Annotated in this window: 104 protein-coding genes and 1 tRNA gene (1 of these 105 only partly in view); 77 read left to right on the top strand and 28 right to left on the bottom strand. The window is 63.9% G+C overall.

Going from position 1 to position 114640, the window contains the following annotated elements:
• Positions 1–1282: the 3' portion of an adenosylmethionine--8-amino-7-oxononanoate transaminase gene (locus ACXYMR_RS08915; RefSeq protein ID WP_458942501.1), read on the top strand. The gene continues 35 nt to the left of window position 1, outside the view; the window shows 1282 of its 1317 coding nt (coding positions 36–1317); its start codon lies off the left edge, out of view; its stop codon occupies positions 1280–1282.
• Positions 1283–1384: 102 nt separating this feature from the next.
• A tRNA-Asp gene (locus tag ACXYMR_RS08910) sits at positions 1385–1461 on the top strand.
• Between the two features lie 96 nt (positions 1462–1557).
• Here ACXYMR_RS08910 and mddA read toward each other — a convergent pair.
• Complete coding sequence (gene mddA / locus ACXYMR_RS08905; protein WP_458942500.1) at positions 1558–2295, bottom strand: methanethiol S-methyltransferase; 738 nt, start codon at positions 2293–2295, stop codon at positions 1558–1560.
• 85 nt (positions 2296–2380) lie between these two features.
• Between mddA and ACXYMR_RS08900 the strand changes: the two genes are divergently transcribed.
• A complete protein-coding gene (locus ACXYMR_RS08900; protein ID WP_458942499.1) occupies positions 2381–3550 on the top strand; it encodes an alpha/beta hydrolase in 1170 nt (389 codons plus the stop codon).
• 56 nt (positions 3551–3606) lie between these two features.
• Here ACXYMR_RS08900 and ACXYMR_RS08895 read toward each other — a convergent pair whose 3' ends face one another.
• Both ACXYMR_RS08895 and ACXYMR_RS08890 read right to left on the bottom strand, forming a co-directional pair.
• Positions 3607–4275 (bottom strand): DUF2306 domain-containing protein, encoded by a 669-nt coding sequence (locus ACXYMR_RS08895; RefSeq protein ID WP_458942498.1) that lies wholly within the window; start codon positions 4273–4275, stop codon positions 3607–3609.
• Complete coding sequence (locus ACXYMR_RS08890; protein WP_458942497.1) at positions 4272–4982, bottom strand: DUF2306 domain-containing protein; 711 nt, start codon at positions 4980–4982, stop codon at positions 4272–4274. Before ACXYMR_RS08890 ends, ACXYMR_RS08895 begins: the two co-directional genes overlap by 4 nt.
• A gap of 168 nt (positions 4983–5150) precedes the next feature.
• On the opposite strand from ACXYMR_RS08890, the gene ACXYMR_RS08885 reads away from it, so the two are divergent.
• Together ACXYMR_RS08885 and ACXYMR_RS08880 are read left to right on the top strand one after the other, a co-directional pair.
• Complete coding sequence (locus ACXYMR_RS08885; RefSeq protein ID WP_458942496.1) at positions 5151–6323, top strand: helix-turn-helix domain-containing protein; 1173 nt, start codon at positions 5151–5153, stop codon at positions 6321–6323.
• Positions 6324–6607: 284 nt separating this feature from the next.
• Positions 6608–7972 (top strand): DEAD/DEAH box helicase, encoded by a 1365-nt coding sequence (locus ACXYMR_RS08880; RefSeq protein ID WP_458942495.1) that lies wholly within the window; start codon positions 6608–6610, stop codon positions 7970–7972.
• Between the two features lie 77 nt (positions 7973–8049).
• Here the strand turns inward: ACXYMR_RS08880 and ACXYMR_RS08875 are convergent, their stop codons facing one another.
• From ACXYMR_RS08875 to ACXYMR_RS08860, 4 genes are all read right to left on the bottom strand, one after another.
• Positions 8050–9600 (bottom strand): AbgT family transporter, encoded by a 1551-nt coding sequence (locus tag ACXYMR_RS08875; RefSeq protein WP_458942494.1) that lies wholly within the window; start codon positions 9598–9600, stop codon positions 8050–8052.
• A gap of 134 nt (positions 9601–9734) precedes the next feature.
• Positions 9735–10505, bottom strand: coding sequence for an EAL domain-containing protein (locus ACXYMR_RS08870; protein ID WP_458942493.1), 771 nt, complete (start codon positions 10503–10505; stop codon positions 9735–9737).
• Between the two features lie 54 nt (positions 10506–10559).
• Positions 10560–11282 (bottom strand): DUF599 domain-containing protein, encoded by a 723-nt coding sequence (locus tag ACXYMR_RS08865; protein WP_458942492.1) that lies wholly within the window; start codon positions 11280–11282, stop codon positions 10560–10562.
• A 33-nt stretch (positions 11283–11315) separates the two neighbouring features.
• Complete coding sequence (locus ACXYMR_RS08860; protein ID WP_458942491.1) at positions 11316–11444, bottom strand: hypothetical protein; 129 nt, start codon at positions 11442–11444, stop codon at positions 11316–11318.
• 356 nt (positions 11445–11800) lie between these two features.
• Between ACXYMR_RS08860 and ACXYMR_RS08855 the strand changes: the two genes are divergently transcribed.
• The 25 genes from ACXYMR_RS08855 to dnaE all read left to right on the top strand — a co-directional run bounded on the left by ACXYMR_RS08855 (position 11801) and on the right by dnaE (position 40553).
• Entirely contained in the window at positions 11801–12169 is a 369-nt protein-coding gene (locus ACXYMR_RS08855) for an NADH-quinone oxidoreductase subunit A (protein WP_458942524.1), read from the top strand.
• A 3-nt stretch (positions 12170–12172) separates the two neighbouring features.
• Positions 12173–12739 (top strand): NuoB/complex I 20 kDa subunit family protein, encoded by a 567-nt coding sequence (locus tag ACXYMR_RS08850; RefSeq protein ID WP_458942490.1) that lies wholly within the window; start codon positions 12173–12175, stop codon positions 12737–12739.
• A gap of 13 nt (positions 12740–12752) precedes the next feature.
• On the top strand, positions 12753–13367 hold the full coding sequence (locus tag ACXYMR_RS08845; protein WP_458942489.1) for an NADH-quinone oxidoreductase subunit C: 615 nt from the start codon (positions 12753–12755) through the stop codon (positions 13365–13367).
• A 3-nt stretch (positions 13368–13370) separates the two neighbouring features.
• Positions 13371–14573, top strand: coding sequence for an NADH-quinone oxidoreductase subunit D (locus ACXYMR_RS08840; protein WP_458942488.1), 1203 nt, complete (start codon positions 13371–13373; stop codon positions 14571–14573).
• Positions 14570–15235, top strand: a complete 666-nt coding sequence (gene nuoE, locus ACXYMR_RS08835) for an NADH-quinone oxidoreductase subunit NuoE (RefSeq protein WP_458942487.1) — start codon at positions 14570–14572, stop codon at positions 15233–15235. Before ACXYMR_RS08840 ends, nuoE begins: the two co-directional genes overlap by 4 nt.
• 2 nt (positions 15236–15237) lie before the next feature.
• Positions 15238–16548, top strand: a complete 1311-nt coding sequence (gene nuoF / locus ACXYMR_RS08830; RefSeq protein ID WP_458942486.1) for an NADH-quinone oxidoreductase subunit NuoF — start codon at positions 15238–15240, stop codon at positions 16546–16548.
• Between the two features lie 19 nt (positions 16549–16567).
• Positions 16568–17908 carry a hypothetical protein gene (locus ACXYMR_RS08825; RefSeq protein WP_458942485.1) on the top strand — a complete coding sequence of 447 codons (1341 nt, stop codon included), beginning with the start codon at positions 16568–16570 and terminating at the stop codon, positions 17906–17908.
• Positions 17908–20013, top strand: a complete 2106-nt coding sequence (nuoG, locus tag ACXYMR_RS08820) for an NADH-quinone oxidoreductase subunit NuoG (protein WP_458942484.1) — start codon at positions 17908–17910, stop codon at positions 20011–20013. Before ACXYMR_RS08825 ends, nuoG begins: the two co-directional genes overlap by 1 nt.
• 3 nt (positions 20014–20016) lie before the next feature.
• Positions 20017–21090, top strand: coding sequence for an NADH-quinone oxidoreductase subunit NuoH (nuoH, locus tag ACXYMR_RS08815; protein ID WP_458942483.1), 1074 nt, complete (start codon positions 20017–20019; stop codon positions 21088–21090).
• A 5-nt stretch (positions 21091–21095) separates the two neighbouring features.
• Positions 21096–21584, top strand: a complete 489-nt coding sequence (gene nuoI / locus ACXYMR_RS08810) for an NADH-quinone oxidoreductase subunit NuoI (RefSeq protein WP_458942482.1) — start codon at positions 21096–21098, stop codon at positions 21582–21584.
• A gap of 40 nt (positions 21585–21624) precedes the next feature.
• Positions 21625–22236, top strand: coding sequence for an NADH-quinone oxidoreductase subunit J (locus ACXYMR_RS08805; protein ID WP_458942481.1), 612 nt, complete (start codon positions 21625–21627; stop codon positions 22234–22236).
• Positions 22236–22544 carry an NADH-quinone oxidoreductase subunit NuoK gene (gene nuoK / locus ACXYMR_RS08800; RefSeq protein ID WP_458942523.1) on the top strand — a complete coding sequence of 103 codons (309 nt, stop codon included), beginning with the start codon at positions 22236–22238 and terminating at the stop codon, positions 22542–22544. The genes ACXYMR_RS08805 and nuoK overlap by 1 nt, the downstream gene beginning before the upstream one ends.
• Before the next feature lie 6 nt (positions 22545–22550).
• Entirely contained in the window at positions 22551–24746 is a 2196-nt protein-coding gene (gene nuoL, locus ACXYMR_RS08795; RefSeq protein WP_458942480.1) for an NADH-quinone oxidoreductase subunit L, read from the top strand.
• A 1-nt stretch (position 24747) separates the two neighbouring features.
• Positions 24748–26262: an NADH-quinone oxidoreductase subunit M gene (locus ACXYMR_RS08790; RefSeq protein ID WP_458942479.1), complete on the top strand. Its 1515-nt coding sequence runs from the start codon at positions 24748–24750 to the stop codon at positions 26260–26262.
• A gap of 12 nt (positions 26263–26274) precedes the next feature.
• Positions 26275–27723 (top strand): NADH-quinone oxidoreductase subunit NuoN, encoded by a 1449-nt coding sequence (nuoN, locus tag ACXYMR_RS08785; RefSeq protein WP_458942478.1) that lies wholly within the window; start codon positions 26275–26277, stop codon positions 27721–27723.
• A gap of 5 nt (positions 27724–27728) precedes the next feature.
• Positions 27729–28478 carry a biotin--[acetyl-CoA-carboxylase] ligase gene (locus ACXYMR_RS08780; protein ID WP_458942477.1) on the top strand — a complete coding sequence of 250 codons (750 nt, stop codon included), beginning with the start codon at positions 27729–27731 and terminating at the stop codon, positions 28476–28478.
• A 2-nt stretch (positions 28479–28480) separates the two neighbouring features.
• Entirely contained in the window at positions 28481–29260 is a 780-nt protein-coding gene (locus tag ACXYMR_RS08775) for a type III pantothenate kinase (protein WP_458942476.1), read from the top strand.
• Between the two features lie 47 nt (positions 29261–29307).
• Positions 29308–30924 carry a ribonuclease J gene (locus ACXYMR_RS08770; protein WP_458942475.1) on the top strand — a complete coding sequence of 539 codons (1617 nt, stop codon included), beginning with the start codon at positions 29308–29310 and terminating at the stop codon, positions 30922–30924.
• Between the two features lie 50 nt (positions 30925–30974).
• Positions 30975–31394, top strand: coding sequence for a methylmalonyl-CoA epimerase (gene mce / locus ACXYMR_RS08765; RefSeq protein WP_458942474.1), 420 nt, complete (start codon positions 30975–30977; stop codon positions 31392–31394).
• Positions 31391–31732, top strand: a complete 342-nt coding sequence (locus tag ACXYMR_RS08760) for a DUF1467 family protein (protein ID WP_458942473.1) — start codon at positions 31391–31393, stop codon at positions 31730–31732. Before mce ends, ACXYMR_RS08760 begins: the two co-directional genes overlap by 4 nt.
• A 96-nt stretch (positions 31733–31828) precedes the next feature.
• Entirely contained in the window at positions 31829–32635 is an 807-nt protein-coding gene (locus tag ACXYMR_RS08755; RefSeq protein ID WP_458942472.1) for a protein NO VEIN domain-containing protein, read from the top strand.
• Between the two features lie 69 nt (positions 32636–32704).
• Positions 32705–34039, top strand: coding sequence for a proline--tRNA ligase (gene proS / locus ACXYMR_RS08750; protein WP_458942471.1), 1335 nt, complete (start codon positions 32705–32707; stop codon positions 34037–34039).
• Entirely contained in the window at positions 33990–35348 is a 1359-nt protein-coding gene (locus ACXYMR_RS08745; RefSeq protein WP_458942470.1) for a lipoprotein-releasing ABC transporter permease subunit, read from the top strand. The genes proS and ACXYMR_RS08745 overlap by 50 nt, the downstream gene beginning before the upstream one ends.
• On the top strand, positions 35341–36039 hold the full coding sequence (locus ACXYMR_RS08740; RefSeq protein WP_458942469.1) for an ABC transporter ATP-binding protein: 699 nt from the start codon (positions 35341–35343) through the stop codon (positions 36037–36039). Before ACXYMR_RS08745 ends, ACXYMR_RS08740 begins: the two co-directional genes overlap by 8 nt.
• A gap of 1070 nt (positions 36040–37109) precedes the next feature.
• Positions 37110–40553, top strand: coding sequence for a DNA polymerase III subunit alpha (gene dnaE, locus ACXYMR_RS08735; protein WP_458942468.1), 3444 nt, complete (start codon positions 37110–37112; stop codon positions 40551–40553).
• 245 nt (positions 40554–40798) lie between these two features.
• Here the strand turns inward: dnaE and ACXYMR_RS08730 are convergent, their stop codons facing one another.
• The 4 genes from ACXYMR_RS08730 to ACXYMR_RS08715 all read right to left on the bottom strand — a co-directional run bounded on the left by ACXYMR_RS08730 (position 40799) and on the right by ACXYMR_RS08715 (position 44817).
• Positions 40799–41563 carry a hypothetical protein gene (locus ACXYMR_RS08730; RefSeq protein WP_458942467.1) on the bottom strand — a complete coding sequence of 255 codons (765 nt, stop codon included), beginning with the start codon at positions 41561–41563 and terminating at the stop codon, positions 40799–40801.
• 2 nt (positions 41564–41565) lie between these two features.
• A complete protein-coding gene (locus ACXYMR_RS08725; RefSeq protein WP_458942466.1) occupies positions 41566–42030 on the bottom strand; it encodes an HNH endonuclease in 465 nt (154 codons plus the stop codon).
• 882 nt (positions 42031–42912) lie between these two features.
• On the bottom strand, positions 42913–44001 hold the full coding sequence (gene cas1, locus ACXYMR_RS08720) for a CRISPR-associated endonuclease Cas1 (RefSeq protein ID WP_458942465.1): 1089 nt from the start codon (positions 43999–44001) through the stop codon (positions 42913–42915).
• 36 nt (positions 44002–44037) lie between these two features.
• Complete coding sequence (locus tag ACXYMR_RS08715; protein ID WP_458942464.1) at positions 44038–44817, bottom strand: hypothetical protein; 780 nt, start codon at positions 44815–44817, stop codon at positions 44038–44040.
• Positions 44818–45110: 293 nt separating this feature from the next.
• On the opposite strand from ACXYMR_RS08715, the gene ACXYMR_RS08710 reads away from it, so the two are divergent.
• Genes ACXYMR_RS08710 through ACXYMR_RS08695 form a run of 4 tightly spaced genes read left to right on the top strand, consistent with a single transcriptional unit; the run spans position 45111 to position 49882 of the window.
• A complete protein-coding gene (locus tag ACXYMR_RS08710; protein ID WP_458942463.1) occupies positions 45111–45686 on the top strand; it encodes a hypothetical protein in 576 nt (191 codons plus the stop codon).
• Between the two features lie 13 nt (positions 45687–45699).
• Complete coding sequence (locus tag ACXYMR_RS08705; RefSeq protein ID WP_458942462.1) at positions 45700–46074, top strand: hypothetical protein; 375 nt, start codon at positions 45700–45702, stop codon at positions 46072–46074.
• On the top strand, positions 46071–48884 hold the full coding sequence (locus ACXYMR_RS08700; protein WP_458942461.1) for a hypothetical protein: 2814 nt from the start codon (positions 46071–46073) through the stop codon (positions 48882–48884). The genes ACXYMR_RS08705 and ACXYMR_RS08700 overlap by 4 nt, the downstream gene beginning before the upstream one ends.
• 14 nt (positions 48885–48898) lie before the next feature.
• Entirely contained in the window at positions 48899–49882 is a 984-nt protein-coding gene (locus tag ACXYMR_RS08695; protein WP_458942460.1) for a toll/interleukin-1 receptor domain-containing protein, read from the top strand.
• Positions 49883–50139: 257 nt separating this feature from the next.
• Here ACXYMR_RS08695 and ACXYMR_RS08690 read toward each other — a convergent pair whose 3' ends face one another.
• The gene (locus ACXYMR_RS08690) at positions 50140–51105 is read right to left on the bottom strand and encodes an FRG domain-containing protein (protein WP_458942459.1); all 966 of its coding nucleotides are present in this window, start codon (positions 51103–51105) and stop codon (positions 50140–50142) included.
• Between the two features lie 676 nt (positions 51106–51781).
• On the opposite strand from ACXYMR_RS08690, the gene ACXYMR_RS08685 reads away from it, so the two are divergent.
• The 16 genes from ACXYMR_RS08685 (at position 51782) to lpxB (ending at position 66990) form a co-directional block, all read left to right on the top strand.
• Entirely contained in the window at positions 51782–52234 is a 453-nt protein-coding gene (locus tag ACXYMR_RS08685) for a YybH family protein (RefSeq protein ID WP_458942458.1), read from the top strand.
• 238 nt (positions 52235–52472) lie between these two features.
• Positions 52473–53369: a 30S ribosomal protein S2 gene (gene rpsB, locus ACXYMR_RS08680; protein WP_458942457.1), complete on the top strand. Its 897-nt coding sequence runs from the start codon at positions 52473–52475 to the stop codon at positions 53367–53369.
• Positions 53370–53403: 34 nt separating this feature from the next.
• Positions 53404–54339 carry a translation elongation factor Ts gene (gene tsf, locus ACXYMR_RS08675; protein ID WP_458942456.1) on the top strand — a complete coding sequence of 312 codons (936 nt, stop codon included), beginning with the start codon at positions 53404–53406 and terminating at the stop codon, positions 54337–54339.
• A 54-nt stretch (positions 54340–54393) separates the two neighbouring features.
• Positions 54394–55173 carry a UMP kinase gene (gene pyrH, locus ACXYMR_RS08670; RefSeq protein WP_458942455.1) on the top strand — a complete coding sequence of 260 codons (780 nt, stop codon included), beginning with the start codon at positions 54394–54396 and terminating at the stop codon, positions 55171–55173.
• A gap of 18 nt (positions 55174–55191) precedes the next feature.
• On the top strand, positions 55192–55758 hold the full coding sequence (frr, locus tag ACXYMR_RS08665) for a ribosome recycling factor (protein ID WP_458942454.1): 567 nt from the start codon (positions 55192–55194) through the stop codon (positions 55756–55758).
• Positions 55759–55782: 24 nt separating this feature from the next.
• Positions 55783–56520, top strand: coding sequence for an isoprenyl transferase (locus ACXYMR_RS08660; protein ID WP_458942453.1), 738 nt, complete (start codon positions 55783–55785; stop codon positions 56518–56520).
• Positions 56504–57307: a phosphatidate cytidylyltransferase gene (locus ACXYMR_RS08655; RefSeq protein WP_458942452.1), complete on the top strand. Its 804-nt coding sequence runs from the start codon at positions 56504–56506 to the stop codon at positions 57305–57307. Before ACXYMR_RS08660 ends, ACXYMR_RS08655 begins: the two co-directional genes overlap by 17 nt.
• Positions 57304–58494, top strand: coding sequence for a 1-deoxy-D-xylulose-5-phosphate reductoisomerase (gene dxr, locus ACXYMR_RS08650; protein ID WP_458942451.1), 1191 nt, complete (start codon positions 57304–57306; stop codon positions 58492–58494). The genes ACXYMR_RS08655 and dxr overlap by 4 nt, the downstream gene beginning before the upstream one ends.
• Before the next feature lie 16 nt (positions 58495–58510).
• Positions 58511–59689 carry a M50 family metallopeptidase gene (locus tag ACXYMR_RS08645; RefSeq protein ID WP_458942450.1) on the top strand — a complete coding sequence of 393 codons (1179 nt, stop codon included), beginning with the start codon at positions 58511–58513 and terminating at the stop codon, positions 59687–59689.
• Positions 59690–59715: 26 nt separating this feature from the next.
• The gene (gene bamA, locus ACXYMR_RS08640; protein ID WP_458942449.1) at positions 59716–62094 is read left to right on the top strand and encodes an outer membrane protein assembly factor BamA; all 2379 of its coding nucleotides are present in this window, start codon (positions 59716–59718) and stop codon (positions 62092–62094) included.
• 3 nt (positions 62095–62097) lie between these two features.
• The gene (locus ACXYMR_RS08635; RefSeq protein WP_458942448.1) at positions 62098–62685 is read left to right on the top strand and encodes an OmpH/Skp family outer membrane protein; all 588 of its coding nucleotides are present in this window, start codon (positions 62098–62100) and stop codon (positions 62683–62685) included.
• 19 nt (positions 62686–62704) lie between these two features.
• The gene (gene lpxD / locus ACXYMR_RS08630) at positions 62705–63739 is read left to right on the top strand and encodes a UDP-3-O-(3-hydroxymyristoyl)glucosamine N-acyltransferase (RefSeq protein WP_458942447.1); all 1035 of its coding nucleotides are present in this window, start codon (positions 62705–62707) and stop codon (positions 63737–63739) included.
• A 3-nt stretch (positions 63740–63742) separates the two neighbouring features.
• Entirely contained in the window at positions 63743–64186 is a 444-nt protein-coding gene (gene fabZ, locus ACXYMR_RS08625) for a 3-hydroxyacyl-ACP dehydratase FabZ (RefSeq protein ID WP_458942446.1), read from the top strand.
• Positions 64186–64980 carry an acyl-ACP--UDP-N-acetylglucosamine O-acyltransferase gene (lpxA, locus tag ACXYMR_RS08620; RefSeq protein WP_458942445.1) on the top strand — a complete coding sequence of 265 codons (795 nt, stop codon included), beginning with the start codon at positions 64186–64188 and terminating at the stop codon, positions 64978–64980. The genes fabZ and lpxA overlap by 1 nt, the downstream gene beginning before the upstream one ends.
• The gene (locus tag ACXYMR_RS08615; protein ID WP_458942444.1) at positions 64973–65827 is read left to right on the top strand and encodes an LpxI family protein; all 855 of its coding nucleotides are present in this window, start codon (positions 64973–64975) and stop codon (positions 65825–65827) included. Before lpxA ends, ACXYMR_RS08615 begins: the two co-directional genes overlap by 8 nt.
• Positions 65824–66990 (top strand): lipid-A-disaccharide synthase, encoded by a 1167-nt coding sequence (gene lpxB / locus ACXYMR_RS08610; RefSeq protein ID WP_458942443.1) that lies wholly within the window; start codon positions 65824–65826, stop codon positions 66988–66990. The genes ACXYMR_RS08615 and lpxB overlap by 4 nt, the downstream gene beginning before the upstream one ends.
• An 80-nt stretch (positions 66991–67070) precedes the next feature.
• Here the strand turns inward: lpxB and gltA are convergent, their stop codons facing one another.
• Together gltA and gltX are read right to left on the bottom strand one after the other, a co-directional pair.
• The gene (gene gltA, locus ACXYMR_RS08605; RefSeq protein ID WP_458942522.1) at positions 67071–68375 is read right to left on the bottom strand and encodes a citrate synthase; all 1305 of its coding nucleotides are present in this window, start codon (positions 68373–68375) and stop codon (positions 67071–67073) included.
• Positions 68376–68402: 27 nt separating this feature from the next.
• On the bottom strand, positions 68403–69833 hold the full coding sequence (gene gltX / locus ACXYMR_RS08600; protein WP_458942442.1) for a glutamate--tRNA ligase: 1431 nt from the start codon (positions 69831–69833) through the stop codon (positions 68403–68405).
• 235 nt (positions 69834–70068) lie between these two features.
• Here gltX and ACXYMR_RS08595 point away from each other — a divergent pair, with 235 nt between their 5' ends.
• Positions 70069–71979 (top strand): ComEC/Rec2 family competence protein, encoded by a 1911-nt coding sequence (locus ACXYMR_RS08595; protein ID WP_458942441.1) that lies wholly within the window; start codon positions 70069–70071, stop codon positions 71977–71979.
• Positions 71980–72000: 21 nt separating this feature from the next.
• Here the strand turns inward: ACXYMR_RS08595 and lexA are convergent, their stop codons facing one another.
• The 4 genes from lexA to ACXYMR_RS08575 all read right to left on the bottom strand — a co-directional run bounded on the left by lexA (position 72001) and on the right by ACXYMR_RS08575 (position 75471).
• The gene (lexA, locus tag ACXYMR_RS08590) at positions 72001–72708 is read right to left on the bottom strand and encodes a transcriptional repressor LexA (protein WP_458942521.1); all 708 of its coding nucleotides are present in this window, start codon (positions 72706–72708) and stop codon (positions 72001–72003) included.
• A gap of 117 nt (positions 72709–72825) precedes the next feature.
• A complete protein-coding gene (trpC, locus tag ACXYMR_RS08585) occupies positions 72826–73641 on the bottom strand; it encodes an indole-3-glycerol phosphate synthase TrpC (RefSeq protein ID WP_458942440.1) in 816 nt (271 codons plus the stop codon).
• 1 nt (position 73642) lies between these two features.
• Positions 73643–74662: an anthranilate phosphoribosyltransferase gene (gene trpD, locus ACXYMR_RS08580; protein ID WP_458942439.1), complete on the bottom strand. Its 1020-nt coding sequence runs from the start codon at positions 74660–74662 to the stop codon at positions 73643–73645.
• A 218-nt stretch (positions 74663–74880) separates the two neighbouring features.
• A complete protein-coding gene (locus ACXYMR_RS08575) occupies positions 74881–75471 on the bottom strand; it encodes an anthranilate synthase component II (protein WP_458942438.1) in 591 nt (196 codons plus the stop codon).
• 137 nt (positions 75472–75608) lie between these two features.
• Here ACXYMR_RS08575 and ACXYMR_RS08570 point away from each other — a divergent pair, with 137 nt between their 5' ends.
• Entirely contained in the window at positions 75609–76637 is a 1029-nt protein-coding gene (locus ACXYMR_RS08570) for a divergent polysaccharide deacetylase family protein (RefSeq protein WP_458942437.1), read from the top strand.
• Here ACXYMR_RS08570 and trpE read toward each other — a convergent pair.
• Entirely contained in the window at positions 76623–78122 is a 1500-nt protein-coding gene (trpE, locus tag ACXYMR_RS08565) for an anthranilate synthase component I (RefSeq protein WP_458942436.1), read from the bottom strand. The genes ACXYMR_RS08570 and trpE overlap by 15 nt on opposite strands.
• Positions 78119–80056: a peptidylprolyl isomerase gene (locus ACXYMR_RS08560; protein ID WP_458942435.1), complete on the bottom strand. Its 1938-nt coding sequence runs from the start codon at positions 80054–80056 to the stop codon at positions 78119–78121. The genes trpE and ACXYMR_RS08560 overlap by 4 nt, the downstream gene beginning before the upstream one ends.
• A gap of 175 nt (positions 80057–80231) precedes the next feature.
• Between ACXYMR_RS08560 and tpiA the strand changes: the two genes are divergently transcribed.
• From tpiA to ACXYMR_RS08540, 4 genes are all read left to right on the top strand, one after another.
• On the top strand, positions 80232–80966 hold the full coding sequence (gene tpiA / locus ACXYMR_RS08555; protein ID WP_458942434.1) for a triose-phosphate isomerase: 735 nt from the start codon (positions 80232–80234) through the stop codon (positions 80964–80966).
• An 88-nt stretch (positions 80967–81054) separates the two neighbouring features.
• Entirely contained in the window at positions 81055–82101 is a 1047-nt protein-coding gene (locus ACXYMR_RS08550) for a response regulator (protein WP_458942433.1), read from the top strand.
• A gap of 94 nt (positions 82102–82195) precedes the next feature.
• Positions 82196–82525 (top strand): preprotein translocase subunit SecG, encoded by a 330-nt coding sequence (gene secG, locus ACXYMR_RS08545; protein ID WP_458942432.1) that lies wholly within the window; start codon positions 82196–82198, stop codon positions 82523–82525.
• 86 nt (positions 82526–82611) lie between these two features.
• Positions 82612–84240, top strand: coding sequence for a CTP synthase (locus tag ACXYMR_RS08540; RefSeq protein ID WP_458942431.1), 1629 nt, complete (start codon positions 82612–82614; stop codon positions 84238–84240).
• Here the strand turns inward: ACXYMR_RS08540 and ACXYMR_RS08535 are convergent, their stop codons facing one another.
• Positions 84241–85632 (bottom strand): pyridoxal phosphate-dependent decarboxylase family protein, encoded by a 1392-nt coding sequence (locus ACXYMR_RS08535; protein ID WP_458942430.1) that lies wholly within the window; start codon positions 85630–85632, stop codon positions 84241–84243.
• Between the two features lie 162 nt (positions 85633–85794).
• Between ACXYMR_RS08535 and ACXYMR_RS08530 the strand changes: the two genes are divergently transcribed.
• The 6 genes from ACXYMR_RS08530 to ACXYMR_RS08505 all read left to right on the top strand — a co-directional run bounded on the left by ACXYMR_RS08530 (position 85795) and on the right by ACXYMR_RS08505 (position 90253).
• Positions 85795–86427, top strand: coding sequence for a head GIN domain-containing protein (locus ACXYMR_RS08530; RefSeq protein WP_458942429.1), 633 nt, complete (start codon positions 85795–85797; stop codon positions 86425–86427).
• 132 nt (positions 86428–86559) lie between these two features.
• Positions 86560–86742, top strand: a complete 183-nt coding sequence (rpmF, locus tag ACXYMR_RS08525; RefSeq protein WP_458942428.1) for a 50S ribosomal protein L32 — start codon at positions 86560–86562, stop codon at positions 86740–86742.
• A gap of 185 nt (positions 86743–86927) precedes the next feature.
• Positions 86928–88202 (top strand): phosphopyruvate hydratase, encoded by a 1275-nt coding sequence (gene eno, locus ACXYMR_RS08520; RefSeq protein WP_458942427.1) that lies wholly within the window; start codon positions 86928–86930, stop codon positions 88200–88202.
• Between the two features lie 158 nt (positions 88203–88360).
• A complete protein-coding gene (locus ACXYMR_RS08515) occupies positions 88361–89386 on the top strand; it encodes a LysM peptidoglycan-binding domain-containing protein (protein ID WP_458942426.1) in 1026 nt (341 codons plus the stop codon).
• A gap of 123 nt (positions 89387–89509) precedes the next feature.
• Positions 89510–89854, top strand: a complete 345-nt coding sequence (locus tag ACXYMR_RS08510) for a hypothetical protein (protein WP_458942425.1) — start codon at positions 89510–89512, stop codon at positions 89852–89854.
• A 93-nt stretch (positions 89855–89947) separates the two neighbouring features.
• The gene (locus ACXYMR_RS08505) at positions 89948–90253 is read left to right on the top strand and encodes an FtsB family cell division protein (protein WP_458942424.1); all 306 of its coding nucleotides are present in this window, start codon (positions 89948–89950) and stop codon (positions 90251–90253) included.
• A 49-nt stretch (positions 90254–90302) separates the two neighbouring features.
• Here the strand turns inward: ACXYMR_RS08505 and ACXYMR_RS08500 are convergent, their stop codons facing one another.
• Positions 90303–90434, bottom strand: coding sequence for a hypothetical protein (locus tag ACXYMR_RS08500; RefSeq protein ID WP_458942423.1), 132 nt, complete (start codon positions 90432–90434; stop codon positions 90303–90305).
• A 203-nt stretch (positions 90435–90637) separates the two neighbouring features.
• On the opposite strand from ACXYMR_RS08500, the gene pdhA reads away from it, so the two are divergent.
• The 6 genes from pdhA to ACXYMR_RS08470 all read left to right on the top strand — a co-directional run bounded on the left by pdhA (position 90638) and on the right by ACXYMR_RS08470 (position 96639).
• Positions 90638–91642 (top strand): pyruvate dehydrogenase (acetyl-transferring) E1 component subunit alpha, encoded by a 1005-nt coding sequence (pdhA, locus tag ACXYMR_RS08495; RefSeq protein WP_458942422.1) that lies wholly within the window; start codon positions 90638–90640, stop codon positions 91640–91642.
• 102 nt (positions 91643–91744) lie between these two features.
• Complete coding sequence (locus tag ACXYMR_RS08490) at positions 91745–92155, top strand: nuclear transport factor 2 family protein (RefSeq protein ID WP_458942421.1); 411 nt, start codon at positions 91745–91747, stop codon at positions 92153–92155.
• A 39-nt stretch (positions 92156–92194) separates the two neighbouring features.
• Entirely contained in the window at positions 92195–93586 is a 1392-nt protein-coding gene (locus tag ACXYMR_RS08485) for a pyruvate dehydrogenase complex E1 component subunit beta (protein WP_458942420.1), read from the top strand.
• A 130-nt stretch (positions 93587–93716) separates the two neighbouring features.
• Positions 93717–94127 carry a GFA family protein gene (locus ACXYMR_RS08480; RefSeq protein WP_458942419.1) on the top strand — a complete coding sequence of 137 codons (411 nt, stop codon included), beginning with the start codon at positions 93717–93719 and terminating at the stop codon, positions 94125–94127.
• Positions 94128–94142: 15 nt separating this feature from the next.
• Positions 94143–95462, top strand: coding sequence for a pyruvate dehydrogenase complex dihydrolipoamide acetyltransferase (locus tag ACXYMR_RS08475; protein WP_458942418.1), 1320 nt, complete (start codon positions 94143–94145; stop codon positions 95460–95462).
• A gap of 391 nt (positions 95463–95853) precedes the next feature.
• Positions 95854–96639: an acyl-CoA thioesterase gene (locus ACXYMR_RS08470; protein WP_458942417.1), complete on the top strand. Its 786-nt coding sequence runs from the start codon at positions 95854–95856 to the stop codon at positions 96637–96639.
• A 1-nt stretch (position 96640) separates the two neighbouring features.
• Here ACXYMR_RS08470 and ACXYMR_RS08465 read toward each other — a convergent pair whose 3' ends face one another.
• On the bottom strand, positions 96641–97294 hold the full coding sequence (locus tag ACXYMR_RS08465; RefSeq protein WP_458942416.1) for a 2OG-Fe(II) oxygenase: 654 nt from the start codon (positions 97292–97294) through the stop codon (positions 96641–96643).
• A gap of 172 nt (positions 97295–97466) precedes the next feature.
• Between ACXYMR_RS08465 and ACXYMR_RS08460 the strand changes: the two genes are divergently transcribed.
• On the top strand, positions 97467–97838 hold the full coding sequence (locus ACXYMR_RS08460) for a cupin domain-containing protein (RefSeq protein ID WP_458942415.1): 372 nt from the start codon (positions 97467–97469) through the stop codon (positions 97836–97838).
• 378 nt (positions 97839–98216) lie between these two features.
• Here ACXYMR_RS08460 and ACXYMR_RS08455 read toward each other — a convergent pair whose 3' ends face one another.
• Positions 98217–99128 (bottom strand): haloalkane dehalogenase, encoded by a 912-nt coding sequence (locus tag ACXYMR_RS08455; RefSeq protein WP_458942414.1) that lies wholly within the window; start codon positions 99126–99128, stop codon positions 98217–98219.
• A 133-nt stretch (positions 99129–99261) separates the two neighbouring features.
• Between ACXYMR_RS08455 and lpdA the strand changes: the two genes are divergently transcribed.
• Together lpdA and ACXYMR_RS08445 are read left to right on the top strand one after the other, a co-directional pair.
• Positions 99262–100662 carry a dihydrolipoyl dehydrogenase gene (gene lpdA, locus ACXYMR_RS08450; RefSeq protein WP_458942413.1) on the top strand — a complete coding sequence of 467 codons (1401 nt, stop codon included), beginning with the start codon at positions 99262–99264 and terminating at the stop codon, positions 100660–100662.
• 117 nt (positions 100663–100779) lie between these two features.
• The gene (locus tag ACXYMR_RS08445) at positions 100780–101892 is read left to right on the top strand and encodes a GAF domain-containing protein (RefSeq protein WP_458942412.1); all 1113 of its coding nucleotides are present in this window, start codon (positions 100780–100782) and stop codon (positions 101890–101892) included.
• Positions 101893–101912: 20 nt separating this feature from the next.
• Here ACXYMR_RS08445 and ACXYMR_RS08440 read toward each other — a convergent pair whose 3' ends face one another.
• Positions 101913–103550 (bottom strand): AMP-binding protein, encoded by a 1638-nt coding sequence (locus ACXYMR_RS08440; RefSeq protein WP_458942411.1) that lies wholly within the window; start codon positions 103548–103550, stop codon positions 101913–101915.
• Positions 103551–103815: 265 nt separating this feature from the next.
• On the opposite strand from ACXYMR_RS08440, the gene ACXYMR_RS08435 reads away from it, so the two are divergent.
• From ACXYMR_RS08435 to ACXYMR_RS08420, 4 genes are all read left to right on the top strand, one after another.
• The gene (locus ACXYMR_RS08435) at positions 103816–104592 is read left to right on the top strand and encodes a hypothetical protein (RefSeq protein ID WP_458942410.1); all 777 of its coding nucleotides are present in this window, start codon (positions 103816–103818) and stop codon (positions 104590–104592) included.
• A gap of 63 nt (positions 104593–104655) precedes the next feature.
• Positions 104656–105990, top strand: coding sequence for a hypothetical protein (locus tag ACXYMR_RS08430; protein WP_458942409.1), 1335 nt, complete (start codon positions 104656–104658; stop codon positions 105988–105990).
• A gap of 145 nt (positions 105991–106135) precedes the next feature.
• The gene (locus ACXYMR_RS08425) at positions 106136–108577 is read left to right on the top strand and encodes a M1 family metallopeptidase (RefSeq protein ID WP_458942520.1); all 2442 of its coding nucleotides are present in this window, start codon (positions 106136–106138) and stop codon (positions 108575–108577) included.
• A complete protein-coding gene (locus ACXYMR_RS08420; RefSeq protein WP_458942408.1) occupies positions 108555–109091 on the top strand; it encodes a DUF6702 family protein in 537 nt (178 codons plus the stop codon). The genes ACXYMR_RS08425 and ACXYMR_RS08420 overlap by 23 nt, the downstream gene beginning before the upstream one ends.
• A gap of 15 nt (positions 109092–109106) precedes the next feature.
• Here the strand turns inward: ACXYMR_RS08420 and ACXYMR_RS08415 are convergent, their stop codons facing one another.
• Complete coding sequence (locus tag ACXYMR_RS08415; RefSeq protein ID WP_458942407.1) at positions 109107–110273, bottom strand: GGDEF domain-containing protein; 1167 nt, start codon at positions 110271–110273, stop codon at positions 109107–109109.
• 174 nt (positions 110274–110447) lie between these two features.
• Here ACXYMR_RS08415 and ACXYMR_RS08410 point away from each other — a divergent pair, with 174 nt between their 5' ends.
• Entirely contained in the window at positions 110448–110801 is a 354-nt protein-coding gene (locus ACXYMR_RS08410; RefSeq protein WP_458942406.1) for a response regulator, read from the top strand.
• A 32-nt stretch (positions 110802–110833) separates the two neighbouring features.
• A complete protein-coding gene (locus tag ACXYMR_RS08405; protein ID WP_458942405.1) occupies positions 110834–111943 on the top strand; it encodes a DUF3616 domain-containing protein in 1110 nt (369 codons plus the stop codon).
• On the opposite strand, the gene ACXYMR_RS08400 is transcribed toward ACXYMR_RS08405, so the two are convergent.
• Both ACXYMR_RS08400 and ACXYMR_RS08395 read right to left on the bottom strand, forming a co-directional pair.
• Positions 111940–113748, bottom strand: coding sequence for an ATP-binding protein (locus tag ACXYMR_RS08400; RefSeq protein WP_458942404.1), 1809 nt, complete (start codon positions 113746–113748; stop codon positions 111940–111942). The two genes, ACXYMR_RS08405 and ACXYMR_RS08400, sit on opposite strands and share 4 nt — an antisense overlap.
• A 45-nt stretch (positions 113749–113793) precedes the next feature.
• The coding region (locus ACXYMR_RS08395; RefSeq protein WP_458942403.1) for a sensor histidine kinase at positions 113794–114640 on the bottom strand (847 nt) is incomplete at its 5' end.

Raw genomic sequence — 114640 nt, 5'->3', positions numbered from 1 at the left:
CCCGAACGCCGACTGGTTCGACCCGGCGTCGCGCCATCTCTGGCGCCCCTATACGCAGATGAAGACCACGGCGCCGGCGGTGCCGGTGGTCTCCACCGAGGGCGTCCGCTTGACCCTCGCCGACGGGCGCACGCTGATCGATGGCGTGTCGAGCTGGTGGACGGCCTGTCACGGCTATTCGCACCCGCACCTGGTGCAGGCGGTGCAGGACCAGGTGGCGCGCATGTCGCACGTCATGCTGGGCGGGCTGACACACGAACCGGCGGAGCGGCTGGCATCGCGGCTGGCGGCGCTGGCGCCGGGCGATCTGGACCACGTCTTCTTCAGCGAATCGGGATCGGTCTCGGTGGAGATCGCGATGAAGATGTGCGTGCAGTCCTGGATCAATCGCGGCGTGCGCGGGCGCGCGAAATTCGTCTGTTTCCGCGGCGGCTATCACGGCGACACGCTGGCCACCATGTCGGTGTGTGACCCGGAGGAGGGCATGCACGCCCTGTTCGCGGGGGCGCTGCCGCATCAGATCGTCGCCGAACTGCCGGTCGATGCCGAATCGACGCAGCGATTCGAGGCATTGCTGGACGAGCACGCTGGTTCCATTGCGGGTGTCATGACCGAACCGCTGGTGCAGGGCGCCGGCGGCATGCGGTTTCATGATCCCGAGACGTTGCAGGCCATGCGCCGGGCCTGCGATGCGCGCGGCCTGCCGCTGATCTTCGACGAGATCATGACCGGGTTTGGCCGGCTCGGCACGATGTTCGCCAGCGACAAGGCGGGCGTGGTCCCCGACATCATGACGGTATCCAAGTCACTGACCGGAGGGATGCTGCCGCTGGCCGCGACCATCGCCTCGACGCGCCTGTTCGAGGCTTTCTGGGATGACCGTCCGGAAGTGGCGCTGATGCACGGGCCGACCTATATGGGCAATCCGGCCGCCTGTGCCGCCGCCAACGCCTCGCTCGACCTGTTCGAACGCGAGCCGCGCCTGGAACAGGTGGCAGCCATCGAGGCGGCCTATGCTGAGCGCTTGCCGATGGCGCGCGACATTCCCGGGGTTGTCGATGTGCGCTGGCAGGGGGCCATCGGGGTGATCGAGATGGCCGGCCTGCCGGAGCTGGATACCCTCAAGGCGATGTTCGTCGAGGCCGGGGTCTGGGTGCGCCCGTTCAACAACATCATCTACCTGATGCCGCCCTATGTGATCGGCGAAGCCGACTTGTCCGTGCTGATCGACAGCACGATCACGGTGACACGGCGCTGGGCGCAAGCGCGATTTCGAGCCTGAACTGCAGGTCGCTGCAATTGCGCTGCAGCAACCTGCCGAAACTCGCTTGACCCGGATCGGTGGCCCGCATAAACAACGCACCTCGCTTCGGCGAGCCGCTTAGCGGGTGTAGCTCAGTTGGTTAGAGCGCCGGCCTGTCACGCCGGAGGTCGCGGGTTCGAGTCCCGTCACTCGCGCCATTTCCCAGCGAAATGGTTTGCACACAAAAACGGTCGCCCCGACGGGGCGGCCGTTTTGCGTTTCAGCGTGTTTTCAGAGGCTCCGCGGCGCGCCGGTCAGTCCGGTTTGGATGTCCCCGGCAGCGGGATGATCATCGAGACCCGCCGCTTGTAGCTGCGATAGGTGTCGCCGAAGGCGGTGACGAGGTCGCGTTCCTCCAGCTGGATGCCGACCAGCATGTACAGCGTCGTCATCACCGCGAAGAAAAGATGGCCCTGGCTCATCACCGGGGTCGACCAGAAGGCCAGCAGGAAGCCGAGATAGATCGGGTGGCGCACCAGGCCGTACAGGAAGGGCGTGCGGAAGACCGGGTCGGGGAAGGGGCGGTCGCGCAGGTTCAGCCAGACCTGTCTCAGGCCGAAGAATTCGAAATGGCCGAGCAGGAAGGTCGACAGCACGACGATCGTCCAGCCGAGCCAGAACAGGCCGTTCAGGGCCATGACGCCGGCCGGCGCGGTGACGGTCCAGACGGTTGCGGGCAGGGGTTGCCAGACGACGAATACGGCAGCCAGGGTCAGGCTGGAGACGAGGACATAGGTCGAGCGCTCGACCACTTTCGGGATGATGGAGGTCCACCAGCGCTTGAAGGCGGGCCGGGCCATGACCGAGTGCTGCACCGCGAACAGGCCCAGTATGGCGCCATTCCAGATCAGCGCCTGCACGGGCGGTCCGGCCACACCACTGTCCAGGGTTTTCGGGACGAGGACATTGCCGACGAAGCCGATCGCGTAAAGAAAGCTGGCCAGAAAAAACAGGTAACAGATCAGGCCATAGGCCATCGTGAAGACGCGCATCTTTATTCTCCGTATTATCTTCCTGAATCCGTGTAGTGAATACAGCGCAATACTGGTCGGGGTCCTGAAAGAGTTCTGAAATCCGATGGCGGACGCCAACGCAGACGCTGTGCATTCTTTTTCCGGCTTCCAGCTGGACACGGGTACAGGTCGCCTGACCCGTGACGGCGAAGATCTGGCCATTCGGGCCAAGGTCTACGAATTCCTGCGCCTGCTGCTCGAAAGCGACGGGCGGTTGCTGTCCAAGAGCGAGCTCATCGAGACCCTGTGGCCTGACCGGATCGCTTCGGAAGATTCGCTGGCCCAACTGGCGCGCGCCCTGCGGGCGGCGCTCGGTGCGGAGGCGGCGGATATCGTCGTCACGGTTCCCAAGCGTGGTTACCGGCTCGGTGTTCCGGTGGCCACGGCCTGGCCAGGCCGAGTGCGTCGCCCGGACGTCAAGTATGCGCTCAGCGGCGACACACAGATCGCCTATCAGGTCGTGGGCGAGGGGCCGATCGACCTGGTCTATGTGCAAGGCTGGGTGTCACACCTTGATTACGGCTGGGAAGCGCCATCCATGGTACGCTTCTATGAGGGCCTGGCCTCGTTCGCGCGGCTCATCCTGTTCGACAAGCGCGGGACCGGCCTGTCCGATCGTGCGGTCGGCTTGCCCTCGACCGAGCAGCGCATGGATGATGTCCGCGCGGTGATGGATGCCGCCGGCTCGAAGCGGGCGGTGATTCTCGCCATGTCCGAAGGCGGCGGGATGGCCATGTCGTTTGCAGCAGCGTGTCCGGAACGCGTTCAGGCGCTGGCACTGTTCGGCGTGTTCGCCCGGCGCGAATGGGCCGCGGACTATCCGTGGGCCCCGACGCCAAAGCAGAGAGCGCTGTTCTACAGGGACATCCGGGAATACTGGGGTCGGCCCATCGGAGTGGACACGATGGCGCCAAGCCTGGCCGACAATGCGGAGTTCCGTGACTGGTGGGCCGTGTACCAGCGTCGCAGTGCCAGCCCAGGCGCGGCGCTGGACCTCGCACGCATGAACACGCTGGTCGATGTGCGTGACGTGCTGAAGCGCATCAAGGTGCCAACCCTGTTGATGCACCGTGTCGGCGACCGGGAGGTCGCTGTCGAGGAAGCCCGCTACCTGGCGCGCTGCATTCCTGACGCCACACTTCTGGAACTGCCGGGCGAGGACCATCTTATCTTCGCCGGTGATGTGGCGGCGGTGGTCGACGCGGTGCAGGGCTTTGTGGCGGGGCTGCGGTGAGGCGGACCGCAATGCCAGTACCGGGGCCAGAGCCAGAGCCAGTGAGTTGCCTGATCTCAAGATGGCCGGCTCCGCGGCCGGCGCAGGCGGACCAGATTCCCCAGAAGCAGCGCTGCGACCGCCAGCACCGGGGCAGCCATGAGCGCCGGGTGCTGCACGGCGTCCGGCAGGACGTGACTGTTGCCGAAGAAGAAGATGAACGTGGCGATCAACAGGCCGAGACCCATTCGGCCGGCATGGCGCGCCAGTTGCCGCGCACGCGACGGCCGGTCGGTCCTCGCATAGCTGAGGTCGAAAACCATCATCGGCGTTGATACCGCAGCCAGGACCAGGAAGGCGGCCGGGGGCAGGTCATTGATCTGTCCGTCGGGCGAGTTGGCAGCGGCTAGGGCCCCAAGCAGGCAACCGGCCGTGATCAGGCCGGAACACAGGCCGCTGTAGACTGTCAGGACGCGCCTGGATCGGGTGGGCGTGCCGGCCGCGGCCCAGCCGCTGGTTACGGCGTATGCCGCCAGGGCCGCCAGGAAAACCGTGAACAGGATGGAGCGTGACAGGCTCATCCACAGGCCCGACAGGCACAGCAACAGCATGCAGTAGAAGAAGGCCTGGCCGGACAATCGGTGGATAGGGCCGCCCTTGGGAGAGAGGAAAGCGGCAAAGCCGCCCAGAACGGCCAGGGTGCCGACGCCAAGGTGGAGCTGTGCGATCAGGGCGGGTTCGATCATCGTGCCGACTCCGCGCCCGTGCTTCGGCGCCGCGGCCACAGGGTGTAAGCCAGCCAGAACAGAAGCAGGGCCAAGGTCACCAGCTCGGGCAGGGCCAGCAGGCCGGACTGCTGCAGCGCTTCCGGGAAGGCCGAGGCACCGGGCCCGGTGAAGGCCGAACCAACGGCGATGAAATAAGCCAGACACAGGCGCCAGAGGTGGCGGGCGATGCGGTGGGGACGGGAAAGCCGGGGGTGGAACAGCACACGCAGGTCACCGCCCAGCCCCAGGGCCACGAGGACAGCGAGAAACATGTAGTCGGTCGGAGGGAAGCCGAGGACGCGGCCGCTGGCGCTGAACATGGCCAGCAGCGCGAGGCCCGCGAGGCCCGCCAGGTTGGCTGCGTTGACGATCGCCAAGAGTCTGACCGGCCTGCGCTCGAGCGCGGACCGGCTGCGGGCGGCGTGGCGGCCGCTGGCCACCAGGTAGAGAGCCAGGATGCCGGCATGGGCGGTGATGTAGAATTCCCCGGCGTGGGCAACACCGAGGGCGATGCCCGGTATGGTCGAAACCGTCATTGCCACCGCAAAGACATTGCCGCCTGCGCGGTGCAGGGGGCGGCCCTTGGGCGCGGCAAGGGCGAGAGCTCCGGCGATCACCGCGACGCTGCCGGCAATGATGTGAATGACAGTGAGATAGTGCCAGGCGGCTGGCATCAGATCGGACATGCTTGCACTCTTGCTGACTGGGGCCCTGGTCGGGCTCGACAGGCCAGACCCTGTCCGCTCGCGCCGTGTGTGTCGTCCGAGCGGGCAGGCGAGGACAAAACTTTTGCCGCCGGACCAAAGCCGCCCGGCGTGCGGATGAGGCTAGGGCGGGGACAGGGGTGAGCCGAGATGGCTGAGATCGGGGTAGCAAACGGGGCGCTGGCGCTATCGGCCGCGGTACTCGGTGTCGCTGCGGTGGCGATTCTGGCCAGCGCGCGAATGGCGGGGCGGGGCCAGCGATCGAGCCTGGCCATTCTGCACGCATTGGTCGCGGTTCTGGCCGCCGGACCGCTGGTCGGTGCCTTCCTGCCCGGCTTGGCGCCGGCCCATTTGCTGGTGATGCTGCCGGCACTGATGGCCCTGCCGGTCTGTGTCCGCCGCTATGCGGAGCGCCTGGTCGGCGCGGCGCCGGCGCGCGGGCTGGCCTGGTGGCGGCGCTGGAGTCCGACCCTGGCCGGGGCTGTGCTGGTGGCGGGATTCCTCGCGCTGCCATCGTCCCAACGCCTTGCCATACTGGTGGACGGCGCTGATCCCGTCAGCCTTCCCGGGCTGATATGGGTGCTATGCGTGTTTGTGCTGATCCTGGCCTGGTGCGCGCGGACGATGTGGGATGGCTGGCAGACGGCACGGCTATTGCGGCGCTACCGAAACGCGCTGAAGCATCGGTATTCAAACACAGAAGGCCTGGAAGTGCGGGAGTTCGACGTGCTGCTCGGCGTGCTGGCTGTCGGCTGGGTGCTGATCGTCGGCAGTCTGGTGACAGATAATCTGTGGGGGTTCAGCCTGGCGCCGCTGGAAGGCGTGCTGGGACTCGGCCTGGCGTTCGAGGCCAGTCTGCTGCTTGCAGGTTTGACAGGTCCGGGTCGGGCCGAGGCAGGAGCGGAGTCGCGGGGTGTGCCGGAGCCAGCCGGCAAATATGGCCGTTCGGCGCTGTCGGCGGAGCAGGCCGCGCGGATAGCCGGCAAACTGGAGCGCGTTATGCGCGACAGCCGCCTGTACGAGGATGCCAGCCTGTCGCTGGGTAGCCTGGCCAAGGCGGTCGGGGCGGCTCCCAACTTGGTGTCGCAAACGCTCAATGAAACCGTGGGCGAGACCTTCTTCGATTTCGTCAACCGGTGGCGTGTCGAGGCTGCCAAGCCGCGCCTGCTCAGTGGACGCGAGACGGTGCTGGACACCGCCCTGGCGGTCGGTTTCAACAGCCGCTCGACCTTCTACAAGGCGTTCAAGCGCAATGTCGGCTGTACCCCGCGGGCCTACCGGCAGCAGGCGGGAACGGCCGGGGATCGTGGCGAACCTGCATAAACCATGCGCTGAATTCGTTTGCATGCCCGGGCGAAACGTGTGACACGGGCCTCACGATCATCCCGTGTGTAGGGAAACCGAAGGGTTTCCAGGCGGGGCGACGTTGGCAAGACAATCGTGTGGTTGACCGTTTCGAGGTCCCCCGATCGCGTATTGATCCCTGCCACCCGAGGCGCTCCGGCGCCGCCCGAACTGGCAGCTGATCTACGCAAGCTTCCGACATTATCCCTGTTGCCGACGCGCCGGAGAACCGGCTGCGCGGCCGTATCTGAAAGTATTTCCCTTTGACTCAATTTACCGATCTCGGCCTGGCCGAACCCATTCTGCGCGCTCTCACGGACGAGGGTTACGAAAGCCCGACGCCGATCCAGGCGCAGGCCATTCCCGCCCTCATCGACGGCCGCGACCTCCTGGGCACGGCCCAGACCGGTTCCGGCAAGACGGCGTCCTTCGTGCTGCCGCTGCTGCACCAGATTGCCAATGAAAAGCAGCGTCCGGGGCCCAAGTGCTGCCGCGCCCTGATCCTGTCGCCGACGCGCGAGCTGTCGGCCCAGATCCTGGAAAGCGTGCGCACCTATGGCAAGCATATGCGCGTGTCCTCGACCCTGGTCGTGGGCGGCGTGAAGCCGGGTCCGCAGATCCGCGCCCTGGCCAAGGGCGTCGACATCCTGGTGGCAACGCCGGGCCGCCTGCTCGACCATGCGCGTTCCGGCGCGGTCAAGCTGGGTGACGTCAAGACGCTGATCCTCGACGAGGCCGACCAGATGCTCGACCTGGGCTTCTTCCCGGCCATCCGCCAGGTCGTGGCCCAGTTGCCGGCCAAGCGCCAGACGGCGCTCCTGTCGGCGACCATGCCCAAGCCGATCCGGGCCCTGGCGCACGAGCTGCTGGACGATCCGTTCCAGATCGCCGTCGACCCGGTGTCCAAGCCGGTCGACCGTATCGACCAGCAGATGCTGCTGACCTCGAAAGAGGCCAAGAAGGACCTGCTGCTGGAGATCCTGTCCGACCGCTCGGTCGAGCGCGCCATCGTCTTCACCCGCACCAAGCACGGCGCCGACAAGGTGCAGAAACACCTGGTGAAGTACGGCCTCAAGGCAGCGGCGATCCACGGCAACAAGAGCCAGGCCCAGCGCATCAAGGCGCTCGACGGCTTCAAGACCGGCGCGATCAAGATGCTGGTGGCCACCGACATTGCGGCGCGCGGTATTGATGTCGACGGTGTCTCGCACGTGATCAATTACGAGCTGCCGAACATCCCGGAAAGCTATGTCCACCGCATCGGGCGGACGGCGCGGGCCGGCAAGAGCGGTGTGGCGATCGGCCTGTGTGATCCCAGCGAGCGCGAATATCTCAAGGATATCGAGAAGCTGACCGGCCTCACGATCGAGAAGGAATTCATTACCGACGAGGCTGAATTCCACCGCCTGGCCGATCTGGAAAAGCCGGCCAAGAAGAAGCGCCGCGGTGGCCGCAAGTCCGGTCCCCACCTGGCCCAGGGCCAGCCGCGCCAGAACCAGGCGCGCAACGGCCAGGGCGGCGGTCGTCCGGGCGGCCAGGGGCGTCCGGGTGGCCAGGGTCGACCGGCCAGCCATGGCCGAAACCGTCGACCGGGCCGGTCAGCGGCGGCCCCGGCTTCCGCCAGCTAGCGGCGGCGCCAATCTGCACACAAAAAGACGCCTCCCCGACTGTTCGGGGAGGCGTTTTCCGTTTCTGGCGGCGTCGCCTATGGCGTGGCGACAGCCGCGCCTTCCGGCAGGGTGTAGAAGAATTCCGCGCCCGCCGGGCCGAGCGGCAGGCCGAGGGCGAACCAGATACCCATCAGCACCATGGACGAGACCAGGATGGCCAGCGAGTAGGGCAGCATGGTCGCAATCAGGCTGCCCAGCCCGAAGTCCGGCACATAGCGCTGGGCGAATACCAGGACCAGCGGCAGGTAGGGCATCAGCGGGGTGATGATATTGGTCGCCTGGTCGCCCATCCGGTAGGCGAGGGTGGAGGCTTCGGGCGATATGCCCTGCAGCATCAGCATCGGCACCAGGACCGGCCCGATCAGGGCCCATTTGGCCGAGGCTGAACCGATGAACAGGTTGAGCACCGCAACCACGAGGATCATGGCGATCAGCAGGACCGGGGCGGGCAGGTCGAGCTGGCCGAGCACCTCGCCTCCGCCAATGGCGGTCAAAATGCCGAGGTTCGACCAGTTGAACAGGGCGATGAAGTGGGCCATGGCGAAGGCCAGGATGATGTACAGACCCATGTCGGCCATGGATTTGGAGGCCATCTGCACCGCGTCACGGTCGGAGCGGATGGTGCCGGCGGCGATGCCGTAGGCCAGGCCCATCGCCAGGAAGGCAATGAAGATGATGGCGACCAGGCTGTTGAGCAGCGGCGCGTAGGGATTGTCCAGATTGGTCGGGTCCTGCAGCGTCTGGCCGGGACCGAAGACGAGGAACAGGGTCAGACCGGTCACGGCCAGCAGGGCCAGGCCGGACCAGCGCAGGCCGCTGCGTTCCGGCTTGGACAGCTCGCCATTCTCATTGTCCGGAGCCTTGAAGTCGGCGCTGGGTGTCCACGGGCCGAGGCGGGGTTCCACGACGAGATCGGTGACCAGGGTGACGACGACGATCAGGACCGGGGTCAGGGCGGCGGTGAAATACCAGTTGCCGGTCAGCGCGATCTCGGCGTCGGGGACGAGGAATTGCGCCGAGCTCGTGGTGATGCCGAACAGGAGGGCTTCCAGGGCGCCGACCACGAGGTTGGCCGAGAAGCCGGCCGACACGCCGGCGAAGGTGGCAGCCATGCCGGCCACCGGGTTGCGGCCGGCAGCGGCGAAGACAATGCCGCCGAGCGGGATGAGCACGACATAGCCGGCGTCGACGGCGAGATTGCTCATGATGCCGGCGAACACCAGGGTCGGGGTCAGGAGGAATCCGGGGATGCCGCTGACCAGGCTGCGCAGGCCGGCCCCGAACAGGCCGGCGCGCTCGGCCAGGCCGGCACCGATCATCACCACGAGGACCATGCCGAGCGGGTGGAAGCTGGTGAAGGTGTCGGGCATTTCCAGCAGCAGGCGCTGGATGTTGGCCGGTGAGAGCAGGTTCTGGGCCACCACCGTGTCGCCGGTCAGCGGGTGGACGGCTTGCAAGCCGGCGAGCGCGGCGATGACCGAGGCGACCATGACGACGCCGATCAGGATGACGAAAATGGTGACCGGGTCTGGCAGGCGATTGCCAGCGCGCTCGACCGTGTTGAGGATGGCCGTACCTATTTTCATTGTCTGTCCCCCAGCTCAAAGAATCGTCTGGTCCGCAATCTGGACGCAAACCGGCTGGGCGGGCAACTCCTGTCCGGGCGGGCCAGGGTCCGGGCGGATGAAATCAGGGCGCCGGGGAGGGCCGGGTCTCGGCGTCAGGCGGCCATGGCCTGGAGGATCCGGCTGTCGGGATAGTAGTCCTCGAGCAAGGGCTTGGTGAAGAGATAGCCTTGGATCAGGCTGATGCCGAGATGTTTCAGGGTGGCCATTTCGGCAACCGTCTCGATGCCCTCGGCAATCACCACGATGTCGAGTTCCCGGCACAGTGTCACCATCGACCGGACGATCGCCTGGCGGCGCTTGTCGCTGTCGATCCCACGCGTCAGATGCATGTCGAGCTTGATGAAGTCGGGCTGCAGGTCGGCCAGCAGATTGAGACCGGAATGCCCGGCACCGAAATCGTCGATCGCGGTACGGAAGCCGTGCTGGGCATATTCCTGCATGATGGCCTTGAGCTTGCCGCTGTCGGTGACCGCTTCGGTCTCGGTGAACTCGAATATGATGTTGGTGAGCGGAAAATCATGGCGGCGAGCGGCGGCCAGGGTGGCGCGGATGCAGTTGGCCGGCTCGTACACCGCATTGGGCATGAAGTTGATGGTGATTGGAGTCGGTATGCCGATTTGTGACGCGGTGCGGATGGCCGTGATCCGGCATTTCTGGTCGAAGCTGTAGCGATTGAACGAGTCGACGGTCGCGAGGACGTCTCCGGCACCTTCGCCGTCCGGCCCGCGCAGCAGGGCTTCATGGGCAAAGACGCTGCCCGCCGCAATATCCACGATCGGCTGGAAAGCCATGCGGATCGGCGTTGCAAAGGCGCGCCCCTCTCGCTTGGAGCAGAGGCTGCATGAGGCTGGAGTGGCCGACATAAGGCGCTCCGGATGATTGCTCCCTCGATGTTATCGACCAAGGACCTTAAACAATCATGATTTCCGGGGCATGGCATCGATACTGGCCATCGCGTCCTCGTCCGCCGTCATCGCCGCGGCGAGGGCGGGGCCGGAGAACTGGCGCAAGGTCAGAATGCCGGTGACCAGCAGCGTCATGCCGATCTGGGCCCAGGGGCCCGCGATCCAGGCCAGATAGCCGATCGACAGAAACAGCGTGCGCAGGCCGCGATTGAACTGGCGGCCGGCGGCCACGCTCATGGCGCCGGCCCGGTAGGCGGCGCGCAGGGTGGCCTCGTCGGGCTCTCCGTCACGCTGGATATCCGGCGTCGCGCCCAGCAGCATGGCGGAATAATTGACCAGCCGGTAGGACCAGCCGAACTTGAAGAAGGCGTAGGCGTACAGGCCGAGCAGGCCCAAGGTCATGACTTCCCACTGCTGACGCGAACTCGCCGTAAACAAGGGTACGTCATTGACCGCGGCGATCACCGGGTCGAGCGCGGTCAGCAGCGTGAAGGCGGCACCGATGCCGAGCAGGGCAGTGGACGCAAAGAACGCGATGCCGTTCTGCAGGCCGGCGATGATCTGGCCGTCCATGATGCGCACGGTGCGCCCGGCCATGTGGATCATCCAGCGCTTGCGGTGCACATCCATGGCCCGCGTCAACGTGTACTTGGCAAGCGGACTGTGATCGACGAGCCATGAGAAGGCCCCTGCGATCACCAGAAAGCCAAGGACACCGATATAGTCGTTGAGCATGGCCGGATGCGCCGCTTCAGCCGCGGGTCCGGATCAGGTCCAGACCGCGAAGATTGCAAACAGGGCGATGACCGCCGCGACGGTCCCGACCACGAGGACCCATTTGACGCCCAGCCCCTTGGTGGCCTGCGTCGCTTCAACTTCGTCGAGTTTTTCGGTCATGAACATCTCCTTGCGCCGATGGACCGACAGCTAGCCCGGCCGCCGGACAGGTCAAGCCAGCCCAATTCGGTCCGACGATGGTGGGATGATTCAAACAGCTTTCCACCATGATGCAAGTTGATCCTTTGCGATCCGGCGCTGCAAACGGTTCGCATTTGCGAAAAATCCAGTCGGGGTGCGGCAATTGGCACTGACGCCAGCGGCCTTTAGCCCTTGCTCCTCGCGTCGCAGCACACTAGCTTCCGCGCCAAATCGGGCAGGGGGCCTGCTTGGCATCACATTTCCGTTTCGAGACGGAATTTGCCAGCATTGCAAGGCCTCCCCGCCCATCCGCACGCAACGAGGCGAGGTTGGCGATGGACGCGCTGCTTCTCGATTATCTGCCGATTCTGATTTTCTTCGGTCTGGCTGCCGCGATTGGTCTGGGCTTCATGCTCGCCGCATTCGTGATCGCTCCGTCGAAACCGGACCCGGAAAAAGTCTCCACGTATGAGTGTGGATTCAACGCATTCGACGATGCGCGCATGAAATTCGACGTGCGCTTCTATCTCGTCGCCATCCTGTTCATCATCTTCGACCTCGAGGTCGCCTTCCTGTTCCCCTGGGCGGTCAGCCTGCGCGAGCATCTCGGCGAGTTCGAATTCTGGTCGATGATGGTCTTCCTTACCGTGCTCACCGTCGGCTTCATTTACGAGCTGAAAAAAGGCGCGCTGGATTGGGAGTAGTCCATGAGTTCTGATCTGACCCCCCACGCCGGCATGGCCGGCCGTGCCACCGTGCCGGGCTATGATCCCAAGAAGCACGACCCGTTCTTTGACGGTGTCAGCGATCAGCTGGCCGACAAGGGCTTCGTGGTGGCGGCGGCCGATGACCTGGTGACCTGGGCGCGCACCGGCTCGCTGATGTGGATGACCTTCGGCCTGGCGTGCTGCGCGGTGGAAATGATGCAGGCTTCCATGCCGCGTTATGACGTCGAGCGCTTCGGCTTTGCGCCGCGCGCTTCCCCGCGCCAGTCGGACGTGATGATCGTCGCCGGCACCCTGACCAACAAGATGGCTCCGGCCCTGCGCAAGGTCTACGACCAGATGCCCGAGCCGCGCTACGTCATCTCCATGGGCTCGTGCGCCAATGGCGGCGGCTATTACCATTATTCCTATTCCGTCGTGCGCGGATGCGATCGCATCGTGCCGGTCGACGTCTATGTGCCGGGCTGCCCGCCGACCGCGGAAGCGCTGGTCTACGGCATTCTGCAATTGCAGAAGAAAATCCGTCGCGAAGGCTCGATCGAGCGCTAGGAGAGCAGGGCAGATGAGCGAATCCCTCAAACTTCTCGGTGAGCACATTGCCGCGGCCCAGGACGCGGCGGTGACGGCCTGGAATATCGAGCACGGCGAGCTGACGGTGCACATCCACCGTGACCGCATCGAGCCGGTGCTGACCTTCCTGCGTGATGACGCGGCGTGCCGCTTCACCAGCCTGATCGACATTTGCGGTGTCGACTATCCCGGCAGACCGGATCGTTTCGAAGTGGTCTACCACCTGCTGTCGATGCACCAGAACCACCGCATCCGCGTCAAGCTGAACACGGACGAGGAAAACCCGGTGCCGTCGGTGGCCGAGCTCTATCCGGTCGCCAACTGGTTCGAGCGCGAGGCCTTCGACATGTACGGTATCGTGTTCTCCGGTCATCCGGACCTGCGTCGCCTGCTGACCGATTACGGTTTCGAAGGCTATCCGCTGCGCAAGGACTTCCCGCTCACCGGCTATGTCGAAGTGCGCTGGGACGAGGAAGAGAAGCGCGTGGTCTACGAGCCCGTCGAGCTGGTCCAGGAATACCGCGACTTTGACTTCATGAGCCCGTGGGAAGGCGCCAAATACGTCATCCCGGGTGACGAGAAGGCGTTCGAAGGGAAGGGCAAGTAGACCATGGCCGATATCGAAACCCCCACCTCGGAACGCAATTTCACGATCAATTTCGGACCGCAGCACCCGGCCGCGCACGGCGTGCTTCGCCTGGTGCTGGAGCTGGACGGCGAAGTCGTCGAGCGCGTCGATCCCCATATCGGCCTGCTGCATCGCGGCACCGAGAAGTTGCTGGAACACAAGACCTATCTCCAGGGCATCGGCTATTTCGACCGCCTCGACTATGTGGCGCCGATGAACCAGGAGCACGCCTTCTGCCTGGCCGCTGAACGGCTTGCCGGCATTGAGGTGCCGCGCCGGGGCCAGTTCGTGCGCGTGCTGTACTGCGAGATCGGCCGGATACTGAGCCATTTGCTCAACGTCACCACCCAGGCCATGGATGTCGGCGCGCTGACGCCGCCGCTGTGGGGCTTCGAAGAACGCGAAAAGCTGATGGTGTTCTATGAGCGCGCCTCTGGCAGCCGCATGCACGCGCACTACTTCCGCCCGGGCGGCGTGCACCAGGACCTGCCGCCGCAGCTCATCCAGGATATCCGCACCTGGTGCGACACCTTCCCCAAGGCGCTGGATGACATTGACAGCCTGCTGACGGAAAACCGCATCTTCAAGCAGCGCAATGTCGATATCGGCGTGGTGTCGAAGGAAGACGCGCTGGCCTGGGGCTTCTCCGGCGTCATGGTGCGCGGTTCCGGCCTCGCCTGGGACCTGCGCCGCGCGCAGCCCTACGAAGTCTACAACGAGCTCGAATTCGACGTCCCCATCGGCAAGAATGGCGATTGCTATGATCGCTATCTGTGCCGCATGGAAGAGATGCGCGAGAGCGTGAAGATCATAATCCAGTGCTGTGACTGGCTGATGCAGCCGGAGAATGCCGGCGAGGTCCTGGCCACGGACAGCAAGTTCTCGCCGCCGCGCCGGGCCGAGATGAAGCGCTCGATGGAAGCGCTGATCCAGCACTTCAAGCTCTACACCGAAGGTGTGCACGTCGAGGAGGGCGAGGTCTACGCCGCCGTCGAGGCGCCCAAGGGCGAGTTCGGCGTGTACCTCGTCTCGGACGGCTCGAACAAGCCGTACCGGGTCAAGATCCGCGCGCCCGGCTATGCCCATCTGGCGGCCATGGATTATCTGAGCAAGGGCCACATGCTGGCCGACGTTTCGGCGATCATCGGGTCGCTGGACGTGGTCTTCGGGGAGATCGACCGATGAGCGTTCGCCGCCTCGCCAAGCAGCAGCCGGACAGCTTTGCCTTCAATGCGAAGAGCGAAGATGAGATCAAGTTCTGGTTGAAGAAGTACCCGGAAGCCAAGAAGGCGTCAGCGGTTATTCCGATGCTCTGGATTGCCCAGAAGCAGGAGGGCTGGGTGCCGGAGCCGGCCATCCGCCTGATCGCCGAGCGCCTCGAGATGCCGTATATCCGCGTCTACGAGGTCGCCACCTTCTACACCATGTTCAATCTCGCCCCGGTCGGCGAGCACCTGGTCCAGGTGTGCGGCACCACGCCGTGCATGCTGCGCGGGGCCGAGGACCTGATGAAGGTGTGCGAGAAGCGCATCGGCAAGCGCCACGAGATCTCCGCCGACGGCAAGTTCACCTGGGTCGAGGTCGAGTGCATGGGCGCCTGCGCCAATGCGCCGATGATCCAGCTCGCCAATGCCGATGGCGACCATTACATCGAGGATCTGACGCCGGAAGGCTTCGAGCAGCTGCTCGACGATCTCGCCGCTGGCAAGGACGTCAAATACGGGCCGCACTCCGACCGCAACGCGTCGGAACCGCACGGTACCGAACTCCTGACCGACAAATCGCTCTATGACGGGTCGCGCGCGGAGAAATTCACGCTGCCGAACACCCAGAAGGCGGAGGGCTGAGCATGACCCAACTCCTCCAGGACAAGGACCGGATCTTCACCAATCTGTTCGGTCACCACTCGCCGGATCTTGACGCCGCCAAGCAGCGCGGCGCCTGGAACATGACCGGCGAGATGCTGCAGCAGGGCCGGGACTGGATCATCGACAACATGAAGGCGTCGGGCCTGCGCGGCCGCGGCGGCGCCGGTTTCCCGACCGGGCTGAAATGGTCCTTCATGCCCAAGGAAGTGGGCAAGCGCCCGCACTACCTGGTGGTCAATGCCGACGAGTCCGAGCCGGGCACGTGCAAGGATCGCGAGATCATGCGGCACGACCCGCACCTCCTGATCGAGGGCTGCCTGATCGCCTCTTTCGCGATGCAGGCGCACGAGTGCTACATCTATCTGCGCGGCGAATATGTCACCGAGCGCCTGGCCATGGAGAAGGCCGTCCGGGAGGCCTATGAGGCCAAGCTGATCGGCGATGACAACGTGCATGGCTGGGACTTCCACGTCTACATCCATCACGGCGCCGGCGCCTATATCTGCGGCGAGGAAACGGCCCTGCTGGAAAGCCTGGAAGGCAAGAAGGGCCAGCCGCGTCTCAAGCCGCCATTCCCGGCCAATGCCGGCCTCTACGGCTGCCCGACCACGGTCAACAATGTGGAATCGATTGCCGTCGCCGGCACCATCCTGCGCCGCGGCGCCGAGTGGTTCGCCAGCTTCGGGCGCGAGCGCAATGTCGGCACCAAGATCTTCTCGATCTCCGGCCATGTGAACAAGCCGTGCAATGTCGAGGAAGCCATGTCGGTGCCGATGAGAACGCTCATCGAGACCCATGCCGGCGGCGTGCGCGGCGGCTGGGACAATCTCAAGGCGGTGATCCCGGGCGGTTCGTCCGTGTCGCTCCTGCCCAAGGATATCTGCGACGACGTGCTGATGGATTTCGACGCCCTGGCAGCGCACAAGTCCGGCCTCGGCACCGCCGCCGTCATCGTCATGGACAAGTCGACCGACGTGGTGAAGGCGATCTCGCGCATCTCCTATTTCTACAAGCACGAAAGCTGCGGCCAGTGCACGCCGTGCCGCGAGGGCACCGGCTGGATGTGGCGTGTGCTCGAGCGCATGGCGCGCGGCGAGAGCTCGACGGAAGAGATCGACATGCTGCTCGACGTGGCTGGCCAGGTGGAAGGCCACACGATCTGTGCGCTCGGTGACGCGGCAGCGTGGCCGGTGCAGGGGCTGATCCGCCACTTCCGCCACGAGATCGAGGACCGCATCAACAATTACCGCGCCGGCAAGCCGGTGTTTGTCAGCCAAGTCGCAGCGGAATAGGGCCGGGTTAGCCGTTCACATGGTCAAGACCGCCGTCATACACATCGGGACCGAGAAGACCGGGACCACGACGATCCAGGATCTGATCCATCAGAACCGGGAGCGTCTGTGTGAGGCGGGCTATGTCGTGCCGGGCATTCTGGGCGGGACCAATCATGCGCGTCTGGCGGCGTATGCCATGAGTGACGGGGGCTCCAGGACGGACCTTCATGCGCGGTTCGGCCTGGTCAATCCGGAGCAGCGCGAGCGCTTTGATGCGGCGGTCGAAGACGATGTTGCAAAGCTCATCGCGCAGTGCCCGGAAGACTGCACGGTTCTCGTTTCGAGCGAGCATCTGCAAAGCCGCCTGTCGACGGTCGAAGAGGTTGCCAAACTCAAGCGCCTGCTGGACCGTCATTTCGATAAGGTCAAGATTATCGTCTACTTGCGCCGGCAGGACGAAGTGGCGGTCAGCCTTTATTCGACGCGGCTGAAAGCAGGTAACCCGAACAAGGCACCAATTTTCCCGGCGGCCGGCGCGCCGTACTACGATTATGCCGCCTTGGTGGAGCGCTGGACGCGGACCTTCGGTCGCGATGCCGTCGATGTCCGGCTGTTTGAGCGGGACCAGTGGGTAGGCCGGGACCTGGCCGCCGATTTCCGCGTGGCCGCGGGGATTGATGGCTTGGACGGGCTGACGCGTCCGGCTCGGCGGAACCGGTCCCTGTCGGCGTTCGGGCTCGCCTATCTGACCGCTTTCAACCAGCATGTACCTGGCCGTGTGGATGAACGGCTCAATCCGGACCGCGGAGACCTGATTGCCATCCTGGAAGCCAATTATGCCGGCGAGCACCGCCCGGTGAGTGCCGCCAAGGCCCGCGCCTTCTATGACAGCTTCAAGGCCGGCAATGATGCCCTGCGCCGGGAGTTTTTCCCCGGTCTCGAGCGTGACAGCCTGTTCCACGAGGACTTCAGCGCTTACCCCGAGGCCGAGGAAGCGATTGAGTATCCCTTCGAAATGGCGGTCGAAGCGAGCGCGCACCTGTGGAAGGGCGCCGCCGTCAGACTGCGTGAAATGCGGGCGGAAAACTGGTATTTGCGCGGCGAGGTGAGCATGCGCGAAGCTGACTACTCTCTTGCAGTCAGCCACTTCCAAAAAGCCATCGCGATCCATAAGACGCCGCCGAAGCGCTATCTGGACGCAATAGAATCAGCGGAGGCCTGCGCCGCAGCTTCCGGTCCGGCTCATATGGCCCGCATGGCCAAGCACCATGTGCTGAAGGCCGCGATGACCCTAAAGGCGATTGTCCGCAACCTGTTTGTTGCGACGCCGACCACCAACGAGCCGGCTGAAAGCGCCGGACGGCCGAGGATTAAGTGATGAGCGACGAACTCCGCAAAATCATCATTGACGGCGAAGAAGTCGAAGTACCGGCTTCCTACACGCTGTTGCAGGCGGCCGAGACGGCCGGGCGGGAAATTCCGCGGTTCTGCTATCACGAGCGCCTGTCGGTGGCCGGAAACTGCCGCATGTGCCTGGTCGAGCTGGTCGGCGCGCCCAAGCCGGCGGCGTCCTGCGCCATGCAGGTCAAGGACATGCGCGGCGGCCCGAATGGCGAGCTGCCGGCGATGAACACGCTGTCGCCGATGGTCAAGAAGGCGCGCGAAGGGGTGATGGAGTTCCTGCTCATCAACCACCCGCTGGACTGCCCGATCTGTGACCAGGGCGGAGAATGCGACCTGCAGGACCAGTCTCTGGTCTATGGCCGTTCCGGCTCGCGCTATCCGGAGAACAAGCGCGCCGTCGAAGACAAGGAGATGGGCCCGATCATCAAGACGGAGATGACGCGCTGCATCCAGTGCACGCGCTGCGTCCGCTTCGTCACAGAGGTCGCCGGCTCGCCTGAAATCGGCATGATCGGCCGCGGCGAGGACGCCGAGATCACCACCTACCTGGAAAGCGCGGTCACTTCGGAACTGTCGGGCAATGTCATCGATTTGTGCCCGGTCGGCGCGCTGACTTCGAAGCCCTATGCCTTCAATGCCCGTCCGTGGGAGTTGAAGAAGACCGAGAGCATCGACGTCATGGACGCGCTGGGCTCGAACATCCGCCTCGACGCCCGTGGCGCTGCCGTGCTGCGCATCCTGCCGCGCGTGCACGAGGGCGTGAACGAGGAATGGATCTCCGACAAGACGCGCTACGCCTGGGAAGGCCTGGGCCGGCAGCGTCTCGACAAGCCGTATGAGCGCAAGGGCGGCAAGTTGGCCGCCATCGACTGGGGCCGGGCCCTCACGGTGGCCACCGAGAAGCTGGGCGGCGACGCCTCGCGGATCGGCGTGATCGCCGGTGATCTGTGCTCGGTGGAAGAGATGAAGGCCGCCAAGGACCTGTTCACGGCCCTCGGCGTGAGTTCGCTGGATTGTCGCCAGGACGGCGCCCGGCTGGGTGGCGGTGCGCGTGAGGAATACCTCTTCAACACCACCATCGCCGGCATCGAGGAGGCCGATGCCATCCTCATCATCGGTGCCAATCCGCGCGTCGAGGCGGCGGTGCTCAATGCGCGCATCCGCAAGACCTGGCTGCACAATGACACCAAGGTCGGGCTGATCGGCGAAGCCGTCGACCTGTCCTACGAATACGAGCATGTCGGCACCTCGACCAGCGACCTGGCGGGGCTGAAGCGCAAGCGCTCAGGCTTCATCAAGACGCTCAAGGATGCCCAGCGGCCGATGATCATTCTCGGCGGCAGCGCCCTGGTCGGCGAACAGGCCGCGCAGGTTCTGCGCGCGGCCGGCGAGCTGGCCGATGCGGTCGGTGCGGTCGCCGATGGCTGGAACGGCTTCAACGTGCTGCACACGGCGGCCAGCCGTGTCGGTGGTCTCGATCTCGGTTTCCTGCCGGGCGAGGGCGGCAGAGACGTCGCCGGCATCCAGGCGGCGGCGCAGGCCGGCGAGCTGGACACGGTGGTCCTGTTGGGCGCCGACGAGCTCGACATGAGCCAGTTCGGCGATGCCTTCGTCATCTATGTCGGCAGTCATGGTGACAATGGCGCCCACCGCGCGGACCTGATCCTGCCGGGCGCCGCCTGGACCGAACAGGATGGCATGTTCGTCAACACGGAAGGCCGGGTCCAGCTGGCCCAGCGGGCCGTCTTCCCGAAGGGCGAGGCCAAGGAAAACTGGGCCATCTTCCGCGCCCTCTCGGAACGCCTCGGTCACACCCTGCCGTATGACAATCTGGTGCAGCTGCGCCAGGACCTGTTCGACAAGCATCCGGTCTTTGCCGGCATCGACCACGCCCCGGGCTCGGCCACGGCTGGCGCGTTCGCGGTCAAGACCATAGGCAAGGACGGCGAGCTGGCGGCGGCGGACTTCGCCCCGGCAGTGCGCAGCTTCTATTTCACCAACCCGATTGCCCGGGCATCCAAGACGCTGGCGGAATGTGCCGCCCTCGCTGCGGATCCGGCCAAGCTTGCGGCGGAGTAAGCGATGAGCGGTTTCATCGAACAATTCGGCGTCTGGGGCGGGGTCGGCATGGCCGTGCTGCAGATCCTCGGCTTCATGATCGTCCTGCTGGTCTCGCTGGCCTTCCTGCTGCTGATGGACCGCAAGGTCTGGGCCGCGGTGCAGATGCGCAAGGGCCCGAACGTGGTTGGCGCCTTCGGCCTGCTGCAGTCCTTCGCCGACTTCTTCAAGTTCGTGTTCAAGGAGATCGTGGTACCGGCCGGGGCGGACCGCTCGCTCTACCTGCTGGCGCCGCTGATCACGCTGATCCTGGCGTTTGTGACCTGGGCCGTGGTGCCTGTGGCGCCGGGCTGGGTGATCGCCGACATCAATGTCGGCATCCTCTACCTGTTCGCCATGTCGTCGCTGGGTGTCTACGGCATCATCATCGGCGGCTGGGCCTCGAACTCGAAATACCCCTTCCTCGGCGCCATGCGCTCGGCGGCGCAGATGGTGTCCTACGAAGTCTCGATCGGCTTCATCATTGTCACCGTGCTGCTGTTCTCCGGTTCGATGCGCCTGAGCGACATCATCGAGATCCAGGCCGGCGGCTTCTGGAACTGGAATTTCCTGGCTTTCCACGCCTTCCCGCTGCCGATGTTCCTGGTCATGCTGCCGATGGCGGTGATCTTCTTCATCTCGGCACTGGCCGAGACCAACCGGCCGCCCTTCGACCTTCCGGAAGCGGAATCCGAACTCGTGGCGGGTTACCAGGTCGAGTATTCCTCGACCCCCTACCTGCTGTTCATGGTCGGCGAGTATCTCAACATCGTTCTGATGTGCGCCATGACCACCATCCTGTTCTTCGGTGGCTGGAATGCGCCGTTCCCGGACGGTTTCGTCAATGACTGGCCCTACCTGGCCTCGCACGCCTGGCACTTCTTCTGGTTCGCCGCCAAGGTCGTGTTCTTCTTCTTCATGTTCGCGATGGTGAAGGCGCTGGTGCCGCGCTACCGCTATGACCAGCTGATGCGTCTGGGCTGGAAGATCTTCCTGCCGACCTCGCTGGCAGCGGTCGCCCTGGTCGGCGCTGCCGTCGTCTACGGCCCGCAAGGATAATGCCCATGAGCCGTTTCCAACAAGCCATTCGCGGTGCCCTCCTGATGGACTTCTGGTCCGCCTTCGGGCTCGGCATGACCTACTTCTTCAAGAAGAAGGCGACGCTGAACTACCCGTTCGAGAAGGGACCGCTGAGCCCGCGCTTCCGGGGCCAGCACGCGCTGCGCCGCTATCCCAACGGGGAAGAGCGCTGCATTGCCTGCAAGCTGTGCGAGGCGGTGTGTCCGGCCCTGGCCATCACCATCGAGGCCGAGCCGCGCGAGGACGGGTCGCGGCGCACCACGCGCTACGACATCGACATGACGAAGTGCATCTATTGCGGCTATTGCCAGGAAGCCTGCCCGGTCGACGCGATCGTGGAAGGTCCGAACTTCGAATTCGCGGCGGAGACCCGCGAGGAACTGTTTTACGACAAGGCAAAACTGCTCGAGAACGGCGATCGCTGGGAACGGGAAATTGCCAAGAATCTGGAACTAGACGCGCCGTACCGCTGATCAGCGGCGACACGACGTGTAATCAACGCAAGAGGGCGCCATGCTCGCATCTTTGGCCTTCTGGGCCTTTTCCGGAGTGGCAATCCTGTCGGCCCTGATGGTCGTCATTGCCCGTAACCCGGTCAGGTCCGTCATGTTCCTGATCCTGGCCTTCATTTCGGCGGCCGGACTGTTCGTGCTGCTCGGCGCCGAGTTCCTCGCCATGCTGCTGATCGTGGTCTATGTCGGCGCCGTCGCCGTGCTCTTCCTGTTTGTGGTGATGATGCTCGACGTCGACTTTGCCGAGCTGCGCCAGGGGATGTGGTCACACCTTCCGCTGGGCGCGCTGGTGGCACTGGTCCTGGCCGCGGAGCTGGCGATGATCGGCTTCACCTGGCAGGCCGCGCCGCAGGCCATGGCGCTGCGTGACGCGGTGATGCCGGGCGACATGTCGAACGTGGAAGCCCTCGGCACGCTGATCTATGACGATTACGTCTACTTCTTCCAGATCGCTGGCCTGGTGCTGCTGGTCGCCATGATCGGCGCCATCGTGCTGACCCTGCGCCACAAGCCGGGCGTCAAGCGCCAGAGCGTCTCGGCCCAGGTCGGCCGGGACCGCAAGGACGCGATCGACATGCTGGATATCAAGCCGGGACAGGGGATTGGGGAATGATGGAAGTCGGGCTGGGACATTATCTCGCCGTTGCGGCGATCATGTTCACCATTGGTGTCTTCGGCATCTTCGTGAACCGCAAGAACGTCATCATCATCCTGATGTCGGTCGAGCTGATCCTGCTGTCGGTCAATATCAATCTCGTGGCGTTTTCGAGCTTTCTCGGCGATCTCGCCGGCCAGGTCTTTGCCCTGTTCGTGCTCACGGTGGCGGCAGCGGAAGCTGCGGTCGGCCTCGCCATTCTCGTCGTCTACTTCCGCAACCGGGGTGATATCTCGGTTGAGGGCGTCAACTTGATGAAGGGCTAGGGGACCATGGCACCCATCATCGTCTTCGGGCCGCTCCTGGCCTCGATCTTTGCCGGCCTGTTCGGCAATTATGTCGGTCATCGCGCCGCGCAGATCGTCACCACGGGTGCGGTCCTGCTGTCCGCGATCCTGTCCTGGTTCGTCTTTTTCGACGTCACCTTCGGCGGCAATGCCACAACGATCCAGCTCGCCACCTGGATGAGCGTCGGCTCGTTCGACGTGTCGTGGGCGATCAAGCTGGACAGCCTGTCGGCGGTCATGCTGGTCGTCATCAACACGGTGTCCGCCCTCGTGCACGTGTACTCGTGGGGATACATGGAGCATGACCCGCACCGGGCGCGCTTCTTCTCCTACCTGTCGCTGTTCACCTTCGCGATGCTGTCCCTGGTGACCGCGGACAACTTCCTGCAGCTGTTCTTCGGCTGGGAAGGCGTCGGCCTGGCCTCCTACCTGCTGATCGGTTTCTGGTACAAGAAGAAGTCGGCCAATGACGCGGCCATCAAGGCCTTCGTGACCAACCGGGTCGGCGATTTCGGTTTCGCCCTCGGCATCATGGCGGTGTTCATGGTGTTCGGTTCGGTCGGCTTTGAAGACGTGTTCTCCTCGATCGGCGCGGCCGATGCGGCGCGGCTGGAGTTTGCCGGCATGAGCCTGCCGGCGATGGAACTCATCGCCTTCCTCCTGTTCATCGGTGCAATGGGCAAGTCGGCCCAGTTCTTCCTGCACGTCTGGCTGCCGGACGCCATGGAAGGCCCGACGCCGGTGTCAGCCCTGATCCACGCCGCCACCATGGTGACGGCGGGCGTGTTCCTGGTGTGTCGCTGCTACCCGATCTTCGAGGCGGCCCCGGCGGCCTCGGCCTTCGTGACCATCATCGGCGGCGTCACGGCCTTCTTTGCGGCCACCGTCGGCGTGGCCCAGAACGACATCAAGCGGGTGGTCGCCTATTCGACCTGTTCGCAGCTCGGCTACATGTTCTTCGCCGCCGGTCTCGGCCTGTACGGCGCGGCCATGTTCCACCTGTTCACGCACGCCTTCTTCAAGGCGCTGCTCTTCCTCGGCTCGGGCGCCGTCATCCACGGCCTGCACGACGAGCAGGACATGCGCAAGATGGGCGGCCTCTACAAGATGATGCCCTACACCTGGATCATGATGCTGATCGGCACGATTGCGCTGACCGGTGTCGGCCTGCCGTTCGCCATGCTCGGCGTGCCGTTGATCCCGGATCTCGGCTTCGCCGGCTTCTTCTCCAAGGATGCCATCATCGAGGGGGCCTATATCGCCAGCCTCGAGGGCGTGCCCTACGGCATGCTGGCCTTCTGGATCGGGGTTGTGGCGGCGCTGCTGACCAGCTTCTACTCCTGGCGCCTGATCTTCATGACCTTCCACGGCACCTATCGCGGCGACAAGCACACCTACGAGCACGCGCACGACCCGAAATGGCCGATGGCGCTGCCGCTGCTGGTGCTGGCCGTGGGTGCGATCCTGGCCGGTGGCCTGTTCCGCTCCAGCTTCATCGGTGACGGTGCCGAGGGCTTCTGGCACGGCGCCGTGCCGGCGGCGCACCACGCGCCCGTGGAGGACCATCCGGTCGGTTATGGTGACGGGCACGCGGTCGATGCCGCGGACGATCATTCGGTCGCCTCCGACGATCACGCCGTTGCTGAGGCCGGTGACCACGCCGTCGCGGCGGACGATCATGCCGTGGTCGCCGACGATCATGCCGCTGCTGGCAGCCATGCCGTCGAAGACGAGCACGGCGCAGCCGACGGGCACGGCGATGCCGGAGGCCACGGCGCGGCGCATCCGCCGGTCTGGGTCCTGCTGGCACCGTTTGCGGTGACCCTGCTGGGCTTCCTCGGTGCGGTCTACGCCTACCTGATCCGTGAAGGGCTGGGCGCCCGCATCGCGGCCCGCGGCGGTCCGCTGCACGCCTTCCTCTACAACAAGTGGTATGTCGACGAGATCTACCATTTCGTCTTCGTGCGCGGCGCGCGCGGCCTGGGTGACCTGTTCTGGAAGATCGGCGACGTGAAGCTGATCGACGGGCTGGGCCCCAATGGTGTGGCCGGCACGACGCTGGCCACGGCCAAGCGCATCGCCTCCGGCCAGTCCGGTTTTGTTTACCACTACGCATTCGTCATGCTGATCGGCATCCTCGGCTTCACGCTGTGGATCGTGGCCGGCGCAGGAGGCCTGTAAGATGTTCGGCGAGTTCGAAGCCTTCCTTTCCGTCCTCACCTTCGTCCCGGCCATCGGTGCGCTGGTCATCATGCTGTTCCGCTTTACGGCGCGGCCTGAAGACCAGGCCCTGATTGACCGGAATTCGCGTGGCGTGGCCCTGATCGCGACCATCGTGACGCTCCTGCTGTCCGTGCTTCTGGTGTGGAATTTCGACACTGAAGTGGCCGGCTTCCAGTTCGTCCACGAGGTGACCTGGCTGGCCGAGATCGGCCTGGGTTACCGCATGGGCGTGGACGGGCTGTCAGTGCTGTTCGTGCTGCTGACGGCCTTCCTGATGCCGATCTGCATCCTGTCGTGCTTCTCGGTGAAGAAACGCGTCGCCGACCTGATGATCGCCTTCCTGTTGCTGGAAACGCTTATCATCGGCGTGTTCACGGCACTCGACCTGGTGCTGTTCTACATCTTCTTCGAAGGTGGCCTGATCCCGATGTTCATCATCATCGGCGTGTGGGGCGGGCAGAACCGGATCTATGCCGCGTTCAAGTTCTTCCTCTACACCCTGCTCGGCTCGGTGCTGATGCTGGTGGCCATGGTGGTGATGTTCCTCCAGGCCGGCACCACCGACATCACCGTGCTGCTGGAGACCGAGTTCGCCCGCGAGGCCCAGATGTGGATGTGGCTGGCCTTCTTCGCCTCGTTCGCGGTGAAGATGCCGATGTGGCCGGTCCACACCTGGTTGCCGGACGCCCACGTGCAGGCGCCGACGGCGGGTTCGGTGATCCTGGCCGGCGTGCTTCTGAAGCTGGGCGGCTATGGCTTCCTGCGCTTCTCGCTGCCGATGTTCCCGGAGGCCTCGGACTATTTCGCGCCGCTCGTCTTCGTGCTGTCGATCATCGCCATCATCTACACCTCGCTGGTGGCCTTCCGGCAGACCGACATCAAGAAGCTGATCGCCTATTCCTCGGTGGCGCACATGGGCTTTGTCACCATGGGCCTGTTCGCGATGAACGAGATCGGTGTGCAGGGCGCCATCTACCAGATGATCTCGCACGGTGTGATCTCGGGTGCGCTCTTCCTGTGTGTCGGCGTCATCTATGACCGCATGCACACCCGCGAGATCGCCTTCTATGGCGGCCTCGTGCACCGCATGCCGGTGTATGCGGCGATCTTCGCCCTGTTTGCCATGGCCAATGTCGGCCTGCCCGGCACGTCCGGCTTCATCGGCGAGATCATGACCATGGTCGGGGCCTTCCAGGTCGACTGGTGGATCGCCACCGGCGCCGCGGTCGGTGTCATCCTGTCGGCCATGTACATGCTGACGGTGTACCGCAATGTCGTGTTTGGCGAGCTGACCAACCCGAAGCTCGAGACGATCACCGACATTTCGCGCATGGAATGGGTGATGTTCGTGCCGCTGATCATCATGACCCTGCTGCTCGGCCTGTTCTCCACCCTGATCACCGACATCACGGCGGCTTCGGTCGGCAATCTGATTTCCAATTATGATGCGGCGCTTGCCGCGTCTGGCCAGTAGGAGAAGCGAGCCATGACGGCCGACATGCTTTCCCGGGACCTTTCGCTCCTTCTTCCCGAACTGATCCTGGCCGGGGGCGCTATGGCGCTCCTGATGCTGGGGGTCTTCCTCAAGCGCGACGGCGATACCGTCGAGCGCCTGGTGCAATGGCTGACCATCGGCCTGCTGGTCGTGGCCGGCCTGGTGGCCTTGCTGGGTGTTGAGGGCGAGGGGACGGCGTTCGACGGCGGCTTCGTGTTTGACGGGCTGGCGAAGTTCTCCAAGGTCGCGGTGACCTTCATTGCCGCCATCGCCCTGCTGATCGCCATGCCCTACCTGCGGGCCGAGAAGCTCGGCAAGATCGAGTTTCCGATCCTGATGGCGCTAGCCGTCACCGGCATGGTGATGATGGTCTCGGCCAATGACCTGATCTCCATGTACATGGCCATCGAGCTGCAATCGCTGGCGCTCTATGTTCTCGCGGCGTTCAACCGCGACAGCCTGCGGGCTTCGGAAGCCGGCCTGAAGTATTTCGTGCTTGGTGCCCTGTCCTCCGGCCTGCTGCTGTACGGCGCCTCCCTGGTCTACGGCTATGCCGGTGCCACCGGATTCAACGAGATCGCCGTGGCGGTGCAGGCAGGGCCGAGCATCGGCCTGGTCTTCGGCCTCGTCTTCGTGATCTCCGGCCTGGCCTTCAAGATCTCCGCCGCGCCCTTCCACATGTGGACGCCCGACGTCTACGAAGGTGCCCCGACGCCGGTCACCGCCTTCTTCGCCACGGCACCGAAATTCGCCGCCATGGTATTGCTGGCCCGGGTCCTGCTGGAGCCGTTCGGCGCGGTCGTCGACCAATGGCGCGACATCGTCTGGATCATCGCCGTGCTGTCCATGGGCATCGGCTCCTTCGGCGCCCTGATGCAGCAGAACATCAAGCGCCTGATGGCCTATTCCTCGATCGCCAACATGGGCTATGCCCTGGTCGGCATCGCGGCGGCGAGCCAGACCGGCCTGTGGGCGCTGCTGGTGTTCATGTCGCTCTACATCATCGCCTCGATCGGCTCCTTCTCGGCCATCCTGTCGATGCGTACCCGCGAGGGCATGGTCGAGCAGGTTTCCGACCTGGCCGGGCTGGCCCAGCGCAATCCGGGCCTCGGCTGGTCGCTGACGGCGCTGATGTTCTCGATCGGCGGCCTGCCTTTCCTGGTCGGGTTCTTCGGCAAGTTCTTCCTGATCTATGCCGCGGTCGAGGCCGACCTGTTGATCCTGGCCGTCCTGACGGTGCTGTTCTCGGTTGTGGGCGCGGCCTACTACCTGCGCATCGTCAAGGTGATCTGGTTCGATGACAGCGAAGTCGAGTTCGTGCCGGCGGCGCCGAGCGTGTACTGGGTGACGCGCCTGGCGGGCCTGTCGACGGTGCTTCTGCTGCCGGTCATGGGCTGGCTGGTCTACCGGGCGACCACGGTCGGTCTGACTGTTCTCTAGCCGGTGTGAGCGACTCTTTCCCGCGACTGGACTGGGTTGAAGAGACCGGCTCGACCAATGCCGACATGCGCCAGCGGGCCGAGGCCGGCGAGCGCGGTCCGGTGTGGCTGGCGGCGCGGCGCCAGAGTGCTGGTCGCGGACGCCGCGGCCGGGTCTGGACCGGCGGAACCGGCAATCTGCTGACCACCGGGCTCTACACGCTCAATGTCGGCGCCGCCGCCGCGGCGGAACTGTCTTTCATCGCGGCCCTCGCGGTCGGCGAGATGAGCGATGCGGCGCTGGCGGGGCGGGCCCGGACGCGACTGAAATGGCCCAATGATGTCCTGATCGACGGCCGCAAGCTGGCCGGTATCCTGCTGGAATCCGGGGCGGCGCCGGGGGGCGGACTGTGGCTGGCGGTGGGTATAGGCGTGAACCTGGCGCATTTCCCGGATGACAGCGAACGCCCGGCGACGAGCCTGGCTGCGCACGGCGTGACCCTGTCGCCGGAAGCGGCGCTGCCGCGCCTGGTCGAGGCGTTCGAGCGTTGGCGCCTGCGCTGGCAGACCCAGGGTTTCGGTCCGGTGCGCGATGCCTGGCTGGCGCGCGCCCACGGGCTGGGCGAGCGCTGCGAGGTTCGGCTGGCCGGTGAGACGCTGCATGGCAGCTTCGCCGATCTGGCGCCGGACGGCACGCTGCGGCTCGACTTGGACGGTGGCGGCCGACGGTATATCTCGGCAGGCGACGTGTTTTTTCCCGAGCCGGCGAAAGGCTAGCCATGCTCCTCGCGATCGATTGCGGCAACACCAATACGCTGTTCGCCATCCATGACGGCTCCGACTGGGTGGCCCAGTGGCGATCCGGCACGGACTCGACGCGCACCGCCGACGAGCACGCGGTGTGGCTGTCCCAGCTGATGGCGCTCAACGGGTTCAGCTTTTCCGACATAGAAGCCTGCGTGATCTCCACCGTGGTGCCGCAGGCCCTGTTCAATCTGCGCAACCTGTCGCGACGCTACTGCAATGCCGAGCCGGTCATCGTCGGGGAGCCCGGCGTCAAGCTGGGTATCGAGGTCCGCCTCGACCGGCCGCAAGATGCCGGCGCCGACCGCCTGGTCAACGCGCTGGGAGCGCGGGCGAAGTATGACGGGGCGCTGATCATCATCGACAGCGGCACGGCGACGACATTCGACGTCATCGCTGCCGACGGGGCCTTCGAAGGCGGTATCATCGCGCCGGGGATCAATCTGTCGATGCAGGCGTTACACTTGGCAGCCGCAAAACTGCCGCGCGTCGCCATCGCGAAACCGGCCCGGGTAATGGGCAAGGACACGGTCTCGGCCATGCAGTCCGGCGTGTTCTGGGGCTATATCGACCTGATTGACGGGCTGGTGGAGCGGCTCCGGAGAGAGTACGCCCAGCCCATGACGGTGATCGCGACCGGCGGCGTGGTGTCCCTGTTCCAGGGCGCGTCGCAAACGATCGAGCATTACGACCCGGATCTGACCATCCGGGGCCTTCACGAAGTCTGGAAACTCAACGGCGGTACCTCTTCTTGACCGACAGCGCTTATTTTCTCCCGCTCGGCGGGTCTGACGAAATCGGAATGAACCTCAACCTCTACGGCTACGGCCCGGAGGAGGACCGCAAGTGGATCATCGTTGACTGCGGCGTCACCTTCGGTGACCTGTCGACGCCGGGCGTCGATCTGATCATGCCCGATCCCAGCTTCATCGAGGAACGCCGTGACGACCTTCTCGGCATGGTGCTGACGCACGCTCACGAAGACCATATGGGTGCCGTGGCGCATTTGTGGCGCCGCCTGCGCTGCCCGATCTGGGCCACCCCGTTCACGGCCTGGCTGGTGCGCGACCGGCTGCGTGAATTCGGTCTGCTGGACGAGGTCGAGCTGCACGAGATCGCCCTCGACAGCCGTTTCAACCTCGGCCCGTTCGATATCCAGCTGGTCACCCTGACCCACTCCATCCCGGAGCCCAACGGCCTCGCCATTCGCACCCCGGCCGGGATGGTGCTGCACACCGGAGACTGGAAGATCGATGCCGACCCGCTGATCGGTGAGCAGACCGATGTCAGCGCCCTGACCAAGCTGGGCGATGAGGGCGTGCTGGCCATGGTGTGTGACAGCACCAATGTGTTTTCCAAGGGCGAGGCGGGTTCCGAAGGCGATGTCCGCGAGGAATTGATCAAGACGGTCGGCGAGCAGACCGGGCGGGTCGCCATTGCGGCCTTCGCGTCAAACGTGGCGCGCCTGCAGTCCGCCGTCGAGGCGGCCGAGGCCAATGGTCGCCGCGTCTGCCTGGTCGGCCGCTCGATGCACCGCATGACCGCCGCCGCCAAGTCGGTCGGCCTGCTGCAGCACCTCAAGCCCTTTGTCGAGGAGGAGGAGGCCAAGTCCTTCCCCAAGGACAAGATCCTCTACCTGTGCACCGGTTCCCAGGGTGAGCCGCGCGCCGCACTGTCGCGTATCGCCGAGGGCAATCACCGCAATGTCAGCCTGTCGACCGGCGATACGGTGATCTTCTCCAGCCGGGTCATCCCGGGCAATGACATCGGCATCTTCGCGCTGCAGAACACGTTGGCCGAGCGTGGCGTCAACATCATCACCGAGCGTGACCGGCCGATCCACGTGTCCGGCCATCCGTGCCGCGACGAGCTGGCGCAGATGTATGCCTGGGCCAAGCCGAAAGTGGCGATCCCGGTTCACGGCGAGCGCCGCCACCTGATCGAACACGCCGAGTTTGCGCTCGAGCTGCAGGTGCCGCAGGCAGTCACGGTGCGCAATGGCGACCTGGTCGAGCTGCGGTCCGACGGCACGGCAGCCATCGTGGACGAGGTCAAGGCGGGGCGCTGGCATCTGGACGGCAATTTCCTGACCGAGGATGACGCCTTCTCGATGCGCGAGCGCCGCAAGCTGGCCCAGTCCGGCATGATCGTGGTCTCGATCGCGGTCGACGAAGCCGGTGAGCTGGTCGGCGGACCGGACGTGCGCGGGCAGGGCATCGCCATCGACCCGGACGGATCGCAGGAAAGCTTCTACGACACGCTGGCCGACGAGACCGAGCGGACCTTTGAGCGGCTCCCCAAGCGGACCCGGCGCGACAGCGACCAGGCCGAGGAAGAGCTGCGCCGCGCGGTGCGTCGGCAGGCCAACCGGATGTGGGGCAAGAAGCCCTGGGTGGAAGTGATCATCGTCGAGGTCTGATCCGGCCCGGCAAGCGTATCAGGACAAGCATCAAGAACGGGGAGAGCGCGATGAAGATCGGACGATTGAACCATGTCGGTGTGGCCGTGCCGGATATCGAGGCGGCCAAGAAAACCTATGCCGAGCTCTATGGTGCCGACGATGCGACCGAGACGAGGGACTTCCCGCATCTCGGCGTACGCGTGGCCTTCGTCAAGCTGGACAATTCGGAGATCGAACTGCTTGAACCGCTCGGCGATGACAGCCCGGTGCACAAATTCCTCGAGCGCAATCCGAAGGGTGGCCAGCACCATCTGTGCTTCGAAGTGCCCGACATCATCGCGGCCCGTGACACCATGCGCGAGCGTGGCGCCACGGTTCTTGGCACAGGCGAGCCCTATGTCGGCGCACATGGCGTGCCGGTGATCTTCATTCACCCCAAGAATTCCAACGGCCAGCTGATCGAACTTATGCAGGAGCCCGGCGCGTGAAACGCGCGCTTTTCCTCGCCCCGGTCATCCTGACCGGCCTGCTGTGGCTGAGCGGCTTCTTCATCCGCGACGGCGGCGTGGGCGTGGTCAATGGCATCGTGGTATACCTGATCATGTGGTGGCTGGTCCTGTTCATGATGCTGCCGATCGGTGTGACCTCGCAGCACGAGGACGGGGAGATCGTCGCCGGGTCGGAACCCGGCGCCCCGACGCATCACGGGCTGGGCCGCAAGGCCTGGTGGACCACGGTCGCCACCTCGATCCTGTGGCTGATCTATTTCGCGGTCACCGAAAGCGGCGTGGTAGGCCGATGGATGCCGACCGGCGGCGGGTGGTAGCGTCCCAAGACCCTAATTTCGCTTGCTGATCACGGTCTGATCGCTTTACCTGGCGTCATGGATGGAGACGATAGGTTAGGCACGAACTGGTCGCCGATGGAGGTTGCCGCGATCGTGGCTGCCTATCTCGACCTGCTGGTCGACGATCTGGCCGGACGCGCGACCAATAAGGCAGCTCTCAACCGGCAGCTTCAGCAACAGACCGGCCGGTCCCGCGGGTCCATCGAATTCAAGATGTGCAATATCAGCGCGGTCATGGACGAGCTTGGGCTACCCTGGGTTCGCGGATACGCGCCAAGGCGGAATTTCCAGCACCTTCTGACGGACGCCGTGCGGGAGCTCCTGCCCGCCCGCATGCATTCTCTTTTGGCCCCGGCATCCCGGGGAGGGACCCGAGAGCCGTCAGACCTGTTCGTCGGCCAGCCGCCGGCGCGATCCATCCGGCCAACACCAGAGCACGTCCAGCGTCTAGTTCGCAAATTCGATCCGGTCGTCCGGGATTTCCGCAATCGCCAGATTGGCGAGGAAGGAGAGGCTCTGGTGTATCGGCGTGAGAAGGACTGGCTCCGGCAACAGGGCAGGGCGGACCTGGCCCGCAAGGTGGTCTGGACAGCCAAGGAGGTCGGGGATGGCGCGGGCTACGACATCGCGTCCTTCGAGCCCGACGGACGGGAGCGTCTGATCGAGGTCAAAACCACGCCCGGCAGCGAGCGCACACCGTTCTACATCACCGAGAATGAGCTGGCGGTTTCAGAGGATCGTAGCGACGTATTCTGTCTCATGCGTGTCTACGATATTCACCGTGCACCGCGCGCCTTCGAATTGCGGCCTCCGCTGGCATCAGCGGTGACCCTGGCACCGAGCGTCTACAAGGCGCGGTTCACCCAGAGACCGGCCAACTGACGCCCGCCTTGTAATGACGGGCCAACCCGGTCTAATGGGTCAGACCCATTCTCAGACCGGATTCCCCTCATGCGCCTGTCCCGATTTTTCCTGCCCGTGCTGAAGGAAACACCGTCCGACGCCCAGATCGTGTCGCACCAGCTGATGCTGCGCGCCGGCATGATCCGCCAGCAGGCCGCCGGCATCTATTCCTGGCTGCCGCTCGGCCACAAGGTGCTCAAGAAGATCGAACAGGTGGTGCGCGAGGAGCAGGACCGGGCCGGTGCCGTGGAAATGCTGATGCCGACCATCCAGTCGGCCGATTTGTGGCGCGAGAGCGGGCGCTATGATGACTACGGTCCGGAAATGCTGCGCATCATCGACCGGCATGGCCGCGACATGCTGTACGGGCCGACCAATGAGGAGATGATCACCGAGATATTCCGGGGATCGTGCCGCTCCTACAAGGACCTGCCCAAGCTGCTCTACCACATCCAGTGGAAGTTCCGCGACGAGATCCGGCCGCGCTTCGGGGTCATGCGCGGGCGCGAATTCCTGATGAAGGATACCTATTCCTTCGATCTCGACGAGGAGGGCGCGCGCAAGTCCTACAACCGCATGTTCGTGGCGTATCTCAACACTTTCGCCCGCCTGGGCCTCAAGGCCGTGCCGATGAAGGCGGATACCGGACCCATCGGTGGCGATCTGAGCCATGAATTCATCGTCCTGGCCGAGACCGGCGAGAGCGAGGTGTTCTGCCATGCCGACCTGGTCGACATGCCGGCCCCGGGCAGCGATGTCGATTTCGAGGGCGATCTGCAGCCCCTGGTCGACCAGCGCACGGCGCTCTATGCGGCAACCGACGAAATGCACGTGGCCGAGGACTTCGCCGCCGTGCCGGCCGATCGCCAGCTCTCGGCGCGCGGCATCGAGGTCGGCCATATCTTCTATTTCGGCACCAAGTATTCCGAGCCGATGAAGGCCAGTGTGCAACATCCCGATGGCCAGAACCGTCCGGTCCACATGGGCTCCTACGGGGTCGGCGTGTCGCGCCTGCTGGGCGCCATCATCGAGGCGCATCACGATGAAAAGGGCGTGATCTGGCCGGAGAGCGTGGCGCCGTTCGGGGTCGGCATTCTCAACCTGCGTGTTGGTGACGAGGCCTCCGACGCGGCCTGCGAGAGCGCCTATGCCAAGCTGTCGGCGCTGGGCCTTGACCCGCTCTATGACGACACCTCGGAACGCCCGGGCGGCAAGTTTGCCACCGCCGACCTGATCGGATTGCCCTACCAGCTGGTCATCGGCCCGCGCGGGCTGAAGTCCGGCACGGTCGAGCTCAAGGTGCGGGCGACCGGCGAAACCGAGGAGATGTCGCTTGACGCGGCCATCAACCGGCTGGCGGCGGGGTCGGCGGCCGATGCGTGAGGGCCCGGAGAAAGCGCCGGGTGCCATGCCGTTCAGCCCGTTCGAGTTCCAGATCGCGTTCCGCTATCTGAAGGCCAAGCGCAGGCATGGCGGCGTGGCCCTGATCGCCATCATTTCCTTTGCCGGTATCGCTCTGGCCGTGACCGGCCTGATCGCGGTCATGTCGATCATGAACGGTTTCCGCACCGAATTGTTCAGCCAGCTTCTCGGCTTTCAGCCACATGTATATGTCGATACACGCGAAATGCCGGTTGACGAAGTGGATCGGCTGATCGGCGAGATCGAAGCCTTGCCCGGCGTGAGGAGCGCTGATCCGGTGGTCCAGGCTCAGGCGATGGTGACCTCGGAACGCTATGAGACGTTCATCCAGGTTCTTGCCGTGCGGCCGGCGGATCTGGCCCGCATGGATGTCATTGCCTCGGGCGGTAAGCCGGGCAGCCTGACCGGCCTGGTCGAGGGCGATCTGTCCGAGTTCGGGGAGGGCCGCAATGGCGGCGATGTGATCGTGCTGGGCAGCGGGGTGGCCCGACAACTCGGCGTTACCGTGGGCGACCGCGTGACCTTTACCTCCAGTCGCGCCGCGTCCAGCGTGTTCGGGGCGCGCCCGCAACAGAAAGCCTATTATGTCGGCGCCATCCTGGCCGCCGGTGTCTCGACCATTGATGACAGCCTCGCCTTCATGCCGCTGCAGCAGGGCCAGCTCTTCTTTGTCCGGCAGGACGCTTACGACGTCATCCATATCCGCCTCGACGATGCCGACACGGCGCCGGAGTATGTGGCCCCGATCCAGGCGATCACCGGACCATTGAGTGCGGTCTATGACTACACCCGGCTCGACCCGGCGTTTTTCCGCGCCCTGCAGTTCGAGCGCACGGCGATGCGGCTGATCCTTGCCATCGTGGTGGCGATTGCCGCCATGAACATCATTTCCGGCCTCGTCATGCTGGTGAAGAACAAGGGCCGCGACATCGCCATCCTGCGGACGATGGGCGCCACGCAGGGAGCGGTGCTGCGCATCTTCCTCATTGTCGGCGCCTCGATCGGCATGCTGGGCACGCTGGCCGGCATCCTGCTGGGCCTGCTCTTCGTGCTCAATATCGGGCCGATCCAGGATTTCATCACGGTGCTGACCGGAACCCCGGTCTGGGATCCGAGCGTCTACTATCTCTATCGCATCCCCGCCGAGCTGGACTGGGGCGAGGTGGTCTTCATCTCGATCTTCGGTCTGGCGGTGTCGCTTCTGGTCACCCTGCCGCCGGCCTGGCGCGCGGCCCGGCTCGATCCGGTGGAGGCGCTGCGTTATGAGTGATCCGGTCCTGAGCCTGCGCGGCCTGGAGCGCACCTATGTCACCGAGGCGGGCGAACTTCCGGTGCTGCGCGGCGTCGATCTCGACCTGCAGCCCGGCGAGATCGTCGGCCTGGTGGGACCGTCCGGGTCTGGCAAGTCGTCACTGCTGCACGCCGCGGGACTGCTCGAGCGCCCGGATGCCGGCGAAGTGGTGATCGCCGGTCAGGCGACGCGCGCGCTCAATGACAGCCAGCGAACCGCCATCCGCCGTCGCGATATCGGCTTCGTCTACCAGTTCCACCATCTGCTGCCGGAATTCGACGCCCGGGAGAACATCGTTCTGCCACAGCTGATTGCCGGGCGGCCGCGGTCCGAAGCGGTGACCCGGGCCGACGCGCTGCTGGCCCGGCTGGGCCTGGCCGAGCGCCGCGACCACCAGCCGTCGCAATTGTCCGGTGGCGAGCAGCAGCGCGTCGCCATCGCCCGGGCCCTGGCCAACCGGCCGCGTGTCCTGCTGGCCGACGAACCGACGGGCAATCTCGATCCGGACACGTCCAGCCAGGTTTTCGCGGCCTTCCGGGACGCCGTGAAGGAGCAGGGCGCCGCCGCCCTGGTGGCGACCCATAATCACGAGCTGGCCGCCCGCATGGACCGCGTGGTCACCTTCGACCACGGCCATCTGACCGCTTATGTGGCACCGGTGCCGGTGTGAGGCGGCAGCAAGCCTGAACCGCATTTTCCCCGAGCGGAACGAAAGCGGAACGATTTCGCTTGACCCGACTTGCGGCCCGCTCTAGAACAAACCCGGAACAAATATTCGGGGGACAGCATATGCGACGGATTCTGCAGGACGTATCGGCGGCCACGGCCATTCTCGGTTTCACCTGGATGGTGACCATGTGGGGCTCGGTTCTCGGCGCGATGTGAGGGGCTGAGGCAGGAACGGCATTCGACGCTCGGGCCGGGCAGGCCGGGTGTGTTGTCCCAGGTCGTTTGGCGCGCGAGAGGCCACCTTGAACGGTGAGCTGGCTAAGGCAGGCTGACCACTCAGCCATTCAGCGCTCAGCCCGTAGATCTGCGGCGCGGTCGCCCCGGATCTGAAAGAGTTTGCCTGAAGCTTGATTGTCGAATGGGCGCCCTCGGCGGCTCATCCCACCATTCATCTCTTGCCGGGACGTCGCCTCAGAGGGTTCAAGCTGTCAAGGCGCATGCCCGCTTCGCGGCGCCGGAGGCGGCCTTGACAGCTTGAACCCTCTGAGGCCCGCTGGCCGACAAGAGATCAATGGTTCTCTCTCGCGCGCGGCGCAATACTTTCGAGGCAAAATGGGCTGGGCCGGGAGCCGGCTCAGGCCGGTCTGGTCGATCTTCCAGCATGGTAGCAGGAAAAGCCTCATGCGGGTGCGCCGGCGCCGATGGACTGCAGACCTAGCGGACCAGGCGCCCCGGGAGAGCGGCGTTGAACGGATTGCTGATCGAGACCCGAGCACGCCGGTGCATCTTGCAGGGCTCCTCGGCGGGCATGGTCCGTTGGCGCAAGAATGGGCTGGCTTGGTTCGTGGACCGATCGCCCTGACCTTATTGCCCTGGGCGTTTCGCCCTCGGCCCCGGTGCCTGACCTAAAACCGTCAGCGCCGGGCCTGGGCTGGGTCCGCCTGTGGAACATTCAGCTCTGCGTGCATCTCGGCGCTGGCTGGGTGGCGCTCGCTGACCTAAGCTGGGTGCGGCTTGAGTGCGGTGCGGTGCGGCGGGTGTCGTGGGCCGCCCGGGTGGAGGTTTTCAGTCATGGCGGCCAGTCATCCCTTCGTGCACTTGCGGGTCCGCTCGCCCTATTCCGTGCTGGAAGGCGCGATCCGTATTCCGCAGATGGCCGAGGCCTGCAAGCGCCACTCCATGCCTGCCATGGCCCTGACGGACACCAATAACCTGTTCGGGGCGCTGGAGTTTTCCGAGAAGCTCGCCGATGCCGGCGTGCAGCCGATTGTCGGCGTGACGCTGGCGGTGCGGGTCAATGATCCGCATCCCGGCGAGCGCGCCGCTCCGGACGGCATGCTGGCGCTGCTGGCCCAGAACGAGACCGGCTACCGGAATCTGATGGCGCTTTCGAGCGCGGCCTATCTCGAGGTCGACGGCAGTGAGGAGCCGCAGGTTTCGCTGGCCATGGTGCTGCAGCACGCCGAGGGTCTGATCGGCCTGACCGGCGGCCCGGACGGCGTCATCAACCGGCAGGTTGTGGGCGGGCGGCAGCCGGAGGCGGCGGCCTGTCTGGACGCTCTGCAGCAGGCGTTTGGCGACAGGCTCTACGTCGAGCTGCAGCGCCACGGCCTGCCGCGCGAGCTCGAGGCGGAAGGCTGGCTGGTCGAACAGGCCTATGCGCGCGAACTGCCCCTGGTGGCGACCAATGAGGCGTATTTCCCGGAGCCGTCCATGCACAAGGCGCATGACGCGCTCTTGTGTATTTCCGAGGCGTCCTTTGTCTCCGTGAAGGACCGGCGCCGGGTGACCGCGTGGCATGATCTGGCAGCGCCGGAGGAAATGTACCGCCGCTTCCAGGACCTGCCTGAAGCCCTGGCAAACACGCTGGAAATCGCCCGCCGTTGTGCCTTCCGCGTGCGCACCCACAAGCCGATCCTGCCCAGTTTCCCGACCGTGGGCGGGCGCGACGAGGCCGAGGAACTGACCGCGCGGGCCCATGAAGGACTGACCGAGAGACTGGCCTCCGGACCGCTGGCGGCGACGGAAGAGGAATATCGCGAGCGGCTCGATTTCGAGCTCGACGTGATCCGGCAGATGGGGTTTCCCGGCTATTTCCTGATCGTCTCGGACTTCATCCAGTGGGCCAAGAACCATGACATCCCGGTCGGCCCGGGCCGCGGCTCGGGCGCCGGTTCGCTGGTCGCCTATGCGCTGACCATCACCGATCTCGACCCGCTGCGCTTTGGCTTGCTGTTCGAGCGTTTCCTCAATCCGGAACGCGTGTCGATGCCCGACTTCGACGTCGACTTCTGCCAGGAGCGGCGCGGCGAGGTGATCCGCTACGTGCAGGAACGCTATGGCCATGACCGGGTGGCCCAGATCATCACTTTCGGAACCCTGCAGGCGCGCGCCGTGGTGCGCGATACCGGGCGGGTGCTGCAATTGCCGCTCGGCCTGGTCGACAAGCTGGCCAAGCTGGTGCCGGCCAATCCGGCCAATCCGGTGACCCTGGCCGAAGCCCTGAAGATCGAGCCCAAGCTCCAGGAAATGCGCCGCAATGACGACGCGGTCGACAGCCTGCTGACCGTGGCGCTGCAGCTGGAAGGCCTGTTCCGCAACGCCTCGACGCACGCCGCCGGTGTGGTCATCGGCGACCGCAAGCTGTCCGAACTGGTGCCGCTCTATCGCGACCCGCGCTCGGACATCCCGGCCACCCAGTTCAACATGAAATGGGTCGAGCCGGCGGGCCTGGTGAAGTTCGACTTCCTGGGACTCAAGACGCTGACGGTGATCGCCCGGGCCCTCGGCTACATCGCCTCGGCCGGCAAGGACGTACCGGACATCGAGGGCATCGATTTCGACGACCCGGCAACCTTCGAACTGCTGATGTCGGGTCATGCCATCGGCGTGTTCCAGCTGGAATCCTCCGGCATGCGCGACACGCTCAAGAAGATGAAGCCGGATGCGATCGAGGACCTGATCGCCCTGATCTCGCTGTACCGCCCGGGCCCGATGAAGAATATCGACGTCTATGTCGACCGCAAGTTCGGGCGCGCCGAGGTGGATTGCCTCCACCCGGACCTGGAAGGCGTGCTCAAGGAAACCTACGGCGTCATCATCTACCAGGAACAGGTGATGCAGATCGCCCAGATCCTGTCGGGCTATTCGCTCGGCGAGGCCGATTTGCTGCGCCGCGCCATGGGCAAGAAGAAGAAGGAGGAGATGGACAAGCAGAAGGTCCGCTTCCTCGAAGGCGCCGAGAAGAAGGGCGTTTCGCGCGAGAAAGCCTCCTACATCTTCGAACTGGTGGCCGAGTTCGCCGGCTACGGCTTCAACAAGTCGCATGCCGCCGCCTATGCCGCGATCGCCTACCGGACCGCCTATCTGAAGGCCAATTACCCGGTCGAGTTCATGGCCGCGCTGATGTCGCTGGACGCCGCCAATACCGACAAGCTGGCCGCCTTCTTCCAGGAGATCCGGCGCATGAAGATCGAGGTGCGGCCGCCGGACGTGAACGCCTCGGAGGCCGATTTCTCGGTCGAGGAGGGGACCATCCGCTTTGCCCTCGGGGCGATCCGCAATGTCGGCTTCGCCGCCATGGAGCACATCGTTGCCGAACGCGAGGCCAATGGCGCGTTCAAGGACCTGTACGACTTTGCCGAGCGCATCGATCCGCGGCAGGTCAACAAGCGCACGTTTGAAAACCTGGCCAGGGCCGGGGCCTTCGACAGCCTCGATCCGGACCGGGCGCGGGTGTTTGCCTCGGCGGAAACCCTGCTGTCCATGGCCCAGCATGCGGCCCAGCAGCGCGAGAGCGCCCAGGCCAGCCTGTTCGGCGGGGGCGGCGATGATGTTGCGCTGGAGCGACCGCGCCTGCCGGAGCCGGAAAGCTGGTCGGCGACCGACCGGCTCGACGCCGAACTGGCGGCCATCGGTTTCTACCTGTCCGGCCATCCGCTCGACGATCTGACCGAGCACCTGGCCGGGCGCGGGGTGGTGTTCTTTGCCGAGGCCCCGGCGCGCGTCGCCGACGGGGCCACGGCCCTGCGGCTCGCCGGCGTGGTGCGGCGGCGCCAGGAGCGGGTTTCCAACAAGTCCGGTGAACGTTTCGCCTGGACCACGCTGTCTGATCCGACCGGCGAGTTCGAGGTGTTCATCTCGCCGGACCTGCTGCGCGAGTATCGCGACATCCTCGATGCCGGCCAGGCCGTGCTGGTCAATTGCCGGGTCGACGAGCGCGACGAGCAGATCTCCTTCTTCGCCGACCGGCTGGAAGTGCTGAACACACGGGTGAGCGCCAGCAAGCTGCGCATCCGTTTGGACGAGGCGGCGGCGCTGACCGGCGTGCACAGCCGGCTCGAGCGCGCCAATGCCCGCTCCGATGCCAGTCATGATGCTGTCATCGACCTGTTCGTGCCGGTCGCCGATGGCAGCGAGGTGGAATTGCGCCTGCCCGGCCGGCACAGCGCCGACCCGGCCCTGCAGGCCGCCCTCAAGGGCGTGCGCGGCGTGGCGTCGGTGGAGACGGGCTGACCCTCCCCCGCACGCGGGGGAGCGATCCAAATGCCGGCGTGGACGGCAAGGCTGGGCCCACCTCCTCCCCGGGGAGGAGGTGCCCCGAAGGGGCGGAGGCGGGGGGAGGCACCGCCCTCTCCAGAGAGGGCCCGCCACAAGAATAACCTCTCCGGACAGACCTCGCCATTCCCCCTCTCCCTCGATCCCTCTCCCCAGGGAGAGGGGGGGTATAGATATATCCCGACTAAATGGCGACGTTGCAGTTAGCGCGTTGCGAACACTGTCTGAGCGCCTACCTGCCAAGCATTGATCCCTACCAATGCAGCGGCCCAATCTGCGTCGGAGCGAGGTCTTCCAGGAAGTGAATCAAGCAGCTCTTCCGCCATCGGGTTAATTCGTTGGATATTAAGCGCTTGCGAATGTAGGAGGTATCGTATTGGCTCAAGGCCTGAGACAGGTTGTTCAACCGCTTTTTTCAGAGCGTCAGATACTCGCAGCGACCTGATTTCCACAGGCTTAGAGCATACATGAACGTTGGCGCCATCGTACACAACTCGGTGCCGTCCCCCTTTGCCTTTGCTTCCCCGTTGTATCTCTGATGGTTTTATCAACACCGATTTTTCGGCGACTTTAGATTCCGCGAAGTAATTTGAGAATTCCTGCCAAGTGGCGAACTCAGGAGCGATATAAAAGACTTCTGCGCCTTCAAGCTCTTGTTTTTGCAGGTTCGCGAACTGATGGGAATCCACATCTACGAAGAATCGATAAAAGACGTCTGCGAGAGGTGCCGGGCGAACGGGGGACCGTTTAGTTGTGTGAAAGCGTGTTAACCGGTCTGATACTTTGAACTGGAGCAACAGCGATACACCGGGCCTATCAAAGGAAACATCAAAGCCGAGGACCTTCTCATGGAGAAGACTTGGAAGAAATGGCGTCACAGAACAACCTATCGCACTCAAGAGGTCCCCCACCTCACGAGTAATTGCGTGCCCATATGTAAATTCGCTTACGTTGGGAGTATAATGCATGGCTAACGCCCCTCCCGCTGTAGCGCTAAAAGCTGAGAAAGCTCGACTATTGATAGCCAAGGTCTCGCCAGGTGGATAATACGGTGGCAGTTGGCGCGTAGAAGCGCGAGGTCTGCTAATCGAGTGGTCTCTCCTGGCCGTAATTCCGATACGGGTTTCGTATGATGTACCTCGATGAAACCGCGACCGCGCTCCCCGTACGAATCCAGAAAGTCGAACCCGCAGGCGTCACAAGCTAGCGCACCGGTTGAACCTAGACGTTTTTCTTTAGCTCGTTGGATTAGCTTGCGGTTTCGCTCACGCTTGCGGTGAACAGCTGTAAGCACTCTCCCTTCCACAGCTTCTTGGAAGTCGTCTCCGACAGCCACATATGAATCTTCCAATGTGAGCTCACCAGAAGCAAATATCGCCCGTATTGCTCCAGCGACTTTCTGTAGCCGTGCAGGGTGGTAGAGAAATTCGTCCATAACTTCTTGATCCAACCGCGAGCCGCGCTTTAGCCCTGCGGTTGTTTCTCTAGGATCGACGGCCCGTAAGTTCCCCAACTTCATGAGAACCCCAGTCGGGTTGCGATAAATCGGGTCGGTCTTCGATCGGAGAGGTCTCTGGGCCCGAAGCAGATCAGAAAGTGCTATTAAATCTGGGTCTGATTTGCTCAGCGTGTAACCCCGACTCAGGTAGAGTTGTAATGCCAGGATGATTTCATCTCGCGCCCAATCGGGACGCCTCGCCGACGTACTGCTTCCCATTCAAAGCCTCCCTCCACACAACCCCAAATCGTCGAGGGCGAAAGTAAAGCCCTTGCATTAATGCTCGCAAAAAGTGTAACTTTCAACTGGTACGTCACTTGGGGGAGTGAATGCTGCGAGCACTTAAGCAAGTAGGCCGCTTTTTGGGGCTCATTGCCATCGCCTCGGGCATCGTGTTGGCAGGTTTTTTGGCTGTCGCTTTCTTGCTTCAACCGGGTTCGCCTTTAAACGATTTTGCTAATCGGTTGGGACCAGATGTTTGTGGTAGAGCGTCTACGATTAATTCTGCGAGGAATATCATCGCAAACATTTACAATCAGCAGGCGTGGACTTCGCATATTGAACCGTCAGATGTGCGACTTGAATTGGTTAGAGCGACAGCCATTGATAGGAGTATAGGGCGGGTTCAATGTAGCTCGCGAGCTATAGTTGGGGTTGCCAGTCATATAAACCCGTACGAATTTAATTTTGAGTACGACGTTTCTCAAAGCCGAGGTGCAAGAGGCGGCCGTATTGTTGAAGCAGAAATACGTCAATTTCACCTTCTAGAAATGGGTCGCGTTGCTCGACAAGGGCGAACTACCAATAAGGGCCTATCCCCTAACCGTTAGTTGCCACCATACGTCGCGCCAAATCATGTCCCAACCGACAGGTCCCGCGATTGTTAATTGGAAAGTCGCAAGCGGTTAGCTGACACTCATTGAGGGCCGCGAAAATGCCCCGCTCTGCTAGCGAACGGCCCGGCTCCATCAGATCAAAAACATATCCATCCCGCCCGCTAATCCCATCGCCATGCAGGATGCCTTTCGTAGGGTCATACCCGTCGGCAATCACCTGGATGCGCGTGCGGATTTCCAGCATCCCGTAGACGTAATTCAGCATCGCATTCACGGGGTGGGTGGCCCGCCGGTTGGTCGGGACCTTCTTCGCCCGCAACGCGGACCGCGATTTGAAGGTGAGCCAGTCCTCAGGGACCGGGTTTTTCTCCAAGTCTTTCCACAGGATCGGGATCGTGGGCCAGGCGGCGAAGTATGCTGACGCGGCCTTGCCCTCTAGGCCCAATAGCTCGCGGGCCGTTGCTGGTGGGGCCTGCTCAAGTTCGCTCAGGATCGTTTCAGCGGTCTTTGTCGCTCGATCCCTCCGAGCGGACTCCGGGAAAAACTCAGCGAGGTTTCGGAGCGTGCCTTCGAGCTTCTTGCGGATTAACGGAATGCCAAATTCGACGCGCGCCCGCTCATCCTTCCGCGTTGCAATCTGCCAAGCGACCTTATCAGGGTCCGCCGCATATCCTGTCTGACCCACGACGGAGATTACACGGCCGTCCCAGCGAAGGCGGATAAGCGGGATGTTTTGCTCTGCAAGCCAGTCGAGAGCCGCAAGCGTGATGTCGCCGCTCCCATCTAGCATGACGACGCGCGGTGGGTTTTCCAACTGGCCAGGGAATAGGCGGTGGATTTTAGCATCCTGGGGGTAGTGCGTGAGGCCGTCTCGAATGACGAGCGCGCCGCGATCAACCCGCATCGACATTCCATTTCCGGTGAGGATCAGCGGATGCGCTTGACGCTCGCGGCGCTTTCGCTTCGGAATGACGGCTTCGTACTCGGCTAGCCAAAAACGGCACCGCTCTGCCCATTCGTCGGTTTTAGCGGCGCTGGCGTCTTCGAGGTCGATCTGACGGCTGATGGTCATGCTGCACTCCCCTCTGATATAGGAGCTTAGCAGCTATCAAGGATTTGAGAATCCGCGACCCAAGAAAACAGCGCGGCAAGTTCTTTGTAGGTCGGCTCTTGTACGCTTGGTGGGCATTGCGGCAGCAGCGCTAGGACTAACTCGCTCAAACTCTGCGCGAAGCGCCCATAAATCAAATTGGCGGGTGGCTAACACAAGCCGTCGAGGTCCAACGATGTCGGACAGGAACAGAAAGGACTTCAACAAGCTCGGACCAAACGCGACGCTCTGACTGGCGATGGCGACAGGATCATAGTCCACGCCAATGCCGGAATTTACATGCACCGCTCGGAGCGCTCGGCAGACCCGGCTATGGGCTGTTTGGGCTGCTACGAAAGAGTGCCGATTAAGTGACGCAACTAACGAGTATTCGAATTCGCGATCAAAAAACGCCTGCGCCGCTTCCATAGCATCTTCTAACAATTCCAAGTCTTCCCACCGGCTCGTATTTGCTCCGAACGCTTCGCCAGCGGCGTCGATGAGCGCGAACACCTCATCTCGCTCGACGGGCTTACCGGTGTAATAGACGCGTTGAAGCTCCCAAAAGAGCTGCAACACCCCATTTAGGTTCAGCTCCTGAGCCCCATCAGGAAGGAGGCGGGAAGGCGGTTCCGCACTTAGCAAACCGTCGACACCGTCCTTTCGACGTCGGCCGCTCGCGGAAATTTGGCGCTCTCTCCGGTCGAGGCGCGAAAGCCAGGCGAGCCGTAAAATGTCCGGCGCGACATAATATCCGCTCGCGGCGAGATGAAAGAGCGCATCGTCTACCAGGCTCAAACGCCTCAGTAAGTGCCAAGTGACGCAAGCTCGCTCGAAGATATTGGTTGTGGTCCACCGCCTGGCGATACCTCGGCCGCGCCCCCGGCTGTATTTGACCAAAGGGGGCAGCAGCCCACGTTTTCGCCAATCCTTGAGCGTGCGAGTGGGGACGTCGCGGCCCGTGTTTGCCAAGGCGGTTGCTAGTTCGTCAGGCGTCATGGACGGCAGGAGGTTACAAAGGACATTACCGCCAGCAATAGCTCGAATTAGCAGCAAGTAGGACTCGGTCTCTCACACCGGAGACTGATTCCATGCCGCGTCAACGCGACTACAAAGCAGAATACCGCCGCCGCGTGGAGCGCGGCCGCAAGCGCGGCCTGAGCCCTTCACAGGCCCGTGGCCACCCGCGCCAGGGTGAGCCGTTAGCCTCCAATGTGGACCGGCTCCCTAAAAGCACACCGCGGATCGAGGCCGCCGTTCGCCTGATGCGCGGCGGTGTCGGTATCGGTGCGGCCGCCCGAGAGGCGGGCGTCTCCGAAAAGCGACTGCGGACTTTTATTCGCCTGCGAAACCTCGCCACCCGGCGCGGCCGGGTTTGGACCATCCACGACCCGCGCGTCCGGCGCGTGCCAGTCCAGACCGGTGGGCGCGTCCAGGAAATCTTTGTGGACGGCTTCAAACCCGCCTCCAAGGCCGGGCAAGCCTGGGACCGCCAGGGCCGGTTCACGAGCACCAATGACATCGACCTTCTGGCCGAACTCCACGGCCAGGGCGTCACCGATATTCACGGCCGCTTCTATCCCTTTGAGACCAATCCCAACGCGCTCCACCGCATCGCGGCCGTGGAGGAGATCGCGTTCCACGAAATTTATCGAATCGTCAGCTAGAGGAGACAAATCCATGACGACACCTACCCCTGCCGAAAAGCGCCGCGAGGCCGATTATCGGCGACTTGGCACACGAAACCCCATCTGCCTGACCTGCGGGTATTCCAGGCACCCGGCCGCAATGGAGTACTCGCATCTCGCGCCGCGCAAATTCCACGATGACGGGGGCGTCCAGTGTTCCAATTGCCATCGTGAAGTGAGCGATACGGAGAAGGATTTCTCCTACGCACCGGTGACCAACAACCCTCAGATGGAGACCATCGGCCGCTATCTCCTGGCGCTTGCCGAATGGCTGACGCGGATCGGGGTAACGCTTGCGGAGTTCGGCGAATGGTTGCTCGGCCAGGCGGAGCATGTCCGGCCTTATGAGCCGGAGGACGCGCAGTGACGGACGCTCCCAACAAGATTGCTTTGCGCGCCTACACAGAGAAGCCCAATGCCAAGCCCGTAGCCAAAGGGAGCGGCCGGCGGGGGCTTGATGAGCCGTCTCCCTATGTCGTCATCTTCGACACGGAGACGCGAACCGACGCCTCGCAAGGCCTGCGGCTTGGGTTCTATCAGATCCGCAAGGCGGGGGAGCTGGTGGAGGAAGGAGCGTTCTTCCCGCCCGGGACGCTGAGCGTTTCGGAGGAGGCTGAGCTGAGGGCCTATTGTGAGGCGAGAAGCCTTGCCCTGCGCTCGCTAGACGATTTCAACGAGGGTGTGCTTCTGACCTACGGGTATGACCACAATGCGACCATTGCCGGGTTTAACCTGCCTTTCGATATCTCACGGATCGCGATCAAGCACGGCTCGGCTCGGCGCGATATGCGGGGCGGGTTCTCTTTCGAGTTGGTCAAAAGCCGCAATCGTCCGCGCATCCAGGTCAAACACCTCTCTGCCCGTGCGAGCCTTATCCAGTTTTCCGCTCCGTGGCGGCAGGAGACGCCGCGCGGCATGCGCAAGCGTGGACTTCGCACACCTCGGCATGGCGGGTACTTCGTCGACCTCAAGACGCTGGCCGCTGCGCTGACCTCGCGCAGTCACTCGCTGGCGAGCTTGTGTGAGAGCTTGCAGACGAAGACCCGCAAGGCCGCCAGCGAGGAGCATGGTGGGCCGCTCACGACAAGCTATCTCGATTATGCCCGCGACGACGTGCAAGCGACCTGGGAATGCTACGCGGCTCTCGTGAAGGACTACGAGACCCATGACCTAAACACTCCGGCCCACCGCATCATCAGCGAGGCGAGCATCGGCAAGGCCTATCTGAAGGAGATGGGGATCAAGTCCCTGTTGGCCTGTCAGGACGTGCCGCGTGAACTGTTCGGGACCATAATGAGCACGTTCTATGGCGGCCGCGCCGAGGTGGGCATCCGAAGACAGCCGACCGAGGTCATCTATACCGACTTCAAGTCGATGTACCCGACCGTCAATGCGCTCATGGGGCTCTGGCGCTTCGTAATCGCGGAGGGCTTCACTTGGGCCGATGACACAGAGGGCACCCGTGCGTTCCTGTCACGCACCACCCGGCAGGATTTCCAAGACCGCGAGACCTGGCGTGCGCTGACCACGCTGGTGAAGGTCCGGCCCGACGAAGACCTCCTGCCGGTCCGCGCCAAATACGACCCCAGCCCAAACGGGACCAAGACCATCGGCCTTAACCACCTCAGCTATGACGGCGAGATCTGGTACACGCTGGCCGACGTGATGGCCGCCAAGGTTCTGACCGGCAAAGCGCCGGAAATTATTGAAGCGGTTTCCTTTAAGCCCGGCCCGGCGCAACAGGGCCTCAATTCGATAAATCTTTTCGGCAATACCGATTACGCGATAAACCCTGAAAAAGACGACGCCTTTAATCGCTTAATTGACCTGCGAGATGAGGCGAAAAAGGCAAAAGACCCCAATCAACTGGCCATTAAAATTCTGGCTAATTCGACCTCCTACGGAATTTATATCGAGATATTGCGCGATAATGCGCCAAAGCCTGAGGCAATAAACGTTTACGGCCCCGACGGGTTTGTTGGAGAGTTCGAAAGCACTGCACTGGAGGAGCCCGGTCGGTCTTTCCACCCGCTCCTGGGCACCCTGATTACCGGGGCAGCGCGGCTGATGCTGGCGCTCGCTGAGGCCGAGGCGAAGGCACAAGGCCTGGGCTGGGCGTTTTGTGATACGGACAGCCTTGCGATCGCGCGGCCGGAAGGATTGGAGCGAGACGCGTTCCGCGAGAGGGTCGGCCGGGTAGTGGAGTGGTTTGCGCCCCTCAATCCATATCGCAAACCCGGATCGATCCTTCAGATGGAGGATGTGAATTTTGCGACCGACGGGTCGGGCGAGCTTGAGCCGCTCTACGCCTTCGCGATCTCCGCCAAGCGTTACGCCCTCTTCAATCTGGACCCGGATGGTCGCCCGATCATCCGCAAGGCATCCGCGCACGGCCTAGGGCACCTCATGGCTCCATACGGCCCTGACACCCCCGCTCCTGACGTGCCTGACCCGGTCGTGCCCCTCGGAGAGATCGGGGTGAGCCGGTGGCAATACGATCTTTGGCACAACATCATCACCGCAGCCCTTGCCGGTCATCCGGAACGCGTCTCGCTCGACTACCACCCCGCTCTCCAGGCTCCTGCCGCGAGCCGCTTCGGTGCGACCAGCCCCGACCTCCTCAAGTGGATGGATCACTTCAATGAAGGGAAGCCCTATTGCGACCAGGTGCGGCCTTTCGGCTTCATGGTGAGCTTTACCGGCAAGCCGGTCACGAGCCTCGACATGCCGGAAGACCTGGGTGCCGATCCGAACAAGCGCGGGCGGCCGAAGAAAAGGAACACACCCAAGCCGATTGCGCCCTTTGAGCGCGATCCGGCGCTCGCGGCCTCACGGGCGATTGATCGCACTAGCGGTGAGCCGGTTCCGGTGGAAAGGATAAAGACCCACGCGGAGGCGCTTGCGCGGTATCATCTCAGCCCGGAGTGGAAGTTTGAGACTGCCAACTACTTTGACCAGGGCGAGACGCGACGGCGGCATGTGGTGGCGAACAGCGTGGAACTCATTGGAAAGGAGGCTAACAAGGTTGGGGAACTTGGCGAGCGGGCTGATCCGAACCCTAAGGCTTATTTGGGAATCGAATACCAGTACCCTCAGCCGCGCCAAACATCGGCTTTTCTTGTATCAGCCGACGCAAAAGCCTTAGGCTTGAAGGCTCTCGATCTTGAACTGCATTAATGAGAGACTCCGAAATGAACGAAATCAAATATGACATCGCATTGTCATTTGCTGGAGAGGATCGAGAATACGTCGATCAGGTCGCCAACCTTCTTAAAAATCAAGGAGTAAACGTCTTCTATGACCTTTTCGAAGAGGCTGATTTATGGGGGAAAAACCTATACGATCACCTTTGCGATGTGTATCTGAACCAAGCACGGTTTACGGTGATTTTCATCTCTAAGGCCTACTCGGAAAAGGTCTGGACCGGCCATGAGCGCGCATCGGCTCAGGCCCGCGCATTTCGACAAGCGCAGGAATACATTCTTCCTGCGAGGTTCGACGATACTCAAGTGCCCGGTGTTCTGCAGACTGTTGGCTACATCTCACTTCAAAACCGCTCACCCGAAGAGCTCGTCTCTCTAATTATACGAAAACTAATCAGCTCTGGCGGAACGGTGCCTACTGAATTGGTCCGCGGCGACTTCAGTGCCTTAGCGGAAACCGACACCCACGAACAATCCAAGCTAACTGTCATCGTTAGGGACGATGAAGGCACTCCGATTAAAGGTTGTTCTGTAACCGTACAGGCTGAAAATGGTACATACACCGCCCTCGAGACTAGCGATCACGGCGTTGCGGAATTCGACCTGATGGTTCGTCGATCAAGCACTATCGTTGTTTCACACACCGAGTTTCCTGCGGCTATTTATGAGCAGATTGATACTAGCGGTACTTTAGACATAAGGCTTACCCGAAAAGGCAATATAGGGTCTACCACAATACGTAGAACAGGCTACATCTCCGGATTAAATGGACGATTGAACCCCATTTTGGATAGTTCAGATAGAACTTATCTTTATGCGGAGAACATCTCTATTAATGATGGAGAGGGGCAGCCCGCACGATTTGTCTTAAACAAGCCTTTTAAATTAGAGGATGTCGATGGGGTTATCATTTATGCAACCGTTAAATATATTTCGGCGGACATTTCATTATTACAATACCTACATAAATGATTAAATATTGGCGCTTTGTCGTGTGAAATTGCCGAGATAAAAAGTTTTCTTTGCAAAATAAGGAAGGTCAATATGCGTTACGGTGAGCTATGTCGTAAACAGTATTTATAGATATTCGAATGCTTTAAAGCCCGCCTTCAATAATTTATAAAAAGGTACTAATTTAATGCGCTCTGTAAATCTAATTTGAGACGCTTGCTAGCGCCCTACTGATTCTTAAAAACGTTAAACTAAATAGTTGGGATATTGTCGCGTTATTATTCCAATATACCCCCGATGCTCCCTATTTCTGGATAAACGGAAAGTGTATCAATTTTCATGTTGCTAAGATATCGACGCAATTCGTGCTTAAATTGATTTCTGACGATATGCCTCTTTATAGTGGGGGGGGTGTCTAGGCCGAATTTTTCTACTGCAAGTAAGTGCTTACATAAGCGCATGTAAATTTGTGCAAAGTCAAATGCATCGCCAGCAGACCGCACCCCGTCTTCAAGTGGGGAGGTGCTTTTTCTGTGATCCAAAACGCTTATCGATAGAACGCCGTTTTGCGCTTTAATCCTTGAATTTTCGATGTACGTCGGTCGCTCCAAAAAGATCGCGCAGTCAGTTCCTCCCTCAAGCGGCGACCGGAAGCCTAATAACGACCCACTCCAGCTAACCGTTGAGTGGGGTGGGGCGCTATTAATTGGAGCCTCTTCGAACTCCCAGACACATCCATCGGCCTGTACAGAGCCCTCTGTAGCAAAAAATAGCGCGACAAGTGGGTTTCTCGTCCAATCTAAAAGTTCTGTTTCGATTTTGTAATGCTGCATAAGCGACAAGAGCGACCAAAGCTCAGGCTCGGGCCCAGGACAGCTAGTGGCTACGCGGGTTATACTGGATAGCGGTCGACTGAAACCCATGAGTTCAGCATGCATTTCAGGGCCCAAGTCAGGTAGAGGAATGCCATGGCTCGCGCAAAGCTGATAGAAGTCTTTTGTTTTTTTGATTCTTGATAATTTCAGATTATTATGTACCGTTCTTATTTGTGTAATAAGATCCAGTGCATTAAAGTCGTCATTTTCGTTTTTACTTAAATTATTTAGTGCGGACCTTGTAGCTGATGGAATCAGCCTCCATTCGCGGTCAGAATGCCCTCTAAATAGCTTTCCGTCTTGGCTAATTTCAATTAAGGCCAAGATCAATTTCTGTGGGGTATCGTATTCGACTGTCTCGATCTCCACCAAAGGCCCCCTCATATCAACTAGCGCCAGTAGAGCAATATTTACCTGATTTATCTATACCCCCTCCCCAGGGAGAGGGAGGCGGGCTTGCCCCGCCACAGCGCGGCGACAGCCGGGCGGCGGCGGGTCATAAAATTTTTTTCTCCGCACTTTTCGCGACCGTCCGTGACGGTTTCATCAATGAAATCAGAGGGCGTCCCTTTTTTCCGCCCGTTTTCATCCCCACCCCCTCTGGCGCATGGGACACTTCCCCCGGCTTCACGGCACGGGAGGCACAGGCCTGGTCATCTGTGGTCGTGGAGCGGGCGGAGCCCGTCCGGGTGCCGGTTAGGACCAGCCGGAACGCTGGCGGGGCTATCGGGAGGTCGCGGCGACACTAATCATGGATCGCCCCTACCGACCGGTCTGGAATCCGGTGCCGCGAGGCCTGGCCCAAATCTCCGCGAACGGGGTGGCGTGATGAACCCTTGTTTTGAATATTCGGCAGGTTCGTCCCGCCGCCCCGTTTCCTCCCGTATCGCCAGGCGGTGGCCGCCATGGCGGATTTCGTGCTGGTCCTCGCAATGCCCGGCCTCGCAATATCGTGAAGCGTGCGAAGGTATGCGCCGCCAGTTTGAAGTTGCCGGCTCCGGTCGGGCCATGACAATCTGGGCGGATGGATTTTGGGGAGGCATCAATGATCCGTTTGATATCCGCCGGCACGCTGGCGCTGTTCGCAAGTTCGCAGGCCGTGGCCCAGGACACGCCGGAGGCGCTGCTGCAGGCCTTTGTGGCTGCCGTCGCGGCCGAGGACTCGCAAGCCCTGGCTTCGCTTTACACCGAGGATGCCGACAGCTATTCGCCCGGCACCCATCATGTCCGCGGTCCGGCGGCCATCGGGGCCGACTGGCAGGGGTTTTTCGACGCCTATGACGATATCAGCCTGGACATCGAGACCCACGGCTCGGCGCATTTCGGCGATAATCACGCGGCCTGGGGCGTGTGGACGCTGAGCCAGACACCGGCCGGGGGCGGCGAGGAGTTTTCCATCACCGGACGCTTCATGGACGTGCAACAGCTGATCGACGGGCGCTGGTATTACGTCGCTGATCACGCCTCTGTTTCACCGGAAACGGCCGCTTCCGAATAACCGCGGACCTGTATTCGGGACGCCCGGGGCAAGCGCCTCGCCACTGAGCGGGACCGGGCCGGCGGGATGGCTGCAATCATCCTGCCTGTCCGTGCTTGCCAATGCGCATGGGTGAGCCTATAAGCCGCGCCATCACGCACACGGGGCTCCGTCCGGTCATAGTGACCTGACGCTCCGGTGCCGCTCGCAGGTGCGCGCGGCTCCGCTCCGTGGAGGCCAACCGGAAAAGGAAATTACCATGGCTCTCCCTGATTTCTCCATGCGTCAGCTGCTCGAAGCCGGCTGTCACTTCGGTCACCAGACCCACCGCTGGAACCCCAAGATGAAGGACTTCATCTTCGGCGAGCGTTCCAACATTCACATCATCGACCTGTCCCAGTCGGTTCCGCTGCTGCACCAGGCCCTGGTCAAGGTGCGCGAAACCGCTGCCAAGGGCGGCCGCATCCTGTTCGTCGGCACCAAGCGCCAGGCCTCCGATCCGCTGGCCCAGGCTGCTTCGCGGTGCGCCCAGTACTACGTCAATCACCGCTGGCTCGGCGGCACGCTGACCAACTGGCGCACGATCTCCAACTCGATCGCCCGCCTGCGCGAGCTGGAAGCCATGTTCGAGGCCGAGGGCGGCCTGGCCGGCCTGACCAAGAAAGAACAGCTGATGCTGACCCGCGAGCGCGAGAAGCTCGACCGGTCGCTCGGCGGTATCAAGGACATGGGCGGCGTGCCGGACCTGATGTTCGTGATCGACACCAACAAGGAAGGCATCGCCATCCAGGAAGCCCGCAAGCTGGGCATCCCGGTAATCGCCGTGGTCGACACCAATTGCGATCCGGATCCGATCGACTTCCCGATCCCGGGCAATGACGACGCCAGCCGCGCCATCTCGCTGTACTGCGACCTGATCGCCGACGCGGCGCTGGACGGCATGGCAGACAGCCAGGTGGCCATGGGCATGGATCTGGGCGAGGCGGAAGCGCCGGTCGAGACGCTGGTCGAAGAGCCGGTTGCCGAAGAGCCGAAGGCGCAAAAGCCGAAAGCCGAGAAGCCGAAGGCCACCAAGAAGGCCAAGGCCGACGACAAGCCGGCCGCAGCGGAAGAGACCCCCGCTCCGTCGTCCGACGATGAGAAAACCGAAGCGTAAGCTTCGCGGTACACAGCAATTCCAGGAGATACCGATGGCTGCGATCACTGCTGCTCTCGTGAAAGAACTGCGCGACAAGACCGGCGTAGGCATGATGGACTGCAAGAAGGCGCTGAACGAGACGGACGGCGACTTCGAAGCCGCCGTTGACTGGCTGCGCAAGAAGGGTCTGTCCAAGGCCGCCAAGAAGGCCGACCGCGTTGCGGCCGAAGGCCTGGTCGCCGTGGCCACCGATGGCGGCAAGGGTGCCGTCGTCGAGGTCAATTCGGAAACCGACTTCGTGGCCCGCAACGAGAAGTTCCAGGCCACCGTCAAGGACATCGCCCGCCTGGCCGTCGAGACCGGCGACAGCGTCGACGCTCTCAAGTCGGCCAAGCTGCCGTCCGGCGAAACCGTCGATGACAAGCTGACCAACCTGATCGCCACGATCGGCGAGAACATGTCGGTGCGCCGCGTCGCCACCGTCACCGCCGAGCCGGGCGTCGTGGCCAGCTACGTGCACAATCCGGCGGCCGACGACATGGGCGCCATCGGCGTCCTGGTCGGCCTCAAGTCGGATGGTGACAAGGACAAGCTCGCAGAGCTGGGCCGCAAGATCGCCATGCACGTGGCTGCCGGTTCGCCGGCCGTGGCTGTCTCCGTCGATATTGACGGTGTTGACAGCGCGATCGCCGACAAGGAGCGTGAAGTGTTTGCCGACCAGGCGCGCGCTTCGGGCAAGCCGGAAAACATCGTCGAGAAGATGGTGGAAGGCCGCATGCGCAAGTTCTACGAGGAAGTCGTGCTGCTGAAGCAGGCTTTCGTCATGGACCCGGACCGCACCATCGAGCAGGTGCTGGCCGACGCGTCCAAGGACATGGGTACCTCCGTCGAGATCTCCGGCTTCCAGCGCATGGCGCTGGGCGAGGGCGTGGAGAAGAAGACGGAAGACTTCGCGGCCGAGGTGGCAGCTGCCACCGGCCAATCCTGAGACTGACAGCGGCGGCGCTTTCCAGCGCCGCCGCTTTCTATATGCTGCGACGCCGTGACCGATTCAATTTCATCCGAGCCGTCTGGCACAGCGAACCCGCCGCAATTCCGGCGGGTTCTGCTCAAAGTCTCTGGCGAAGCCCTGATGGGCAGCCAGAATTACGGAATTGACCTCGAGGTGGCGACGCGCATCGCCGAAGAGGTCGCCCAGGCCGTGCGGGCCGGCACCGAGATGTGCCTGGTTATTGGCGGCGGCAACATCTTCCGCGGCCTGTCCGGCGCCGCCAAGGGCATGGACCGGGCCGCAGCCGATTACATGGGCATGCTGGCAACGGTGATGAATGCCCTGGCCATGCAGACCGCCCTGGAACGCACCGGCGTCCAGACGCGCGTCCAGTCGGCCATCCCGATGACTACGGTGTGCGAGCCCTATATCCGCCGTCGGGCCACCCGGCACATGGAGAAGGGCCGGGTCGTGATCTTTGCAGCGGGCACCGGCAATCCCTTTTTCACCACCGACACGGCAGCGGCGCTGCGGGCGGCGGAGATGGGCTGCGACGCGCTGCTCAAGGGCACCCAGGTCGATGGCGTGTATTCGGAAGACCCGCGGACCAATCCGGATGCCGAGCGCTATGACCAGCTGGATTATCTCGATGTGCTGACGCGCGACCTCAAGGTGATGGACGCTTCGGCCGTGACCCTGATGCGGGAGAATGCCATCCCGATCGTGGTCTTCAACATCCATGACAAGGGCGGTCTGGCCCGCGTCTTGGCCGGCCAGGGCGTGTGCACCATGATCGGCAAGCGCAAGGACGCGCAGGACACCCATTCGTAATCTCAAGAGGGCGGGGCGATGAGCGACGATACCGATTTTGACGAAAAAGACCTGAAGCGCCGCATGGACGGGGCGATCGAGGCCCTGCGCAAGGAGTTTGCCGGGCTTCGTACCGGTCGCGCCAGCGCCGGCCTGGTCGAGCCGATCCGCGTCGAGGCCTATGGCACGCCGACGCCACTCAACCAGCTGGCCAACATCTCGGTTCCCGAGCCGCGCATGATCACCGTGCAGGTGTGGGACAAGTCGATGGTCGGCGCCATCGACAAGGCAATCCGCAATTCCGGCATCGGCCTCAACCCGGTGGTCGAGGGGCAGCTTCTGCGGATCCCGATCCCCCCGCTCAACGAGGAGCGTCGCGCGGAGATCGCCAAACTGGCCGGATCGTATGCGGAGAATGCCCGCGTTGCGGTGCGCAATGTGCGTCGCGACGGCATGGATGCCCTGAAAAAGCTCGAAAAGGATGGCGTGCTGTCGGAAGATGAGCACAAGTCCTATGCCGAGGACGTGCAGAAGCTGACCGACGAGGCCATCAAGCGGGTCGACGAGAGCCTGAAGGTCAAGCAAGAAGAGATCATGCAGGTCTGATCACCCGTTCGGCGGAGCGAGACCATGAGTGACAACGCTTCCGCTTCACTGACGGAACCCCATCACGTCGCCATCATCATGGATGGCAATGGACGCTGGGCGAAGGCGCGTGGGCGACCGCGCGCCTTCGGTCATCGCAAGGGCGTGGAAACCGTTCGCAAGGCGGTGGAGACGGCCGGCGAGCTGGGTGTGCGGCATCTGACCCTGTTCTCGTTCTCGACGGAAAACTGGAGTCGCCCGGCCGATGAGGTCGGGGCCCTGTTCGAGCTGCTGAAGAATTATGTCGAGGCGGACCTGGAAAGCCTGGCCCGGCGCGGCGTGCGCATTCGCATCATCGGTCGCCGGTCGGACCTCAGCCCGGACCTGGCCGAGATCATCGAGCGTACCGAAGCGCGCACCCGCGACAATTCCGACTTCTTCCTGACCATTGCCTTCAACTATGGCGGCCGCGACGAGATCGTGCGGGCCGCGCGCGATCTGGCGCGGGCCGTTGAAGCCGGTGAGTTGAGTGCCGAAGCGGTTGATGAAAGCTGCTTCGCCAACGCGCTCGACACGGCGGGCATGCCCGACGTGGACCTGCTGATCCGTACCTCCGGCGAGCAGCGCATCTCCAACTTCCTGCTGTGGCAGGCGGCTTACGCGGAGATGCTTTTTCTCGACGTGCTGTGGCCGGATTTCTCCGCCGACCATTTCCGTCAGGCCCTCGACACCTATCGCCAGCGCAGTCGGCGCTACGGGGGGCTTGATGCCGGTGCGGCGTGACCCGGTCTTCCAGAAGCGCCTGATCTCGGCTGTGCTGCTGGCGCTGGTCGCCATCTCATTGCTGCTGGCCGGAGACATCTTCTTCACCGCCTGGGTGGCTGCCTTCGCCGCTGCCATGGCGTGGGAATGGATCCAGATGTCGGATCCGGAAGCGCCTCCCGTGGCCTACGCCATCGCCTGCGCGACCGCGTCCGGCGCGGTGCTCCTGGCGGGCCAGACGGACATGGCCCAGGCGCTGTTCTGGGGCGGGACTGGAACCGCAGCGAGTGCTTTCGAGCGCTGGCGCCGGGGCTGGTCGGTCGAAGTTCTCGGCGTGCTATACGTGTCACTGGCGGCGGCCCTGCTGGCGGCGCTTCGGGCGCAGCCGGACAACGGACTGCAGGCGGTGATCATGCTGTTCGCCATCGTCTGGGCAGCCGACACTCTCGCCTATCTGGTCGGGACCTGGCTCGGCGGACCCAAGCTGATCCCCCAGGCCAGTCCGAACAAGACCTGGTCGGGTTTCCTGGCCGGCATGGCCGGCGGGGTGGCGGCGGCTGTGGTTTGCGCTGCAATCTTTGACCTCAAGGGCGATAATGCCGCCGTGTTCGGGGCCCTGGTGGCCATCGCTTCGGTGCTGGGAGATCTCGCCATGTCGCTGTTCAAGCGCAGTTTTAACGTCAAGGATTCCGGGCGTCTCATCCCCGGGCATGGCGGCGTGCTGGACCGGGTTGACGCGCTGATGCTGGCGGTGATCACGGCGGTGCTGGTGGAAAGCGTCCTGCCTCTGGGCTGGAGGATCGTATGACGGCGCGGCGACTGTCCGTCCTCGGCGCCACCGGATCGGTCGGCCAGGCCACGCTTGATCTGGTCGGTCGGGCCGAGCCCGACGCCTATCAGGTCGTGGCACTGACAGCGCGCCGCAATGCGGCGGCACTGGCCAAGGCCGCCATCGCGCACCGCGCGGAGTTTGTCGCCATTGCCGATCCCGCAGCCGGCACCGAATTGCGCGAGCGGTTGTCAGGACATCCCCAGATCGAGATCGGGATCGGCGAGGATGCCGTGGTCGAGGCGGCGCGCCGACCGGCCGACTGGGTCATGGCGGCGATTGTCGGGGCGGCAGGGCTGCCTTCGACGCGGGCGGCGCTGGAGCAGGGCGGGGCGCTGGCCTTCGCCAACAAGGAGTGCCTGGTCTGCGCCGGGCCGCTTTTCATGGCCGCGGCCCGCCAGTCGGGCAGTACTCTTTTGCCGGTCGACAGCGAGCACAACGCTGTGTTCCAGGTGTTTGACCCGGCTCAGCGCGCGGCCATCCGGTCGATCACCCTGACCGCGTCCGGCGGTCCCTTCCGGACCTGGTCGGCTGAACGCATGCGCCTGGCCACGCGCAAGGATGCCCTCGCCCACCCGACCTGGGAGATGGGCGCCAAGATCACCATCGACAGCGCGACCATGATGAATAAGGGCCTCGAGATCATCGAGGCCTGCTGGCTCTTCGACCTGCCGGCCGAGCAAGTCGAGGTCGTCGTTCATCCCCAGTCCATCATTCATGGCCTAGTAGAGTATGCGGACGGCAGCCTGCTCGCGCAGCTGGGCTCGCCGGACATGCGGACGCCGATCGCCAGCGCGCTGGCCTGGCCGGAACGCATGGCGGCGCCGGTGGAACGGTTGAAACTGGGTGAGGTGGCCAAGCTGGAGTTCGAAGCGCCTGACGAAGCACGCTTTCCGGCCTTGCGCCTGGCCCGCGAAGTGATCGCCTCGGGCGGTATTGCGCCGACGGTGCTCAACGCCGCCAACGAAATCGCGGTCGAGGCCTTCCTTGAAGACAGGATCGGCTTTCTTGACATCGCCGCTTGCGTTGAAGAGGTTCTCGCCCAATCGGCATCCGATGCCGACATGCCGGCCGGGTTGAGCGCATTCGAGGATGTGTTCGCCATCGACAGTCGGGCGCGCTATCTGGCACGTGACTTGATACGAGTCCGGTCAGCAAACCAATAGGGATGGTAGTAACGTAATGGGCCTCATTGGCGGCGGCATACTGACGATCTTTTCATTCGTCTTCCTGATTTCAATCGTGGTGGTGATCCACGAGCTTGGCCATTACTGGGCCGGCCGTCTGTGCGGTGTGCATGCCGAGGCGTTCTCGATGGGGTTCGGCCCAACCGTTGTCTCTTGGCGGGACAAGCGCGGTACGGTATGGCGCATCGCGGCCTTTCCGCTGGGCGGTTATGTGAAGTTTCTCGGGGACGCCGGCGCAGCCAGTGAGCCCGATGCCGACAAGCTGGACGAGATACGCCGTCGCATGGGTCCGGATGCGGACCGTTGCTATCACTTCAAGCCGATCTGGCAGCGTGCTTTCATCACGGCCGCCGGTCCGATCGCGAATTTCATCCTGGCGATCACCATTTTTGCCGCGCTGGCGCTGAGCTTTGGCAGCCAGCCCTACCAGGCCCCGGTGGTCGGGTCGGTTGCCGAGGGCAGCGCTGCGCAGGAGGCCGGGTTCATACCGGGCGACGAGATCCTGGCCATCAATGGCAATGAGATCCGCAGCTTCCAGGAGATCGTGACCGAGGTGATCTGGCGGCCCGGCGAGGAATTGCGTTTCACGGTCAATCGCGAGGGCGAAACCCTGATCTTGCGGGCAGCCCCGCGGGCGACCGCGGTCGAGGACCCGTTCGGCGGAACGCGGACGCTGGGTCGACTGGGCCTCGGTTCGGTGGCCGGACCGCCGTTGCGGGACCGGTTCAATCCGGTCACCGCCGTCGGCTACGGGATTGATCGAACCTGGGCCGCGGTATCGATGACGGGCCGCTATGTCAGCCGGGTGGTTACCGGACGTGCCTCTGTGGAATTGCTGAACGGGCCCGTGGGAATTGCCACGACGGCAGGACAGACGGCGGTCTCAAGTGTCGAGGCCGGCCAAAGCGCCGGTGAAAGCACGCTTCTTCTGGTCGTCAACCTGATTCACCTCGCCGCCTATCTTTCGGTGGGACTGGGATTGGTCAATCTTCTACCGATACCGATCCTCGACGGCGGGCATCTGGTGTATTACGCCTATGAGGCGGTTGCCCGGCGTCCGCTGAGCATGAAGGCACAGTCCATCGGATTCCGGGTGGGGCTTGCACTCGTGCTCTGTATGATGCTTGTAGCGACCTGGAATGATTTGAATTACCTGCTCGGACAGATGTTTTGACCGGGCCCAGCAAGCGGCGATCTTCCATGGCAAGTGTACTGCGTGCGCTCTTTGCGGCTCTTCTGACTGCGAATCTGTCTGCGATAGCGACGGCACAGGAAACGGAATCGGAAGCGCCTGCGGCGGCGTCACAAGTCGAGGCCCAGCCGGTGATCCGCCAGATCCTGGTGGAGGGCAATCAGCGGGTCGAGGCCGACACCGTGCTCTCCTACCTGTTGCTGCAACCGGGACAGACCTGGGACTCCCGACTGGTCAACCTGTCGATCCAGACCCTGATCGCAACGGGCCTGTTCTCGGACGTGCAGATCGCCGACCGTGGCCAGGTCGTCGTTGTCATGGTGCAGGAAAACCCGATCATCAATCGCGTCATTCTCGAAGGCAATCGCGCCATTGATGACGACAAGATCACCGACGAGATCCAAGCCCAGCCGCGCGCCATTTTCACGCGCGCCCGGGTGCAGTCCGACGTGCAGCGCATCATCGAAGTGTACCGCCGCTCGGGCCGCTTTGCCGCGACAGTGACGCCGAAGCTCATCGAGCAGCCGCAAAACCGGGTCGATCTGGTTTTCGAGATCTCCGAGGGCCCGGTGACCGGCGTCAGCCGGATCAACATCATCGGCAATGAGAGCTTCTCCGATCGCCGTTTGCGCCGTGAAATGGTGACGCGGGAATCGCGTTGGTGGCGCTTTCTGTCGTCGAATGACAATTACGATCCGGACCGCCTGGAATATGACCAGGAACTGCTGCGCCAGTTCTACACCAACCAGGGCTATGCCAATTTCCGCGTGCTTTCGGCGGTTGCCGAGCTGACACCGGACCAGCGCTCCTTCTACATCACCATCACCATTGATGAGGGCGAGCTCTACAATTTCGGCAATGTCTCGGTGTCGACCGAGATTCCGGACCTGGACGAGGACTTCCTGACGCGCATCCTGCCGGTGCGTGAGGGCGACCTGTTCCGCGGCCAGCTGATCGAGGACAGCATTGACTCGCTGACCTTTGCGGCGGGTGCGTCGGGCTACGCCTTCGTCAATGTCCGCCCGCTCACCGAACGCAATCGCGATACCCGCACGGTGGACGTCGAATTCGTCATCGATGAAGGGCCGCGCGTCTATATCGAGCGTATCGACATTGCCGGCAATACGCGGACCCTGGACCGGGTGATCCGGCGCGAGCTGGACATTGTGGAAGGTGACGCCTTCAACCAGGTCCTGCTCGACCGCTCGCGCATCAATGTGCGGCGCCTGGGCTTCTTTGAGGATGTCGAGATCCAGGAATCCCCGGGCTCGGCTCCGGACCGGGCGCGCGTCAACGTTTCGGTGACCGAGCAGCCGACAGGCGAACTCGCCTTCGGTGCCGGTTTCTCGTCGACCGACGCCTTCCTCGTCGACCTGTCGATCTCGGAGCGCAACCTGCGTGGCCGCGGCCAGTTCCTGCGCTTCCGCATCTCGGCGAGTTCAAACCGCGAATCCCTTGATCTGCGTTTTACCGAGCCGCGATTCCTCGACCGCAATCTGGCTGCCGGATTCGACCTGTTCCGGGTCAATTCGGACTTCCTGTCGGAAGCCTCCTTCCAGACCGAGTCGACGGGTGCCAGCCTGCGTCTCGGTTTCCCGGTCACGGCTTCGACCAATCTTCAGCTCGGCTACACGCTGCGGAACGACAATGTCCTGGTCTTCTCGTCGGCCTCGCAGGCCTTGCTCAACCAGTCGGGCGCGCGCACCACGTCGGTGCTCACCTACACGCTCAACTGGTCGCGGCTGAATGATCCGATCGAGCCGACCAACGGCTTCCGCCTGCAATTCAGCCAGGGTTTCGCCGGCGTCGGCGGTGATGTGCGCTATGTGCGCTCGGAAATCACCGGTGGCATCTACCGCCCGGTTCTGAGCAATTGGTTCGGCAATAATGTTGTCGCCAGCTTCACCATGGACAGCGGGTTTGTGCTGCCGTGGGGTGGGGACAGCGTCCGTATCAACGACCGCTTCTTCAAGGGCGGCAATTCCTTCCGCGGCTTTGAAGTGGCCGGCATCGGCCCGCGGGCCGTGAGTGTCGACCCCGTCACGGGCGAGATCCAGCGCGGTGACTCGCTGGGTGGCCGCCTCTACGCGATCGGGGCATTCGAAGTCGCATTCCCGCTCGGTCTGCCCGAGCAGTACGGAGTGCGGGGCAGCGTGTTCACCGAATTTGGCACGTTGGGCCTGCTGGACCAGCCAGATCAGGTCGAGCAGGGGTCACCGGGGCAACTCTTCACCATTGATGATCTGGCGCTCAGGGCTTCGGCCGGCGTCTCGATCTTCTGGGATTCACCTTTTGGACCGGTCCGGTTCGACTTTGCGGAGGCTTTCATCAAGGAAGACTACGACCGAGCCGAATTCTTCCGGTTTAGTACGCGAACAGGGTTCTAAGACATGAAACTGATCAAGACTTTCCTCATCCTCCCGCTGCTGGCGCTGGGCATTGCGGCTCCGGCCGTTGCGCAGACCAATATCGCGGTGATCAACGAGGAGCGGGTTCTGCGCGAGAGCGCGGTGGGCCAGCACATCCAGACCCGTATCCAGGCCATCGCTGAAGAGATCGACGCCGAGCTCACGGCCATGAGCCAGCCGCTCCAGCAGGAGACCGAGCGTCTCAATGCTGAAACCGCATCCATGACGCCGCAGGCCATCCAGGCCCGCCCGGACCTGATGCAGCGTGTCGAGGCTCTGAACCAGCAGGCCCAGCAATTCGAAATCACCCGCCGGACCCGCCAGCAGGAGCTGGTGCAGACCGAACGCCAGGCCATGGCTCCGGTCTATGAGGCCCTCAGCCCGATCCTCGAAGCCGTCGTCGCCGAGCGCAATCTGGACATCCTGGTCGATCGTTCGACCCTGGTGTTTGCATCGCCGAGCGTAGACCTGAGCGATGTGGTCATCGAGCGTCTCAACGCGGCGCTGCCGACAGTGACGGTGACGCGTGTCCGGGTCGCTCAGAACGCGGCTGCAGGCCAGCAGCAGTAACGACAAAGCGGGGAATGACATGGTGGCTGAAACACGGTTCTTCGACCGGCTTGGCCCCTTGTCCCTGAATGAGATCGCCGCGCTTTCGGGTGCGGCGATTTCTGATTCCGGGTCAGGGAATGGCGAGATATCCGATGCCGCGCCGATCAGTGAGCTGTCGCCCGGCGCACTGGCCTTCGCGGACAACCGTGCGGCCCTGACAACCATTCCTGACGGCGTGACCGGGGGGTGTGTGATCGTCCCAACCGATGCCGCGCAGGAGCTGGCCGGATCCGGTCATGCTGTGCTGACCCATGCCCAGCCAAAAGGCGCATTCGCGGTCGCCTTGGGCCACTTGTTTTCCGTTCGCACCGCCACCGGTGACGTTGCCATCCATCCGGATGCCGAGATCGCCGACGATGCGATGATCGGGCCGGGAGTTGTCGTGGGTGCAGGAGCGAGGATCGGCCGCGGTGTCAGGCTGGCCGCCAATGCCTATGTCGGGCCGGGCTGCGTCATCGGAGCGGGGACCTCGATCGGTGCGGGAGCGGTTATCCAGTGCGCCGACCTGGGCGAAGACTGCAACATTCTTGCGGCTGCCGTGATTGGCGAGGCCGGGTTCGGCGTTGCATTGTCGAACCGGCGGGCCGTCGACATGCCGCACCTGGGATGTGTGAAGCTGGGCGACCGGGTGACCGTGGGGGCCAATTCGACCATTGACCGCGGCGTGTTTGGGGCGACCCGGATCGGTGAGGGGACCAAGATCGATAATCTCTGCCATATCGGACACAATGTCAGTGTCGGCAGGAACTGCATGTTCGCCGCATTTGCCGGTGTGTCCGGCAGCACGACGATCGGCGACTACGTGATGTTCGGCGGGCGGGTCGGTGTGGCCGATCATCTGAACATTGGTGATCGGGCCCGCCTGGGCGCCAATGCAGCCGTCATGACTGACGTGCCGGAGGACGGAGTGTGGGCGGGGGCGCCAGCCCAGCCAATCCGTCAGTTCATGCGGGAAGTGGCCAGTTTGCGTCGCCTCGCGCAGGGGGCGAAGAAGACCAGGAACAAGGATTAGAGCGTGTCCGACCGGATCGAACATAGCGAATTGCTCGGCATTCTGCCGCACCGATACCCCTTCATACTAATTGATGCGGCCGAGGAGTTCGTGGCCGGAAAATCGATAGTCGGGCTCAAGGGCGTGAGCGCGAACGAGCCGTTCTTTCCCGGCCATTTTCCGGGCAATCCGGTGATGCCGGGTGTGCTGATGCTGGAAGCGCTGGCGCAAACCGGGGCGGTGCTGATGTACAAGACGCTGGATGTCGCTCCGGACGCAGCGACGGTCTTCTTCATGGGCACCGACAAGGTGAGGTTCCGCTCGCCGGTGCGGCCCGGCATGATGCTGCGCATGCCGGTGGAAGTGGTGGCGGCCCGGCACGGCGTGTTCAAATTCAAGGGCGAGGTGTTCGCCGACGGCAAGCGTGCCGTCCAGGCCGAATTCTCTGCCAAGGCAGTGGAACACTGATGGCCGACGCAAATATCCACTCAAGCGCCATCATCGAAGATGGTGCCGTGCTTGGCGACGATGTCGAGATCGGACCGTTCTGCGTGGTCGGGCCACAGGCCAAGCTCGGTGATCGGGTGCGGCTTGTTTCGCACGTCACAGTGGCTGGAAACACGTCGGTCGGCGCCGATTGCGTACTCTATCCCGGGGTCCATATCGGTCACCCGCCGCAGGACTTCAAATACCAGGGCGAAGACACCGATCTGGTGATCGGCGAGCGCAATATCCTGCGCGAGAACGTCACCATGCACCCTGGCACCGCGTTCGGTCGCGGTCGCACGCAGGTGGGCAGCGACGGCTACTTCATGGCTGGCACCCACGTGGCGCACGACTGCATTGTTGGAAACCGGGCGGTCTTCGCCAATACCGCGATGATCGGTGGTGGCACCGTGCTCGGCGACCACGTCATTCTCGGTGGCGGAGCCGGTGTTCACCAAAATACCAGGATCGGCGACCATGCCTTCATTGGCGGCCTCGCCAAGCTGGTCAATGATGTCATTCCATTCGGTTCGGTCGTCGGCCAGCCGGCCCACCTCGCCGGGCTCAACATCGTCGGCCTGAAGCGCCGCGGCATGCCACGCGAGACGCTGCGTGACCTGCGGGCAGCGTATCGCCTGTTGTTCGCCGAGGAAGGCACGTTCGAAGAGCGTGTGGCCGACGTGGCGCGGCTCTACAAGGACAATGAACCGGTTATGGAGATCATTGCCTTCATCCGCGACGATGCCAAACGTTCCATATGCATGCCGTATGAATGACGCGACGACACAACCGGTCTGGTCGAAGCTCGGACTGATCGCCGGCGGGGGCGACCTGCCGCTGGAGATTGCCCGCGCCGTCGGTTCCGGTCGCCTGCATGTCATCAGCCTGAAGGGCATGGTTGATCGCGATTTCAGCGATTTCGAAACCAGCGAGTTCTCGGTCGGGCAGTTCGGGCATGTCATACGTGCGCTCAAGCAAGCGGAATGTGACGCGATCTGCTTTGCCGGCTATGTGCCTCGCCCGGATTTCAAGACCCTGCGCGTTGATGCGCACGGCGTCGGTTTGTTGCCGAAGGTCGTGGCCGCGGCGCGGCGCGGGGATGACGCCCTGATCCGGGTCATTGTGGGCGAATTTGAGAAAGCGGGCTTCTCTGTCCTGGGTGCTGACGACTTGCTCTCGGAGCTCGTTCCCGAGGCCGGGGTCATCGTCGCCAGCGAGAGCCTGCAAGCCCATCGCGAGGACATCGGCAAGGCGCACGACATGGCCGCGCGCATCGGTGCCCTGGATATCGGGCAGGGTGTTGTCGTGGCGCGTGGTGTGGTGCTGGCGGTGGAGGCCCAGGAAGGTACCAATCTCATGCTCGAGCGGGTGGCCAGCCTGCCCGAAACGGTGCGTGGCCACGCTGCTGAGCGTGCCGGCGTTCTGGCCAAATGCCCCAAGCCGATCCAGGAGCGACGGGTCGACTTGCCGACCATCGGTGTGGAAACGGTGCGCCTGTGCGCGCGCGCCGGCCTGGCCGGAATCGTACTCGAAGCGGGCGGAGCACTGATCCTCCATCGCAAGAAGGTAATTGAAGCGGCTGAACAGGAAGGTCTTTTCCTGATCGTTGAGGCGCCCCTGTGAGCCGGGCGCCGCTGGTCTATCTGGTAGCGGCAGAGCGCTCCGGCGACCTTTTGGGCGCCGGGCTGGCGCAATCGCTCAAGACGTTGACGGACGGCGACATACGTCTCGCGGGCATTGGCGGTGCCGGCATGGCCGCCGAGGGCATCAGCAGCGACATGGACACGGCGGGTCTGTCCATTCTGGGCTGGTTCGAGGGCCTGAAGGCGTATGGCCGTATTCGCAAGCTGGTGGACCAGGCCGTGACGGCGATCCTGGCGCGCAAGCCCGACGTCGTGGTGCTGATCGATAGCTGGGGCTTTACCCTGCGGGTGGCCCAGGGTGTCCGTGCCGCAGATCCGTCGATACGGCTGGTCAAGTATGTCGGCCCCCAGGTCTTCGCCACGCGGCCCGGGCGCGCGCAGACCATGGCCGAGGTGTTCGACCAGCTGCTGACCATCCTCGAGCTCGATGTACCGTTCTATGACGGGCTCGATATCGATGTTGAATTCGTCGGCAATCCGAGTCTCGAGCGGCTGCCGAGCGGAGACGGTGCGGCGTTGCGGCAGCGTCACGGGATCAGCGCCGAGGTGCCAGTGATGGTGTTGCTGTTCGGCAGCCGCCCGTCGGAGATCGAGCGGCTGTTCGACGACTTCCGGGGAGCCGCCGCGCTGCTCAAGGCGCGCTATCCCGATCTTGCCATCGTCGTGCCGCTTGCCGAATCGGTGTCCGACCTGGTCACCGAGCGTTTGCGTGACGATCCGGGGCTGGGCGATCTTGTGGTCGTGAGCGAGCAGGAAAAGGCCGACGCCTTTGCTGCGGCGGATGTCGCCCTGGCCTGCTCGGGGACGGTCGTGCTCGAACTGGCCACTGCAGGCGTGCCGACGGTCACGGCCTACCGGCTGGGCGGGCTCAGCTATTTCCTGCTGTCTGGTCTCAAGCTGTACAAGCCGAAATACATTTCACTGGTCAACATGGCTGCCGATGCCGAACTGGTGCCCGAATTCCTTCAACAGGACTGTTCGCCAGACAGCCTCTCAGCGGCCGTGGCGGCGTTTCTTGACGATCCGGAGGCGCGGGCTGCGGTCACCGACGCATTGCGTCAGACGACGGCAGGAATGCGCGGAGAGGGGCGGGCCAGCGAGCGGGCGGCGCGCGCGGTGCTGGCAGGACTTGCGCAGGGCTGACGTCGACCTGGGCCGATGACCAATAAAAAAGGCCGCTCCGGACGGGAGCGGCCTTTTCTGCGTCAGATCTGGTCGACCAATCAGCGCTGGTCCGGCGCGGTGTAGTCGCGCGGCGTGGCTCCGGTGAAGAGCTGGCGCGGCCGACCGATTTTCTGGGACGGGTCCTCGATCATCTCCGACCATTGGGCGATCCAGCCGACGGTGCGGGCCAAGGCGAACAGCACGGTGAACATCTCGGTCGGGAAGCCCATCGCCTTCAGGGTGATGCCCGAATAGAAGTCGATGTTCGGGTACAGCTTCTTCTCGACGAAATATTCGTCTTCCAAGGCGATCCGTTCGAGCTCCATGGCGACCTGCAGGGTCGGGTCGTTGCGCACGCCCAGAACGTCCAGGACCTCATGGCAGGTTTCGCGCATGACCTTGGCGCGCGGGTCGTAGTTCTTGTAGACCCGGTGACCGAAGCCCATCAGGCGGAACGGGTCGTTCTTGTCCTTGGCGCGGCGGACATACTCCGGGATCTTGTCGACCGATCCGATCTCGTTGAGCATGTTGAGCGCCGCCTCGTTGGCACCGCCATGGGCAGGGCCCCACAGCGAGGCAATACCGGCCGCGATGCAGGCAAACGGGTTGGCACCCGAGGACCCGGCGAGGCGAACGGTCGAGGTCGAGGCGTTCTGCTCGTGGTCGGCGTGCAGGATGAAGATCTTGTCCATCGCCTTGGCCAGAACGGCATTGGTCTCGTAATCCTCGGCCGGCACGGCAAAGCACATGCGCAGGAAATTGGCCGCATAGTCGAGGTCGTTGCGCGGGCTGATGAAGGGCTGGCCAATGGCATACTTGTAGGCCCGGGCCGCGATGGTCGGCATCTTGGCGATCATCCGGTGGCTGGCAATGGTGCGCGCCTCGGGATCATTGATGTCGGTCGAGTCGTGGTAGAAGGCGGACAGGGCGCCGACCGTGCCGACCATGATGGCCATCGGGTGGGCATCGCGGCGGAACCCGCGGAAAAACTGGTCGAACTGGTCGTGCAGCATCGAGTGGCGGCGGATCGTCCAGTCGAAATCGTCCAACTGTTGCGGCTTGGGCAGTTCGCCGTGCAGCAGCAGGTAACAGACTTCGGTGAAGTTGGAGTTCTCGGCCAACTGGTCGATCGGGTAGCCGCGATAGAGCAGCGTGCCCTCATTGCCGTCGATATAGGTGATCTGGCTCTCACAGCTCGCGGTCGAGGTGAAGCCGGGATCATAGGTGAACATTCCGGTCTGGGCGTAGAGCTTGCGGATGTCGATGACATCCGGCCCGATCTCACCGGAGAGGATCGGCAGTTCCAGGCTCTTGCCGTTATAGTTAAGGGTCGCCGTTCCGTTCGGCTTGGCTTTGTTTTGCATCATCTCATCCCCTGGTGGCGACCGCCGTCAATTGACGGGTGTCATCTGGTCCTTGATACGCTCCAGCGCCTCGTCGCGGCCGATGAAGGCCATGACCTGCGCCAGGTCGGGAGCGGGTGCTCCTGCGGTCAGTGCTGCGCGCAGCGGCTGTCCGATTTTGCCAAAACCGACATCCTCGGCCTCGGCGAAGGCTTTCAATTCCGTACCCAGCGCTTCCTCTGTCCAGCCATCCATTTCGGACAGTCGGGTGAAGAGCCGGTAAAGACGCTGTCTTGCCTCGTCATTCAAGGCTTTGGCGAGTTTGCCCGAGATCGCGAACGGTCGGGGCCTGACGAGGAAGTAGGCCTGGGCGGCCAATTCTTCCAGTGTCGCGGCGCGGGTTTTCAGCACCGGCATGGCCACCAGCAGGCGTTCGCGGACGGTCTCGGTCTCCTCGATGCGGTCTTCTAGCCCAGCCAGGAAGGGCTCGACAAGGTCAGCGAGACGCTGATTGTCGGCCCGTAGCATGTGCTGGCTGTTGATATGATTGAGCTTGTCGATGTCCATTCGGGCCGGGGCCTTGTTCAGCCCGTCCAGACCGAAGGCGTCGCGGGCTTCCTCATCGGAGAAGATTTCCTGGTCGCCATGCGACCAACCCAGACGCAGCAGGTAGTTGCGCAGGCCTTCCGGAAGGTAGCCCATGTCGCGATAGGCCTCGGCGCCAAGGGCCCCATGGCGTTTGGACAGCTTCTTGCCGTCCTGTCCGTGAATCAGCGGTACATGCGCGAATACCGGACGGACCCAGCCCATCGCGTCGTAGATCTGGCTCTGGCGACCGGCATTCACCAGGTGATCATCGCCGCGCACGATGTGGGTGATACCCATGTCGTGATCATCGACAACAACGGCGAGATTGTAGGTTGGCGAGCCGTCGGAACGCAGCAGGATGAGATCGTCAAACTCCTTGGCAGCCCAGCGCACCTGGCCCTGCACGGCGTCGTCGACGACGACATCACTGTCGGGCGCGCGGAAACGGACCACATAGGGCGCGTCGGCCGGGGCGGTGGCCGGGTCGCGGTCGCGCCAGGACGAGCGCAGGGCCCGGCCGGCGGCAAAGGCGGCGTCGCGCTCGACCTGGACTTCGTCCGGGGTCAGATAGCATTTGAACGCCAGGCCGCGGGCCAGCAGTTCCTGGGCCACGTCGGCGTGGCGGTCCGCGCGTTCATACTGGGAGACGACATCACCGTCCCAGTCGAGGCCCATCCAGGTCAATCCGTCGAGGATCGCGTCAACAGCGGCCTGGGTGGAACGGGCCCGGTCGGTATCTTCGATACGCAGGAAGAATTCGCCACCGTGACGCCGGGCGAGAAGCCAGTTGAACAGGGCGGTGCGGGCGCCTCCGATGTGGAGGAAGCCGGTCGGGGACGGCGCAAAGCGCGTCCGGATTTGAGAAGGTTTCTGTTGCACTTGCGAGATCATGCTGCGCTGCGGAAAGGGAAAGTCGTGTTAGCATGGATGTTCGCGCTTGCGATAGACCGAAGGCTGCGTCGTGGCCAGACCCGATGTGATCCGGCCCGCGTTCAGGGTGCGGATAGTCCGCCCGGTACTGGACCTGCTCGCCGGGGCTCCTTCGCTGAGCCCGGTAATCTTCTTCGCGCTTGGATTCATGGGAGGGGCCACGGCTCACCTTGTGTGGCCGGTGGAACCGTCCGGTATGGAGCAGCTGCTCTTCGTGGTGTCGCTGGCGGCCACTCCACTGGCGCTGGTCGCAGCCAGGCGCACTCGGGCCGCAATCCTGGTGTGTCCTGTGATCCTCGGTCTGGTGCTTGGCGGTTGGCGCTGTGAGGTGCGGCTGGCGTATCTCGGCCGCCAGCCCGTGCTCGAAACGTCCGGCGATGCGGTCGAGATCGAGGGCTGGCTGGAAGCCGTCGAGCACACCGGTAGCGGCCGTCCACGCCTGGTCATACGGGTCCCCGATCACGGCCCGGGCTTGCGCGTCCGGGTGCGCGGGCGGGCGGGGGATCTATTGCCCGGCGACGCAGTTCGGGTGCGGGCGGTCCTCGCCGCGCCGCGCGGAGCGGCAGTCCCAGGCGGTTTTGATTTCGCTTTCCACGCCATGAGCCGCGGCCTGATCGGCACCGGATTTGCCATAGCCCCACCTGTGCCGGTGCCGCAGCGCTGGGAAGGCTCACCCGCGCGCTGGCTGGTCGCCTGGCGATGGCGGATCGCGGAACGCATCCGCGGGCATTTGCCGGACCGGCGCGGCGCTTTGGCAGCCGCCTTGCTGACCGGCGATCGCTCGGCGCTCGATGCGCGCGATGTGGACGCTTTGCGCAATGCCGGACTGGGGCATCTGCTGGCGATCTCGGGCCTGCACATGGCCTTGCTGGCCGGCGGGGTGTTCTTCGCCGTGCGTGCCGGGCTCGCTCTGATAACGGGGTGGGCGGCGGCACATGATGCGTCGCGGCCGGCGGCCCTCATCGCCCTGCTGGCAGCCTCGGCCTATCTCGCCCTGTCGGGGGCAGCGATCCCGACCCAGCGCGCCTACATCATGGCGGCGACCCTGTTCGGGGCCGTCTTGCTGCGGCGGCGGGGCGTGTCCCTGCACACGCTCGCCATCGCCTTGCTGATCGTGCTGGGGCGAACGCCGGAGGCGGTAATTTCGGTCGGTTTCCAGATGTCCTTTGCCGCTGTTGCCGCTCTGATCGTGGCGGCGCGGCACTGGCAATTGCATCGGCCGGCCGCAGCGCCTTTCGCTCCCTTGCGCCCGCTCCGGCTTTTTTTCGGGGGTCTGGCATCGACTAGCCTGATCGCCGGGCTGGCGACCGGCGGGTTCGCGGCCTTCCATTTCAACCGCATCGCCAGTTTCGGACTGGCCGGCAACATGCTGGCCATGCCGGTCTTCACCCTGGTGGTCATGCCGGCCGGTATCCTGTCGCTCTTCCTGCTGCCGATGGGTCTTGAGGGCCTGCCGCTTTGGGTGATGGGGCAGGGCATTGCTCTGGTGTTGTGGGCGGCGCACACCGTGGCCGCATGGCCAGGCGCGCTGCGGACGGTCGCGGCGGCCCCCGACTGGGTGTTTGTGCTCTACGCGGCAGGTTTTGTGGTGCTGGTTCTCGGGGATGCGCGGGCCCGCCTGGTGGGACTTGGCCTGATGGCTGTCGTGGCGTTGGGCTGGGTGACGCGGACGGGGCCTGACCTCTATGTCAGTGAGAGTGCGGTGGCGGTGGCGCGCAATGCCGCCGGCGAGTGGCAGGTCAGTGACCGCCGGAGGGGCCGGTTTGCCGTGCGGGTCTTTCTCGAGCGTGAAGCGGTGCGTGAGCCGGCCGGGGCAATGCCGAGGCGCTGTGATGAGCTGGGCTGCGTGGCACATGCCGGACCGCTGGAGATTGCGCAGCCGGCCGCTTTCGAAGCGCTGGAAGAGGATTGCCGGCGCAGCACCGTTATCGTCACCCGGCTCGTCGTGCCGGCGCATCTCGTGCGTGGCTGCGACGCGCTGATGTTCGACGGAGAGGATCTGGCCCGCCACGGTGCCGCCCTGGTCTGGCTTGATGGGCAGGGGCAGCCGGCGCGCATACGCCGCGTCCGGCCGCCTGGAGACGGGCGTGCCTGGCAGCGCTCCTGAAACAGGGTGCGTCAGAGAAGCCTAGTGGTAACGGCGGATAAGGCCGACCAGCTGGCCCTGCACCTTGACCCGGTCGGGACCGAAAATCCGGGTTTCATATTCCGGATTGGCAGCCTCCAGGGCGATCGAGCCACCTTTCTTGCGCAGCCGCTTGAGCGTGGCTTCCTCGTCATCGACCAGGGCGACCACGATATCGCCGCTATCCGCAGACTGGCAGCGCCGGATCAACACGGTGTCACCATCCATGATGCCGGCCTCGATCATCGAATCACCTTTGACGGTCAGGGCAAAGTGTTCGCCCCCGGACAGCATGTCGGACGGCACCGGGATACGATCGGTCTCATGCTGGATGGCGGAAATCGGGACACCGGCCGCGATGCGCCCGAGCAGCGGTACTTCCACCGTGCTGTCGCGCGGTTCCGGTTCCGCAGACTTGTTGAAGTTGGCACGCACGACGTTGGGACCGAGCTCCGCGCCGCCAGCCTGGGCTTCCGGGGGCAGGGCGGCAGCCGCCGACTCGGGCAGTTTGATGACTTCCAGGGCGCGGGCACGGTGGGCCAGACGGCGGATGAAGCCGCGCTCTTCCAGTGCGGTGATGAGGCGGTGCACGCCGGACTTGGACGCCAGGTTGAGGGCCCCCTTCATCTCGTCAAAGGACGGCGAAACGCCCGTCTCGCGAATCCGTTTGTGGATGAACAGGAGAAGTTCGTTTTGCTTGCGCGTCAGCACGTCGGGCCCCTTCACTTCGTGCGGCATGTTCCGCGCAGTAGGCGCGGAACAAACCGGGAATAGCTCGTATGTTCTATAAGTGTTCCTTTTCGGCGTCAAGCCGCCTGCCGGTGGCCTTCAATGACCAGAAGGCGGGGCCAGAAGGGCGCGGGTTGCAGCCTCCACATCGTCCTGACGCATCAGGCTTTCACCGACCAGCAGGGCGCGGGCGCCCGCACGTTCCAGACGGCGGGCGTCGGCGGCACCGGTAATGCCGCTCTCGCCAACCAGGAGGATATCCGGCCCGGCCATGGGGGCGAGGCGCTCGAAGGTTTCAAGCCGGGTCTCGAAGGAGCGCAGGTCGCGGTTGTTGATCCCGATCAGCCGGGAGGACAGGGCGAGGGCACGCTCCATCTCGGCTTCGTCGTGCACCTCGACCAGCGCATCCATGCGCCAGCGCCCGGCGGCATCGATCAGGCGCCTGGCGGTGTCGTCGTCGACGGCGGCCAGGATGACCAGGATGGCGTCGGCACCGAGCGCGCGGGCTTCGGTGACCTGGTAGGGATCATAGAGAAAGTCTTTGCGCAGGGCTGGCAGGTCGACCGCGTCGTGGGCGGCCGTGAGGTAGGCGTCGGCGCCCTGGAAGCTAGGCGTGTCGGTAAGCACGGACAGGCAATGCGCGCCGCCTGCCTGATAGGCCCGGGCGAGGGCGGGTGGGTCGAAGTCGGCGCGGATCAGGCCCTTTGACGGGCTGGCTTTCTTGATCTCGGCAATGAGGCCCAACTGGCCGGAGCGATGCGCATGGCCGAGCGCCCGGTGGAAGCCGCGCGGGGCCACCATGTCATTGGCACGGGCGGCCAGTTCAGGCTCGCTGCGTCGGGCTTTGCACGCTTCAATGTGCTCGCGCTTGTATTGCTCGATGCGGGCCAGCGTGTCGGGTGTCGATGCCGTCATCTCAGGCCTCTCCATTCGTGATGGCGATCAGGCGGGCCAGCACGTCGCGGGCGCGGCCACTGTCGATGGCTTGACCCGCGAGCTCCACGCCTTGCGGGATCGTCGCGGCGTGACCGGACACGACCAGTGCTGCGCCGGCATTGACCAGGACGATATCGCGGAACGCGCCTGCCTTGCCGTCGAGCATGAGACGGATCGCTCCGGCATTGTGCTCGGGCGTGCCGCCCTTGAGGTCGGCCTCGCTTGCCGTCGCAATGCCGGCTTCCTCCGGGTGGAAGGTAAAGCGGCGAATTTCGCCGTGGCGAAGCTCGACCAGATCGGTGGTGGTCGTGGTGGTGATCTCGTCGAGCCCGTCCCGACCGCACATGACAAGGGCGTTTTCGCAGCCCAGCAGGTCGAGGGCATGGGCCATCGGCTCCAGCCAGCGCTTGTCATAGACGCCCAGCAATTGGCGAGTCACTCCGGCCGGGTTGGCGAGCGGGCCCAGCAGGTTGAAAATGGTGCGCACCCCCAGGGCCTTGCGCACTGGTGCCACGTGCCGCACGGCGGAATGGTGGGCGGGGGCAAACAGGAAACCGATACCGGTTTGCTGCAGCGCCTGTTCGACCCGGCTGGCGGGGCCGTCGAGTTGCAGGCCGAGGGCGGCCAACACATCTGACGAGCCGGACTTCGACGAGGCGGCGCGATTGCCGTGCTTGGCGACCACGGCGCCGGCGCCGGCGGCAACGATGGCGGCAGCCGTGGAGATATTGTAGGCCCCCTTGCCGTCGCCCCCGGTTCCGCACGTGTCGATGGCGCCGGTCGGGGCGCTGATGCGAGTCATGCGGGCACGCAGGGCCCGCGCTCCGACGACGATGTCTTGGGGACGCTCTCCCAGTGCAGCGAGACCCATGAGCAGTCCGGCAATCGAAATGTCGTCGGCTTCGCCATCCATGAGCGCGTCGAAGGCGCCGGCCAGGTCTTCGGAATTGGGGTGCTGATTCTGGCTCAGGACGGCCAGGCATCGGGCAAGTGCGGTCATTGCCTGTCTTCTGCTTGTCTGCGGAATCGAAAGGGCGAGGCTAGTCGAGCCCACGCCATCGATGGTCCGGGCGCCGGTATCGAACGCGCGCTGCAATCGGCAGAGATTTCGGCAGATCTAGCGGCATACCAAGGGGCCCAGGAGCTGAAACAAGCGAACACCAGCGATTTAGCCTGCAGGCCGGGCGATTTCAATCACTCGCGGTCAAGCCGCGCAGTTCACGCCGCGGCGCGGGTCGGTGCGCCGGTCATGGCGAGGAAATTGCCGAGCAGGGCGTGACCATGTTCCGAGGCGATCGATTCCGGGTGGAACTGCACCCCGTGCACAGGGCGCGACACGTGCGACAGGCCCATGATCTCACCATCGGCGGTGCGCGCCGTGACCGCGAGGTCATCCGGTACCCGGTCGCGGCAAACTGCGAGCGAATGATAGCGCGTGGCATTGAACGGCGAGGGCAGGCCGGCAAACAGGCCACTGGCATTGTGTTCGACCGGGCTGGTCTTGCCGTGCATGATGTCTCGCGCCGAAACGACCTTGCCGCCATAGGCCTGGCCAATGGCCTGGTGGCCAAGGCAGACACCCAGGATGGGCAGGTTGGCCGGGGCCTGTCGCAGGATGTCCAGGCAAATGCCGGCGCGGTCCGGATCGCATGGCCCGGGGGACAGGACGATGCCGGTGGGTGCCAGTGCCAGTGCGTCTTCAGCGCTCATGGCGTCATTGCGGATCACCCGGGTCTCGGCCCCCAATTCCTGGAAGTAGTGGACCAGGTTGAAGGTGAAGCTGTCGTAATTATCGATGATCAGCAGCATGGAGGCCTCGAAACGCATGCGTGGGCAGGGGGCTGAACCTAGTGCCAAGCGAGCGTCGCGCCAATGCGTTCGTGTACTTAACGCCTGCTTAACGGGTGTCGGGCGTGCTTGGGCCCATGCAGTCCTTTCGTCGCCCCGTGATTCGGTCCGTCCACTCCGCCATGCCCGCCTTTGCCGGCGCGCTGGTCGGGTTGGCGTACATCGTCGGCGGCGTTGTATTCTCGGTGTCCAGCCAAGGCGGGTTTGATCGGGGCAGTGAGAGCGCCGAGCGTCGAGTGGTGGAAGTGCCCCAGATGCGCCACCTGGGGCCGGTCGAAGCGACTGAGACCGAAGCCCTGCCGACACCGCTCGAAGTGGCCGGCGACCAGGTCGTTGCCTTGGGATCGGATGCAGCGCACAGCGCGCCTCCGGCGCCGCGCACGGACCGGCCGCGGCTGGCGATCGTGATCGATGATGTCGGGCTGGACACGCACGCGGCGGCGCGCCTGATCGCACTCGATACGACCCTCACCATTGCAATCTTGCCCTATGCCGAAGCGGCGAGCGAGATTTCCGCCGGTGCGGCGCAGGCCGGACATGACGTGCTGCTGCACATGCCGATGGAGCCGCTTGGTCTGGCCGACCCGGGACCGAATGTGCTGCGGACCGGTCTCAGCGACGCTGACCTGCAGGCGCGCTTGCGCTGGGCCATGGCCCAGATACCCGACGCGGTGGGGCTGAACAATCACATGGGAAGCCGATTTACCCAGGATCCGCGCGCCCTACGCGTGGCGCTGTCGGCAATTGCCGAGCGCCGGCCCCTGTTTCTTGATTCCATGACCACCGCAGGGAGTCGCGGTCACGCCGTGGCTGAAGGGCTGGGCCTGCCTAGCCTGCAACGCGATATCTTCCTCGACCACGTGATCAACCCGGCGACCATCGCCGACCGTCTCGACGAGGCCGAGGAGCTGGCCCGTTCGCGCGGCTGGGCCGTGGTGATCGGACATCCGCACGCGGCGACCCTGGATGTCCTGGAAGCATGGATTTCCGGTGCCGGTGAACGCGGCGTCGAACTGGTTGGCGTGGCGGAGCTGGCGCGCGACCTGGAGCAGGCGCGTTCGGTGCCGGTCGCCAGCACCAGAGCGGTCGGTGCCGCCGGCAGTGCTCACGGCTCAGCCCTGCAGTGACATCTCGGCGGCCCGGAACAGGGCTGCCGCCTTGTTGACGGTCTCCAGGCGTTCTGCTTCCGGATCGCTGTCGAGTACGACGCCGGCCCCGGCCTGGACGTGCATGACCCCATCCTTCACCACCGCCGTGCGCAGCGCGATACAGGTGTCCATGCCACCATCGGCGCTGAAATACCCCACGGCACCGGCATAGACGCCACGGCGGTGCGGTTCCAGCTCGTCGATGATTTCCATGGCCCGCACCTTGGGCGCACCGGACACGGTGCCGGCGGGGAAGCCGGCGAACAGGGCGGACACCGCGTCTTCGCCCTCGGCGAGATCGCCTTCGACGTTGGAAACGATGTGCATGACGTGGCTGTAGAGCTCGACCTGCTCGCGGGAGGTGATGCGCACCGAACCCGGGCGGGCCACGCGGCCGACATCATTGCGGCCGAGGTCGAGCAGCATGAGGTGTTCCGAGCGCTCCTTCGGATCGGCCATCAGGTCGTCCTCGAGGCTCTTGTCTTCCGCCGGTGTGCGACCGCGCGGGCGAGTGCCGGCGATCGGTCGAATGGTGACGACGTCGTCGCGCAGCCGGACCAGGATTTCCGGGCTAGAGCCGACGATCTCGAAATCGTCGAAGCGGAAAAAGTACAGGAAAGGCGACGGGTTGAGCCGCCGCAGCGCCCGGTAGAGGTGGAAGGCGTTGGCCGGATAGTTTGCAGAAAAGCGCTGGCTGGGCACGATCTGGAAAGCGTCGCCGGCGCGGATATAGTCGCGCGCTGTGTTGACGGCGTCACGGAAATCATCCTCGGACTGGTTTGACCGGGCGGTCCCGAGAGTGCCTGTAGGAGCAGTCACTTCCGGCACGGCGCCGGCCAGGGTCTGCAGCGTCGTGTGAATGCGCTCGCTGGCCGCGTCGTAGGCCTCGCGGGGCGAGTATTCACCCGGACGGATCGGGCAGAAGACGCGAATTTCCTGCTTCAACGCGTCAAACACGACGAGAATGCGGGGGCGGACGAGATAGGCGTCGGGCAGGCCCAGCGGGTCGGCGGCAGCACCGTCGGGCAGGTTTTCGAGATGGCGCACCATGTCGTAACCGACATAGCCGAACAGGCCGGAGGCGAGCGGCGGAGCGTCGATGGGAAGCGGGCAGCGGGCCGCTTCGATGACCTGACGCAGAGCATCCATGGGGGCCTTGTCGACGGGCGAGAACTCCCGCCCGGCAACCGCCGTGCCATGTGCTTCGCGGACCTGGCCACCCCGGCATTGCCAGATCAGGTCCGGATCCAGTCCGATGGCCGAATAGCGGCCGCGCCAGGCGCCCCCCTCGACGGATTCAAGCAGGAAGCTGTCGACCCGGTGAGCCGCCAGCTTGAGGTAGGCGGCAACCGGCGTCAGCAGGTCGTCGGCGCGCCGGGCCTCCAGCAGGCAGGTTTCACCGCGCTCGAGAATGGCGGCGGCGGTCGCGAAATCCGGTGCGATCGCGGGTGAGGAGTCGATCATTGCGGGCTGTCGGACAGGCCGATGGCATTGTTGAACAGGCGACGGTCAATGGCGCTTTCGTCAATGCCGTATTCCTCCAGCAGGGCGTTCTGCACGGACAGCAGGACATCGTCGGCAAATTCCTGCGACAGCGTGTTGTCGATGGCTGCCAGTTCGCCGAGTTCGGCCCCCTCGGCCCCGCCGGGGATGATGTCCTCGACGGTCAGGATGACGTACTGACCGGTGGCGCGATTGGGCACAACGACCCACTCACCCAGATCGCTGGCGAAGGCGCGGGCGACGACGTCGCGACCGAAGCCACCCGCCGTCTCGCCGCGGCTCAGGGTGACACTCTCGCCGCGACCGCCGAAGCTGAGCGCTGCAATATCAAGATCGTCTCCGGCGACCAGCGCGGCCCGGGCCTCCTCGGCGCGAGCCTGCATGGCGGTATCGACCTGGATCATGCGCCAGCGGGCCTCCGCTTCGTCACGCACCTCGTCAAGCTCGCGCAGGCGCTCCTCGGTGATGCTGTCGACGCGAACCGTGAAATAGTCGGTCTCGTTGTACTGCTGCAGGTCGATGGCAAAGCCCTGCGGCTGTTCAAAGGCTGTCGCCAGGATGTCAGGCCCGAGCGCGGTGAAGCGCTCCATGTCGATTTCCAAGTCCTCATAGCGCGCATAGCGATCCATCGGCGCAAAGATTTCCAGCGGGCTGCCGGTCTCGCGGGCGGCATCTTCCAGCGTCATGCCATCTGCACGCGCGCTTTCGAAGGCGGACACGCGGTCATAAAGGTTGTCGAGCGCTTGGGCCCGGGCCGCCTCGGTAAGAAGGGTTTCACGCTGTTCCTCGAAGGTCGGCGTGACCCCGTCCTCGGCCATGGTGACCTGGACAATGCTCCAGCCAAATCGACCTTCCACGGCCCGGGCCTCGCCCTCGCGCATGGCGAACACGGCATCGGCGATCAGGGTGTCGGGGACCTCGTAGGCCTGAACTTCTTCAAGGGTCAGGGGTTCGACGAGGCCGAGTTCGGCGGCCGTGTCCGACGGGGTCACGCCCTCGTTCAGGCGGCTCGCTGCCAGCTCGGCGGTGTCGGCATCCGGCGCGGTCAGCTGGACGAAACTGCGGCGCGGCGCGGTGCCGATGATGCCGGCATCCACCTGGTACTCATAGGTCTCGCGCAGCAGGGATTCGTCGATATCGACATTGCGCACAAAGTCTTCCAGGCGGAACCGGACAAGGCTGATTCCACGAAACTCCGGCGCGGTGAAAACCGGCAGACCGATTGGACCGGTGACATCCGGATTGGCGGCAATGTATTCGCGCAGAACTTCGTCACTCGGTGCCTCGATGCTGTCGAGGCTGTCCGGGTCGAGCACCAGACCGGTCAGGCGGCGGCGCTCACCGGCGACGTTGAAACGGGTGGCCGCGAGCTGCGGCGGCAGGTCATTGCCCGCAGTGAGAGCGGAGGTCAGCTGGCGCAGCATCAGGTCGGATTTGACCTGGGCTTCGAAGATTTGCTCGGTGGTGCCATTGCTGCGCAAGACCTCACGCATGGTGTCGGCGTCGAACTGGCCGGTCACAGGATTGCGGAAGGCCTCGTAACTGGCGACTTCGCGCACCACCGCGTCCGGTGACACGGCAAGGCCCAACTCGGTGGCCTTGGCGGTGAACGCCGCTTCCGCGATCAGGCGTTGCAGGACCTGGTCGGGAAGGCCCGCTTCGCGCGCCTGCTGTGCCGTGAAGTCCGGGTTTTCACGCTGGATCCGGCGCAGTTCAAACTCATAAGCCTGGGCTAGTTCGCGTTGCGAGATCTGCTCGCTGCCAACCACGACGACGGCCGTACCGCTGCCAGTGAATATGCCGCCGACGCCGGTCGAGGCAAACGCCACGATGATCAGGACGATGATGACGAGCGCCCAAGGCGACTTGGCGAAGGACCGGAGATTGGACAGCATGAGATCGAATAGCCTCTGGAGAAGTTTGCGCGGAAGGTAACGGCGTGGTTTTCCGCTTACAAGCGCAAGGCACTGTCAGGCTGTACTTCGTGGCCTTGCTGCGATTGCCCCTACCGGCGATGGGCATTACTGCTCGAAACAACCAACAGATCCAGATGACGGCTTTGGAGCGCCCATGACCCGGACCACACTGATCGCAGGCAATTGGAAGATGCACGGCCGTCGGGCAGACTTGGCCTTCTTCAACGAAATCCGGGTTCCCGAGGCAAAGTCACTGAAAGTCCTGATCTGTCCACCGGCGACCCTGCTGGCTGCGAGTGCCGAGGCAGCACGTGGAACGGGTGTTCTGGTCGGTGGCCAGGATTGCCATGCCGAGACGTCAGGCGCACATACTGGGGATGTTTCGGCCGCGATGCTGCGGGATGCCGGGGCCAGCCATGTCATTGTCGGACATTCTGAACGCCGTCAGGACCATGGCGAGCGTGATTGCGATGTGCGGGCAAAAGCGGAAGCCGCGCAAGCCGCCGGGCTGGTTCCGATCATCTGCGTCGGCGAAACCCGGGACCAGCGAGAGGCCGGGGAGGCGGAAGCCGTGGTTGCCCGCCAACTCGCCGGATCGCTGCCAAAGCAAGCGAATGCTCAGCATCTGGTCATAGCTTATGAGCCGGTCTGGGCCATTGGCACTGGGCTGACGGCTTCGGTCGATGATGTCGCGGCGATGCATGCTTCGATCCGCAAACACTTGCCTGATCCGTCAAATACTTCAGTGCTCTATGGTGGATCGGTGAAGCCGGGAAACGCGGCCGAACTGCTCGCCCTGGTTGATGTGGACGGCGCGCTGGTCGGTGGTGCCAGTCTGAAACCAGCTGATTTTAACGCGATAATTCGCGCATTTGGTGGTCAATCCTAACTATCTCGGTAAGCGCTTTGAAACTTCTTCACGGCATGGTGCAGCCTTGATTTTGAAGCGATGAGCGATTGCGGGAGCAATACCGAGTATGGCCGATTCCGACTACGCCCGGGCGTCAGTGCTTCTGTTTGATCCAATTCACGTCAACCAGCGCACCACACGTTATGCCCTGCACGAAATGGGCTTCCGACAGATCTCCTGCGTGACCTCCCTGACGGAGTTCAAGTCCGCGCTCTCGGAAACGTCGCCTGCGCTGGTTGTGGCGGATTCCAGCGGCTCGGATGCGGACGTGTTCAAGCTTGTCCGGTCGGTGCGTCGCAATGAAGTCGGTTCAAACCCGTTTGCCGTATTCCTGCTGACCACGTGGAGCCGGGATACCAATCACATCCGCAAGGCCATTGAATGCGGCGCCGACGATGTCATCGTGCGACCGTTTTCCACCATGTTTGCCGAAGAGCGCGTGCGCACGCTGATCAAGAATCGCAAGGACTTCATCGTCACCTCCGATTACATCGGCCCTGACCGTCGCAAGGACGATCAGCGCGGTACCGATGCGGCACCGATCTCGGTGCCCAACTTCCTGCAGGCCATCGTCGAGAACGACACCACGATGCTCAACGAGGCCAATGGCTGGGTCAAGGAAGCCAAGGCAATGGTCGCAAACGAGCGTGTTCGGCGTGTTGCCATGCGGATCGTCGTTACGGTTGAGCTGCACCTGGACGCCAAAGAAGGGGCGTCCGTGATTCCGCTCGACGTGCGCGACCTGCAGAAATCATCGGCCGAGCTCCGCAGCCTGATCAACAAGGCGGGCCGACAGGAGGCCGGCGAGGTCGTGGCCGCCTTGATGGACCAGATCGTCTCGCTTGGTACTGGCGAGGGTGCCAAGCCCTCGACGCTTCGCCTGATCAAGGAATTGTCGATGGGCGCCTACGCCGCGTTCGCGAACGGCGACAGCCTCGAGCGTTCCAAGGACGAGATCGGCCGTACCGTCGGCAATCTGCGCCGGCGATTGCAGGCCAAGGCCGCCATGGCTGCGCAGCGCAAGGCCGCCGCGCAAGCCGCAGCCGAGGCGCAAGCCACCGCAGACGATGCTGGCCAAGCCAGCGAGCCTGGTATAAAACGCGCCGCCATGTGACGGGACATTTCCCGGCGGCGACCTTTGGTCGACCCGCCAGGCGGTCCCGTTCAGGGTTTTGGCCAGATCGGCCTGTGATTGACGGCGGTATTTCATGCAAGCTTTGCTCCCGGTTCTCCTGATCATCCAGCTGCTCGTCGCGGCTGGCCTGACGGCAGTCATCCTTCTGCAGCGTTCAGAAGGGGGAGCCCTCGGCATTGGTGGCGGTGGCGGCGGCATGATGTCGAGCCGCGGCGCGGCCAGCGTGCTGACCCGGACAACCATGGCCCTGGGCGGCGTGTTTATCGCCAACTCGATCCTGCTGGCCGTTGTCTCCAGTATCGGCGCTGACGGTCGCAGCGTGTTTGATCGCGACGTTCCGGTGGCGATCGAGGACGTCGTCGAGGACGATGAAACTGGCGTTCCGGTCCCGACCGACGGCTGATCCGCGCCTAGCGCCTTCAAGCTTTTTTCTGGAAAATCAGTCTCGCGTCTTTCGGCGCGGGCGAATCTCGGATAATCAGACGGCCCATGCCGCGATATATTTTCATTACCGGCGGCGTGGTCTCCTCGCTCGGAAAAGGCCTCGCTTCAGCCGCAGTCGGTGCGCTGCTCCAAGCGCGCGGGTACAAGGTGCGCCTGCGCAAGCTGGACCCGTATCTGAATGTCGACCCGGGCACGATGTCGCCCTACCAGCACGGCGAATGTTATGTGACGGATGACGGTGCCGAGACCGATCTCGATCTGGGTCACTATGAGCGCTTCACCGGCGTGCCGGCCAGCCAGGCCGACAATATCACCACCGGGCGCATTTACTCGCGCATCATCGAGCGCGAGCGCCGGGGTGACTATCTGGGCGCCACGGTGCAGGTGATTCCGCACGTTACCGACCAGATCAAGCAATTCGTCCTGTCCGATGCCGGCGACGTGGATTTCGTGCTGTGCGAGATCGGCGGCACAGTCGGTGACATCGAGGGCCTGCCCTTCTTCGAGGCGATCCGGCAGCTCGGCCAGGAACTGGGCGAGGACAACGCCGTCTTCCTGCATGTCACCCTGCTGCCTTTCATCAAGGTGGCCGGCGAAATGAAGACCAAGCCGACCCAGCACTCGGTGAAGGAATTGCGCTCGATCGGCATCCAGCCGGATATTCTGTTGTGCCGCTGCGAGATCCCGATCCTGCCGGGCGACAAGCGCAAGATCGCTCAGTTCTGCAACGTCAAGGAAAGCGCGGTCATCGAGGGTCGCGACGCGGCGTCGCTGTATGACGTGCCGCTGGAATACCACCGCCAGGGCCTGGATTCGGAGATCCTGCGCAATTTCGGCATTGATGACGCTCCGGAGCCCGACCTGTCGCGCTGGACGACGATTTCCGACACCATCGCCAATCCGGACGGTGAAGTGACGATTGGCGTCGTCGGCAAGTATGTCGGCCTGCTGGATGCCTACAAATCACTGATCGAGGCGCTCACCCACGGCGGCATCGCCAATGGCGTAAAGGTCAAGCTGAAATGGCTCGACAGCGAGCAGTTTGAGAAAGATGACCCGTTCGAACCGCTCGAGGACGTGCACGGCGTGCTGGTGCCCGGTGGATTCGGCGAGCGCGGCGTGGAAGGCAAGATTGCCGCCGCCAAGTTCGCTCGCGAGCGCAAGGTGCCTTTCTTCGGCATTTGCTACGGCATGCAGATGGCCGTGCTGGAAGCGATGCGCAACCTGGTCGGTGTCGAGAACGCGGTTTCGACCGAGTTCAGCGAGGACGGCGAACCGGTCATCGGCTTGCTTACCGAATGGGCTCGCGGCAATGAGATCGAGACACGCGCCGTGGACGGGGACCTGGGCGGCACCATGCGTCTCGGCGCCTATCCGGCGGTGCTCACCGAGGGCAGCCGGGTGCGCGAAATCTACGGGTCGGCGCACATCGAGGAGCGCCACCGCCATCGCTATGAAGTCAACGTCCACTGGCGCGACAAACTGGAAGAGGCGGGGCTGATCTTCTCGGGCCTGTCGCCGGACGGGATCCTGCCGGAGATCGTCGAGATCAAGGACCATCCCTGGTTCATCGGCGTGCAGTTCCACCCGGAATACAAGTCACGCCCGTTTGATCCGCACCCCTTGTTCGCCAGCTTCATCGCGGCGGCGCTGCACCAGAGCCGGATGGTCTGATCAGGCCGCTTCGGCAAGCTCTGCAATCACCGCAACAGCGTCCATCACATCCTCCCGGGTGCAGTCGAACTGGCCGACCTGGAAGCGGATGACGTAGGCTCCCTCATGGCGGGTCTGGGTCAGATAGGTGCGACCATCGGCATTGATGCGAGCGAGCAGGTCGGCGGTGGCATCATCTCCGGCCGAACAGGCGAAGCTGAACAGGCTGAGCGACGGCTCCGTCACGATGTGCAGCCCGGGCAGGGCGGCGATGGCCGCCGCGGCGTCGCGTGACCAGGCGACATGATTGCGGATGCGGGTGCGTAGCCCGTCCAGCCCATAGGCCCTGATCAGGAACCACAGCTTGAGCGCCCGGAAACGTCGGCCCAGCGGAATGGTCCACTCCGACTGGTTGACGATGTCGCTCTCGCCGGGAGTTTCCAGATAGTCCGGCCGCAGGGTGAGGGAGCGCAACTGCGCCGCCGGATCGGCGAGGAACTGCACCGAGCAGTCGAATTGGGCGCCAAGCCATTTGTGCGGGTTGAAGACCAGCGAATCGACGCCGTCGACCCCGTCCCAGAGATGCCGGAATTCCTCGCAGATCATGGCGGAGCCGGCCCAGGCGGCGTCAACATGAGTGTAAAGGTTTTCAGCTTTGGCGATGGCCACGATGTCGGCCACCGGATCGCATGCACCGATGGCGGTGCCACCGGTGCAGATGATGATTCCGGCGGGCAGATGACCGGCGGCGCGGTCTGAAGCGATGGCCACGCGCAGGGCCTCCGGGTCCATCCCGTGATCCGCCTTAGTGGCGATCTTGACCAGATTGTCCTGACCGATGCCGGCGACCCAGCACGCCTTGTCGATCGAGGAATGAACCTGGGCCGAGGCATAGATGCGCGGAGCTGCATGGCCCGCCAGGCCGGACTGGTTGCCGCGCCAGTCCAGGGCCCGCTCACGCATGGTCATGATGGCGCACAGGGTGGCCGAGGACGCGCTGTCCTGAATCACGCCGCGCCAGCCGTCCGGCAAGCCGAGCGCCTGGCGCAACCAGTCAATCATGCGTATTTCCATCTCCGTCGCCGCCGGTGAGGTCTGCCAGAGCATGCATTGCGCAGCCATGGTTGAGACCAGCTGTTCGGCCAGCATCGATGCTGGCGCGGCATTGGCGGGAAAATAGGCGAAGAAGCGCGGGTGCTGCCAATGGGTCATCGCGTCCGGTACGAGACGTTCGAAATCGGCGAAGATCGTGTCCATCGACACGGCGTCTTCCGGTGGTGTCCGGGGCAGGCCGGCGAGCACGTCGCCGGGGCGTGAAGGGGAGCGGACAGGACGCCCTCGCAGACTCTTGAGATAACTCACGGACCAGTCCGAAATGCGTTTCGACCAGGTCCCGTAATCATCGTAATTCACGCCCAACCCTCCATTGCCGGACGATGTCCGTTTTCCGCCAGAATGCGATTGTGGAGCAATTGCGTGTCGCACACACTGGCGTGTTGCATCCAAATCGGGGGCCGGATGCATCGAATGGGGGAAGCCGCTAGACTGTGACGGCGGGGAGACATGGAGAACAGCATGAAGTCCATTGCGACAGGTGCCCTTGCCCTGATGTTGGGAAGCTCCGGCCTGGCGGCAGCCCAGGACAGCCTGGTTGTCGAGACGGAAATATTCTCGAGCCTCAATGCCGGCGGCCAGTTCAACCTGGTGGCCAGTATCGGGGACAGCCACTCGGTGGTGCTGGAAGGCTCGGCCGGTGATTTCGACAAGCTGGACATCGAGGTGAACCGGGGCGAGCTGGTGGTGCGTCAGGACCGACGCTGGTGGTCGGACAACGAGATGCTGGACGTCACGGTGCGTATTACCGTGCCCAGCCTGATGGGCCTCGATTTTCACCGCGGTGTCTCGGCCGAAGTCGATGGCCTGAGTGCGGACATGCTGGATGTCGCCGTCAACACCGGAGCCATGGTGCGAATCACCGGGACGTGCAGCGAGATGGAACTCGATCTCAATACCGGCGGCATGCTCAATGCCCGCGATCTGGTGTGCGAACGCGTCGAGGTGGATGCTTCGACCGGCGGCTCTGGGTCCGTACACGCCACGCAACGCGCCGAAGTGGCGGCGCGGATGGGCGCTGAAATCGATGTTTACGGGAAACCGGAGCGGCATGAATTCAGCGCTTTCATGGGCGCCGAAATCGACGTTCACTGATCCGCGCTGCCCGCCGGGCACGGGCACGGCAGGCCAGGCTTGCACGCCGGGATCGAAGCGGGTATACGGCGCGGCTCAACCGGATGGCTCGGGGCTGTCCGGATCCGTGATTTTCAAACTGTGGAGAGGCTCATGGCCGTCCCTAAGCGTAAAACGACGCCGAGCAAGCGCGGCATGCGCCGCAGCCACGACAAGCTGTCCAACCCGGTCTACGTGGAAGACAAGGATAGTGGCGAGCTGCGCCGTCCGCACCATGTCGACCTGAAGTCCGGCATGTATCGCGGTCGCCAGATTCTCGAGCCGAAAGACGATTGATTCGTCGCCGGCAGTCGCCTGCGGGCGGCTGAACTGGAAGATCATGACAAGCGCGTCCGGTGTTGCCGGGCGCGCTTTTCCTTATCCTGCGCCCAGCAGGCGGCCGTAGAGGCCGAAACACTTGCCTCCGTGGCGCAACGGGCTATCAAGCGCGCGGACCCATCCAACTGCCGGAGCCTAATGCCATGACCGCCATCGTAGACATCCTCGCCCGCGAAATCCTCGACAGCCGGGGTAATCCGACGGTCGAAGTCGACGTCCTGCTGGAAGATGGCAGCCTCGGCCGCGCAGCGGTCCCGTCGGGCGCCTCGACAGGCCAGCACGAAGCCGTCGAGATGCGCGATGGCGACGAGCGCTATAACGGCAAGGGCGTGCGCAAGGCCATCGAGGCTGTGGAAGGCGAGATCTTCGAGACCCTGGCAGGGCTCGATGCCGAGCAGCAGCGTCAGATCGACGACACGCTGATTGAGCTCGACGGCACGGCCAACAAATCACGCCTGGGCGCCAATGCGACGCTGGGTGTGTCGCTGGCGATTGCCCGGGCGGCCGCGGAAGCGCAGGCCATGCCGCTCTACCGCTATGTCGGCGGCCTCAATGCTCGCGTCCTGCCGACCCCGATGATGAATATCATCAATGGCGGCGCCCACGCCGACAATCCGATCGACTTCCAGGAATTCATGATCATGCCGGTCGGCCTGCCGAGCTTTTCCGAAGCCCTGCGCTGCGGTGCCGAGGTCTTCCATGCTCTCAAGTCACGGCTCAAGGCGGACGGCCTCAACACCAATGTCGGGGACGAGGGCGGTTTCGCCCCGAACCTGACCTCGGCGGAGCAGGCGCTCGACGTCATCATGGCGGCCATCGAGAGCGCCGGTTACAAGCCTGGCGAAGAGGTGGGCCTGGCCCTCGATGTGGCCTCGACCGAGTTCTACAAGAACGGGAAGTACGTCCTGGAAGGTGCCGGCGCCACGCATGATGCGGACGGTTTCGCTGCCTACCTGGCCAAGCTGGTCGACCAGTATCCCATCCTGTCGATCGAGGACGGCATGGCGGAGGACGACTGGGAGGGCTGGAAGGCACTGACCGACACGCTCGACGGACGCTGCCAACTGGTCGGAGACGACCTGTTCGTGACCAATCCGGAGCGGCTCGCACACGGCATCGAAACCGGTGCCGGCAATGCCATCCTGATCAAGGTCAACCAGATCGGCACGCTGACTGAGACCCTGGATGCCGTCGACATGGCGCTGCGCTCCGGGTACGGCGCGGTGATGAGCCACCGCTCGGGCGAGACCGAGGATTCAACGATTGCCGACCTCGCCGTGGCGACCAATTGCGGGCAGATCAAGACTGGTTCTCTGGCCCGCTCCGACCGCACGGCCAAGTACAACCAGCTGCTGCGGATCGAAGCCCAGCTGGGTCAGAGCGGAATGTATGCCGGCGATACCGGCCTGGCGAGCTAAGCCCAGCTTCCCACGCCTGAATTCAAGAAAGCCCGTCGCAGAGCACTGTGGCGGGCTTTCTGCTGGCCGAATGAGGAGCTTTCGCCCTCACGTTTCCGGAACAAATTGGAGCAGAATCCATTCTTTGGGTGCGTATTCAGCAGACGGAGACAAATGCCATGTCCCACCTGAAACCCATCCTATTCACCACCATTTCGTCGGCCGCACTGGCATTGTCGGCCGGTGCGGTGCAGGCGCAGTCCTCGCAGTGCGGTGCGCACTACCAGATCGAGCGCGGTGACACGCTGCACGCGGTCTCGCAAAGCTGCCGGGTATCGCTGAACCGGATCATGGAACTCAATCCGGACCTCGATCCGCGCAGGCTGGAAGTTGGCACCGTGATTCGTCTTGAGGCCAATCCGGGTTCGCCACAGGACCGCCATGGCCAGCCGGACCGCGAAAGCTACGAGGTGCGCGAAGGCGACACCTTCTTCGAGGTTGCCCAGCGCTTCGGCCTGTCCCTGTTCGACCTGATGAACGAGAACGAGGGCACCGACCCCTGGGCCCTGCGTCCGGGTGAGGAGATCGCGATCCCTCGCCAGGACCGCCAGTTCGGCTTCTCGATCGAACCGAATGTCGGCCCGCCGGGCAGCCCGGTCGAGCTTGAAGCGCGCAATCTGCGGCCCGGTGACTGGGTAACCATCGGTGCCGGCCCACGTTCCTCGGAGTGGCAGGCGATCGATACAGTACAGGTCGGTTCCGACGGCCGGCTCAGTGCCGAGACCGAAGTCCCCGACTGGGCCCGCGACGGTCAGGTCCTGACCTTCGTGGTCGATACCGACCGCGGCCTGACACTGAAATCCAATGATTTCGAAGTCGTCGATGGCGAGGACCATCATGGCGGCCATGACCATCCGCGCGGCGATCACGACCATGACGACCAGCCCGACTACGGCGATGATGACGGTCATGACCAGGGCGAGCGCCGCGACATCTGGACGCTGGAAGGCGAGGTGTCGCAGGGCACGGAATGCCATCTGCTGACGACCCGCGATGGCGATACCTATTCCATCGTCAGCGACGACATTCCCTTCACCAATGGCGAGTGGGTGCGCATCGAGGGCAGTCCAGCCGACATGTCCTTCTGCCAGCAGGGCAATGCCACGGTGACAGTGCGCCACCTGCAGGAAGTCCCGCGCGACTGACGTGGGCGTCGTGGCACGCCTGCGGACCCGGCCGGGGAGACCTGGCCGGGTCCGTTTCGATTCGGCGTTCCGGCTTGCTGACGGGTCCGCTATGCTCGATCCCAATCGACGCGGAGGGCGGATATGGGTTTTGTCACCAAGACGCTGGTTTTCCTGGCGGCGCTGTTCAGTTTCATCGTCTCGGCCTTGGACCTGGCGGAGCGCGTCGGTATCGACCTTGCCTGGCTGTACGCCCGTCTGCCGGACGTCGCCGCGTCGATCGCAGCGGCCTATGCGGGTTGGATCGAAGCCTTCTCAAAACAGCCGGAAATTGCTGAAATGTCGCGGGAAATGGCGGGGGGAACCGAGGGTTATACCGGTTCAGCGGCGGTGGTCGGCCCGATGCCGCTGATCATCTCGGCAACGATCGCGGTCCTGCTCGCACTGTTCCTGGTCTTCGTCGTGCCGCGCTTTTACAGCCGCGACTGATCGGTACCGATTCACGCTTCCTAAACGCTGATCCTGTCTACTCGATTCCAGTCAAGAAATGGCGCTCAGACGCCAGACAAAAGGAATGTGGTGGTGGACGCTCTCAAGCGCCTCGGATTGAGTTTCTTTCTCGCTGTCGCGATTGCCTATTTCGGCTATCACGCGCTGACAGGCGAGCAGGGCGTGCTCAACTGGATCGTGGTTGAGAACGAGATTCGCAGCGCCGAAGCCGAACTGGCCGTGGCCCGGGCCGAGCGCGAGGCGCTGGAGGTCACTGCTTCGCGCTTGCGCTCGGACAGCCTCGATCTCGATTATGTCGAGGAGCGGGCCCGCGATATCCTCAACGTGGCGCATCCGCGCGATTACATCGTCGAGATCGAACCCGATCCGCAGCGCTGACTGACGCTGCGGCCGGGCATTCCCCAGATTTCACTGATTGGATCAGCGCCTAGCGCTTCATGTGCTCCAGACCGGCGACGGCGCCGGGTTTGGTCGATGGTTGCGACGCATTGTGCTTCTTGGGTTTTTCCGCTTTCGGCTTCTTGGCTTCGCGGTTGCCGCGTTGTTGGCCTTTGGCCATGACGCATTCCTTTGCATGACAGGGCAGATCGCCCGGGTGCACTGTACGTCTGATTTCGGCTTTTCCCTAGCGATTCGAACCGCGTTCCGAGCACGCGCTACCTGACAGAACCCACTGGCCCTCTTGCCGCTGCGCCGCACTATCTGGTATGGCCCGGTATCAGTTTCAGGGGAACGCGGAGCTAATATTTCGCGTGCGAATAAATGGCCACGAAACGCTCATCCAAGTCGTCCAAGCCGAAAGCGGCGGGAAAAGACGAACTCCTTCAGTACTATCGCGACATGCTGCTGATGCGGCGGTTCGAGGAAAAGGCCGGCCAATTGTATGGCATGGGCCTGATTGCCGGCTTCTGTCACCTCTATATCGGCCAGGAGGCCGTGGTGACCGGGATACAGGCGGCGCTGGAAGACGGCGACCAGGTGATCACCGGATACCGCGACCACGCTCACATGCTGGCCACGGGGATGACCGCCAAGGGCGTCATGGCGGAGCTGACCGGTCGCGAGGGTGGCTATTCGCGCGGCAAGGGCGGCTCGATGCACATGTTCTCCCGCGAGAAGCATTTCTACGGCGGCCACGGCATTGTCGGCGCCCAGGTGGCGCTCGGTACCGGCCTCGCCTTTGCCGACCGATACAAGGACAATGGCAAGATCGCTGTCGCCTATTTCGGCGATGGTGCGGCCAACCAGGGCCAGGTCTATGAGAGCTTCAACATGGCCAAGCTCTGGGACCTGCCGGTCATATATGTGATCGAGAACAACCAGTATGCCATGGGCACCTCGGTCAAGCGGGCGTCGTCCGAGGTCGAGCTGTACAAGCGCGGCGCCAGCTTCGGCATTCCCGGTGAGCAGGTCGACGGCATGGATGTCGAGGCTGTGCGCGCCGCGGCGGAGAAGGCCGTCAAGCACGCACGCTCGGGCAAAGGCCCCTTCATCCTGGAGATGAAGACCTATCGCTATCGCGGCCACTCCATGTCCGATCCGGCCAAGTACCGGACGCGCGAGGAAGTTGACGACATCCGCACCCAGTCCGACCCGATCGATCTGGTCAAGAAGCGTCTCATCGATGGCGGTCATGCCAGTGAGGACGAGCTCAAGGCGATCGACAAGGAAATCAAGGCGCATGTCGCCGAAGCGGCCGATTTCGCCAAGGAAAGCCCGGAGCCCGATCCCAGCGAGCTCTATACCGACGTACTGTTGGAGGCCTGACGCCATGACAGCTGGCCGCGCCCTGGACCCGCACACTGCATCGATTGCTCGCCTCTCGGCGCGCAACGTGGCGGAGTGCGTGTTTTTCGGGGGAGGACAGTCATGACACCGCAGGTCAAGCATTTCATCGATACCTGGCACAAGGCCGTGGAGACGCGCGATGCGGCGCTTCTGGACAGCATTATCGCCGAGGGCTGCGAGCTGCACTCGCCGGTTGTCTGGAAGCCGTCGGCCGACAAGCGCTACCTGATCCATATCCTGATGGGCGTGATCACCACCATTGAAGGCTTCAAGTATCGCCAGCAATGGGTGGAGACGAACGAGATCATCCTCGAGTTCACCGGTGAAGTGGATGGAATGGGCCTGGTCGGTATCGACAAGATCTCGCTCGATGATGATGGCTGCATGTGCCGCATCGAAGTGCTGATCCGACCGCTCAACACGCTGATCGAATTTGCCACGAAAATGCGCCAGCACGCGCTGCGCTACAAACCCGAGGCCGCCAACGGCTAGTCCGTGGGCGCCTGTAATCAACACAGGACATACCTGACCATGTCGATCGAAGTCCTCATGCCCGCCCTGTCTCCCACCATGGAAGAGGGCACGCTGGCCAAATGGCTCGTCAAGGAAGGCGACACCGTCGAGAGCGGTGACGTCATCGCCGAGATCGAGACCGACAAGGCGACCATGGAAGTGGAAGCGGTTGAGGAAGGCGTCGTCGCCAAACTGCTGGTCGAGGCCGGCACGGAAGGCGTCAAGGTCAATTCGCCGATCGCCCTGCTGGCGGAAGAGGGCGAGGACGCGTCCGACATCGAGGCTCCGACAGCGAAGGCCGAAGACAAGCCCGCGCGCGAAACCGCGCCCGCCGAAGAGACCAAGAGCGCCGATAGCGCTCAGGTCGAGCGTATCGACCATGCGGCCTCGAACGCATCGGACCCGGAAATCCCGGACGGTACGAAGATGGTCGAGATCACCGTGCGGGATGCCTTGCGCGATGCCATGGCCGAGGAAATGCGGCGTGACGACACGGTGTTCGTGATCGGCGAGGAAGTGGCCGAGTACCAGGGCGCCTACAAGGTCACTCGCGGCCTGCTCGACGAATTCGGGCCGAAGCGCGTGGTCGACACGCCGATCACCGAGCACGGCTTTGCCGGCCTGGGTGTCGGTGCGGCCTTCAACGGGCTCAAGCCGATCGTCGAGTTCATGACCTTCAACTTCGCCATGCAGGCGATCGACCACATCATCAATTCGGCGGCCAAGACGCTGTACATGTCCGGCGGCCAGATGGGCTGTCCGATCGTGTTCCGCGGCCCCAATTCGGCGGCCAGCCGGGTCGGTGCCCAGCACAGCCAGGACTATTCGGCCTGGTATGCCAATGTGCCCGGCCTCAAGGTCATCGCGCCCTATGACGCGGCCGACGCCAAGGGTCTTTTAAAGGCGGCGATCCGCGATCCCAACCCAGTGGTTTTCCTCGAACACGAGCTGATCTACGGCGAGACCTTCGACATCCCGGATGTCGACGACTGGGTGCTGCCGATCGGCAAGGCCAAGGTGCGCCGCGAGGGCTCCGACGTGACCATTACGGCGCACAGCCGCATGGTCGGTTTCGCGCTGGAAGCGGCGGAAATCCTGGCCGGGGATGGTATCGACGCCGAGGTCATCGACCTGCGCACGCTGCGCCCGTTGGACACCGAGACGGTGGTCAATTCGGTCAAGAAAACCAATCGCATTGTCTGCGCCGAGGAAGGCTGGGGCCGGATGGGCGTCGGCGCCGAAATCGCCGCCGTGGTGACCGCGGAAGCCTTCGATTATCTCGACGCCCCGCCGGCCCGGGTGCACCAGGAAGACGTGCCGCTGCCCTATGCCGGCAATCTGGAAAAGCTGTCCCTGCCGGGCACGGATGACATCGTCAAGGCGGCCAAGGCCGTCTGTTACGCGGAGTAGGGCGGGTGGATTTCGGTCGGCCCCGTCTGGTGTATTTTGTGTTCGGCTTTCTGACCGGATCGGTCATCGGGACAGCCCTGCTCACCTGGGGGCTGGCAGATCTGAGTCAAAGCATGCAGGAGTGGAATTTTTGAGCGCCCAAACGCACAAGAGAACGCGCACCGGCGGCTGCCATTGTGGCGCCGTGCGCTATGAGGTCGAATTGCCGGACCAGGTCGTGGCGCTGTCGTGCAACTGCTCGATCTGCGCCAAGACCGGCTTCATCCACGTGTTTGTGGAAGACGCTGACTTCAAGCTCGTTTCCGGCGCCGACAGCCTGACCGAGTACACCTTCGGCACGCATACGGCCAAGCACTGGTTCTGCAAGACCTGCGGCGTCAAGGCGCATTACAAGCCGCGTTCGCATCCGCACGGCATCTCGGTCAATCTGCGCTGTCTCGACGAGGATTCCGATCTCCAGCTTCGCTTCCAGGAGTTCGACGGCGCCAACTGGGACGAGAATATCCACAAGCTTCACCCCGACGCGGCCAACCAGGCCTGACGCGAGGACACCATCATGCCGATTGAAATCCTGATGCCCGCCCTGTCACCGACCATGGAAGAGGGCACTCTCGCCAAGTGGCACGTCAAGACGGGCGACACCGTGGAAAGCGGTGACATCATTGCCGAAATCGAGACTGACAAGGCGACCATGGAAGTGGAAGCGGTCGATGAGGGCGTGGTTGGCGAGATCCGGGTCGAGGAGGGCACGGAAGGCGTCAAGGTCAATGCCGTGATCGCCGTGCTGCTGGAGGATGGCGAGGACGAGAGCGCGCTGAAGGATGCGGGCCAGGCTTCGGAGAAGAAGACCGAGACAGCCGAGACACCGGCGCCGGAAGTGGCGCCGGCCCCCTCCGACGCCGCGAAGGGCGGTGCCACCTCCCCCGCGAGCGGGGGAGGGAGCGTGCCGCCGGCGCCCTCAAAGGATGGCGAGCGGGTCAAGGCTTCGCCGCTGGCGCGGCGGATCGCGGCGGACAAGGGTCTCGATCTGAAAAGCATCGAAGGGTCCGGGCCTTATGGTCGAATCGTCAAGCGAGATGTCGAGAATGCACAGCCGTCTTCTGCCGCCACGAAGGCGGCCGAGGCGCCGGCCGCCGCGCCGGTCGACATGGACGATCCGCTGGCCGCCCACGGGATTGCCCGCGACCGCTACGACATCGAGAAGGCCGACGGGATCACCAAGATTTCCGCCAAGCGCCTGGCCGACAGCTTCCGCGATATCCCGCACTTCCCGCTCAATGTGGATTGCCGGATCGACGCGCTGCTGGACTTCCGCAAGCGCATCAATGCCGCTGCCGAAAAGGACGGCGCCAAGGTCTCGGTCAACGACATCCTGATCAAGGCGTCGGGCCTGGCCCTGAAGAAGGTTCCGGCGGCCAATTCGTCGTGGATTGAGGGCGGCCATATCGCCCGCCACAAGCACGCCGACGTGTCGATGGCGGTGGCCATCGAGGGTGGGCTGATCACGCCGATCATCAAGGATGCCGACCTCAAGGGGCTGGTCGACATCTCCAACGAAACCAAGGACCTGGCGGCGCGGGCCCGGGATCGCAAGCTGAAGCCGGAGGAATACCAGGGGGGCACGTTCTCGCTGTCCAACCTCGGCATGTTCGGGATCAAGTCCTTCGCCTCGATCATCAATCCGCCGCAGGGCATGATCCTGTCCGTCGGTGCCGGTGAACAGCGCCCGGTGGTCAAGGACGGCGCGCTCGCTGTCGCCACCGTGATGACGGTGACGCTGACCTGCGACCACCGGGTGGTTGATGGCGCGACGGGCGCGCAGTGGCTGAACGCGTTCAGGACGTATGTCGAAGACCCGATGACGATGCTGATGTAGGGGTGTTTGGTGCCGCTTCGCGGCGCCGTATTTCTACCGGACCCTCGATGTTTCCCCCGCCTTCATGGCGGGGCCTTATGACGCTGATCGAGGGTGAGGCGACTCCCATTGCGGGTGTAGACAGGATTCGAGGCCCCGCCATGAAGGCGGGGAAAACGGTGAGGTGGATTCCTTCCGCGACTGATCGCATCGCGCCGCAGCGCAGGATAAGCCATTGATCTCTTGTCAGCCAGCGGGCCTCAGAGGGGCAAAGCTGTCAAGGGCGCGGAGCGCCGCTACGCGGTTGGAACCCTTGACAGCTTTGCCCCTCTGAGGCGGACTCTCGGCAAGAGATGAATGGGCAGGTGGGGCGCTGAAGGCGCCCCGTTTTCAAACCAACGAGGCCGCGACGATGTCTTCCCCAGCCCGCCACCTCGCCGAGATCCGGCATGCCGATCTCGTCTTTCCGCACCAGACCAATCACCAGGGCACGTATTTTGGCGGTGCGGCGATGGCGGAGATGGACAAGCTGGCCTTCCTGGTGGCGGCGCGGCATGCGCGGCGGCCGTTTGTCACGGCGTCGTGTGACAAGCTGGATTTCGTCGCCCCGGCGGTGGTCGGCAATCTGGTCGAGCTGACCGGGCAGGTGCGCATGGTCGGGCGCAGCTCGCTGGTGGTCGATGTCGAGCTGGCGGCGGAGGATTTGCGTACGGGTGGGCGGCATGTGTGCACGCGGGGGGCCTTCACCATGGTCGCTGCCGACCGCAAGACCAATCCGCAGCGCCTGCCGCCGGCGCCGGATGCCAAGCCGGATTTCGAGGCGTCGCCGGCCGGATATGCGCGCACCCTGCAGCTGGTTTTCCCGGGCGATACCAATCATCTGGGCCAGCTGTTCGGCGGCAATGCCATGTCGCTGATGGGCAAGGCGGCCTATATGGCGGCGTCGCGACATACGCGTACCGATGTCGGCATGGCGGCCTCGGACAAGGTTGATTTCATTGCCCCGACACGCGAGGGCGAGCTGCTCGACGTGACGGCACGGGTGGCCAGCGTGGGGCGGACCTCGATGCAAGTCGCGGTGCGAGCCGAAGCGGAAGACCTGATGTCCGGCGAGCGGCGCCTAGTGGGCGAGGCGGCCTATGTCATGGTGGCGCTGGACGAGAAGGGCAAGCCGACTCCGGCCAAGCCGCTGGAATAGCTCAGATTGCCAGCGGAAGGGCCCGGGCCTGCAGGGCCGGGGCGAGGGCGCGGTCATTGCAGCGATGCCATCCGGCGATCGAATAGCGCGCCCGGCGGGCCGGCAGGACTTCGTGCGGGATGTCTTCGCTGAGGAAGAGGGCGAGATGGGCCATGTGGGGCTGGATGTCGGCCAGCACGGTCGCGGCGTCATCGTCGTCGGCGTAGAGACGCAGGGCGCCGCCCTCATCCGGATGCCAATCCTCGTTGAGATACAACACGCTGGAGAGGATACGGTTGCGCGCACCGCGGAAGCTGTCGCGATGGCGGGCGTAGAAGGCGCCGGGCTCGTAGACGGCGAAATGCGCCTCGAAGGCGAACAGTCCGAGCATCAGGCGGGCATTGATTGCGAGACGCAGGTCTTCGGCGAAATCGAGCCAGGCGGCCTCGGCGGCGCTGTCGCGGTCGAGCCAGCGGGTGCGGTCGCGGCGGATCCGGCTTTCCACCCCGTGTTCATCGCTGCGGCCGATTCCGGCGCGGCTGAGTTGGCCGGCACGGTGGCGCTGGTCGGCTTCGGCGAACAGGGTCCGCGGCAGGCTCGGGTCGGCCAGCTGGCAGACGCTCCAACCCTGTCCGGCGAGGTCGTCGCAGACGCTGTCGATGTCGAAGACAGGCATGGCGCGGGCGCCGAGGGGGACGGGGTGCAAGCGAGGCAATCCTTGAGATGCGCGGCGGGCAGTTAGGGCCGTGTGGCGCCGGGGTCAAGCGGAAACTGGCCAAGCGCGCCGCGGACTGGCTCGGGCGATGGCGGGCGTTATACTCGCAGCCCGGTCAGACGGAGAATCGGCCATGACGATCAAAGTGATATCCCTCGCCGCCAAGCATGCCCAGTTCGACGAGGCCTGGTCGCCCAAGCGCGTGGCGCGGATGGATGATTACGACATCAAGCTGGCCAAGGCGGTCGGGGATTTCGACTGGCACCGCCATGAGAATGAGGACGAGCTGTTTTTCGTTTCGCGCGGCCTGCTGCGCATCGAGATCGAGGACGCCGAACCGGTCCTGCTCGGGCCGGGCGAGCTGTGCGTCATCCCGAAGGGCGTGCGCCACCGCCCGGTCGCCCAGACCGAGGAGGTGCATATCCTGCTGATCGAAAAGGCCGGCGTGGTCAATACGGGCGACAACACCGACAGCGACCTGACCCAGTCGATCGAGGATATCTAGGCACGGCGCGGCCCGGCCGGAGAATAATCGATCAGGCGTGATCGCGGTCACAGGCAAGGGCTTGCCCGACATGGCATGGTCCCCATGAACTGGGGAGGTGTCATGGTCAAGGGGTGGTTTGCGCTCGGCAGGATCGGGTTGTGCGCGCTATCGCTTGTCAGTTTGCCGGCCTGTCGCCCTGTATGGAATGCCTTCGCGCCGGTCCGGACAGGTCACGATCGCGGCATGGTCCGGAGCATGGTCGCCAGCTCGGTTCAGAGCACGGTTCAGAGCACGGGCCAGAGCACGGTCTACAGCTCGCTCCCGCTCGACACTTTTGATGCTACTGATTTTATAGACATTTATATCAATGAGTCACCACTGGCCGGGATCCGCTTCTCAGGCCCGATACCGCTTGAGGCCGAAGTGTTCGAGGGCGGCCCGGGCGATGGGTTCGCCCCATTCCTGCACGAAATGGCCGGCCTGCTTGACCTCCATCGGGGGCGGGCAGCCCCGGATCTGGTCGCGCAACCAGTACATGGCCGGCGGGCCGAGGACGGGATCCTGCATGCCGATGGCCATGAAGCTGTCGCCCTGCCAGGCGTGCTGCCAGAAATCGAGCGCGGCCAGGCCGGTATCGACGCCTTCCATGTCCGGATCGGTCTGCACCAGGGCCGGGAAGGTGCGCGCGCCGGCCTTGTAGCGCGGTTCGGGGAAGGGCGCGTCATAGGCGGCGATCTCCTCCGGGGTGAGGATCGGCGTGGCCTGTTTCATCAGTTGCCCGACATCGAAATCCGGGCGCTCGGCGACGAAGGCGCGCCAGGCGTCGAAGCCGGGCCCGGCCGGCTTGCCGATGCCCAGGCCGGTATTCATCACCAGCAGGCGGGACCAGCGCTGCGGCGCGGCCATCGGCAGGGTGAGGCCGATCAGACCGCCCCAGTCCTGGCACACCAGCAGGATATCGGTGAGGTCGAGGTGCTCGACGAAAGCCAGCATGGCCTCGCGGTGGAAGTGGAAGGTGTAGGTCTCGTCGGCGACCGGCTTGTCGGAGCGGCCGAAGCCGAAATGATCCGGCGCCACGACCCGCAGTCCGGCCTCGAGGAAGACCGGGATCATCTTGCGGTAGAGATAGGCCCAGCTCGGCTCACCGTGCAGGCACAGGGCAACCGGGGCGTCCCGCGGGCCCTCGTCGACATAGTGCATGCGCAGGCCGGCATACCCGGGAAGATCATCGACGTAACGTGGCTGCCATGGCCAGTCAGGCAAGTTCTCAAAACGGGTATCCGGGGTCCGGACGCTGTCGATCTGCATGGGGTGTCCCTCCTGAAGGCGGACAGCCTAGCGCCAATGGACGCGGCTTTGCGAGCATTGATCGGATGGGGGCGGGCTGATATTCAGCGGGTAGAGAGTCCCGGTTTTAATTCGTATGTGAAGGAAGTGCGGCATGGCCAGCAGCAATTTCGACGTGATCGTGGTCGGCGGCGGGCCGGGCGGCTATGTGGCGGCCATCCGGGCGGCCCAGCTGGGCTTCAAGACGGCGGTCGTCGAGCGCGACAAGCTGGGCGGCATCTGCCTCAACTGGGGCTGTATCCCGACCAAGGCGCTGCTGCGGACGTCGGAAGTCTATCACCTGATGCAGCATGCCGGCGATTTCGGCCTGTCGGCCGACAAGATCGCCTTTGACATCAAGAAGGTGGTCGAGCGCTCGCGCAAGGTGTCGGGACGCCTGGTCAGCGGCATCGGCATGCTGATGAAGAAGCACAAGGTCACCGTGATCGAGGGCACGGCCAAGCTCGACAAGGGCAAGGACGCACCGAGCGTGGTGGTTGGCAAGGAGCGGTACACGGCCAAGCACGTGATCCTGGCGACCGGCGCGCGCGCCCGGACCATACCGGCCGCCGGGCTGGAGCCGGACGGTGACAAGATCTGGACCTATCGCGAAGCCATGGTGCCGGACGCCATGCCGAAATCCCTGCTGGTTATCGGTTCGGGCGCTATCGGTATCGAGTTTGCCAGCTTCTACCGCACCATGGGAGCCGAGGTGACGGTGGTGGAAATGATGGACCGGGTGCTGCCGGTCGAGGACGCGGAAATCTCCGGCCTGGCCGCCAAGGCGTTCAAGAAGCAGGGCATGACCCTGATGACCTCGGCCCAGGTCGACAAGGTCGACACGTCCGGCAAGCTGGCACGTGTCACTATCAAGACGGCCAACGGCAAGAGCGAGACCGTCGAGGTCGAGAAGGTGATTCTCGCCGTCGGTATCGCCGCCAATATCGAGAATCTCGGGCTCGAGGCACTGGGCGTGAAGATCGAGCGCGGCCACGTCGTGAATGACGGATTCGGACGCACCAATGTGAAGGGGCTGTACGCGATCGGGGACGTGGCCGGGCCGCCCTGGCTGGCCCACAAGGCGTCGCATGAGGGCGTGGTCTGCGTCGAGAAGATCGCCGGCCAGGACGTGCACGCCTTCGAGACCGGCAATATCCCGGGCTGTACCTATTGCCACCCGCAAGTGGCCTCGGTCGGGCTGACCGAGGCCCAGGCCAAGGAGGCCGGGCACGAGGTCAAGGTCGGCCGCTTCCCGTTCGTGGGCAATGGCAAGGCCATCGCGCTGGGCGATGACCAGGGCCTGGTCAAGACGGTGTTCGACGAGAAGACCGGCGAGCTGCTGGGCGCGCACATGATCGGCGCGGAGGTCACCGAGCTGATCCAGGGCTATGTCGTGGCGCGCCAGCTGGAGACCACCGAGGCGGAGCTGATGCACACCGTCTTCCCGCACCCGACCCTGTCGGAAATGATGCATGAGAGCGTGCTGGATGCCTATGGCAAGGCGCTGCACATCTGAGGCGGCGGACCCTTTGCCGGAAAGCGCTTTGCTTACCATCGATTGATTTGACAGCTGACACGGTGCCGGTCGTGGCGTAAAATGCCCTGAATTCGATTTCAGGCGAGCGGAGGGATCATGCTCGACGAAGGTCGCCAGCAGGCACTGGATCGAACTGGACTGATAGAAGCGGGTCGGGAACCGGGGTTTGATCACCTGGTTCGGCTTGCCGCGCATGCCCTCCACACCAAGATCGCGCTGATTTCGCTGATTGACCGCGACCGCCAATGGTTCAAGGCCCGGCACGGTCTGGAGGTGGAAGAGACCGCGCGCTGCTATGCCTTCTGTGACCATACGATCCGCAACAGCGACGTGATGGTGATTCCGGACGCCCTCGAGGACCCCCGCTTCGCCGACAACCCTCTGGTGACCGGCGAGCCGAATATCCGTTTCTACGCCGGGGCCCCGTTGATAACCCATGAGGGCTACGCGCTGGGCTCCCTGTGCGTCATCGACACCGAACCGCGGCACGATTTCGGTCCTGCAGAGCGGACCATCCTGCAGGAACTGGCCGAGGCCGTGATGCTGCAGGTCGCCAGCGTGTCGCGCGACCGCGCGGTGCACGATCTCGAGGTCATCATCGAGGAATTGCGCCGTCGCATGGGCAGCCTGTTCACCCATGTGTCCTTCCTGGTCTCGACACTGGACCAGGACGAGACCGACACCGACCGTCTGGTGCATCGCTTGCGCGATTGCATCGGCTCGTTGTCCCGCACCCAGGCCGCCTTCGCCGCCAATCGATGGCAGGCCTTGCCGCTGCACCGCCTGTGCACAGCGGCGCTGGGCCCCTTCACACAGGACGAGGGGCTGCCGCTGCTGAATATCGAAGGCGGTAACCCGGCTGCCGTTTCCGAACGCGCGGCCTTTGTCCTCACCCTGATGCTGCACGAACTGGCGACCAACTCGGTCCAGCATGGCGCCCTCGGGCGCGGTGTTGGCCGGATCAGTCTGGGCTGGCAGGTCTCCAACGGTGTGCGGATCTACTGGTCCGAGAGCGGTGTGGCGTCAGGCAACGGCCCCGTCAGCACCGTATCGCAGGGTTTCGGGTCAACCGTGCTGGAGAAGATCGTCCCGGATGCCCTGGGCGGCGAGGGCCGCCTCGTCCGCCCCGAGCGGGGCGGTCTGAGCTATGAGCTGACCGTGCCCGCCAGTCGCGTCCTGGAGCGTAGCGAGTCCCAGGCCGAGGCCTGACACCCACCGTCGGTCTTGCCTCAGGCGGTTTCCTCGACCTGCGAGACGATGGCCTTCTCGACGATCTTCTGGACCTTGCCGTAATCGATCTTTCCGGTGCCCAGGACGGGGATTTCCGGCGCGTGGATGATGCGCTTGGGAATGGCCAGCTCGCTGATGCCGTGATTGCGGTAGAAGGCGACGAGGTCGCTGCGCTCCGCGTCGGGATTGTCGGTCAGCAGGATGACCTGTTCGCCCTTGCGGCTGTCGGGCAGGGCGCAGGCCGCGTGCATGTTGTCGGGCCAGACCGACGTGGCGCAGTTCTCGACCACGGTCAGGGAGACCATTTCGCCGCCCAGCTTGGCGAAGCGCTTGACCCGGCCGCGAATGCGCAGGAAGCCGGCCTCGTCGATGGACACGATGTCGCCGGTATCATGCCAGCCATTCTGGGGCGGATCGATCTCCAGCGGGGCGGAGGGGCGGATATAGCCCATCATGATGTTGGGTCCCCTGATGTGCAGCTGGCCGGCATCGGGGATGCCCTCGACCGGGACCAGCTTGGCCTCGCAGCCGCCCATGATCTGGCCGACCGTGCCGGGCTGGTTGTTCTGGGGCTGGTTCACCGCGAAGACCGGCGCGGCCTCGGTCAGGCCGTAGCCCTCCACGATCTCGACATTGAACTTCTTGCGCAGGGTGGCCCGGGTCTCGTCCTTGACCCGCTCGGCACCGCACACGGCCATGCGCAGGGAGGACAGGTCCTCGGTCTTCGCGGCGCGGGCATACTGGTTCATGAAGGTGTCGGTGGCGAACAGGATGGTCGAACCGGTCTCGGCGATGCGCTTGACGATCGTCTTGGCCTGCAGCGGCGTGGGGTGGCAGACCGCCGGCACGCCGAGGCCCAGGGGCACGAGAACGCCGCCGGTGAGGCCGAAGCAGTGGAAAGTCGGTAGCGGGTTGAAGACGCGGTCCGTGGGGAAGATCTCGACGTGGTCGCGGACCTGTTCGACGTTTGAGAGCAGATTGGCGTGGCTGAGGACCACGCCTTTCGGTTCACCCTCAGTGCCGGAGGTGAACAGGTAGACGGCGGGATCATCGGGCTTGGGATGCGAGCGCACGGCCCACGGCGCCACCATGCCGATGGCGGCGGCGGCCTTGTCGGCGGTGGAGAGGTTTTCCCGCACGTCCTCGAGATAGACCAGCTCGTAATCCCGGGCGAGATCGGCCTCGAGCTCTTCCAGTTCGCCCAGCTCAATGAACTTGCGTGCGGTGACGATGCGCTTGGCCTTGCAGGCCGTGCAGGCAGCGCGCAGGGCCTTGGCACCGGCAGTGAAGTTGAGCATGGCCGGGGTGCGGCCATAGGCGGAAATGGCGTAGAAGGAAATGATGGCGCCCGCGCCGGTCGGCAGCAGGATGGCGACGGCCTCGCCAGGCTCGGTTCCGTCCTTGAGGGCGTGGCCAAGGGCAAAGGTGGCCTTGGCCAGGTCGTCATAGCTGAGCTCGCGACCGTCGGCGTCGATCACGGCAAGCTTGCTGCCGCCGAATTTGCGCCGGGCGTCCATGAGCGCCCCAACTACCGACTTGCGATAGCGCGACGGCGCCAGCTCGGGTCCGCGAAACACCATTCCATCCTGCCCGGTCACCGGTGCATGGAATGCCCCCGCTTCAGCATTGTCGACCATGCTTTCTCCTCCCTGCGGCCCCTTTCACGGGCTCGTATTGGTGCCTGATCTTACTAGCGGTATCGGGCGAGGGAAGGGGGGAGAGCCGGAGGCGCTGTCATGTGTCGCAGCGCATCTCGTATTTCAGGAAGGATTTATCGAAAAACGAAAAAACTTCTTGATATCGTTTTTCGATAATGTATGGTCTGAATCATGCTGGGGAGCATGGGCTGCACCGGACTTGCCGAGAGGCAATTCGCACCGGACAGCAAAAATGGAGAGTGGGATGCGTAAGGCTTGTATGGCCATGACGGCCATCAGTGGTGCGGTGATGTTGAGCGGGTGTGTGGTTGTGGTCGCCGATGAAGGCGATAACGGGACCAAGCGCCTGCACCAGTCGCGCACGGCGGACGGTTTTCGGGTGCTCGACACCGATGGCGATTACTCCCGCCTGGCCGGAGATCTCAACCTGCGGGGCCGCGTAGGCGGTGATCTGAGCCTGGTGGCCGGTGATGTCGATATCGACGGCATGGAGATCGGCGGCGAGGTCTCAATTGCAGCCGGCGATGTCAATTTCAACGGCACGGTCGCGGGTGAAGTTTCGATCGCCGGTGGTGACGTCAACTGGGACGGCAGGGCCGGGGACGAGTTGAACCTGGCCGCCGGCGAGCTCACCGTGGCCGGCCAGGTCGAGGGCGAAGCCCATCTGGCGTCCGGCGAGATGCGGGTGACGGCCCGCTTTGCCGACCGGGTCCAGGCCCAGGCAGGCCGTCTCGAGTTTGCCGGTGAAGCCCTGGCGCCCGTGCAACTGGTATCGGCCGACAAGCTGAACCGTTCGCGCGGCCGGGACAACGGGCAGATCGTCGTGTCCGGTCGCCTGGCCGAGGGCGGAGAGATCTGTACCCGCACGCTGGAAATCACCGATACGGCGCATATTTCAGGCACGCTGACCGTCTGGAGCGTGGACAGCCCGATGGTGGCCGACGGCGCCCGGGTAGACAATCTGGTGGTCCATGACCGCGACGGCGAGGATTGTGATGACCTGGTCGAGGACTGGGACTAGGCATCACGGCTCCAGCAATCTGCGTTCAATGAAACCTACGCCTGGGGGCAAAGGGAGTTATCCATGAACATCAAGTCTATCCTACTGGCGATCAGCCTGGCTTTTGCCGGCCCTCTGGCGATGGCCGAGGCCCAGGTGATCGGCGGGGAAGTCGAGATCGACGGCAGTTCCGATGACGTCATATTCTTCGGCGGGGACATGGTGGTTCGCGGTGTCATCGAAGGTGACATCTTCGCCATAACCGGGGAGGGCGACATCGACGCCACTGTCCGGGGCGATGTGGAGTATCTGGGCGGCGACTTTACCCTGAACGGCGAAGTTGAACGCAATGTGTCGATCGCCGGCGGCGATATCGAGATCGATGCCACCATCGGCGGCAATCTCGATGTGGCGGGCGGTGACGTCAATGTGCGGGGGTCGGTGGGCAATAGTGCGCATCTGGCCGGGGGCAGCGTCTTCATCGACGCGATCATCCACGACACGCTGCATGCCGGCGGGGGCGAGGTCATAGTCGCGTCGACCAGTGTGATCACGGAGTTCGCCGAGTTCGCCGGCGGCCAGGTCGAACTGGACGGCACCTATCATGGCTTCGTGAATGTGCGCGGCGGTGAGGTCACCCTGTCCGGGCAGTTCCATGGCGATGTCGAGGTCGAAGCTGAAGAGGTCTACGTGCTGGACGGGGCCCGGATTGACGGCATGCTGCGGGTGCGCAGCCCGATCGAACCGGTGATGGCGGCCGGGGCGCAGGTCCCGAACCTCGACTACACCGAACAGGACGTCAATTTCGGCGCCCGCGACTGGGATGACATCGATATCGAGATCGCCGGCCCGTGGAAGGCACTGGGTGCGCCGATGCATTTCTTCGGCCTGGCCATGGCCGCCAGTGCGGTCTTGTTCGGCCTCATCGTGCTGGCCCTGGTGCCGCGCGGGACCAGCCAGGTGGTGCGGGCCTTCCGCCGCCGCCCCCTGGTGTCGGTGGTGCTCGGCTTCATCGCGGTGCCGTTCTCGGTCGTGTTCGCGGTGGTGCTGACCGTGCTGCTGGCCATCGTGGTCATCGGCATCCCGCTGATCCCCTTCCTCTGGCTTGTCCTGCCGGTGGTGCTGGTGCTGGGCTATGTGTTCGGCGGCTTCGCGCTCGGTGACCTGATCTTCAACCGTACTCCGGAACAGCCGCTGGGCTTTGGCCTGCGCCTGCTGTCGCTGGTCGTGGTGTTCGGCGCGGCCTGGCTGCTCGGTGCCATCTTCGGCGTTGGCCTCGGCATGCTCGCCGGTACGGTGATCTGGGTCGTCGGACTTGGCGCGTGGCTGCTCAGTTCGACCGGTCGTCGGCACGAAATGCCGGTCGCGGCCAGCGCCGCGCCCGGTCAAGGTTCGGGGCCGACAGTCGACGCCAGCTGAATCAACGGAGCCCCCGGCTGCCGCGGCAATCGGGGGCCTTCCGCGTCTCCCCAACATGACAATTCAGCAAGGACGGATGACCCGGCGGCAATGTCGCGCTAAATCTCCGGGCTTGCGATTTTGGGTTTCGGGGAGTGGGGCCGTGATGCGAGTAGTAAACTGGATGACGCTGGCCGTGGCGGCGAGCGCCGGATTCAGCGTGGCAGCGTCGGCGCAGCCAAACCAGCAGACCACCAATGACTGGCGTGATGCCTTCCGCCAGCTCGAGGACGAGGACTGGCCGACCCCGAACCGGGTGCGCCGGGCAACCGGCGCTCCGGGGCCCGACTACTGGCAGCAGCAGGTCGATTACGACATCGATGTGCGCCTCGACGAGGGTGACAGACGACTGACCGGCACCGAGACGGTGACCTATACCAACAATGCCCCCGACGAGCTGGACTATCTCTGGTTCCTGCTCGACCAGAACCGCTTCCGCCCCGATTCCATCGCCGTGATGACCGAGACCGTGTCCGGTGGTGGTCGCTCGTCAGGCCGGGTCGGCGGGACAAGGACCGACAGCATCTCCGCCGCCGCGGTGCGGCGCCGGCAGCGGATCGAGAATGACGGCTACGGCTTCAACATCACAGGCGTGACCGGCGCTGACGGTGAAGCGCTTGACTACACCATTGTCGACACGCTGATGCGTATCGATCTCGAGGATACGCTGGAGACCGGCGACGCGGTCACTTTCACCATCGAGTTCGACTACCAGCTGATCGAGACCGCGGTGGTCGGCGGACGGGCCGGCTGGGAATGCTTCGAGGAAACCGGCGATACCGGCGGCGACTGCATCTACCAGATCGCCCAGTGGTTCCCGCGTGCCGCGGCCTTCTCCGACTATGAGGGCTGGCACAACAAGGCCTTCCTCGGGCGCGGCGAGTTCGGTCTGGAATTCGGTGATTACGACGTCGCCATCACGGTGCCGCAGGACTTCATCGTGTCGGCCACCGGCGTGCTGCAGAACAGCGACGAGGTGCTCAACCAGGCCCAGCGGGACCGTCTCGACGAGGCCATGGAGGCCGATGAGCCGGTCTTCATCGTGACCCCGGCGGAGGCACGCGCCAATGAGCGTCGCGGCACCCGGTCCGAAGCGACCTGGGAATTCTCGGCGGAAAACGTGCGCGACTTTGCCTGGGCGGCGTCGCGGAAGTTCATCTGGGACGCGGTCGGCGTGGAGCAGGACGGGGAGGGCGTGGCGCCCGACCGCGTGCTGGCCATGTCCTTCTACCCCAATGAGAGCGAACCCTTGTGGTCGACCTTCTCGACCCGGGCTATCGAGCATACGCTGCAGGTCTATTCCGAATTTTCCTTCCCCTATCCCTATCCGGTGGCGCAATCGATCGCCGGGCCCCAGGGCGGGATGGAATACCCGATGATCACCTTCAATGGCGGCACCTATGGCCGCCCGGTGATGGATGAAGACGGCAATCTGAGCTATTCGCTGCGCTCCAAGCGCGGCCTGATCGGCGTCATCATCCACGAGATCGGCCATATCTACTTCCCGATGGTGGTCAATTCCGACGAGCGCCAGTGGACGTGGATGGATGAGGGGCTCAACACCTTCCTGCAATTCCAGGCCGAGCGGCGCTGGGAGGAGGACTTCCCGTCGCGTCGCGGCGACCCGGACCTGATCGTCGACTACATGGTGTCGACCAACCAGATGCCGATCATGACGCAGTCGGACTCCATCGTGCAGTTCGGTCCCAACGCCTATGGCAAGCCGGCCACGGCACTGGTCATCCTGCGCGAGACCGTGCTGGGCCGCGAGCTGTTCGACGAGGCCTTCCGGACCTATGCCCGGCGCTGGCGCTTCAAGCGGCCGACGCCGTATGACTTCTTCCGCACCATGGAAGAGGTGTCCGGCGTCGACCTCGACTGGTTCTGGCGCGGCTGGTTCTATTCGACGGACCATGTCGACATCGCCCTCGACCGGGTCATCGTCGGTGAGTTCAACACCGAGAATCCCGAGATCGAGAACGCCCGCTCGCGCGCGGAGGCCGAGGCCCTGCCGGAAAGCCGCACCCAGCTGGCCAATCGCCGCGAAGGCCTGTCGACCTATGCCGACAGCAATCCGGAGGTCATCGACTTCTATTCGCGCAATGACACCCACACGGTGACCAACCGCCAGCGCGAAGCCTACGAATCCGGTCGCGAGGAGATGGAAGACTGGCAGGCGGAGATTCTCGACAGCGATTTCAAGGTCTACTACTTCGATTTCTCCAACCGGGGCGGCGTGGTGATGCCGATCATCCTGCGCCTGAGCTTTGCCAATGGCAGCGAGGAGATCGTGCGCATTCCGGCCGAGGTCTGGCGCTACAATCCCGATCAGGTGACCTGGACCTACACCGACGAGCGCAGTCTTACGGCGGTGGAACTCGATCCGTTCCACGAGATTGCCGATGCCGACCGGTCCAACAACCATTTTCCGCCGCGTATCGAACCGTCACGCCTGGACGTCTACCGGTCCAGCCGGGACAATTCGAACATGATGGATGACATGGATCTGAGAGTGAGCCGAGACAGTGTGGAAACCCGCTCTGAATAAGACCGGCCGGGCGCTTTCGCGCCTCGGCGTCTGGGCCCTGGCGGGGCTGGTCCTGGGGACCGGTCCCGCCATCGCCCATCGCGGCCATTCCGGGGTCACCGATATCCGGCTCGACACCATCAATGCCGAGTTCGAGATCTCGCACCGGGTCTATGGCGTGGACCTGATGGACGCGCTGGGCGAGAGCGGCCGTGATGCCTCCGACGTCCTGGCCTCGGCGGACGGGTTGGACCGTATCGAAGCCTATGTTCGCGCCGGATTCCGGTTTGGCGAAGGTGATGGTGCCCTGATCGAGAGTGATTTTGTCGGGGCCGAGGTGGATGGCGAGTTCGTGTGGATCTACTTCACCGCCCCGGTGCCGGCAGACCTGTCGGCCTTCCTGGTGGACAATGACCTGCTCGCCGACACCGTCGAAGACCAGGAAATGCTGACCAATATACGTGTCGGACCGGAGATCCGGACAGCTCGCCAGGGTGACGGGCATCGCGACCCGGTAAGGCTGGTCTTCAACTAGTCCCAGGTGCGACGATCAGGCGTAGACCGTCCGGTTGCGGCCCTCGGCCTTGGCGCTATACAGGGCGCTGTCGGCGCGGCTGTAGAGCGGGTCCCGCTCGATGCTGTCCTCGGCGGAGGACTGGGCGCAGCCGATTGAAATGGTCACCGACAAGCGAGTGCCCTGCACCTGCGCCGATCCCGTCTCGACTGTCCGGCGCAGGCGTTCGGCGAGCGCCCACATGCCATCGCGATCGGTACCCGGGGCGGCGATGACCCCAAACTCCTCACCTCCGATACGGGCCAGGAAATCGGCTTCACCCAGGCTTTGCCGACACAGACGGGCGATCTGCCGCAGCACGTCATCTCCGGTCTCGTGGCCGTACACGTCATTGACCCGCTTGAAATGGTCGATGTCGAAGATTGCCAGCTGGACCTGACCCGCCTCGGGGTGGCGCTGCATAAGCCGGGTTTGCAGAACTTCCTCGAAAGCGCGCCGGTTGGGCAGTTCTGTCAGCGGGTCGGTGCGCGCCAGCTCGTTGAGCCGGGCCTGGGTATAGGCGGAGGTCAGCAGGAGGTAGCCGAAGATCGTGGATGCCTCCACGGCGATCAGGCCGAGCACGGCGAGCGGGATGAGCTGGCTGTCATCATAGACATTGTTGACTGCACTGCCGCCGAGCATGAAAGCGATGGCCAGGACCGTGGCATAGAGGCCGGCTGCGACATGGGCGCCGAGCAGCACAGCCACGCCCGGCAGACCATCGCGCCGGGCGATGGCGGGCAGGCGGGTTATGGACAGGATGCTGGTGACCGAAATGACCAGCGCAATCATGATGACCCGGCCGGCCACCTGGGGGTCGACAAAGATGAACCAGGCATAGGTCAGCACGTAGCTCGCCACGAGGACGGCATAGACCCAGCGCGGGAAATGGCGCTCGGCAAAGTGCGCGGTACCGGACAACAGCAGAACATAGGCGGTCGAGATGGCGGTGTTGGTGATGAACAGGATCCACAACCCAAGCCCCGCGTGATCCGGCGCGAAGAAAGCCGACAGGGACAGGCCGAACGTCTTGAAGCCCAGCGCGACCGTCCATGAGCGCGCGCCGCGGCTGGACGGATGGATGCGCCAGTTCACAAAGTGCAGGACAATGCCGATCAGCATGACCAGAACCAGGGCCACGACCAGTGAGCGCGTGTCCAGCATCCGTGAATTCTCCCCCAACTCACCTAAAACGCGAATCGACCCCGAGACTGCTGGTTCAGGCGAGGGAAAGGCAAGATGTTTCGGAGATTGACGGACCGGACTTGCAGCATTGTTTCAGGCATGTGGAACAGATATCGGCTCGATTGCGTTGATATTATCAACCGGGGAAGTGACTTGAAGATATTCCTTGCCGAAGACGAAGTCCTCATCGCCCTCGATCTGTCGATGGCCCTGGAAGCCATGAATCACTTCGTCGTCGGCCCGGCACACGACATCGAGACTGCGCGCAGCATGGCCCGGGAAGAGGATATCGACTTTGCCGTGCTGGACCTGAACTTGTCCGGCGAACTGTCCTTCCCCATCGCGCAGATCCTCGAGCAGCGGAAGATCCCGTACACTTTCCTCACCGGTTATCAGCTTTCCCACCTGCCGCGCGAATATCAGCACGCCCAGCTTTTGCAGAAGCCGGTCTCGATGCCGGAGCTCAATTCGCTGTTGTTGCGCGCCCAGGCCGGGCGCGTCAGCTGACGCCGCCTTGTATTGTCTCGACAGGAGCATTCATGACCGCCAAGACCGCCGAACCGACCCGGCAGTGCCGCCTGGTCTTTCAGCATCGCCAATCGCTGGCCCATGTGGAGGACCCGATGCAGCGCGGCATTTCCGCCGTTGCCAGTTGTGGCCGGACCCTTTTTACCGCGTGCGATGAAACGGCGACCGTGGAAGTGCTCTACCAGCAGGAGGATGGCAGCTGGGGCGATCACTCGCACATCGTCCTGTCGGACTTCTTCCGCTTGCCGGACGGACCGGACGGCGAGATGGACATTGAAGGCCTGTCGGCCCGCGATGGCTGGCTCTGGATTACCGGTTCGCACTCGCTCAAACGCAATACGCCGGATCGCGACGTGCATGGCGCCGCCGAAGGCCTCGAACGCCTGCTCGACATCAAGCGCGATCCCAACCGGTATTTTCTCGGCCGCATTCCGATCATCGAGGACGAACCCGGGGTGGCGCGCCTGAAGCGCAAGGACGGCAAGCGTCGGGCGGCCAGCCTCAAGCTCTACCGTCACAAGAGCGCGTTGCTCAAATACCTGCGCGATGACGCCCATCTCGAACCATTTCTCGGTATGCCGTGCAAGGAGAACGGGTTCGATATCGAGGGGCTGGCTTCGCGCCAGGAGCGGGTGTGGCTGGGCCTTCGCGGACCTGTCATCCGCGGCCATGCGGTGATTCTGGAAATGGAGGTGCGCGAGCGCAAGTCCGGCCGCCTCAAGCCGCGGCGGATCGAAGGCAAGCGGCGTTATCGCAAACACCTGCTCGACACCCGAGGGCTGGGGGTACGCGATCTGTGCCTCGACGGGGAAGACTTGCTGGTGCTGGTCGGAACGCCGCTGGCGTCGGACGGGCCGGCGCGCGTGCTGCGCTGGCGCAGCGCGGTCTATGACACCACGTCCGGCGTGGTCGCCAGTTCGCGGCTCGAGACGGTCTGCGAATTGCCTTATGTCGGCGACCGGGACCATCCCGAAGGGATCGAGCGACTGGTCGGGCGCGATGGCAGGGGCGGCGATCTCCTGGTGGTGCATGACAGCCCGCTGGAAGACCGGGTTGATGGCACGCCTCCCAGCCTGATGGCCGATCTTTACGCGGTCAATGAGCGCGATCCGGCGAGCTAGCGAACAGCCCTGGCCTCGTGGCCGGGCGGTCTGGCGGCGGCGGCCAGCTGGGTTTCAAGCACATCGAGCAGATCGGCATGCACGACCGGCTTGGCAAGCACCGCATCGAACTGGCCGGATATGTCCGACGCGTCGGTGTCCGCGTCCGACAAGGCGGTCACGGCAATGAATCGTGTGCCGTCGACCGGGGCCGTGGAGCGGATCAGCCGCGTGGCGGTGATGCCGTCCATGCCGGGCATCTGGATGTCCATCAGCACCAGGGCAAAGGCGCGCTCGCGGCAGGCATCCACGGCCTCCGGGCCGCTGGCGGCACTGACAATTTCGTGCGGGCGAGGGCCAAAAGCCTGGTGCAACATGGCAGACAGGACGACCCGGTTGGTCGCCACGTCGTCGACGATCAGGATGTGGACGGGCTCCCCGCCAGCGCTCAGCAAACGCGTGCCGTCATCGGCCTGGACATGAGGCTGGGCGCCCGGTGGGGACAGCGCCGGGGCGAGGGGCAGGAGAATTTCGAAGCGGCAGCCGTGACCGGGGCGGCTGTACACGTTCAGCTCGCCCTGCATGAGCTCGACCAGGCGGTTGCAGATCGCCAGTCCCAGCCCGGTGCCGCCATAATTCCGGGTCGTCGAGGTGTCGGCCTGGCTGAACGGTTCGAAGACAGATACTTGCTTGTCCTCGGCAATGCCCGGGCCCGTGTCGATGACCTCGATCACCGTCAGCGGCGCTTCGCTGTCGCCGGCGCGCTGGCTCACTTCGACCCGGATCGAACCGTGAGCCGTGAACTTGACCGCATTCGACAGGAGATTGCCGAGGACCTGGCGCAGTCGCAGCGTGTCGCCGAGCAGTCGCGGCGACAGCAGGGGCTCGATCCGGACGGTGAAAGCCAGGCCCTTGGCGACGGCCTGTTCCTGCCAGGTGGCACTGGCGCTCTGAACCAGTGCCGGCAGGTCGAAGGGCCGGGCCTCGACATGCATGGCACCGGCTTCGATCTTTGACAGGTCGAGAACTTCATTCAGTAGTTCCAGCAAGGTCCCGCCGGCATCCTCGACCAGACCGAGGCGTTCGGCCTGGGTCGGATTGAGATCGCCCTCGCGGCTCAGGACCGACGTCATGCCGAGAATGGCGTTGAGGGGAGTGCGGATCTCGTGACCCATATTGGCCAGGAATTCTGACTTGGCGCGATTGGCGCGACCAGCCGCATGCAGGGCTGTCTGCAGGTCATCATAGGCCCGCGCGAGAGCCTGGTTGGCGTCGCGCGCCGCGGCCCGGTACATCGAGCCGAGGCCGATCAGCCACAGGCAGGCGAACCCGACCGCGTAGGCAAAGGCCGTAACCGGATAGAGCACGGGTTCGGGAGCGGCGTGATAGAGGTAAAACACGCCGGCGAAGAAGACGCCGAGGAGGGGCAGCACGAAAAGCAGGCTGCGAGGTCCCCAGAAGTGGTAGAAGCCCAGCACGACGCCCGGCAGGTAGACCGCGGAGGGCGGGATGCCGCCGCGATTGCCCCATATGCTGGCCGCGTAGACGAGAACCGAGAAGATCAGGATCAGAACCATGGTCACGGAGGCATTGCGGGTGAGAATGCCGGCCAATCCGCACACCATGGCGAGAAGGCCGGCGATCAGGCCGACCCACATCATCCCCGGGCGGCCTTCACCCGACCAGTACAGCAGCGCCGCATTGGTCAGCGGCATTATGGTGAGCAGGAAGGCGTAGCTGAACGCGACACGGCCACGCATGGCGTGATTGAAGTCGCGCACCGGGTCGGCATCGGTAACAGCGTCTATGCGGGCCCAGATGTCCATTAGCTCCCTCCCCGACGCCACAATAGGACGGTGCCGTTAAAAAACCTATCCGGCTTTCACAGGCAGGGCGAGGGTGAAGCAGGATCCTTTTCCCGGCTCGCTCGTGGCCCATATCCGGCCGCCATGACGTTCGGCGATACGGCGGCAGATGGCGAGGCCGATGCCGCTGCCAGCGTCCCGGTCGCGACCGCCGAGACGGTGGAACATGTCGAAGATGCGTTCTGCCTGCTCGGGCGGAAAGCCGACGCCGTTGTCGGCGACGCTGATCCACCATTCGTCGTCCTTGCGTTCAGCCCGTATCTCGACCACGGGCGATGCCTCGGACCGATAGCGCAGGGCGTTGCTGACAAGGTTCTGGAACAGGTGCTCCATCAGGCCGGGGTCGGCCTTGAGGCACGGCAGGCCGGAATGCTCGATGCGGCCGGCATTCTCGGCGACCAGGGTGGAGCAATTGTCACGGACCTGCTCGAGGACAGCAGCAAGATCAACCTCGCGCCGGGCCAGCGGCGCATTGCTGGACCGTGAATAGCGCAACAGGTCATCGATCAGGCGCTGCAGGCGCTGGGCCGAGCTCGACATGATGGCGATGTACTGACGACCGCGCTCATCCAGATTGGGCGCGTACTTCTGGACCAGCAGTTCGCCGAAGCCGGAGATCTTGCGCAGCGGTTCCTGGAGGTCATGCGAGGCAAGGATGGCAAAGCGCTCGAGCTCCTCGTTCTTGCGCTCGAGGGCCTCGGCCTGGGCCGCGAGCTGGCGTTCGTGCTCGATGCGCTGGGAGATGTCCTCCAGCGAACCGGCGACCTGAACCGGCATGCCTTCGCGGTCCCAGCTGGCCAGACCGCGCGAGCGGACCCAGATGTGTCCGCCCTTGCCATGCCGGAAGCGGAAC

It is taken from the genome of Maricaulis sp. CAU 1757 (assembly GCF_054482675.1).
The sequence above is the reverse complement of the archived record's forward strand: the minus strand, read 5'-3'. Positions and strand labels throughout refer to the sequence as shown.

Coding starts and splice junctions, on each gene's coding strand:
- mddA (WP_458942500.1), bottom strand. CDS start 2,295: ATGCGCGTCTTCACGATGGCCTATGGCCTGATCTGTTACCTGTTTTTT.
- ACXYMR_RS08900 (WP_458942499.1), top strand. CDS start 2,381: ATGGCGGACGCCAACGCAGACGCTGTGCATTCTTTTTCCGGCTTCCAG.
- ACXYMR_RS08895 (WP_458942498.1), bottom strand. CDS start 4,275: ATGATCGAACCCGCCCTGATCGCACAGCTCCACCTTGGCGTCGGCACC.
- ACXYMR_RS08890 (WP_458942497.1), bottom strand. CDS start 4,982: ATGTCCGATCTGATGCCAGCCGCCTGGCACTATCTCACTGTCATTCAC.
- ACXYMR_RS08885 (WP_458942496.1), top strand. CDS start 5,151: ATGGCTGAGATCGGGGTAGCAAACGGGGCGCTGGCGCTATCGGCCGCG.
- ACXYMR_RS08875 (WP_458942494.1), bottom strand. CDS start 9,600: ATGAAAATAGGTACGGCCATCCTCAACACGGTCGAGCGCGCTGGCAAT.
- ACXYMR_RS08870 (WP_458942493.1), bottom strand. CDS start 10,505: ATGTCGGCCACTCCAGCCTCATGCAGCCTCTGCTCCAAGCGAGAGGGG.
- ACXYMR_RS08865 (WP_458942492.1), bottom strand. CDS start 11,282: ATGCTCAACGACTATATCGGTGTCCTTGGCTTTCTGGTGATCGCAGGG.
- ACXYMR_RS08860 (WP_458942491.1), bottom strand. CDS start 11,444: ATGACCGAAAAACTCGACGAAGTTGAAGCGACGCAGGCCACCAAGGGG.
- ACXYMR_RS08855 (WP_458942524.1), top strand. CDS start 11,801: ATGGACGCGCTGCTTCTCGATTATCTGCCGATTCTGATTTTCTTCGGT.
- ACXYMR_RS08850 (WP_458942490.1), top strand. CDS start 12,173: ATGAGTTCTGATCTGACCCCCCACGCCGGCATGGCCGGCCGTGCCACC.
- ACXYMR_RS08845 (WP_458942489.1), top strand. CDS start 12,753: ATGAGCGAATCCCTCAAACTTCTCGGTGAGCACATTGCCGCGGCCCAG.
- ACXYMR_RS08840 (WP_458942488.1), top strand. CDS start 13,371: ATGGCCGATATCGAAACCCCCACCTCGGAACGCAATTTCACGATCAAT.
- nuoE (WP_458942487.1), top strand. CDS start 14,570: ATGAGCGTTCGCCGCCTCGCCAAGCAGCAGCCGGACAGCTTTGCCTTC.
- nuoF (WP_458942486.1), top strand. CDS start 15,238: ATGACCCAACTCCTCCAGGACAAGGACCGGATCTTCACCAATCTGTTC.
- ACXYMR_RS08825 (WP_458942485.1), top strand. CDS start 16,568: ATGGTCAAGACCGCCGTCATACACATCGGGACCGAGAAGACCGGGACC.
- nuoG (WP_458942484.1), top strand. CDS start 17,908: ATGAGCGACGAACTCCGCAAAATCATCATTGACGGCGAAGAAGTCGAA.
- nuoH (WP_458942483.1), top strand. CDS start 20,017: ATGAGCGGTTTCATCGAACAATTCGGCGTCTGGGGCGGGGTCGGCATG.
- nuoI (WP_458942482.1), top strand. CDS start 21,096: ATGAGCCGTTTCCAACAAGCCATTCGCGGTGCCCTCCTGATGGACTTC.
- ACXYMR_RS08805 (WP_458942481.1), top strand. CDS start 21,625: ATGCTCGCATCTTTGGCCTTCTGGGCCTTTTCCGGAGTGGCAATCCTG.
- nuoK (WP_458942523.1), top strand. CDS start 22,236: ATGGAAGTCGGGCTGGGACATTATCTCGCCGTTGCGGCGATCATGTTC.
- nuoL (WP_458942480.1), top strand. CDS start 22,551: ATGGCACCCATCATCGTCTTCGGGCCGCTCCTGGCCTCGATCTTTGCC.
- ACXYMR_RS08790 (WP_458942479.1), top strand. CDS start 24,748: ATGTTCGGCGAGTTCGAAGCCTTCCTTTCCGTCCTCACCTTCGTCCCG.
- nuoN (WP_458942478.1), top strand. CDS start 26,275: ATGACGGCCGACATGCTTTCCCGGGACCTTTCGCTCCTTCTTCCCGAA.
- ACXYMR_RS08775 (WP_458942476.1), top strand. CDS start 28,481: ATGCTCCTCGCGATCGATTGCGGCAACACCAATACGCTGTTCGCCATC.
- ACXYMR_RS08770 (WP_458942475.1), top strand. CDS start 29,308: ATGAACCTCAACCTCTACGGCTACGGCCCGGAGGAGGACCGCAAGTGG.
- mce (WP_458942474.1), top strand. CDS start 30,975: ATGAAGATCGGACGATTGAACCATGTCGGTGTGGCCGTGCCGGATATC.
- ACXYMR_RS08755 (WP_458942472.1), top strand. CDS start 31,829: ATGGAGGTTGCCGCGATCGTGGCTGCCTATCTCGACCTGCTGGTCGAC.
- proS (WP_458942471.1), top strand. CDS start 32,705: ATGCGCCTGTCCCGATTTTTCCTGCCCGTGCTGAAGGAAACACCGTCC.
- ACXYMR_RS08740 (WP_458942469.1), top strand. CDS start 35,341: ATGAGTGATCCGGTCCTGAGCCTGCGCGGCCTGGAGCGCACCTATGTC.
- dnaE (WP_458942468.1), top strand. CDS start 37,110: ATGGCGGCCAGTCATCCCTTCGTGCACTTGCGGGTCCGCTCGCCCTAT.
- ACXYMR_RS08730 (WP_458942467.1), bottom strand. CDS start 41,563: ATGCATTATACTCCCAACGTAAGCGAATTTACATATGGGCACGCAATT.
- ACXYMR_RS08725 (WP_458942466.1), bottom strand. CDS start 42,030: ATGGACGAATTTCTCTACCACCCTGCACGGCTACAGAAAGTCGCTGGA.
- cas1 (WP_458942465.1), bottom strand. CDS start 44,001: ATGACCATCAGCCGTCAGATCGACCTCGAAGACGCCAGCGCCGCTAAA.
- ACXYMR_RS08710 (WP_458942463.1), top strand. CDS start 45,111: ATGCCGCGTCAACGCGACTACAAAGCAGAATACCGCCGCCGCGTGGAG.
- ACXYMR_RS08705 (WP_458942462.1), top strand. CDS start 45,700: ATGACGACACCTACCCCTGCCGAAAAGCGCCGCGAGGCCGATTATCGG.
- ACXYMR_RS08695 (WP_458942460.1), top strand. CDS start 48,899: ATGAACGAAATCAAATATGACATCGCATTGTCATTTGCTGGAGAGGAT.
- ACXYMR_RS08685 (WP_458942458.1), top strand. CDS start 51,782: ATGATCCGTTTGATATCCGCCGGCACGCTGGCGCTGTTCGCAAGTTCG.
- rpsB (WP_458942457.1), top strand. CDS start 52,473: ATGGCTCTCCCTGATTTCTCCATGCGTCAGCTGCTCGAAGCCGGCTGT.
- tsf (WP_458942456.1), top strand. CDS start 53,404: ATGGCTGCGATCACTGCTGCTCTCGTGAAAGAACTGCGCGACAAGACC.
- frr (WP_458942454.1), top strand. CDS start 55,192: ATGAGCGACGATACCGATTTTGACGAAAAAGACCTGAAGCGCCGCATG.
- ACXYMR_RS08660 (WP_458942453.1), top strand. CDS start 55,783: ATGAGTGACAACGCTTCCGCTTCACTGACGGAACCCCATCACGTCGCC.
- ACXYMR_RS08655 (WP_458942452.1), top strand. CDS start 56,504: ATGCCGGTGCGGCGTGACCCGGTCTTCCAGAAGCGCCTGATCTCGGCT.
- dxr (WP_458942451.1), top strand. CDS start 57,304: ATGACGGCGCGGCGACTGTCCGTCCTCGGCGCCACCGGATCGGTCGGC.
- ACXYMR_RS08645 (WP_458942450.1), top strand. CDS start 58,511: ATGGGCCTCATTGGCGGCGGCATACTGACGATCTTTTCATTCGTCTTC.
- bamA (WP_458942449.1), top strand. CDS start 59,716: ATGGCAAGTGTACTGCGTGCGCTCTTTGCGGCTCTTCTGACTGCGAAT.
- ACXYMR_RS08635 (WP_458942448.1), top strand. CDS start 62,098: ATGAAACTGATCAAGACTTTCCTCATCCTCCCGCTGCTGGCGCTGGGC.
- lpxD (WP_458942447.1), top strand. CDS start 62,705: ATGGTGGCTGAAACACGGTTCTTCGACCGGCTTGGCCCCTTGTCCCTG.
- lpxA (WP_458942445.1), top strand. CDS start 64,186: ATGGCCGACGCAAATATCCACTCAAGCGCCATCATCGAAGATGGTGCC.
- ACXYMR_RS08615 (WP_458942444.1), top strand. CDS start 64,973: ATGAATGACGCGACGACACAACCGGTCTGGTCGAAGCTCGGACTGATC.
- gltA (WP_458942522.1), bottom strand. CDS start 68,375: ATGCAAAACAAAGCCAAGCCGAACGGAACGGCGACCCTTAACTATAAC.
- gltX (WP_458942442.1), bottom strand. CDS start 69,833: ATGATCTCGCAAGTGCAACAGAAACCTTCTCAAATCCGGACGCGCTTT.
- ACXYMR_RS08595 (WP_458942441.1), top strand. CDS start 70,069: ATGGAGCAGCTGCTCTTCGTGGTGTCGCTGGCGGCCACTCCACTGGCG.
- trpC (WP_458942440.1), bottom strand. CDS start 73,641: ATGACGGCATCGACACCCGACACGCTGGCCCGCATCGAGCAATACAAG.
- trpD (WP_458942439.1), bottom strand. CDS start 74,662: ATGACCGCACTTGCCCGATGCCTGGCCGTCCTGAGCCAGAATCAGCAC.
- ACXYMR_RS08575 (WP_458942438.1), bottom strand. CDS start 75,471: ATGCTGCTGATCATCGATAATTACGACAGCTTCACCTTCAACCTGGTC.
- trpE (WP_458942436.1), bottom strand. CDS start 78,122: ATGATCGACTCCTCACCCGCGATCGCACCGGATTTCGCGACCGCCGCC.
- ACXYMR_RS08560 (WP_458942435.1), bottom strand. CDS start 80,056: ATGCTGTCCAATCTCCGGTCCTTCGCCAAGTCGCCTTGGGCGCTCGTC.
- tpiA (WP_458942434.1), top strand. CDS start 80,232: ATGACCCGGACCACACTGATCGCAGGCAATTGGAAGATGCACGGCCGT.
- ACXYMR_RS08550 (WP_458942433.1), top strand. CDS start 81,055: ATGGCCGATTCCGACTACGCCCGGGCGTCAGTGCTTCTGTTTGATCCA.
- secG (WP_458942432.1), top strand. CDS start 82,196: ATGCAAGCTTTGCTCCCGGTTCTCCTGATCATCCAGCTGCTCGTCGCG.
- ACXYMR_RS08540 (WP_458942431.1), top strand. CDS start 82,612: ATGCCGCGATATATTTTCATTACCGGCGGCGTGGTCTCCTCGCTCGGA.
- ACXYMR_RS08530 (WP_458942429.1), top strand. CDS start 85,795: ATGAAGTCCATTGCGACAGGTGCCCTTGCCCTGATGTTGGGAAGCTCC.
- rpmF (WP_458942428.1), top strand. CDS start 86,560: ATGGCCGTCCCTAAGCGTAAAACGACGCCGAGCAAGCGCGGCATGCGC.
- eno (WP_458942427.1), top strand. CDS start 86,928: ATGACCGCCATCGTAGACATCCTCGCCCGCGAAATCCTCGACAGCCGG.
- ACXYMR_RS08515 (WP_458942426.1), top strand. CDS start 88,361: ATGTCCCACCTGAAACCCATCCTATTCACCACCATTTCGTCGGCCGCA.
- ACXYMR_RS08510 (WP_458942425.1), top strand. CDS start 89,510: ATGGGTTTTGTCACCAAGACGCTGGTTTTCCTGGCGGCGCTGTTCAGT.
- ACXYMR_RS08500 (WP_458942423.1), bottom strand. CDS start 90,434: ATGGCCAAAGGCCAACAACGCGGCAACCGCGAAGCCAAGAAGCCGAAA.
- pdhA (WP_458942422.1), top strand. CDS start 90,638: ATGGCCACGAAACGCTCATCCAAGTCGTCCAAGCCGAAAGCGGCGGGA.
- ACXYMR_RS08490 (WP_458942421.1), top strand. CDS start 91,745: ATGACACCGCAGGTCAAGCATTTCATCGATACCTGGCACAAGGCCGTG.
- ACXYMR_RS08485 (WP_458942420.1), top strand. CDS start 92,195: ATGTCGATCGAAGTCCTCATGCCCGCCCTGTCTCCCACCATGGAAGAG.
- ACXYMR_RS08475 (WP_458942418.1), top strand. CDS start 94,143: ATGCCGATTGAAATCCTGATGCCCGCCCTGTCACCGACCATGGAAGAG.
- ACXYMR_RS08470 (WP_458942417.1), top strand. CDS start 95,854: ATGTCTTCCCCAGCCCGCCACCTCGCCGAGATCCGGCATGCCGATCTC.
- ACXYMR_RS08465 (WP_458942416.1), bottom strand. CDS start 97,294: ATGCCTGTCTTCGACATCGACAGCGTCTGCGACGACCTCGCCGGACAG.
- ACXYMR_RS08460 (WP_458942415.1), top strand. CDS start 97,467: ATGACGATCAAAGTGATATCCCTCGCCGCCAAGCATGCCCAGTTCGAC.
- ACXYMR_RS08455 (WP_458942414.1), bottom strand. CDS start 99,128: ATGCAGATCGACAGCGTCCGGACCCCGGATACCCGTTTTGAGAACTTG.
- lpdA (WP_458942413.1), top strand. CDS start 99,262: ATGGCCAGCAGCAATTTCGACGTGATCGTGGTCGGCGGCGGGCCGGGC.
- ACXYMR_RS08445 (WP_458942412.1), top strand. CDS start 100,780: ATGCTCGACGAAGGTCGCCAGCAGGCACTGGATCGAACTGGACTGATA.
- ACXYMR_RS08440 (WP_458942411.1), bottom strand. CDS start 103,550: ATGGTCGACAATGCTGAAGCGGGGGCATTCCATGCACCGGTGACCGGG.
- ACXYMR_RS08435 (WP_458942410.1), top strand. CDS start 103,816: ATGCGTAAGGCTTGTATGGCCATGACGGCCATCAGTGGTGCGGTGATG.
- ACXYMR_RS08430 (WP_458942409.1), top strand. CDS start 104,656: ATGAACATCAAGTCTATCCTACTGGCGATCAGCCTGGCTTTTGCCGGC.
- ACXYMR_RS08425 (WP_458942520.1), top strand. CDS start 106,136: ATGCGAGTAGTAAACTGGATGACGCTGGCCGTGGCGGCGAGCGCCGGA.
- ACXYMR_RS08415 (WP_458942407.1), bottom strand. CDS start 110,273: ATGCTGGACACGCGCTCACTGGTCGTGGCCCTGGTTCTGGTCATGCTG.
- ACXYMR_RS08405 (WP_458942405.1), top strand. CDS start 110,834: ATGACCGCCAAGACCGCCGAACCGACCCGGCAGTGCCGCCTGGTCTTT.
- ACXYMR_RS08400 (WP_458942404.1), bottom strand. CDS start 113,748: ATGGACATCTGGGCCCGCATAGACGCTGTTACCGATGCCGACCCGGTG.